This is a genomic window from Bacteroides fragilis NCTC 9343, assembly GCF_000025985.1.
Taxonomy (GTDB): domain Bacteria; phylum Bacteroidota; class Bacteroidia; order Bacteroidales; family Bacteroidaceae; genus Bacteroides; species Bacteroides fragilis.
This window is the reverse complement of sequence record NC_003228.3, coordinates 1095757-1211099: the sequence shown is the minus strand read 5'-3', so window position 1 is coordinate 1211099 and position 115343 is coordinate 1095757. Positions and strand designations below refer to the sequence as shown.

At 43.3% G+C, this 115343-nt stretch carries 92 protein-coding genes, 2 tRNA genes and 1 pseudogene (1 of these 95 running past the window's edge); 58 read left to right on the top strand and 37 right to left on the bottom strand.

Annotation, left to right across the window (positions count from 1 at the left end; all coding sequences use genetic code 11):
* The first annotated feature begins 108 nt into the window (after nucleotides 1–108).
* Nucleotides 109–537 (top strand): HU family DNA-binding protein, encoded by a 429-nt coding sequence (locus tag BF9343_RS04565; protein ID WP_005795912.1) that lies wholly within the window; start codon nucleotides 109–111, stop codon nucleotides 535–537.
* On the opposite strand, the gene BF9343_RS04560 is transcribed toward BF9343_RS04565, so the two are convergent.
* Nucleotides 503–2404, bottom strand: coding sequence for a sensor histidine kinase (locus BF9343_RS04560; RefSeq protein ID WP_010992255.1), 1902 nt, complete (start codon nucleotides 2402–2404; stop codon nucleotides 503–505). The two genes, BF9343_RS04565 and BF9343_RS04560, sit on opposite strands and share 35 nt — an antisense overlap.
* A gap of 118 nt (nucleotides 2405–2522) precedes the next feature.
* Nucleotides 2523–5153: a valine--tRNA ligase gene (locus BF9343_RS04555; RefSeq protein WP_005801208.1), complete on the bottom strand. Its 2631-nt coding sequence runs from the start codon at nucleotides 5151–5153 to the stop codon at nucleotides 2523–2525.
* A 116-nt stretch (nucleotides 5154–5269) separates the two neighbouring features.
* On the opposite strand from BF9343_RS04555, the gene BF9343_RS04550 reads away from it, so the two are divergent.
* A complete protein-coding gene (locus tag BF9343_RS04550; protein WP_005795918.1) occupies nucleotides 5270–6331 on the top strand; it encodes a DUF3810 domain-containing protein in 1062 nt (353 codons plus the stop codon).
* A gap of 5 nt (nucleotides 6332–6336) precedes the next feature.
* Complete coding sequence (gene mazG, locus BF9343_RS04545) at nucleotides 6337–7122, top strand: nucleoside triphosphate pyrophosphohydrolase (RefSeq protein WP_005785408.1); 786 nt, start codon at nucleotides 6337–6339, stop codon at nucleotides 7120–7122.
* 102 nt (nucleotides 7123–7224) lie between these two features.
* Here the strand turns inward: mazG and BF9343_RS04540 are convergent, their stop codons facing one another.
* From BF9343_RS04540 to BF9343_RS04510, 7 genes are all read right to left on the bottom strand, one after another.
* Nucleotides 7225–7698, bottom strand: a complete 474-nt coding sequence (locus BF9343_RS04540) for a hypothetical protein (protein WP_010992254.1) — start codon at nucleotides 7696–7698, stop codon at nucleotides 7225–7227.
* A gap of 28 nt (nucleotides 7699–7726) precedes the next feature.
* Complete coding sequence (locus BF9343_RS04535; protein ID WP_005785404.1) at nucleotides 7727–8140, bottom strand: hypothetical protein; 414 nt, start codon at nucleotides 8138–8140, stop codon at nucleotides 7727–7729.
* A 17-nt stretch (nucleotides 8141–8157) separates the two neighbouring features.
* On the bottom strand, nucleotides 8158–8709 hold the full coding sequence (locus BF9343_RS04530; RefSeq protein ID WP_005785402.1) for an RNA polymerase sigma factor: 552 nt from the start codon (nucleotides 8707–8709) through the stop codon (nucleotides 8158–8160).
* A 72-nt stretch (nucleotides 8710–8781) separates the two neighbouring features.
* On the bottom strand, nucleotides 8782–9696 hold the full coding sequence (locus tag BF9343_RS04525) for a ribonuclease Z (protein WP_005785400.1): 915 nt from the start codon (nucleotides 9694–9696) through the stop codon (nucleotides 8782–8784).
* Nucleotides 9697–9845: 149 nt separating this feature from the next.
* Nucleotides 9846–11639 carry a 30S ribosomal protein S1 gene (gene rpsA, locus BF9343_RS04520; RefSeq protein ID WP_005775782.1) on the bottom strand — a complete coding sequence of 598 codons (1794 nt, stop codon included), beginning with the start codon at nucleotides 11637–11639 and terminating at the stop codon, nucleotides 9846–9848.
* A gap of 141 nt (nucleotides 11640–11780) precedes the next feature.
* Nucleotides 11781–12893, bottom strand: coding sequence for a reverse transcriptase family protein (locus BF9343_RS04515; RefSeq protein WP_010992253.1), 1113 nt, complete (start codon nucleotides 12891–12893; stop codon nucleotides 11781–11783).
* 206 nt (nucleotides 12894–13099) lie between these two features.
* A complete protein-coding gene (locus tag BF9343_RS04510) occupies nucleotides 13100–15319 on the bottom strand; it encodes a DUF5686 family protein (protein WP_005785394.1) in 2220 nt (739 codons plus the stop codon).
* Nucleotides 15320–15558: 239 nt separating this feature from the next.
* On the opposite strand from BF9343_RS04510, the gene BF9343_RS04505 reads away from it, so the two are divergent.
* The 3 genes from BF9343_RS04505 (at nucleotide 15559) to BF9343_RS04495 (ending at nucleotide 21280) form a co-directional block, all read left to right on the top strand.
* Complete coding sequence (locus BF9343_RS04505) at nucleotides 15559–17748, top strand: glutamine synthetase III family protein (RefSeq protein WP_005795924.1); 2190 nt, start codon at nucleotides 15559–15561, stop codon at nucleotides 17746–17748.
* A 341-nt stretch (nucleotides 17749–18089) separates the two neighbouring features.
* On the top strand, nucleotides 18090–18791 hold the full coding sequence (locus BF9343_RS04500) for a Crp/Fnr family transcriptional regulator (RefSeq protein WP_005785389.1): 702 nt from the start codon (nucleotides 18090–18092) through the stop codon (nucleotides 18789–18791).
* 44 nt (nucleotides 18792–18835) lie between these two features.
* Entirely contained in the window at nucleotides 18836–21280 is a 2445-nt protein-coding gene (locus BF9343_RS04495) for a beta-N-acetylhexosaminidase (RefSeq protein ID WP_010992251.1), read from the top strand.
* Between the two features lie 153 nt (nucleotides 21281–21433).
* Here the strand turns inward: BF9343_RS04495 and trxB are convergent, their stop codons facing one another.
* The 3 genes from trxB to BF9343_RS04480 are packed head-to-tail and all read right to left on the bottom strand — an operon-like array spanning nucleotide 21434 to nucleotide 25592.
* Complete coding sequence (gene trxB / locus BF9343_RS04490) at nucleotides 21434–22381, bottom strand: thioredoxin-disulfide reductase (RefSeq protein ID WP_005785383.1); 948 nt, start codon at nucleotides 22379–22381, stop codon at nucleotides 21434–21436.
* 55 nt (nucleotides 22382–22436) lie between these two features.
* Nucleotides 22437–23078 carry a LolA-like putative outer membrane lipoprotein chaperone gene (locus tag BF9343_RS04485; protein WP_005795926.1) on the bottom strand — a complete coding sequence of 214 codons (642 nt, stop codon included), beginning with the start codon at nucleotides 23076–23078 and terminating at the stop codon, nucleotides 22437–22439.
* Between the two features lie 24 nt (nucleotides 23079–23102).
* Nucleotides 23103–25592 carry a DNA translocase FtsK gene (locus tag BF9343_RS04480; RefSeq protein ID WP_010992250.1) on the bottom strand — a complete coding sequence of 830 codons (2490 nt, stop codon included), beginning with the start codon at nucleotides 25590–25592 and terminating at the stop codon, nucleotides 23103–23105.
* A 112-nt stretch (nucleotides 25593–25704) separates the two neighbouring features.
* On the opposite strand from BF9343_RS04480, the gene BF9343_RS04475 reads away from it, so the two are divergent.
* The 3 genes from BF9343_RS04475 to BF9343_RS04465 are packed head-to-tail and all read left to right on the top strand — an operon-like array spanning nucleotide 25705 to nucleotide 28200.
* A complete protein-coding gene (locus BF9343_RS04475; RefSeq protein ID WP_005785376.1) occupies nucleotides 25705–26340 on the top strand; it encodes a DUF5063 domain-containing protein in 636 nt (211 codons plus the stop codon).
* Nucleotides 26341–26346: 6 nt separating this feature from the next.
* Nucleotides 26347–26997: a 3'-5' exonuclease gene (locus tag BF9343_RS04470; protein WP_005785374.1), complete on the top strand. Its 651-nt coding sequence runs from the start codon at nucleotides 26347–26349 to the stop codon at nucleotides 26995–26997.
* 24 nt (nucleotides 26998–27021) lie between these two features.
* On the top strand, nucleotides 27022–28200 hold the full coding sequence (locus BF9343_RS04465; protein WP_005785371.1) for a class I SAM-dependent rRNA methyltransferase: 1179 nt from the start codon (nucleotides 27022–27024) through the stop codon (nucleotides 28198–28200).
* Nucleotides 28201–28582: 382 nt separating this feature from the next.
* On the opposite strand, the gene BF9343_RS04460 is transcribed toward BF9343_RS04465, so the two are convergent.
* Nucleotides 28583–29740, bottom strand: a complete 1158-nt coding sequence (locus BF9343_RS04460) for a 6-bladed beta-propeller (protein WP_010992249.1) — start codon at nucleotides 29738–29740, stop codon at nucleotides 28583–28585.
* Nucleotides 29741–29972: 232 nt separating this feature from the next.
* On the opposite strand from BF9343_RS04460, the pseudogene BF9343_RS23880 reads away from it, so the two are divergent.
* The 20 genes and pseudogenes from BF9343_RS23880 to BF9343_RS04365 form a co-directional block, all read left to right on the top strand.
* Nucleotides 29973–30071, top strand: a pseudogene (locus BF9343_RS23880) (transposase); the annotation flags it as partial.
* A gap of 768 nt (nucleotides 30072–30839) precedes the next feature.
* Nucleotides 30840–32099, top strand: a complete 1260-nt coding sequence (locus tag BF9343_RS04455) for a nucleoside permease (RefSeq protein WP_010992248.1) — start codon at nucleotides 30840–30842, stop codon at nucleotides 32097–32099.
* A gap of 2 nt (nucleotides 32100–32101) precedes the next feature.
* Entirely contained in the window at nucleotides 32102–32671 is a 570-nt protein-coding gene (locus tag BF9343_RS04450; RefSeq protein ID WP_005785364.1) for a bifunctional nuclease family protein, read from the top strand.
* Nucleotides 32672–32676: 5 nt separating this feature from the next.
* Nucleotides 32677–33366 (top strand): 16S rRNA (uracil(1498)-N(3))-methyltransferase, encoded by a 690-nt coding sequence (locus tag BF9343_RS04445; protein ID WP_005801224.1) that lies wholly within the window; start codon nucleotides 32677–32679, stop codon nucleotides 33364–33366.
* A gap of 27 nt (nucleotides 33367–33393) precedes the next feature.
* Nucleotides 33394–34947 carry a DUF4836 family protein gene (locus BF9343_RS04440; protein WP_010992247.1) on the top strand — a complete coding sequence of 518 codons (1554 nt, stop codon included), beginning with the start codon at nucleotides 33394–33396 and terminating at the stop codon, nucleotides 34945–34947.
* A gap of 12 nt (nucleotides 34948–34959) precedes the next feature.
* Nucleotides 34960–35604, top strand: coding sequence for an ATP-binding cassette domain-containing protein (locus BF9343_RS04435; protein WP_005785358.1), 645 nt, complete (start codon nucleotides 34960–34962; stop codon nucleotides 35602–35604).
* Nucleotides 35601–36806, top strand: a complete 1206-nt coding sequence (locus BF9343_RS04430; RefSeq protein ID WP_005795935.1) for a hypothetical protein — start codon at nucleotides 35601–35603, stop codon at nucleotides 36804–36806. The genes BF9343_RS04435 and BF9343_RS04430 overlap by 4 nt, the downstream gene beginning before the upstream one ends.
* A 219-nt stretch (nucleotides 36807–37025) precedes the next feature.
* A complete protein-coding gene (gene miaA, locus BF9343_RS04425; protein ID WP_005795937.1) occupies nucleotides 37026–37946 on the top strand; it encodes a tRNA (adenosine(37)-N6)-dimethylallyltransferase MiaA in 921 nt (306 codons plus the stop codon).
* 291 nt (nucleotides 37947–38237) lie between these two features.
* Nucleotides 38238–39164, top strand: a complete 927-nt coding sequence (locus BF9343_RS04420; RefSeq protein ID WP_010992246.1) for a diacylglycerol/lipid kinase family protein — start codon at nucleotides 38238–38240, stop codon at nucleotides 39162–39164.
* A 15-nt stretch (nucleotides 39165–39179) separates the two neighbouring features.
* Complete coding sequence (kdsA, locus tag BF9343_RS04415; protein ID WP_005785350.1) at nucleotides 39180–39983, top strand: 3-deoxy-8-phosphooctulonate synthase; 804 nt, start codon at nucleotides 39180–39182, stop codon at nucleotides 39981–39983.
* Nucleotides 39984–40130: 147 nt separating this feature from the next.
* Entirely contained in the window at nucleotides 40131–42950 is a 2820-nt protein-coding gene (locus BF9343_RS04410; RefSeq protein WP_010992245.1) for a M16 family metallopeptidase, read from the top strand.
* A 96-nt stretch (nucleotides 42951–43046) separates the two neighbouring features.
* The gene (locus BF9343_RS04405; protein ID WP_010992244.1) at nucleotides 43047–44528 is read left to right on the top strand and encodes a DUF5687 family protein; all 1482 of its coding nucleotides are present in this window, start codon (nucleotides 43047–43049) and stop codon (nucleotides 44526–44528) included.
* Nucleotides 44529–44559: 31 nt separating this feature from the next.
* Nucleotides 44560–45267: an ABC transporter ATP-binding protein gene (locus tag BF9343_RS04400; RefSeq protein WP_005785344.1), complete on the top strand. Its 708-nt coding sequence runs from the start codon at nucleotides 44560–44562 to the stop codon at nucleotides 45265–45267.
* 4 nt (nucleotides 45268–45271) lie between these two features.
* On the top strand, nucleotides 45272–45787 hold the full coding sequence (locus tag BF9343_RS04395; protein ID WP_010992243.1) for a C40 family peptidase: 516 nt from the start codon (nucleotides 45272–45274) through the stop codon (nucleotides 45785–45787).
* A gap of 47 nt (nucleotides 45788–45834) precedes the next feature.
* Nucleotides 45835–46503 (top strand): HAD family hydrolase, encoded by a 669-nt coding sequence (locus BF9343_RS04390; protein WP_008767992.1) that lies wholly within the window; start codon nucleotides 45835–45837, stop codon nucleotides 46501–46503.
* Nucleotides 46504–47280: 777 nt separating this feature from the next.
* A complete protein-coding gene (rplU, locus tag BF9343_RS04385) occupies nucleotides 47281–47598 on the top strand; it encodes a 50S ribosomal protein L21 (RefSeq protein WP_005775748.1) in 318 nt (105 codons plus the stop codon).
* Between the two features lie 22 nt (nucleotides 47599–47620).
* Entirely contained in the window at nucleotides 47621–47890 is a 270-nt protein-coding gene (gene rpmA / locus BF9343_RS04380; protein ID WP_005785336.1) for a 50S ribosomal protein L27, read from the top strand.
* Nucleotides 47891–48046: 156 nt separating this feature from the next.
* Nucleotides 48047–49321, top strand: a complete 1275-nt coding sequence (gene serS, locus BF9343_RS04375) for a serine--tRNA ligase (protein WP_005785334.1) — start codon at nucleotides 48047–48049, stop codon at nucleotides 49319–49321.
* Between the two features lie 199 nt (nucleotides 49322–49520).
* On the top strand, nucleotides 49521–50732 hold the full coding sequence (gene gluP, locus BF9343_RS04370) for a glucose/galactose MFS transporter (protein ID WP_005785331.1): 1212 nt from the start codon (nucleotides 49521–49523) through the stop codon (nucleotides 50730–50732).
* Between the two features lie 142 nt (nucleotides 50733–50874).
* Complete coding sequence (locus BF9343_RS04365) at nucleotides 50875–53163, top strand: bifunctional dihydroorotate dehydrogenase B NAD binding subunit/NADPH-dependent glutamate synthase (RefSeq protein WP_009291680.1); 2289 nt, start codon at nucleotides 50875–50877, stop codon at nucleotides 53161–53163.
* Between the two features lie 182 nt (nucleotides 53164–53345).
* On the opposite strand, the gene panD is transcribed toward BF9343_RS04365, so the two are convergent.
* Nucleotides 53346–53699, bottom strand: coding sequence for an aspartate 1-decarboxylase (panD, locus tag BF9343_RS04360; protein WP_005785327.1), 354 nt, complete (start codon nucleotides 53697–53699; stop codon nucleotides 53346–53348).
* A gap of 22 nt (nucleotides 53700–53721) precedes the next feature.
* On the bottom strand, nucleotides 53722–54570 hold the full coding sequence (gene panC, locus BF9343_RS04355; protein WP_005785326.1) for a pantoate--beta-alanine ligase: 849 nt from the start codon (nucleotides 54568–54570) through the stop codon (nucleotides 53722–53724).
* A gap of 246 nt (nucleotides 54571–54816) precedes the next feature.
* Here panC and BF9343_RS04350 point away from each other — a divergent pair, with 246 nt between their 5' ends.
* Both BF9343_RS04350 and BF9343_RS04345 read left to right on the top strand, forming a co-directional pair.
* Nucleotides 54817–55641 carry a glycogen/starch synthase gene (locus tag BF9343_RS04350; protein ID WP_008767986.1) on the top strand — a complete coding sequence of 275 codons (825 nt, stop codon included), beginning with the start codon at nucleotides 54817–54819 and terminating at the stop codon, nucleotides 55639–55641.
* Between the two features lie 23 nt (nucleotides 55642–55664).
* Complete coding sequence (locus BF9343_RS04345) at nucleotides 55665–57155, top strand: DUF4270 domain-containing protein (protein ID WP_005785323.1); 1491 nt, start codon at nucleotides 55665–55667, stop codon at nucleotides 57153–57155.
* Nucleotides 57156–57540: 385 nt separating this feature from the next.
* Here the strand turns inward: BF9343_RS04345 and BF9343_RS04340 are convergent, their stop codons facing one another.
* The 3 genes from BF9343_RS04340 to BF9343_RS04330 are packed head-to-tail and all read right to left on the bottom strand — an operon-like array spanning nucleotide 57541 to nucleotide 62171.
* Entirely contained in the window at nucleotides 57541–58929 is a 1389-nt protein-coding gene (locus tag BF9343_RS04340) for a glycoside hydrolase family 57 protein (protein ID WP_005785317.1), read from the bottom strand.
* A gap of 12 nt (nucleotides 58930–58941) precedes the next feature.
* Nucleotides 58942–60216 (bottom strand): glycosyltransferase family 4 protein, encoded by a 1275-nt coding sequence (locus BF9343_RS04335; RefSeq protein WP_008767983.1) that lies wholly within the window; start codon nucleotides 60214–60216, stop codon nucleotides 58942–58944.
* 14 nt (nucleotides 60217–60230) lie between these two features.
* On the bottom strand, nucleotides 60231–62171 hold the full coding sequence (locus BF9343_RS04330; protein WP_005785313.1) for a glycogen debranching enzyme N-terminal domain-containing protein: 1941 nt from the start codon (nucleotides 62169–62171) through the stop codon (nucleotides 60231–60233).
* Nucleotides 62172–62341: 170 nt separating this feature from the next.
* Here BF9343_RS04330 and BF9343_RS04325 point away from each other — a divergent pair, with 170 nt between their 5' ends.
* Nucleotides 62342–63019 carry a rhomboid family intramembrane serine protease gene (locus BF9343_RS04325; RefSeq protein ID WP_009291678.1) on the top strand — a complete coding sequence of 226 codons (678 nt, stop codon included), beginning with the start codon at nucleotides 62342–62344 and terminating at the stop codon, nucleotides 63017–63019.
* A 37-nt stretch (nucleotides 63020–63056) separates the two neighbouring features.
* Here the strand turns inward: BF9343_RS04325 and BF9343_RS04320 are convergent, their stop codons facing one another.
* Nucleotides 63057–63653, bottom strand: coding sequence for a MarC family protein (locus tag BF9343_RS04320; protein ID WP_005775732.1), 597 nt, complete (start codon nucleotides 63651–63653; stop codon nucleotides 63057–63059).
* A gap of 115 nt (nucleotides 63654–63768) precedes the next feature.
* Between BF9343_RS04320 and BF9343_RS04315 the strand changes: the two genes are divergently transcribed.
* Nucleotides 63769–64512 (top strand): Crp/Fnr family transcriptional regulator, encoded by a 744-nt coding sequence (locus tag BF9343_RS04315; RefSeq protein WP_005813083.1) that lies wholly within the window; start codon nucleotides 63769–63771, stop codon nucleotides 64510–64512.
* Between the two features lie 12 nt (nucleotides 64513–64524).
* Here BF9343_RS04315 and BF9343_RS04310 read toward each other — a convergent pair whose 3' ends face one another.
* The 5 genes from BF9343_RS04310 to BF9343_RS04290 all read right to left on the bottom strand — a co-directional run bounded on the left by BF9343_RS04310 (nucleotide 64525) and on the right by BF9343_RS04290 (nucleotide 69425).
* Nucleotides 64525–64959, bottom strand: a complete 435-nt coding sequence (locus tag BF9343_RS04310) for an STN domain-containing protein (RefSeq protein WP_005785307.1) — start codon at nucleotides 64957–64959, stop codon at nucleotides 64525–64527.
* 191 nt (nucleotides 64960–65150) lie between these two features.
* The gene (locus BF9343_RS04305; protein ID WP_010992241.1) at nucleotides 65151–66257 is read right to left on the bottom strand and encodes a FecR family protein; all 1107 of its coding nucleotides are present in this window, start codon (nucleotides 66255–66257) and stop codon (nucleotides 65151–65153) included.
* Nucleotides 66258–66366: 109 nt separating this feature from the next.
* A complete protein-coding gene (locus BF9343_RS04300) occupies nucleotides 66367–66948 on the bottom strand; it encodes an RNA polymerase sigma factor (RefSeq protein WP_005795958.1) in 582 nt (193 codons plus the stop codon).
* 25 nt (nucleotides 66949–66973) lie between these two features.
* Complete coding sequence (locus BF9343_RS04295) at nucleotides 66974–68209, bottom strand: PLP-dependent transferase (protein ID WP_010992240.1); 1236 nt, start codon at nucleotides 68207–68209, stop codon at nucleotides 66974–66976.
* A gap of 31 nt (nucleotides 68210–68240) precedes the next feature.
* Nucleotides 68241–69425, bottom strand: coding sequence for a MalY/PatB family protein (locus tag BF9343_RS04290; protein WP_005795962.1), 1185 nt, complete (start codon nucleotides 69423–69425; stop codon nucleotides 68241–68243).
* Nucleotides 69426–69596: 171 nt separating this feature from the next.
* Here BF9343_RS04290 and BF9343_RS04285 point away from each other — a divergent pair, with 171 nt between their 5' ends.
* From BF9343_RS04285 to BF9343_RS04265, 5 genes are all read left to right on the top strand, one after another.
* Complete coding sequence (locus tag BF9343_RS04285) at nucleotides 69597–70382, top strand: Cof-type HAD-IIB family hydrolase (RefSeq protein WP_005813085.1); 786 nt, start codon at nucleotides 69597–69599, stop codon at nucleotides 70380–70382.
* A 1-nt stretch (nucleotide 70383) separates the two neighbouring features.
* On the top strand, nucleotides 70384–72384 hold the full coding sequence (locus BF9343_RS04280; RefSeq protein WP_005785291.1) for an AAA family ATPase: 2001 nt from the start codon (nucleotides 70384–70386) through the stop codon (nucleotides 72382–72384).
* Between the two features lie 237 nt (nucleotides 72385–72621).
* Nucleotides 72622–75135 (top strand): AsmA family protein, encoded by a 2514-nt coding sequence (locus BF9343_RS04275; protein ID WP_010992239.1) that lies wholly within the window; start codon nucleotides 72622–72624, stop codon nucleotides 75133–75135.
* Nucleotides 75136–75182: 47 nt separating this feature from the next.
* Nucleotides 75183–75797: an L-threonylcarbamoyladenylate synthase gene (locus BF9343_RS04270; protein ID WP_005795972.1), complete on the top strand. Its 615-nt coding sequence runs from the start codon at nucleotides 75183–75185 to the stop codon at nucleotides 75795–75797.
* Between the two features lie 63 nt (nucleotides 75798–75860).
* Nucleotides 75861–76286 carry a DUF6565 domain-containing protein gene (locus BF9343_RS04265; protein WP_010992238.1) on the top strand — a complete coding sequence of 142 codons (426 nt, stop codon included), beginning with the start codon at nucleotides 75861–75863 and terminating at the stop codon, nucleotides 76284–76286.
* Between the two features lie 93 nt (nucleotides 76287–76379).
* Here the strand turns inward: BF9343_RS04265 and nagB are convergent, their stop codons facing one another.
* The 6 genes from nagB to BF9343_RS23585 all read right to left on the bottom strand — a co-directional run bounded on the left by nagB (nucleotide 76380) and on the right by BF9343_RS23585 (nucleotide 81579).
* Complete coding sequence (nagB, locus tag BF9343_RS04260) at nucleotides 76380–77192, bottom strand: glucosamine-6-phosphate deaminase (RefSeq protein WP_005775719.1); 813 nt, start codon at nucleotides 77190–77192, stop codon at nucleotides 76380–76382.
* Nucleotides 77193–77231: 39 nt separating this feature from the next.
* On the bottom strand, nucleotides 77232–78431 hold the full coding sequence (locus BF9343_RS04255; protein WP_005795977.1) for an FprA family A-type flavoprotein: 1200 nt from the start codon (nucleotides 78429–78431) through the stop codon (nucleotides 77232–77234).
* Nucleotides 78432–78549: 118 nt separating this feature from the next.
* The gene (locus tag BF9343_RS04250; RefSeq protein WP_010992237.1) at nucleotides 78550–79485 is read right to left on the bottom strand and encodes a TIGR01212 family radical SAM protein; all 936 of its coding nucleotides are present in this window, start codon (nucleotides 79483–79485) and stop codon (nucleotides 78550–78552) included.
* Nucleotides 79486–79818: 333 nt separating this feature from the next.
* Nucleotides 79819–80661 (bottom strand): LytR/AlgR family response regulator transcription factor, encoded by an 843-nt coding sequence (locus BF9343_RS04245; RefSeq protein WP_005785274.1) that lies wholly within the window; start codon nucleotides 80659–80661, stop codon nucleotides 79819–79821.
* A 9-nt stretch (nucleotides 80662–80670) separates the two neighbouring features.
* A complete protein-coding gene (locus tag BF9343_RS04240; protein ID WP_005785272.1) occupies nucleotides 80671–81399 on the bottom strand; it encodes a LiaF transmembrane domain-containing protein in 729 nt (242 codons plus the stop codon).
* 27 nt (nucleotides 81400–81426) lie between these two features.
* On the bottom strand, nucleotides 81427–81579 hold the full coding sequence (locus BF9343_RS23585) for a hypothetical protein (RefSeq protein ID WP_014298319.1): 153 nt from the start codon (nucleotides 81577–81579) through the stop codon (nucleotides 81427–81429).
* Nucleotides 81580–81836: 257 nt separating this feature from the next.
* Between BF9343_RS23585 and BF9343_RS04235 the strand changes: the two genes are divergently transcribed.
* The 3 genes from BF9343_RS04235 (at nucleotide 81837) to BF9343_RS04225 (ending at nucleotide 86223) form a co-directional block, all read left to right on the top strand.
* Complete coding sequence (locus BF9343_RS04235; protein WP_005785270.1) at nucleotides 81837–84047, top strand: S9 family peptidase; 2211 nt, start codon at nucleotides 81837–81839, stop codon at nucleotides 84045–84047.
* A gap of 126 nt (nucleotides 84048–84173) precedes the next feature.
* Nucleotides 84174–85040: a lipoyl synthase gene (gene lipA, locus BF9343_RS04230; RefSeq protein ID WP_005795984.1), complete on the top strand. Its 867-nt coding sequence runs from the start codon at nucleotides 84174–84176 to the stop codon at nucleotides 85038–85040.
* A 64-nt stretch (nucleotides 85041–85104) separates the two neighbouring features.
* The gene (locus tag BF9343_RS04225; RefSeq protein ID WP_005785267.1) at nucleotides 85105–86223 is read left to right on the top strand and encodes a hypothetical protein; all 1119 of its coding nucleotides are present in this window, start codon (nucleotides 85105–85107) and stop codon (nucleotides 86221–86223) included.
* Here the strand turns inward: BF9343_RS04225 and BF9343_RS04220 are convergent.
* Genes BF9343_RS04220 through BF9343_RS04210 form a run of 3 tightly spaced genes read right to left on the bottom strand, consistent with a single transcriptional unit; the run spans nucleotide 86189 to nucleotide 88795 of the window.
* Nucleotides 86189–86893 (bottom strand): SAM-dependent methyltransferase, encoded by a 705-nt coding sequence (locus BF9343_RS04220; protein WP_005785265.1) that lies wholly within the window; start codon nucleotides 86891–86893, stop codon nucleotides 86189–86191. The genes BF9343_RS04225 and BF9343_RS04220 overlap by 35 nt on opposite strands.
* Nucleotides 86894–86919: 26 nt before the next feature.
* Entirely contained in the window at nucleotides 86920–87933 is a 1014-nt protein-coding gene (gene gldB, locus BF9343_RS04215; protein ID WP_005785263.1) for a gliding motility lipoprotein GldB, read from the bottom strand.
* Between the two features lie 4 nt (nucleotides 87934–87937).
* Nucleotides 87938–88795, bottom strand: coding sequence for an enoyl-ACP reductase FabI (locus BF9343_RS04210; RefSeq protein WP_005775707.1), 858 nt, complete (start codon nucleotides 88793–88795; stop codon nucleotides 87938–87940).
* 917 nt (nucleotides 88796–89712) lie between these two features.
* On the opposite strand from BF9343_RS04210, the gene BF9343_RS04205 reads away from it, so the two are divergent.
* The 5 genes from BF9343_RS04205 to BF9343_RS04190 all read left to right on the top strand — a co-directional run bounded on the left by BF9343_RS04205 (nucleotide 89713) and on the right by BF9343_RS04190 (nucleotide 101274).
* A complete protein-coding gene (locus BF9343_RS04205; RefSeq protein ID WP_005801253.1) occupies nucleotides 89713–92979 on the top strand; it encodes a SusC/RagA family TonB-linked outer membrane protein in 3267 nt (1088 codons plus the stop codon).
* Between the two features lie 13 nt (nucleotides 92980–92992).
* Nucleotides 92993–95035: a RagB/SusD family nutrient uptake outer membrane protein gene (locus BF9343_RS04200; RefSeq protein ID WP_010992236.1), complete on the top strand. Its 2043-nt coding sequence runs from the start codon at nucleotides 92993–92995 to the stop codon at nucleotides 95033–95035.
* Nucleotides 95036–95191: 156 nt separating this feature from the next.
* The gene (locus tag BF9343_RS23580) at nucleotides 95192–95347 is read left to right on the top strand and encodes a hypothetical protein (RefSeq protein ID WP_170219090.1); all 156 of its coding nucleotides are present in this window, start codon (nucleotides 95192–95194) and stop codon (nucleotides 95345–95347) included.
* 617 nt (nucleotides 95348–95964) lie between these two features.
* Entirely contained in the window at nucleotides 95965–99234 is a 3270-nt protein-coding gene (locus BF9343_RS04195; protein ID WP_005785256.1) for a SusC/RagA family TonB-linked outer membrane protein, read from the top strand.
* A gap of 15 nt (nucleotides 99235–99249) precedes the next feature.
* Nucleotides 99250–101274, top strand: a complete 2025-nt coding sequence (locus tag BF9343_RS04190; protein WP_005785254.1) for a RagB/SusD family nutrient uptake outer membrane protein — start codon at nucleotides 99250–99252, stop codon at nucleotides 101272–101274.
* A gap of 604 nt (nucleotides 101275–101878) precedes the next feature.
* Here the strand turns inward: BF9343_RS04190 and guaA are convergent.
* Nucleotides 101879–103402: a glutamine-hydrolyzing GMP synthase gene (gene guaA, locus BF9343_RS04185; RefSeq protein WP_005785252.1), complete on the bottom strand. Its 1524-nt coding sequence runs from the start codon at nucleotides 103400–103402 to the stop codon at nucleotides 101879–101881.
* 30 nt (nucleotides 103403–103432) lie between these two features.
* A complete protein-coding gene (gene mscL, locus BF9343_RS04180; RefSeq protein WP_005785250.1) occupies nucleotides 103433–103873 on the bottom strand; it encodes a large-conductance mechanosensitive channel protein MscL in 441 nt (146 codons plus the stop codon).
* Nucleotides 103874–104012: 139 nt separating this feature from the next.
* On the opposite strand from mscL, the gene gap reads away from it, so the two are divergent.
* From gap to BF9343_RS04145, 7 genes are all read left to right on the top strand, one after another.
* Nucleotides 104013–105014 carry a type I glyceraldehyde-3-phosphate dehydrogenase gene (gap, locus tag BF9343_RS04175; RefSeq protein ID WP_005785248.1) on the top strand — a complete coding sequence of 334 codons (1002 nt, stop codon included), beginning with the start codon at nucleotides 104013–104015 and terminating at the stop codon, nucleotides 105012–105014.
* Nucleotides 105015–105237: 223 nt separating this feature from the next.
* Nucleotides 105238–107295: a M3 family metallopeptidase gene (locus tag BF9343_RS04170; protein ID WP_005795986.1), complete on the top strand. Its 2058-nt coding sequence runs from the start codon at nucleotides 105238–105240 to the stop codon at nucleotides 107293–107295.
* A 6-nt stretch (nucleotides 107296–107301) separates the two neighbouring features.
* Complete coding sequence (locus tag BF9343_RS04165) at nucleotides 107302–107811, top strand: DUF4847 domain-containing protein (protein ID WP_005785244.1); 510 nt, start codon at nucleotides 107302–107304, stop codon at nucleotides 107809–107811.
* A gap of 11 nt (nucleotides 107812–107822) precedes the next feature.
* Nucleotides 107823–108260 carry a dCMP deaminase family protein gene (locus tag BF9343_RS04160; RefSeq protein WP_005785242.1) on the top strand — a complete coding sequence of 146 codons (438 nt, stop codon included), beginning with the start codon at nucleotides 107823–107825 and terminating at the stop codon, nucleotides 108258–108260.
* A 77-nt stretch (nucleotides 108261–108337) separates the two neighbouring features.
* Entirely contained in the window at nucleotides 108338–110065 is a 1728-nt protein-coding gene (locus BF9343_RS04155) for a S41 family peptidase (RefSeq protein WP_010992234.1), read from the top strand.
* On the top strand, nucleotides 109995–110525 hold the full coding sequence (locus tag BF9343_RS04150) for a 5-formyltetrahydrofolate cyclo-ligase (protein ID WP_008658777.1): 531 nt from the start codon (nucleotides 109995–109997) through the stop codon (nucleotides 110523–110525). The genes BF9343_RS04155 and BF9343_RS04150 overlap by 71 nt, the downstream gene beginning before the upstream one ends.
* On the top strand, nucleotides 110522–111310 hold the full coding sequence (locus tag BF9343_RS04145; RefSeq protein WP_005785236.1) for a histidinol-phosphatase: 789 nt from the start codon (nucleotides 110522–110524) through the stop codon (nucleotides 111308–111310). The genes BF9343_RS04150 and BF9343_RS04145 overlap by 4 nt, the downstream gene beginning before the upstream one ends.
* 122 nt (nucleotides 111311–111432) lie before the next feature.
* Here BF9343_RS04145 and BF9343_RS04140 read toward each other — a convergent pair whose 3' ends face one another.
* Both BF9343_RS04140 and recF read right to left on the bottom strand, forming a co-directional pair.
* Nucleotides 111433–111723 carry a DciA family protein gene (locus BF9343_RS04140; protein WP_005775689.1) on the bottom strand — a complete coding sequence of 97 codons (291 nt, stop codon included), beginning with the start codon at nucleotides 111721–111723 and terminating at the stop codon, nucleotides 111433–111435.
* A complete protein-coding gene (gene recF / locus BF9343_RS04135) occupies nucleotides 111720–112832 on the bottom strand; it encodes a DNA replication/repair protein RecF (RefSeq protein WP_010992232.1) in 1113 nt (370 codons plus the stop codon). The genes BF9343_RS04140 and recF overlap by 4 nt, the downstream gene beginning before the upstream one ends.
* Nucleotides 112833–112992: 160 nt before the next feature.
* Between recF and BF9343_RS04130 the strand changes: the two genes are divergently transcribed.
* From BF9343_RS04130 to BF9343_RS04110, 5 genes are all read left to right on the top strand, one after another.
* A complete protein-coding gene (locus BF9343_RS04130; protein WP_005785232.1) occupies nucleotides 112993–113676 on the top strand; it encodes a tetratricopeptide repeat protein in 684 nt (227 codons plus the stop codon).
* 85 nt (nucleotides 113677–113761) lie between these two features.
* Nucleotides 113762–114256, top strand: coding sequence for a 6,7-dimethyl-8-ribityllumazine synthase (gene ribH, locus BF9343_RS04125; protein WP_005785230.1), 495 nt, complete (start codon nucleotides 113762–113764; stop codon nucleotides 114254–114256).
* 72 nt (nucleotides 114257–114328) lie between these two features.
* Nucleotides 114329–114411, top strand: a tRNA-Tyr gene (locus tag BF9343_RS04120).
* Between the two features lie 8 nt (nucleotides 114412–114419).
* Nucleotides 114420–114492: transfer RNA gene (locus BF9343_RS04115), tRNA-Gly, on the top strand.
* Between the two features lie 64 nt (nucleotides 114493–114556).
* On the top strand, nucleotides 114557–115343 hold the 5' portion of the coding sequence (locus BF9343_RS04110; protein WP_005813119.1) for a Gfo/Idh/MocA family protein. The gene runs 491 nt beyond the window's last position; the window shows 787 of its 1278 coding nt (coding positions 1–787); the start codon lies at nucleotides 114557–114559; the stop codon falls past the right edge of the window.

Below are 115343 nucleotides of genomic sequence, written 5' to 3'. Positions count from 1 at the left end.
ATGGGGGTGTCACACACTGCGACACCCCCATGTCAGCACTCCTAAAGTCTATGCTTCCCGTACAGAGAGTACAGAGAAAACGATAACTAACCTTAAAGATAAAAGTATATGCCTATAAACTATGTAGTCAGGAAGAAAAAAGATCAGAGCGGTAATGAAGTTAAAGAGCTCTACTATGCCGTGCCCAGTGCCATTCAGAACAAAGGAGTCAGTGAAAAACAATTAGCGGAGGACCTGCACGACAACAGTTCACTCTCGGCAGGCGACGTACTGTCTGTACTCGAACAACTCCCGAAAGCCATCGCACGACATATGAAAGAAGGAAGGACCGTCACTATCCGCGGATTGGGAACTTTCTACCCGGCCTTAAGCAGCGAGGGCTGCGAAACTCCCGAAGAATGTACACCCAACAAAGTCAGATTGACACGCATTTGCTTCCGGGCCGATACTGCGTTCACCTACGACGTGAAACATTGCGAATTCGAAAGCATGCAACTGCGATTTACAAAGAGGCCGAAGCCCGGTAAGGAAGAGTGAACCAAAAGACAGAACCTTTGCCGGACTCGGACTGAACCCCGATCTCGCCCCCCAACTTCTCAATAATCATTTTGCAGATAGACAGTCCCAATCCGGTGCCTTGTATAAAAGTGTTGTATTTGACAAAGCGCTCAAAAACATGTTCGCATTGCTCGGCGGACATACCACAACCGGTATCGGATACATAGAAGTATAACGTATGGGCATCTTGCAGCCGATACCCGATCTGAATCTCTCCCTGCGAAGTGAACTTTATGGCATTGACAACCAAATTGGTAAGAACCTGTATCAAGCGGTTCTTATCAGTATGGAAAACACATTGGGGTAAACGTTCGGCAAACGAGAGGGAGACTTCGTCTGTCCTGATACGCAAACGGGCTACCTGTTCGACTTCCGACATCAACTGATTGGCATCCACCTGAGTCACATGAAAGTCATACATTCCGGATTCTATCTTCGACATATCCAAAATATCGTTAATCAGTTGAAGCAAAAGTTCGGTATTGGTTTCGATAATACCGGCATACTCCAGCATTTCTTCTTTATCTTCTACCATAGAAAGCAGATTCGAGAAACCGACAATGGCATTGAGAGGAGTACGTATCTCATGACTCATATTAGCCAGAAAGGCCGACTTAAGCTGATTGGCTTCCTCGGCTTTCAGCTGCGCTTCTTTCATTCGCTGATGGGCTCTTTTAAGAATATGAATATAATAGCCTACGGCACTGACCACCACCAACAGCAAGACAACAGTCATCAGAATCTCCTTCTTATACTGCTCGAAGAAGCTGACAGGCAGATTGATGTACACAGCCTCTTTCGGATAAAGGGAAACCGGTATGTCATACGACTGCAAAGCCGGATAACAGAGGTAAGCAGCAGGTTTTCCTCCGAGAGCGGGAGGAATGTCTCGCGGAAACTCACCTTCCAGGACACGATGAATCAGCTGTAACAATGAATCGCCGAAGGACTCCACTGAAACATAATATCCTCCGGCGAAAGTATTGTTGGACAGATCCTCGGGAGCCAACAAAAACAGAGGGGAATGTACGAAGCGAGTAATAATCTCCTGAATATGATCGAACAGATAATTGTTATCATCCTGGTTATGAGTCTCGAACCAGGAATAATAAATGAGTCCCGTGGTTTTATCATAACTCTTCAAGGTATCGAGTAACATCTCGGTAGAAATATTCCTGGTGGACAGCTGTTCAAAGGCCAACTCCGGAAAAGATCCGGTCATTGCCTGCTCTACATCTCCGCGAACTGCCTCACTGATGTATCTGTCGTCTGAGATGAAAGCCAAACGCTTCATATCCGGCATCAGCTGCCGCATCAGCCCGATGGTTTCTTTCACATAATATACTTGCCCCAGAGTAGTCACGTTATATCCTTTCCGCCATTCATAAGCGGGGACAGTATTCGATTCGGTCAGCTCTTCGTGTGAAAGCAAGATGTCGAGTGTAGCCGGCAGACGGTCGCGGGTGTTGGTAATGATGACCGGTACATCTTTCCAGACATCATCAAAAAGTTCACGGCAAACAATCCATCCCGGATCGCCGATAAAGACGATCAGTCGGGGAGGCACATCGTATTTCCGCCGTAACTGCTCTACTACGGCTGCTGCTTCTTTACGGTTACACAAAGCGGGCACCGAAAGGGACTCGGCCTTTACGGAGATATTCTTCTTTTGCAGGGCTTGGTGCGTATACCAGAACACATCCTTTGCCCATGGAAGGTTGAAATTGATAGAATTTAGAAACAATACGTCTTCCCTTGTTTTATCTGTATGGGCAGATAGCCGGGAATGAACAGCTCCCAACAATATAAGAAGGAGGCAAAGGCATCTGAATGGTGTCTGTTTCATTTGTATGTTCGTTTCTTTTGAGCGGAAACAAAGGTATGACTATTTCTCCGTATACGAAAAAAGGTACTCTGTTATTTTTAGAGTACCTTTCTGTTTTTATCTTCGTAAGAAGTGGATCTTATACATTTTTCAGGGAAGCAATACTTTCCTTGAGCGACTGGATGATGCTTTCGGCATCCGCCTGTTTCTTGCGCTCCATCTCGATAACGGCTGCCGGAGCGTTATTTACAAACTTTTCATTGCTCAATTTCTTTAAAACTCCCTGCAAGAAACCTTCTTTGTGTTTCAGCTCGGCTTCCATGCGTGCTATCTCGGCATCGACATCGATCATATTGCCCAAGGGCACCGCAAATTCAGTGGTTCCTATCATGAACGAAGAAGCTCCGTCGGCCTTTGCGTCCACTACCTCGATGGCAGACAGATTACACATTTTACGAATGACAGGATTCATCTTTTCTACCGGATTGGCTCCGACTACCTGCAATTCAAGCGGTTCTTTCAATGCGATATTCTTCTGCAAACGAATGGTACGTACACTGCTGATGATTTCTTTAGCTGTTTCGAACTGCTGGAGAAATTCTTCGTTTACCTCTCCCGGTTCTCCCAAAGGCTGTACCATCAGGCTTGCACCCGGTTCACGCTCGCGCAACTGCTGCCACAACTCTTCCGTAATAAACGGCATGAAAGGATGGAGCATAGCCAGCAGACGTTCGAAAGCACTTAACGTCATCGAGTAAATGAATCCGTTAACGGGCTGTCCGTAAGCCGGCTTCACAATCTCGAGCAACCATGAAGAGAATTCGTCCCAGAACAGTTTATAAATCAGCATCAATGCTTCGCTCAGACGATATTTGCTAAACAAATCGGCAACTTCGACAGCAGCGGCATCCAGTCTCTGGTCAAACCACTGTACAGCCAGGTGAGCATCTGCCGGAATATCGATTGTTCCCATTCCGTTCTCCCAACCTTTCACCAATCGGAAAGCATTCCATATCTTATTGCAGAAATTTCGTCCCTGCTCGCAAAGCGCGTCATCAAAGAGAATGTCATTCCCGGCAGGAGCCGAGAGCATCATACCCATACGTACACCATCTGCTCCGTACTTTTCAATCAATTCCAACGGATCGGGCGAGTTACCGAGTGACTTAGACATTTTACGTCCCAGTTTATCGCGAACGATACCCGTGAAATATACATTCTTGAACGGCATTTTTCCTTCATATTCGTAACCGGCCATAATCATACGGGCTACCCAGAAGAAGATGATATCCGGTCCGGTCACCAGATCGCTTGTCGGATAGTAATAATTGATTTCTTCATTACCCGGATTATTGATGCCGTCGAACAGAGAGATAGGCCATAACCAGGAAGAGAACCAAGTGTCCAGGCAGTCTTCATCCTGACGAAGATCGGTCATCTTCAAGTTAGGATTGCCAGTCTTTTCCCGAGCCAGCTTCAAGGCTTCCTCATCGGTCACAGCTACCACATATCCGCCTTCGGGCAGGAAATATGCCGGGATGCGGTGTCCCCACCACAATTGACGGCTGATACACCAATCCTTGATATTCTCCATCCAATGACGGTAGGTATTCTTATACTTGGCAGGATAGAATTTAATATCATCCTTCATCACCGGTTCAAGAGCGATCTGGGCCAGATGTTCCATCTTGAGGAACCATTGCATAGACAACTTCGGTTCGATGACCACGTTGGTACGCTCTGAATATCCCACTTTGTTGGTGTAAGCCTCTGTCTTCTCCAGCAGTCCGGCTGCTTCAAGATCCTTCTCAATCTGCTTACGGACGTCAAAGCGATCCATACCGATATACATTCCGGCAGCTTCGCTGATCGTACCGTTATCATTGAATATATCGATACTCGGCAAATTATATTTTTCGCCCAGCATATAGTCGTTTACGTCATGTGCCGGAGTCACTTTCAGGCAACCGGTACCAAATTCGATATCCACATAGTCATCTTCGATAACAGGAATCACACGGCCTACCAAGGGAACTATTACTTTCTTTCCTTTGAGATGCTGATTCTTCGGATCGTTCGGGTTGATACACATGGCCGTGTCACCCATAATCGTTTCCGGACGGGTAGTGGCAACCACTGCATATCCGTCTTCTCCTTCAATCTTGTATCTCAGGTAAAACAGCTTTCCATGTTCTTCTTTATAAATCACCTCCTCGTCCGACAGGGCTGTCAGTGCTTTCGGGTCCCAGTTAACCATACGTACTCCCCGGTAGATAAGTCCCTTATTATAGAGATCGACAAATACCTTCAGCACACTTTCACTGCGCTTTTCATCCATAGTAAAAGCCGTACGGTCCCAGTCACACGATGCACCTAACTTACGAAGCTGCTTCAGGATGATACCACCGTGTTCGTCTGTCCATGCCCAGGCATGCTTCAGAAACTCGTCACGGCTCAGATCGGTTTTCTTAATACCCTGTGCGGCCAACTTATTCACTACCTTGGCTTCGGTAGCAATAGAGGCATGGTCGGTTCCCGGCACCCAGCAAGCATTCTTACCTTCCATACGTGCACGACGAACAAGAATATCCTGAATGGTATTATTAAGCATATGTCCCATGTGCAACACACCGGTGACGTTAGGGGGCGGAATGACGATGGTGTAAGGTTCACGTCCATCGGGTTTCGAACTGAATAATTTATGGTCCAGCCAATACTGATACCACTTCCCCTCCACGTCAGCAGGGTTGTACTTACTTGCTAATTCCATGTTATATCTATCTATTTTATTAGTTTATTGCGAAAGATTGGCGCAAAATTAATAAAAATAAGTAGAATATAGGGGCAGGAATATGTACTTTTGTTCCCCGAAAGGAAGAAGAAGCAATGAAAAACAGGAAACGAATCATACGGTACTCTGTTTTAGGGACTTTAATAGCCCTTGTCTGGCTCACTCAGATGCTCCCGGCATTGGGCGAAGGGTATGCCCGTACGGCCTATCCGGTCATTTCATATATCTTGTCCGGTTTTTCGAACATTATCCCCTTTGCATTGGGTGACTTATTTATAGCACTGAGCATTGGAGGAATGATCGCCTATCCGTTTTATGCACGAATCCGACTGAAATTAAGCTGGAAAAAAATACTGAGAAGGGATGTGGAATATTTGCTATGGATCTATGTTTGGTTCTATCTGGCATGGGGACTCAACTATTCACAAAAGAATTTTTATGAACGAACCGGAATTCCATATACTGCCTACACTCCTGAGATTTTCAATGAATTTGTAGACAACTATATCTCAAAACTGAACGAATCGTATGTGCCGGTCAATCGGATCGATAAAGAAGTAATCCGCAAAGAGGCAGTCCGACAATATAACCTGATCAGTGATACACTAGGTATACACCGTCCCCCACACTCCCGTCCTCGGGTAAAAACCATGATGTTCACTCCATTGATTTCGATGGTGGGCGTGACGGGTAGCATGGGACCTTTCTTCTGTGAGTTCACACTGAACGGAGACCTGCTTCCCCCACAATATCCGGCAACCTATACTCATGAGCTGGCACATTTGCTAGGTATCACCAGCGAAGCGGAAGCAAACTTTTATGCATATCAGGTCTGCACCCGCTCCGTAAATAAAGAAATCCGTTTCAGCGGTTATTTTTCTATTTTAGGCCATGTACTTGCCAATGCCCGCCAATTGATGACAGAAGAGGAATATAAAAAGTTATTCGGCAGTATACGTCCGGAAATCATTGAGCTGGCCAGAAAAGACCAGGAATACTGGATGGCAAAGTATAGTCCGCTTATAGGTGATATTCAGGATTGGATATATGATTTGTATCTGAAAGGGAACAAAATAGAAAGTGGACGTAAGAACTATTCGGAAGTGATCGGTCTGCTGATTTCATATAATGAATGGAAAAAAGAATCAAATAAATAATAAACATGCATACAAGAGAAGAACAAATGGAAGCGTTCGGACGCTTTCTGGACATCCTCGACGAACTTCGGGTAAAATGTCCATGGGACCGCAAGCAGACTAACGAAAGCCTGCGCCCCAACACTATTGAAGAAACTTACGAACTTTGCGATGCATTAATGCGGAACGACAAAAAAGATATCTGCAAAGAACTGGGAGACGTCCTGCTGCACGTAGCTTTTTATGCTAAAATCGGTTCCGAAACCGGTGATTTCGACATGAAAGATGTATGCGACAAACTTTGTGAGAAATTGATATTCCGTCATCCCCATGTATTCGGGGAAGTAAAAGCAGAAACAGCCGGACAAGTATCCGAAAACTGGGAACAATTGAAACTGAAGGAGAAAGACGGCAATAAAAGTGTGTTAAGCGGTGTACCTGCTGCTTTACCCTCACTTATAAAAGCTTACAGAATACAGGACAAAGCACGCAACGTAGGATTCGATTGGGAAGAAAGAGAGCAGGTTTGGGATAAAGTAAAAGAAGAAATAGCCGAATTTCAGGTGGAAGTAGCCAATATGGATAAGGATAAGGCAGAAGCAGAATTCGGAGATGTCATGTTCAGCCTCATCAATGCTGCCCGACTTTATAAAATCAACCCGGACAATGCATTGGAACGTACCAACCAAAAATTCATCCGACGATTTAACTATCTGGAAGATCATACCATTAAAGAAGGTAAAAATCTAAAAGATATGAGCCTGGATGAAATGGATGCCATCTGGAACGAAGCTAAAAAGAAAGGATTATAGTCCGACACCCCCCCGGATTCAAAAAAAGATGAGGGTATGTCACCACTCACCACAGAGTCTTGATACACCCTCATCTATATAATGATTTGCTAAAAGGATAAGCTATTTCCTCTTTCCCTGTGGACGTTCGTTTCCACCTTTATTATCACGTACCCCTTTCAGCAGTTCGCGGTGGAAACGCATCTCGGCTCTTTGCACCAGATAAATTTTCTTGCACGAAAGGATTTTCTTAAACTTCTCAAAATAAGTCTTATCCAGCCGGTCCGAAGCGATGCGGGCATCATAAACTCCTTCCAGGATTTCTCCGTATTGAGTGTCGGTAGTCTTTTCATCTTTACCGCTACGAAGCAATTTCCATGCTTCGTCATTCAATTGCTTTTTCCGATCCTGCAGTTCAAAATAAACCGGAAAAAACTTCGCAGCCTCTTCTTGAGTCAGGCCAGCTTTTTCTGTTATAAATGCTTGTTGTTTGGCCCTGAATTCTTTGGGTGACAAATGTTGATTAGGACTTCCCACGGCACGCAGCGCAGGGGTAAAGCTACAAACTATAATCAATAGAATAATCAGTTTCTTCATTTCGCTTTATTAAATCAGTTTAGTTTACTTATTCGGCTGTCGCATCACTAAGGTAGACGTACAATGAGTAATCGTCCAACATCGAGCGATCTAATGCTACATCAATATATTCATCCGAAACCACTTCTGTCGCTGCTTCATTTGCAGTGAGATGATCACCGGCAGTTGTCGGTTGGTGGTTCGAAGAAGCTACACGGATGATCAATGCAGCCCCTATAAACATAGCCGCCATATAGAGCAAGGGCTTCATCCTGATCCACATCGTGGGTTGCTTCACTTCTTCAAAGGCAGGACCTTCTTTTTCCGGCAGTTTCCCCATGACCTCTGAAGTCAAGTTTTCAAAGTACCCTTCAGGCACTTTAAAGGAATTCTTCTTCCCCACTTTCTTCAATATGTTATCTTCTTCTTTCATACGTTCTTCTCCTCTCTTCTTCTTAGACATTGTACATATTAAAAGGTTTAATTGGCCTCTTCCAAAAACTTCTCGATTTTTTTCACGGCATGATGGTAAGAAGCTTTCAAAGCTCCTACTGAAGTGCCGAATATCTCCGACATCTCTTCATACTTCATCTCCTGATAGTATTTCAGGTTAAACACCATCCGCTGCTTCTCAGGAAGGGTCAGCAGTGCTTTCTGAAGCAAAAGTTCTGCACGATCTCCCGAAAAGTAAGGATCACTCTCCAGTTTCTGGGTGACATCAGCCTCCGGATCGTCAATGGCGACCGTATTCATAGCCCGCTGTTTATTCAGGAAAGTGATACATTCGTTCAGGGCAATACGGTAAAGCCAGGTAGATAGCTTTGCCTCAGCCCGGAAATAATCAATGTTTATCCACGCCTTAATGAAAGTGTTTTGAAGAAGATCATTGGCATCATCGTGTGAAAGCACCATCCGCCGGATTTGCCAGTATAACTGTTCGCTATATTGTGAGACAATCCTTTCAAATCCCTGCTTCTGTGTTCTCTCATCCTGAAGGAGCGCCAAAACCTCTCGTTCATTATAAGGGTTCATAGGTTCGTTTGTAATTCGTATATGTTATTTTAGACAATTCTATTCAGCAATAGTTTAATCACTTCCCCGGAATTAAAGACTTATACACAAATTTTCTTTTGCCAGAATCGTATTCGGGAATACCGCCGAAGCTTCTTTCAGCAAAATACTCTCGTCTTCGTAACGGGCAGAAAAGTGACCGATTACCAACTGGCGTACCCCGGCCTCCAAAGCTATCCGTGCCGCCTGAGCAGCTGTAGTATGATAGGTCTCTTTGGCACGTGCCAACTCTGATTCGGCAAAGGTCGCTTCATGAAAAAGTAAGTCGACACCGGAAAGTTGTTTCACTATTTCCGGCCTAAAAATCGTATCGGAACAATAGGCATACTTTCTGGGAGGATCCGAAGGCCGGGTCAAACGTGTATTGGCAATCACTTCTCCCTCGGGAGTCACGTAATCAGATCCATTCTTTATCCGGTTTAGTTCGTAAACAGGCACCTTATAAAAATCCACCATATCACGTATAATATGATTAGGGCGTGCTTTTTCGGCAAACAGAAAGCCACAACAAGGAATACGGTGCTGAAGCGGAATAGTAGTGACCGTCATCGAACGATCTTCGTAAACCACTGAAGTCTGTCTGGTATCGAATTCATGAAAAATGACTTTATAGGCCAATGTATGGCAAAAGAAATTGAGCATGGGAGTCAACAACTCCTCCAATCCTTTTGGAGAATGAATGTGTAATTCAGCCGTACGTCCCAGTAACCCGAAAGTGGAAATAAGTCCCATCAATCCGAAGCAATGGTCACCATGCAGATGCGAGATAAAGATATGATTCAACCGTGAGAATTTCAACCGTGATTTACGCAATTGCATTTGTGCTCCTTCTCCACAATCGATCATAAAAAGTTTATCACGCAAATTAACTACCTGTGAGGTAGCAAAATGCCGGGTAGTAGGCAATGCGGACCCGCAACCCAATATATGTAATTCAAATTTTTCCATCTTTCAAACTGTATCTGCAAAGATAGACAATTAAAATTCAGTGCAAAGTCTCACCGAATAAAAAAATAATGAAGGGTTCTGCCAAGATACAAAAAAGAAAGGGTACTCCTTTGCAGGAATACCCTTCAGTTTATCTGAGAAAATATGAATTACTTCTTACCTTCCAACTGTTCTTTCAGAGCAGCCAAAGCATCGATATCACCCAGAGTTGTAGAAGCAGCCTGGTTCTGGATAGCAGGAGTTTCTTCTCTCTTAGAAGATTTCTTTGCGTTAGAAGCAGCCTTCTTTTCAGCTCTTTCTTCTGCCTTAGCAACATCTTCGAAAATGCGGCTGTGAGACAAGATGATTCTCTTAGCATCTTTATTGAACTCAATCACTTTGAATTCCAGTTTCTCGTCCATCTGAGCCTGTGAACCGTCTTCTTTAACGAGATGTTTCGGAGTAGCGAAACCTTCAACACCGTAAGGAAGAGCAACTACAGCGCCTTTATCCAGCATTTCGATAATTGTACCTTCGTGTACAGAACCTACAGTAAATACTGTTTCGAATACATCCCAAGGATTCTCTTCAAGTTGTTTGTGACCAAGGCTCAAACGACGGTTTTCTTTGTCGATTTCCAATACCTGAACTTCGATATCAGCACCAATCTGAGTAAATTCTGACGGGTGTTTAACCTTCTTAGTCCAAGAAAGGTCAGAGATGTGGATCAGTCCGTCAACACCTTCTTCGATTTCTACGAATACACCGAAGTTAGTGAAATTACGAACCTTAGCAGTATGCTTAGAACCTACAGGATACTTCTCTTCGATAGTTTCCCATGGATCTTGTTTCAGTTGTTTGATACCCAAAGACATCTTACGTTCTTCGCGATCCAAAGTCAGAACTACAGCTTCTACTTCGTCACCGACTTTCATGAAGTCTTGTGCAGAACGCAAATGCTGTGACCATGACATTTCTGAAACGTGGATCAGACCTTCAACACCCGGAGCGATTTCGATGAATGCACCGTAGTCAGCCATAACCACTACTTTACCTTTCACTTTGTCACCTACCTGAAGGTTCGGATCCAAAGCATCCCATGGGTGCGGAGTCAGTTGTTTCAGACCCAAAGCGATACGTTTCTTCTCGTCATCGAAGTCGAGGATAACAACGTTCAACTTCTGATCCAGTTCAACCACTTCTTTCGGATCGCTTACGCGGCCCCAAGACAGGTCAGTGATGTGGATCAATCCGTCTACGCCACCCAGGTCGATGAATACACCATAAGATGTGATATTCTTAACGGTTCCTTCAAGAACTTGTCCTTTTTCGAGCTTACCGATAATTTCTTTCTTCTGTTGTTCCAGTTCAGCTTCGATAAGAGCTTTGTGAGAAACAACCACGTTTTTGAATTCCTGGTTGATTTTAACCACTTTGAATTCCATTGTTTTGCCAACAAATACATCATAGTCACGGATCGGTTTCACGTCGATCTGAGAACCCGGCAAGAATGCTTCGATACCGAATACGTCAACGATCATACCACCCTTAGTGCGACACTTGATGTAACCCTTGATAATTTCTTCGTTTTCCAGAGCAGCATTAACGCGATCCCAAGAGCGAGTAGCGCGAGCTTTTCTGTGTGACAGAACCAACTGTCCTTTTTTGTCTTCCTGATTTTCGATGTATACTTCAACAGTATCACCTACTTTCAAATCAGGATTGTAGCGGAATTCATTCAAAGGAATGATACCGTCTGATTTGTAACCGATGTTCACAACAACTTCACGTTTGTTCATTGCGATTACAGTTCCGTCAACAACCTCACGGTCATTTACTTTGTTAAGCGTACCGTCGTAAGCTTTTTCGAGTTCTTCGTGGCTGGCACCAGCGAAGCTCTCGCCGTTTTCATACGCATCCCAGTTGAAGTCTTCAATAGGAGCAACGTTCTTTAAGTTTTCCATTAATAATTAATTGTTTAGTAATTCTTTAATTAAATAAGACATTATATTGATTATATAAATCGGGCGCAAAGATAGAACTATTTTCTTGAATTAGAAAAGAATAGCAAAAAAAATATCAAAAGGAACTACAATCGACATACCTCACATTAATCTCTTCAAAGCTGTGATGGAATCGGATACATATCGGTTGTCCGGTTCTATGGAACGCCAGTAACACAAACTGCCCAGTAAACGCTTCAAGTAAACGGGATCGGTAGAACCAATATGTTCCTGATGTCCGACCAACCCTTTTGTCAGGACGTAGTGCACATTCTTACGAATCTCCCGCTTCTTCACTTTAGGCAGAGTCATCTTCTTGCCTGAGCTAACCGATACTCCCGTAATAATCTTACGTTTATGTTCAGACAAGAAGCGGGTCTTTTTGACATTCATCGTGAAACCTTCTTCCCGAATAATCCTGTGGATTCGTACCAAAACTTCATCTTTCGGCAAATAATCACCCGAAAAGGTAAGATCATCGGCATATCTCGTATAAACCAACCCGTATTCACCGGCCAACGCCATCATTTTTTTATCCATCGGATAGGCTATAATATTACTGAGAGCCGGACTGGTAGGCGCTCCCTGCGGAAGACAACATCTGAGACAACAAAGTTCCGCCAAAACTTTCGCGATGGGACGTGAGTACCCCATCTCCCTAAAAGCTGCTCTCACCCTGGGTGAACGTATGGAAGGAAAAAAGTCGTGAAGATCTACTTTTAATACATTCTTTCGCCCCAAATGCACCCGTGCATTATCGGATACGGACTTTCCCGGACAAAATCCGGTAACAGCGGGATGTATGTTAGCTAACAATAAAATACGGTGATAGATAGTTTGTTGCATGGAACGAAAATCACCTGCGGGAGCCGAAATATAACGAAATCCGCCACTTCTTTTCCGAACATGAAAACAGGTATATTGGCGCGGTATATAATCCAACACTTCCCTCAATCTGGATTCTTCGGTTGCCAGCAGATTGGCACACCACCTGATAGCTCCGTCATCGAACCGCCTCACACCGGTAGTTCTGACTCTCTTACTAAAAAGACCTTGGGAAAGCGGACCACTTGCTTTTTCTTTGGCATAAGGATTTTCACTGGCATAGTTACCGGCCCTCCACCTTTTATATCCTTCCTGATTTTTGCTTGAACGAATAATACGAACAACCATCCAACAGGTAACGACAATCACAATACCCAAAAGTAGTTCCATCCTTATACATTATAATATATAGAAGCAATAAAAGAAGAGGATGAGAGTATTTACTTTTCTTTATTATGAGTATCTTAATAAAGAAACCAGAAAGAACCTGAGTTCATGAGGCGACTGCACCTCTTTTTTGCTAAATCTTTATCTCATCCTCTTGACCGCAAAGGTAGAAATATTCTTCTCTGCTAACAAAAATAGTAAGAATAAAGTTAGCGGTTAAACAGCTCGAACGTAAACTTGCAGCCGACCTCGGTATACTTCCAGTTCTCACTACCTACAAAAACGCCAAAATCAAAGATGTGAGTACCGATTCCATATCCCAATTCCACATACGGCTGAAGATGGGGTACTGACAATATACTCGCATACAACCGCTCGTTCTGTACATAACGTGTGTATTTAATCAGATGTTTTAATAATAGGAAAGGAGCTTCATAAGTAAAATGTCCCCGTATATATTTCCGTGAAGCATTATACCAACGACGGTCGAGAAGCTGAAATACTCCTCCGATTTCGTCATTCCAACCTTCAGGAAGATTACTTCGGGTAAAGTTATTAAAGTCGACAAAATACATTTCTTTCTGATTGGTAAACATACCAAATCCAAAACGATAATAGATATTACGCATCAGTCCCAAGGGTATATGATGCTGCAAATCAAACTCCAAACGTTCATATTGTCCGGTACTGCCAAATACCCCCTTGATTCCCCTCTCCCAGTCTATCGAAAAAGTGGGATACTTAGAACGGAGATTAATCTTACGGTGTCCGTTCATGTAATAGTATAAACAAGGGGTCCACTCCAACCGAACCCGAGGGGCAAAACTCAAATAGGTATTCCTGATTTTGTTCTGGATATCTTCATTGAGTGTCTCCCGACTCTTTGTCAGTGGAACCAACTTAGAGGACTTTACCGCCTTTCGCCTATGGGTAGATAAGCCTACACTTAACTCTAATCCATTAATAATCTCGATACTGTGTCGGAAATTAAAATATAAATCGTAAAAGTAGTCCAAATGAATCTGATTAAAATCAAATACACTGTCGGGTATGGCTTTCAAATCATCAAGCACATCGCTACTGTAAATCCGGTTGCCGTTACCAAAGTCAATGTGAACAGCTCCCATCTTCTCGGGCAGGTAATTAAATTCGGTATTGACAGACCAATAGAATTCTTTTCGTGTAAAGTTGTAGCCCAACTTAGGTACCACACGCAATAGCCTATCATGCTTAAAAAGTCGGTTATATTTAAACGATTGCCTGTAGGAAAGCCCATTGCTCCCGCTATAACTCAACAAGAAAGGGTTGATAAGTGGTGAGCACTTCACGCTTCCCAGATTGGAGAGGTTCAATTTATAGTCACTGATCAGTACGTCTCCCACCTGTCCCCAAAACACCTGACTCTTACTCTTTGGTTTGATGTTGCGTTGAATGGTATCTTTACGCAACGCATCTTCTTTGTATAGTCTGCGCTCAGCCTCCGACAAAGGAATAGGCCTCAATGTTTCAAAATAAGCACTATCCGTATGGAAAGAGGTAGTCTCGCATTGCAAGTTATAAGAGTCTGAAAGATCATATTTACTTTTTCCTTTTATTCTCGCCCTCACCTTCTCTTTCCATTTATTCTGATTTTCTTCAAGCACAATATCGTGATAGTTGAGCGATGCCACATAAACTCCATTAATACGGTTACCCAAAAAATTAAACTGTCCTTCGACATTATAGCTGACCGGAAGAAACTCATCATCCTTTCCTACACTACCCATTTTTATCAGGCAACTGAACAATAGCAGTTCCGACCTGCCGGAAAAACGTATTTCGCGGACACTCCACACGTCACTACTCACAATCATATATCCACCCACCAACTGATCACTCTTACTTCTGGGGATAAACCGTATCTTATATTGTCGGTTGTCCGTCCCACCCATTATGGAATCGATCAGATACTTATAATATTTCCGCCCGTTTTTGGCCAAAGGCGAAAGCAATCGGTCGTAAAGCAGCGTTGAAGAATAAAGATTGATATTGAAATACTCGAGCATCCCCGGTACTCCCCGGCTATTATGCACAGTGCCCATAGAAGCTTTCACCTTCTGGTCATAGATATTAGGAGCTGTAAAATGCAGATCACTATACGTCTCCACCATATACTGCCGTACACCTTTTTGAAGACGGAACATGGAAGGTACATACCGGAGAATAAAATTCTTTCGTTTGATGTCCATCGTACCTTTTATATATAGATCGGCCCGATAGTCGGTCACTAACTTTTCGTAAAAAGGAGCGAAAGTCATCACATTATTCAAAATAGAATCGGCAGAGATGGGACGATTGGTCTGAGGATCAAGAACAACGTTAGCCACTCCCTTTTGAACAAAACAGAGCGAGAATAACCAAAAACACCATATTAATATATTGCACCTCAAATACTAATCTCCTTATTGAAGGCAAATATAAAAAAAATCCGATTATGCGACTAATAAATTCATATTTTATAGTAATCTCCGGATAGGTAAAGTATACAAAAAAGTTCTTTCGCCCACAAACAAATAGGGGTGTACAAAGAAAAAACATATTTATTTTGCAAAATACCCCTATAAAAATAGGGGTATATTAGAAAAAACATATAATTTTGTGCCCAACAACCAATAAAAGAGACACCATCATGTCAAAAATGAGATTTTTCGCACTACAAGAGCTATCTAACAGAAAGCCCTTAGAAATTACTACTCCCTCTAATAAACTATCCGATTATTATGCCAGCCATGTATTCGATCGTAAGAAGATGCAAGAGTACCTTCCCAAAGAAGCATACAAAGCAGTAGTAGACGCTACCGAAAAAGGCACCCCTATCAGCCGAGAAATGGCCGACCTGATAGCCAACGGCATGAAAAGCTGGGCAAAATCGCTCAATGTGACACACTACACCCACTGGTTTCAGCCACTGACAGACGGAACGGCCGAGAAACATGACGGCTTTATCGAGTTCGGTGAAGACGGTGAAGTAATCGAACGTTTTTCCGGCAAATTACTGATCCAGCAGGAACCGGACGCTTCTTCTTTCCCTAATGGTGGAATCCGTAATACATTCGAAGCCCGCGGTTACACTGCATGGGACGTTTCGTCACCGGCTTTCGTAGTAGACACCACTCTTTGTATCCCGACGATTTTTATCTCATATACAGGTGAAGCACTCGACTACAAAACTCCATTATTAAAAGCATTGGCAGCCGTTGACAAAGCTGCTACCGAAGTATGCCAGCTTTTCGACAAAAACATCACCCGGGTATTCACCAATTTGGGTTGGGAACAGGAATATTTTTTGGTTGACACCTCTTTATATAATGCCCGCCCCGACCTTCGACTAACAGGACGCACCTTGATGGGACATTCTTCGGCCAAGGACCAACAGTTGGAAGATCATTACTTCGGTTCTATTCCACCACGCGTCACAGCTTTCATGAAAGAACTTGAAATAGAGTGTCACAAGCTGGGCATACCGGTAAAGACCCGCCACAATGAAGTCGCTCCCAACCAGTTTGAATTGGCTCCCATTTTTGAAAACTGTAATCTGGCGAATGACCACAATCAGTTGGTAATGGACCTGATGAAACGTATCGCACGCAAACATCATTTTGCTGTTCTTTTCCATGAAAAGCCCTACAATGGCGTTAATGGTTCGGGCAAACATAACAACTGGTCGCTCTGCACCGATACAGGCATCAACCTCTTTGCACCGGGTAAAAATCCAAAAGGAAACATGCTATTCCTTACTTTCCTGGTAAACGTATTAATGATGGTCCACAAGAATCAGGATCTGTTGCGTGCTTCTATTATGAGTGCCGGAAACAGTCACCGTTTGGGAGCCAACGAAGCACCTCCCGCTATCTTGTCCATTTTCCTGGGTTCACAACTGTCAGCTACACTCGATGAAATTGTCCGTCAGGTGACCAACTCAAAAATGACTCCAGAGGAGAAGACAACTTTGAAATTAGGTATCGGGCGTATACCCGAAATCCTGCTCGATACCACCGACCGTAATCGCACTTCTCCTTTTGCATTCACAGGAAATCGTTTTGAGTTCCGTGCCGCCGGCTCCTCAGCCAACTGTGCTGCTGCCATGATTGCCATAAATGCTGCCATGGCCAACCAGTTGAATGAATTTAAAGCATCGGTAGACAAACTGATGGAAGAGGGTATCGGTAAGGACGAAGCAATCTTCCGCATCCTGAAAGAAAATATCATAGCCTCCGAACCTATCCGTTTTGAGGGTGACGGCTACTCAGAAGAGTGGAAACAGGAAGCAGCCCGCCGCGGACTAACCAACATCTGCCATGTTCCGGAGGCCCTGATGCATTATATGGATAACCAATCGAGAGCCGTACTGATAGGCGAACGTATCTTCAACGAGACCGAACTCGCCTGTCGTCTGGAAGTGGAATTGGAAAAATATACCATGAAGGTACAGATTGAAAGCCGCGTATTGGGTGATCTGGCCATCAACCACATCGTCCCTATCGCTGTCAGCTACCAGAACCGTCTTTTGGAAAACCTTTGCAGAATGAAGGAAATCTTCTCTGAAGAAGAATACGAAGTAATGAGTGCCGATCGGAAAGAACTTATTAAAGAAATCTCTCACCGTGTATCTGCTATTAAAGTACTGGTACGCGACATGACAGAAGCCCGCAAAGTAGCCAATCACAAAGAGAACTTCAAAGAGAAAGCTTTTGCTTACGAAGAGACCGTACGTCCTTACCTGGAAAGCATACGCGACCATATAGACCATCTCGAGATGGAAATTGACGATGAAATCTGGCCGTTGCCCAAATACAGAGAACTGTTATTCACGAAGTAAGCCATACTTGATGTCTCCCCGTAAGAAGGTCCTTTTCAAAGATCTCTTATGGGGAGCTTTTCATTTCCCGGGTTTCCTCTACCCAACCCTACTTTCCTGCCGGCAAACATCCCAGCGTCTGTCAACAAAAGATTGAAAGAGATCAATGTTCAATTTGAAAGATAGATAAACCGGAGTTCCATATCGTGCTTCTTGCTCTCAGAAAGAGTATGCTCACTCTCCTAAATAGTCCGCCCGACTTCCAAAATGTAAAGCATACATAGCAAACTTTTCGATAAACTATTCTGTTTTTCATTTTTTCTTTCTACATTTGTGCTTTATAACACAGTTTTGCAACAGATATGGTAAAGATGAATTTGTCAGAAATAAACGTTCCCGAACGTATTGCAGAGATGTGGGCTCCTCTAAACGCAGAGCAAAGGGAGTTCCTGGCCAATAATTTCACCCTTCAAAATTACAAAAAGAATGAAACAATTTATTGTGAAGGTGAATCACCTACCTATCTGATGTGTCTGCTTAGCGGCAAAGTAAAAATCTATAAAGACGGTGTAGGAGGCAGAAGTCAGATTATACGCATGATAAAGCCTACAGAATATTTCGGTTACCGAGCTTACTTTGCCAAAGAAGACTATGTGACTGCCGCTTCTGCGTTCGAACCTTCAACCATCTGCCTGATTCCCATGAGTGCTATCATGACACTGGTAAGCCAGAACAATGACCTGGGTATGTTTTTCATTCGTCAATTGTCTATCGACCTCGGTATTGCCGATGAAAGAACCGTCAATCTGACCCAAAAACACATTCGCGGACGCTTGGCCGAATCACTGCTTTTCCTCAAAGAAAGCTATGGACTGGAAGAAGATGGCTCTACGTTAAGTATCTATCTTTCACGCGAGGATTTGGCTAACCTATCGAATATGACTACTTCTAATGCCATCCGTACATTATCCAACTTCGCAACCGAACGACTGATCACCATCGACGGACGAAAAATCAAGATCATCGACGAGGAAAAACTTAAGAAGATCAGCAAAATAGGATAAAAGCGCTTTGTCGCCATTCAATAACTTAACACACATTTATTACCATGAAAAAAGGAATTACTCTTTTTCTTTTGTCTCTGCTTTTCATCACCCCCGGATGCAAACAGTCAAAAGAAACCATCGTGAACGAATACAATATCGTTCCGTTGCCAAACCAAATGATTCCCCAACAGGGACGGTTCGAAATAAGTAAAAAAGTAAGAGTCATAACAACCGCTTGTACACCGGACGTACAAATCATTGCCGACAGCCTCATCAACCGATTGAAGCTGACATCAGGAATTACCATAAAGCAAACTTTCGAGAACGTAACGGACGAGCCTGTTATTCGTTTCGTGCCGCAAGACGGAATGCCCGAAGAGGGATATAAACTCTCTGTCACTCCTCAAAATATCACCCTTACAGCTTCTACCCCCAAGGGATTTTTCTATGCAGTGCAAACACTTTATCAGTTATTGCCACCCGTTGTATATGGTAATCAAAAGGTGAAGAACGCCGAATGGTCGGTACCGGCCGTCGAAATAGAAGATGCTCCGCGCTTTGCATACCGTGGTCTGATGCTGGACGTATGTCGCCACTTCTCCCCGGTGGAATATGTATATAAATTCATCGATATGCTGGCCATGCACAAGATGAACACTTTCCACTGGCATCTGACCGACGACCAGGGATGGAGAATCGAAATCAAAAAATATCCTAAACTGACTGAGATAGGTTCCAAACGTAAAGAGACATTAGTAGATTATTACTATGTAAACTACCCGCAAGTCTTTGACGGCAAAGAGCATGGCGGATACTATACACAAGAGCAGATCAAAGCCATTGTAGATTATGCAGCCAGCAAATTTATCACGGTGATCCCCGAAATCGAGATGCCGGGGCATGCAATAGCAGCCATTGCTTCTTATCCGGAACTTTCATGTACACCGGACAGCACATGCGATGTGACAGGAACCTGGGGTGTATTTGAGCAGGTATTCTGCCCTTCAGACACCACTTTCCAATTCCTTGAAGGAGTGATGGATGAAGTTATGGATCTCTTCCCCAGCAAATACATCCATATCGGTGGTGATGAATGCCCGAAAACAGCCTGGATCAACAGTGAATACTGCCAGTCGTTGATCAAACAACTGGGACTGAAAGACGATGTTACCCCCAACGTTATCGATGGGAAGAAACATACCAAAGAAGAGAAGTTACAAAGCTACTTTATCACCCGCATGGAGAAATACTTGAATAATAAAGGGCGTAACATCATCGGATGGGACGAAATTCTGGAAGGCGGACTGGCCCCGAATGCTACCGTTATGTCCTGGAGAGGAGTAGAGGGTGGATTAAATGCAGCCAAAGCCGGACACAACGCCATTATGACACCAAATCCATACGCATATCTGGATCAGTATCAGGAAGAACCGGAGATAGCTCCCGTCACCATCGGTGGATATAATACGCTTAAAAAGACTTACAGCTACAACCCTGTACCGGACGATGCAAACGAACTGGTGAAAAAGCATATCATCGGTGTACAGGGTAACATCTGGACGGAATACATGCCCGGCAATGACAACCGCGACTATCAGGCTTTCCCACGTGCAGTAGCCATCGCCGAAACGGGCTGGACATTGAATGCAAACAAAAACTGGAATAACTTTTGCCAACGCATGGTAGAAGACTTCCGTCGTATGGATGTGAAAAATGTCAAAGCTTGCCGCAATTTCTTCGATGTGAATATCAATACACATGTAGACGAAACTAATACGTTGAAAGTAGTACTGGAAAGTTTCTACCCCAATGCCGAAATTCACTATACAACAAATGGAAGCGTTCCAACAGTAGAATCTGCCATTTACAATCAGCCTTTCGCCTTATCCGGCGAGATGGACGTGAAAGCCGCTGCTTTCAAAGACGGAAAGATGTTGGGCAAGGTCAGTGGAAAGAAGTTGTATGGCAATCTGATCAGTGGTAAAAGTTTCACAGTGACTCCGCCCATCGGAGCGGCCAAAGGCGACATTTTGGGTGAAAATGATGTTCTCGGTACTGATATAAGCACTTTCGGACTGACCAACGGTAAACGTGGCAACATCGCTTCGATGACTCCGTGGAGCGGATTCCGGATGAACGACGCCTGCAATAAACTGGTATTTATCGTTGAATTCGAACAGCCTACTACTGTCAGCAAAGTGGTCTTCGGTTCGTTATACAACCCCGCATCAGTCATTCTCCCTCCCAGTGTAGCTACTGTTGAGACCTCTTCCGACGGACGGAAGTATGATAAAATGGCAGAAGCTTCCTTCAAACGGAACTATCCTGAAAGAGGCAGAAAGGCATTCACTGACACATTAGGCTTTGCCCCCAAAGAAGTCAAGTATATCAAAATCACTCTTCAAAATGGTGGTACTTTACGAAACGGCATTGATTTCGTGAAAGACCCGAATGAAAAAGATGTGGTTCAGGCTAACATCTATTTGGACGAAATAGAAGTATATTAACGACCACATCATACTCCACAAAAACGCGGAGGACACAGAGTATTATTCCATTTCTGAAAATATAAACTCTGCGTCCTCCGCTTTATTTCCGGACACAATTACTGTCCAAAGAGACAACTGCGTCCGGAATATCTTTGTAGTTTTTTACAAATCTTAGATCAATCCCTTTTCAGACAGATAGCGTTCAGCTTCAATAGCAGCTTTACATCCGCTTCCGGCTGCTGTAATAGCCTGACGATAATGCGGATCAGCTACGTCACCTGCAGCAAATACTCCGGGTACCTTGGTACGAGGACTGTCACCGTCGGTGGTAATATATCCCACTTCATCAGTATCCAGATAGGGTTTAAAGATGTCCGAATTCGGTTTATGCCCGATAGCAAGGAAGAAACCGTCGATAGGTAATGAATAGCGTTCTTCATCGGGCTCCTCCCAACGTTTCACAAGATTCATACCTTCTACACCGTTCTCACCGAAAAGACCAACTACATTATGCTCAAAAAGTACTTCAATCTTATCATGTTTCCTCACACGCTCCTGCATAATTTTCGAAGCACGAAGATAAGGCTTGCGCACAACCAGATAAACCTTGGAAGCGAGTCCGGCCAAATAGATCGCTTCTTCACAAGCAGTGTCACCACCACCTACCACAGCAACCACTTTCTTACGATAGAAAAAACCGTCGCAAGTAGCACAAGCGCTTACCCCCATACCGGCATACTTCTTTTCATCGTCCAGTCCTAAATATTTGGCTGTAGCTCCGGTGGCGATAATCAATGAATCGGCTTCGATTACTTTTTCACCATCGATTGTAATTTTGTAAGGAGCCTGACCAAGATCAGAAGCGGTAGCAATCCCAAAGCGGATGTCAGCACCAAAACGTTCGGCCTGTGTACGAAGATCTTCCATCAATTGCGGTCCGCTGATTCCTTGCGGATAGCCCGGGAAGTTTTCTACATCGGTAGTGGTAGTCAACTGTCCACCCGGCTGTATTCCTTCGTAAAGCACCGGTGACAAATTTGCACGTCCAGCATAGATAGCGGCTGTATAGCCGGCTGGTCCTGAACCTATAATAAGGCATTTAATTCTTTCTGTTTCCATACTCCTATTTATATTTTACGATTTACTATTTAACGCTTGAAATCATTTCCCTCTCCTACCGAAGATCAATCACTTCGGCATGAGGATATTGTTTCTTATCAAACACAAACATACCATCGGCATATTTCAAACCTGTCTGATAACCAGTCACAGTGATCTCGCTACGACTCTTATCACGTTGTTCCATCATAATGAACAAGGGTTGATAAGTCTCTTTACTCACATAAAGCACAATTCGCGATAAATCTCTCTTCTTATCAGTAGCAGTCAATACTACCTCATAGACCGGTTTGCCACCAAAGTTCTTCAATGATCCGATCTTATAGTCGAAGCCATGACGGTATATCTGTAAAAGCGCATACGGATTAAGGCCCTGCAATTCGGTCCCGGTAGGGTTACTGATATTAACTTCATCACTGCTTCTCAGATAGCTCCACTGGGTCTTACCATCAAACCAAGTAATACCATCGTCTGTTTTCAGTACAAACTTTTCCCCTTTGAGTTCGATGACTCCGGCAGACTGTCCGGCCATCCTGCTTTTGTTAAACACTGTCACGTTGAATTCCGCACGGATACCGCCTGCCTTTTCAAATGTGGCCGCCGTCTTATCAAGCACAACTTTTGCCTGCATTTGTTGTTGAGCAAACACAGGCAAAGTCAGTAAAGCTATCCAAATGCTAATTATAATCTGCTTCATTGTATACACTCATTTAACGTTTGATTATTGAATATTGTTCAAACGCATTTCAAGGTCATTTTCGTCCACACACAGCACATCGCGTGCCTTGCTTCCCTGTGAGGGACCTACAATACCGGCCTTTTCCAGCTGATCCATCAAACGCCCGGCACGATTGTAGCCGATGGAGAATTTGCGCTGTATCAGCGAAGTAGATCCCTGCTGGTGAATCACAATCAACCGGGCAGCTTCCTCAAACAACGGATCGAGCCGTCCCATATCGACTTCACCCAAATCACTACCGCTATCTTCACTCACATATTCGGGCAGGAAGAAGGCGGTAGGATATCCCTGCTGACGTGAAATATACTTGGTGATTTCTTCCACTTCGGGCGTATCGATAAATGCACACTGTACACGTACCGGATCGGCTCCCTGAAGGAAGAGCATATCACCGCGACCGATCAACTGATTGGCTCCCGGACGGTCGAGGATGGTACGTGAGTCCATCATCGCTGACACGCGAAATGCGATACGTGCCGGGAAGTTGGCCTTAATAGTACCTGTAATGATATTGGTAGTCGGACGCTGGGTTGCGATAATCATATGAATACCTACGGCACGTGCCAACTGCGCAATACGGGCGATCGGTAGTTCTATCTCCTTACCGGCTGTCATAATCAAATCACCAAACTCATCAATAACCACTACGATATAAGGCATAAATTTATGCCCCTTTTCCGGATTCAGGCGGCGATTGATGAACTTCTCGTTGTACTCTTTAATGTTGCGCACATGAGCCATTTTCAGCAGATCATAGCGGCTGTCCATCTCTACACAAACAGAATTGAGAGTCTGCACCACTTTAGTTACGTCAGTGATGATAGCATCTTCACCATCGGGAAGTTTTGCAAGAAAATGATGCTCAATGACAGAATAAATGCTGAATTCCACTTTCTTAGGATCTACCAGAACAAACTTCAATTCGGCAGGATGCTTCTTATAAAGCAGTGAAGTGATGATAGCGTTCAAGCCGACAGATTTACCCTGCCCGGTAGCACCTGCCACCAATACGTGCGGCATTTTGCAAAGATCAACCATGAATACCTCATTCGTAATGGTTTTACCAAGTGCAATAGGCAAATCATAGGTTGACTCCTGAAACTTCTTACTACCTATAATAGACTGTCCTGAAACGATCTTCGGATTTGAGTTAGGTACCTCGATACCGATCGTACCTTTCCCAGGTATGGGAGCAATGATACGAATGCCCAACGCAGAAAGGCTCAAAGCGATATCGTCTTCCAAGCCACGAATCTTTGAAATACGTACTCCTTGTTCCGGAGTGATCTCATAAAGAGTTACCGTAGGTCCTACCGTAGCTTTAATCGTACTTATTTCAATTCCAAAACTACGCAATGTATTGATAATACGGTCTTTATTTGCATTCTGTTCCTCCATATTGATGGTAGGCTCACTATTTTCATAGTGTTTCATCAAATCGATAGTAGGAAAATGATAGTTCTCTAAATCCAGTTTAGGGTTGTAAGGTTCAGTCTCCGCACCCTGATAATTTTCATCATCGGCAGCAGGCTCTATCTCGAACTCAGGCTCTTTATCTGCCGACGCTGCCCGAAAAGGAGATACGGGATCAGGAGCTGTCTGTTCAAAAGTCATAGTCACATCACCATCGGATGTCACATCCCTATCTTCCGGAGTCACAGGCATTTCGGTTGAAGATTCGACAGGTGTTTCAGGCACAACAGTAGTTTCCACCTTTTTCACCGGTACTTCCTGACGGAAAGTACGATTTACATCAAATTCCACTTCCTGAGGTTTCGGGTTATCATATTCATGTGGTTGAGGGGCCTGAGTAACTTCAGCAAATTCTTCTTTTTGTTTACGCTTCAAGAAACTAAGACTAAAAAGCTTACGCAGCCAAATGATAGTGCGGGCACTCATATATATAAGGAAACAAATACCTGTTGCCAGAAGAATCAGCCATACACCCGGAATGCCGACTTGAGAAATCAGCCAATTACTGATGTTATAACCATGCAATCCACCCAGATAGATGAAGGAGTCCTGATAATGGTCCATAAAAACGAAACCAAGGAAAACAGAAAACCAAATGAGCAGCAATGAACATCCGATAAACCATTTCCAAAGGCGTACCACACGCACACGCATTAATTTGAGTCCGGCAACAGCCAGATAGATTAAAATAAAGAAAGAGGAAACACCAAAACAATCATTGATCAGGTAGCTTGCCAACTGAGCTCCCCGGGAACCTGCATAGTTCTTTACGTGATTGTTCACAGCAGCAAGGTCCTGGGCATTTCCGCTATCAATAATACTTTGGTCAGCTGCTCCAGTGAAAAAGAAAGAGGTAAAGGCCAGTAACAAATAGACTGAGAAAATGACCAGTACCAACCCGATTACAAAGTGAATTGTTTCGTTCCTGAAGAAAGCCACATATTTTTTTGTGGAAGCCGGCTTCTGTTCTGCTTCCTTATCTGATTTCTTTTTTGCCATGTGGATGATGAATCTTAAGCTATATGATTAATGATGCAAAAGTAGTAAAAAAAAGAATTTCATTGGACTACCCACAACTTTTTCTTACCTTTGCGTTTCAATTCAAGCAGATATGAAAAAAGAGAGTCAAGTAATATTTGATAAGAATGTGATAGAATTCGTTACAGTAGCCGCCGAGTTCTGCGCTTTTTTGGAACGTGCCGAAAGTATGAAACGCAGTACGTTTGTTGATACCACCCTTAAAATACTTCCTTTGCTTTATCTAAAAGCATCCATGCTTCCGAAATGCGAAATGATAGGTGATGAATCACCTGAAACGTATGTAACGGAAGAAATTTACGAAGTGTTACGCATCAACCTGGCATCCATATTGGCAGAAAAAGACGATTATCTGGAAGTATTTCTACCCGACATGGCTTACAGTGACGAACCGATCAAAAAGAATATTTCGGAAGATTTGGCCGATATCTATCAGGATATCAAAGACTTTATCTTCGTATTCCAGCTGGGATTGAACGAGACGATGAACGATTCCCTCGCCATCTGCCAAGAAAACTTCGGACTCTTGTGGGGACAAAAACTGGTAAACACCATGCGTGCCCTGCATGACGTAAAATATAGTCCGAAAGCCCGGGGAGAAGACGAAGAGGAAGAAGAGTACGAACCCGAAAACAATGAAGACTGTCACTGTGAAGATGACGACTGCCATTGTCACGATCATGGCTGCCATTGCCATGATGATGAATAAAAGAATATGATTTTAAAAAGAACCATAAGCAAAGAAGAGGTGAAGGAGATGCCCAAAGCAGCATTTCCCGGACGGATTCATGTAATACAGACTGAAAGTGAGGCGCAAAAAGCGGTGGCTTATCTGCAATCCCAAGCCATCTTGGGAATCGACAGCGAGACACGTCCCTCATTCACCAAGGGACATTCTCATAAAGTAGCATTACTTCAGATTTCATCTGACGAGTGTTGCTTTCTGTTTCGCCTGAACATGACCGGCCTAACCCAACCTATCATAGAACTACTTGAAGATCCGAAAGTAATCAAAGTGGGCCTTTCGCTAAAAGACGACTTCATGATGTTACACAAACGAGCCCCTTTCAATCAACAGGCATGCATTGAGTTACAAGAGTACGTCCGTCCTTTCGGCATTCAGGATAAGAGCCTGCAAAAGATATACGGTATCTTGTTTAGTGAGAAAATCTCAAAATCACAGCGTCTTTCTAATTGGGAAGCAGATGTACTGACGGATGCTCAAAAGCAATACGCAGCTACAGATGCTTGGGCCTGCCTCAACATATATCACTTATTGGAGGAACTGAAACGAACAGGAAACTACGAATTGGCTCCGGAAGAGGAAGCCACAGAGAAAGTAAAAGTAGGTTCAGATCAACAATAAAAGTAAAAACAACATAATAAATTTATGCATAAAGTATATCTTAAACCCGGCAAAGAAGACTCATTGAAACGGTTCCACCCCTGGATTTTTTCTGGTGCCATCGCCCACTTCGACGGCGAACCCGAGGAAGGTGAAGTAGTGGAAGTGTACACCTCAAAAAAAGAATTTATTGCCAAAGGGCATTTCCAGATCGGAAGTATTGCTGTACGTGTACTTTCGTTCAAACAAGAAGAGATTAACCACGATTTCTGGAAACACAAATTGGAAGTGGCCTACGACATGCGACGCAGTATTGGCATCGCTACCAATCCGACTAACAATACCTATCGCCTGGTACATGGAGAAGGCGATAATCTGCCCGGACTCGTTATCGATGTTTATGCCCGGACTGCTGTGATGCAGGCACATTCTGCAGGAATGCATGTAGACCGTATGGCCATTGCCGAAGCTTTGTCCGAAGTTATGGGTGATCAGATTGAAAATATCTATTATAAATCAGAAACGACCCTCCCATTTAAAGCGGACCTTTTCCCGGAGAACGGTTTCCTTAAAGGAGGAAGCAGCGACAACATCGCTCAGGAATATGGGCTGAAATTCCATGTAGACTGGCTGAAGGGACAAAAAACAGGATTTTTTGTAGACCAGCGTGAGAATCGTGCTCTACTGGAGCGTTATGCCAAGGGGCGGTCGGTATTAAATATGTTCTGTTATACCGGAGGCTTTTCCTTTTACGCCATGCGTGGAGGTGCCAAACAGGTGCACTCGGTAGACAGTTCTGCAAAAGCCATCGATCTGACTAATAAAAATGTAGAATTAAACTTCCCGGGAGATACCCGTCATGCAGCCTTTGCTGAAGATGCTTTCAAATATCTCGACCGTATGGGTGACCAGTACGACTTGATCATTCTTGATCCTCCGGCATTTGCCAAACATAAGGATGCGCTGCGCAATGCCCTTCAGGGCTACCGCAAGCTCAATGCCAAAGCATTTGAGAAAATCAAACCGGGTGGTATCTTATTCACCTTCTCATGTTCGCAAGTAGTGACCAAAGATAATTTCCGTACTGCTGTATTTACTGCTGCCGCCATGTCGGGCAGAAGTGTACGTATACTACATCAGTTGACCCAGCCCGCAGACCATCCGGTGAACATCTATCACCCGGAAGGGGAATATCTCAAAGGATTGGTGCTCTATGTAGAATAATCATTCCATAAGCATAAAAGCAGCAGCCTCAAAGTTAATTAGAGTTAACGAATAGAAGATTTTCATCAAATCATTATGTTATATAACATAAATCCCTTTATCTTTGCACTGTGTTTTTCATGGTATTAGATTTAAGGTTAATAAAGATTGGCTGTCCGGGAGGATAGCCTTTTTTTTATTTGTATATATGAAGAGAGAATAGATTACTGCGGGATCAATGAATAAACTTAGAAATAAAGATAGATATTCAGCCCTTTACCTCCTCCAATTTATTCATTGACTCTATTTGGTTAACAATCCATCTAATAATGCAAAAGAACCGTCCTGCAGCAGGTGGTGGATGACCTGTTTCTTTAATTAAATAAGCAGTAACCTCTACCTTTTATTTTTTTTGTTTTACTAACATAATCACCGGATTATCTTCTTCATTCAACCTAGAGGCTATTTCTTTCAATTTACCATCTTTCAGTTGGTCTTTCTTATAAATTTCAACAAGTCGGGCTGCATTTAGACTTGTGACGTCTTCAATTTCACGATTAATTGGTTTCGCTGTCATAGCCACTGTTCTTTTGTCCACATAGTCATCATTGTATATGGTAACTTGAAATACCGCCTTTTCTTCTTTGTCATACACCAGTTCATCAGCATAGAATCCGTTGCCCTTTTCAAAGTTAAATACATTTTTAACGGCTTCCATAAAGTAATAACGGTCGGTATGGATACCCATATAAAGAAAAACTTCCGGTTCCATGGTATGTGCAGAAGGAGTTCTTACAACAAAAGGACTTAATGTACCATCCGACGCATAGTTATACAATGTATCAGCCGATGTGTCCATAAGTGTACATTTCCCGTTACTCAGGCGTATCTGATAAGAATAATTTGCTATAAACCTATCTCCATCATTCACAATTGGTGTATCAATCGTTTTGAAAGGAATAAAAATATCACGGGTGATACTTCCATCCTGTTTTGATAGGATAATATGGTATGATTTGGTTCTATCCTCTCCTTTACTGTGATAATCTGACATATCATAGCAAATCAAATTATCTTTGTCATAATCGAAAATAGATGAAACTTCCCGATCAAGACTCAAACACCGTTTGAACTTTCCATAAAGATCATACACTAAGATTTTATTTCCCGGTGACTTTACGAATATTTCACCATTGTTTTCATCAAGAATAATCTCATTAATCCTCGCATATTCTTCTGCTCCTTGCCCCCGACGATTTATCTTCCTCACTCCCTTACCGGTTTTTCTGTCAAAAATAAAAATATCCCCATCATTATTCCTATTTGTTGCCAATATGTATTCTTTTCCCACATCCTGCACCAGACCTTGTGTAAGAAACTCGTCAGTGGTCTCCAACGCAACATATTCTACATCCATAAAGTCCTGAAGAATCAATTCTTTTTTAGGATAACTTTTCGAAACGTCAACAATGATTAAATCATTGTTTGACTGTATATTTTCTCCACACCCCACTAATACCACCAACAGAATGACTGCTAAAATCGTTTTTGTTTGTTTCATTTCAGTTATTGTTTATTTGATAAAGAAGAACCTGTTTAGAGCCTGTAAAAAAAATGGCTGAAATCTTTTTAATCTAAACTTTCCGTATCAGCCGAATAGTTTCTTTCTTTGAAGTAACCAAACTTTAAAAAAGATATATCAGACTGATTTTAAGGAAAGAGAGTGGCAATATATAACAAAAGTATTGAACCTGCAAGAAAGAAAGCGAAAATAAGATTTACAAATGGTTTAGAATGCCATTTTTTATTTAGTGAAGACCGGCTGCCAATGGCATATGCTTCCTCTTGACCTCCCTAAGTGGCAGTTGGTTTACTACTACTATCGCAAATGGGCGACCTTGTTGGATTTTGACTTGCTATTAGAGAAATTCCCTAAAGACCTTTTTTCCCTGCGCAAATAAAGAAGAAAACAAATGGATTTCCCCTCTTATCATAAGCCATTATAAACAAAACTATTACGATCATTCATGCGATCTTTACTCCGGCCCGCATACCCGGATAAGATTCAGACCATCTTCGCTAAAGATACGAAGGAAAACAAAATGCTTTTATAGGCATAAACAAATAAGATAACAGATACATCACACCATATGTCAAACCGTTACGTTTACGTTCTCTACTAAAACGAAGAGTGGAAGATGGAAGATCGAAATTCATTTTTCGTATGAGAAGCGTACAAAAGGTTTTAGAGTCCGCTGAAATCGTCCCCTCAAATACCGGACAAAGTTCGGTTGCCACACCTTCGTTATCGAAATAACAGGCTTTAAGATTATTATGGAGGAAAACTTAAACCGGCTCTTAGATTAAATAAGGTAGCAACGGATTATATATACCCACATTAAAAAAACAAATTATTAATCATACTTTTGCAGGTTTATTTCTGACATTTAGTCATTTATACAATAGAAGTAAGTCATTTGGAATAGACCGCTTTCTTTTTTATAGACCTTTCATTCTCTGTTTTTTCCGATTTTCTTTTCCCATTTTCCTTTTCTCATTTCCTTTTATTCCATGCTTTTTCCACTCTGTCAACTAAAAATATTATATTTGCACCTGATCTGCCATAGACAGGCACGACGGGAAACACATCAATAAAAGTTATGAATATAAAAAATCGTTTGATTATTATGAACTTCCTGCAATTCTTTGTATGGGGGTCGTGGTTAATTTCACTAGGTGGCTATATGGAAAGAGGCCTCCATTTTGAAGGTGGGCAAATCGGAGCCATTTTCGCAACAATGGGAATCGCATCCATTATCATGCCGGGAATAACAGGCATTATAGCCGACAAATGGTTCAATGCCGAACGCCTTTATGGTATTTGCCACTTGCTGGGAGCCGGCTGCTTGTTCTACGCTTCTACCGCCACCGACTATAATCAAATGTATTGGGCCATGTTACTCAATCTAATGGTTTACATGCCTACTCTTTCGCTCGCCAATACTGTTTCGTACAATGCACTCGAACAATATAAATGCGATTTAGTAAAAGACTTCCCGCCTATCCGTGTATGGGGAACCATCGGTTTCATTTGTGCTATGTGGGCAGTGGACCTTACCGGATTCAAAAACTCGAGTGCTCAACTTTATGTCGGAGCAAGCTCAGCATTACTTCTCGGACTGTATTCTTTCACTCTGCCCCCATGCCCCCCTGCAAAAAATCAGAGCAAAACCCTATTGTCTTCTTTCGGTCTAGATGCCCTCAGCCTATTCAAAAGAAAAAAGATGGCTATCTTTTTCTTTTTCTCGATGTTGCTGGGTGCAGCCTTGCAAATCACAAATACATATGGTGATGCATTTTTGGGGAGTTTCGCCAAAATACCCGAATTTGCAGACTCTTTCGGTGTCAAGCACTCGGTAATCCTGCTGTCCATCTCACAAATGTCCGAGACACTGTTTATCCTGGCCATTCCTTTCTTCCTGAAGCACTTCGGAATCAAACGTGTCATGCTCATCAGTATGTTTGCCTGGGTATTCCGATTCGGACTGTTTGGCTTTGGTGATCCGGGATCAGGCATCTGGATGCTGATTTTATCAATGATAGTATACGGTATGGCATTTGATTTCTTCAACATTTCCGGTTCTTTATTTGTTGAATTGGAAACCAAACCTGAGACAAGGGCCAGTGCACAAGGTTTGTTCTTCATTATGACAAACGGATTGGGCGCTGTCATCGGAGGATATGCCAGTGGAGCCGTAGTGGATGCATTCTCTGTATATGAAAACGGAATGTTGGCAAGTCGCAACTGGCCGGCTATCTGGTTCATATTTGCAGCATATGCACTGGCTATCGGTATTTTGTTTGCAATTGTTTTCAGATACAAACATCAACCGGGAGAACTTAAGAAAGTGAACAATTAACAATGGATAAGAAAGTAGAATTACAGGTATTGAACATTTCTAACAGCCAGGCGCAGGTAGGTGCCTATGCAATGGTATTGGGAGAAGTAGATGGCGAACGGCAGCTACCTATTATAATAGGACCTGCCGAGGCACAAGCTACAGCCATTTGCCTGAAAGGAATAAAGGCCCCACGCCCGCTGACACACGATTTATTCTATTCGTGTCTGAATGTTTTGGGAGCAACTCTGCTCCGGGTACTAATATACAAAGCCAAAGAAGGCGTTTTCTATTCGTATATCTACTTTAAAAAAGACGAAGAAATTATTCGGATAGATGCCCGTACCTCGGATGCAGTGGCACTGGCCGTCAGGGCAGATTGTCCTATCTTTATATACGAATCTATTCTTGAACGCGAGTGTATACGGTTGACAGACGGGGACGAACGTCCCGATACTCCGGAAGAGGATGAAAACTCACGCACGGAGCCGGTCAGCATTATTTCTCTTGAAGAAGCATTGAATAAAGCCATTCAAGAAGAGAATTACGAACTGGCAGCCCGACTTCGTGACGAAATAAACCGACATAAATAAAAGATATGCACGTATTTTATACCCCTGATATACAAACCAGCACAGAACTTCCTGAAGAGGAAGCACAGCACTGTGTACGTGTGCTCCGCCTGACAGCCGGAGATGAAATTAGTCTCACCGACGGAAAGGGAAACTTCTATCGGGCAGAGATCAGCGTGGCAACCCATAAACGTTGCCTGGTGAATATTAAAGAAACAATTTACCAAGAGCCTTTGTGGGACGGACATCTGCACATTGCTATGGCACCCACAAAAAATATGGATCGTAATGAATGGTTTGCTGAAAAAGCAACTGAAATAGGGTTCGACGAATTAACATTCTTGAACTGCCGCTTCTCCGAACGGAAAGTAATTAAAACCGAACGCATTGAAAAGATATTGGTGTCTGCCATCAAGCAATCGTTAAAAGCACGTTTACCGCGTCTGAACGAGATGACTGATTTTTGCACATTTATCGAAAAAGACTTTAAAGGGCAAAAGTTCATTGCCCACTGTTACGAAGGAGAGAAACCTTTACTGAAAGATGTCTTGACAAAAGGAGAAGATGCCCTGGTGTTGATCGGACCGGAAGGTGACTTCAGCGAAGAGGAAGTCAAGAAAGCAATCGAGAAAGGATTTGTCCCTATTAGTTTAGGCAAATCGCGACTGCGCACAGAAACAGCAGCATTGGTGGCTTGCCACACAATGAATATGTAATTTACAGAAATAAAAAAGATAGTAATTATGGTAAAACGAATGATTTCCCAACTTTCGGTACTGGCAGTACTGATCGTTTTCATGGCAGCCTGCTCCAAGAAAGCGGAATATATCCATGTGATTCCGGCCGATGCTTCGGCTGTTGCTTCCATTAATCTGAATTCTCTTGCTGACAAAGCCGGCTTGAATGATAAACAGAATGAAGGGATGAAACAAAAAATGATGGAAGCCCTGAAAAGCGGAATGAATGCAGCTGCTTTCCAGCAACTGGAAAAAATAATGAAAAATCCTTCTCAATCGGGGATTGATGTCAAAGCTCCTGTATTCGTATTTACTTCCAAGACTTTCATTAGTCCCACTATAGTTGCCAAAGTCAGTAATATCGAGGACTTGCGTGCTTCGCTCGACTTAATGGCCAAAGAAGGAATCTGCCAGCCTATAGCAGAAGAAGAGGGGTACAGTTTCACATCCTTGCAGAAGAACAATCTATTGGTCTTTAATGAAAATGCAGCAGTTTTGACAGAAGCCTACGGAACTTCTCAAATGGATGTTGCCAAACAAACCATCTCCACACTGCTCAAACAGACCGAAGAGAACAGTATCGCCTCAAACGGCAGTTTCCGGAAGATGCAGGATCAGAAAGGAGACATCAACTTTTTTGCTTCAATGGATGCGGTTCCCAAAATGTATACTCAACAAATCAGTCTGGGACTCTCTTCACAAATCGACTTGAGTGAAGTAAAAGCTGTGGGTAACCTCAACTTTGAGAAAGGAAAAATCGCTCTGCAGATCGAAACCTACTCGGATAATGCAGAGACGGATGCGTTACTGAAGAAACAGGCTCAAGCTGTTAAAAAGTTAAATACAACTTTCCTCCAGAACTTCCCCGAATCGACTCTCGCATTCTTAAATATAGGAGTCAATGGAGCAGCATTCTACGATTTGCTGTTCAATAATGAAGAATTCCGTAGAAATGTGTCTCTTGCGAAAGCCGATGAAGTAAAAAGTTTATTCGCCTCTTTCGATGGAGATATTTCCATCGGACTAATTAATGTAACCTTGAACAGTGTTCCTACTTTTGCTGCTTATGCAGATGCAAAGAACGGAAATGCCCTGAAAGCATTGTACGACAATAAGAAACAATTAAAATTAGGTAAAAACGAAGATATTATCCAATTGGGCGAAAACGAATATGTTTATAAGTCAAGAGCAACCAACGTATTCTTTGGCATCCGCAACAAGCAGATGTATGCCACTAATGATGAACTTCTGTACAAGAGTATCAGCAAACCTGTAGAGAAATCAATCAAAGATGCCGGATATGTATCGGATATGAAAGGCAAAAATGTATTCTTTGTTATCAATATGGATGCTATTCTCGATCTCCCTGTTGTGAAAATGATGGCCGGATTCGGCGGCGAAGAATATCAAACTTATTATAAACTCGCTTCAAAAATTTCGTATATCGAGGCATTCAGTGACAGCGAAGGTAAGACCGAAACAGCCATTCTTCTGAAAAACAAAGACGACAATGCTTTAAAACAGATAGTAGACTTTGCCAAGCAGTTCGCCGGCATGTAATCTTCAACGTGTATGGACAGCATTCACCTACAGCAAACACTTCCCCAAGTGTTTGCTGACCGTAATTCGATAACTTCGGATGTATGGCATCGGAATCTTGTTTTCCATAAAGGAAAATCTTACCTGATCGAGGCTGCCTCCGGTACCGGTAAATCATCGTTGTGCAGCTACATCTACGGCTACCGAAACGACTATCAGGGAATCATCAACTTCGACGAAACCAATATCAAAGCATATCCGGTGAAGCAATGGGTGGAAATCCGGAAGCATTCACTGAGTATGCTTTTTCAGGATTTACGCATTTTTACGGAGTTGACCGCCATCGAAAACATCCGACTAAAGAATAACCTGACCGGATATAAAACCCGAAAAGAAGTATTATCACTGTTCGAAGCATTGGGACTCTCGGACAAACTGAACGTGAAGGCAGGCAAACTTTCTTTCGGACAACAACAGCGAGTGGCGTTCATCCGATCGCTTTGTCAACCTTTCGACTTCATTTTCCTGGACGAGCCTATCAGTCATTTGGACGACAACAATGCACGTATTATGGGAGAACTGGTAATGGAAGAAGCCAGCAAACAAGGGGCGGGAATCATCGTAACGTCCATCGGCAAGCATATCGAGTTAACGTATGACAGAATATTGAAATTATGAACAACTTAGTCTGGAAGCTGCTCCGTCAGCATATCAGCATCGGTCAGTTGACCGGTTTCTTCTTTGCCAACCTTTTCGGAATGGTTATTGTGCTACTCAGCGCACAATTCTACAAAGATGTAGTTCCCATCTTTACCGAAGGGGATAGCTTTATGAAGAAAGATTATATGACAGCTACTAAGAAAATCAGTACGCTGGGATCTTTTGCGGGCAAGAGTAACACTTTTTCGTCTGAGGAAATAGAGGAACTGAAGAAACAACCGTTCACCCGGAGCGTAGGTGCTTTCACTCCTTCGCAATTTAAAGTCTCCGCAGGATTGGGAATGCAGGAAGCAGGAATTCACCTTTCTACCGAAATGTTCTTTGAGGCCGTTCCTGATAAGTTTGTAGACGTCAGCCTCGATAAATGGCATTTTGATGAAAACACGCACACCATCCCTATCATCATTCCGCGCAATTATCTGAATTTATATAACTTCGGATTTGCCCAGAGCCGAAGCCTGCCTAAACTATCGGAAGGGTTGATGAGCCTGATCCAAATGGATATTCTGATGCGGGGCAACGGACGGGTTGAGCAATATAAAGGAAACATCGTCGGCTTTTCCAACCGGTTGAATACTATTTTGGTTCCACAATCTTTTATGAACTGGGCTAACCAAAACTTTGCACCGGATAGCCAGCCGGACCCTTCACGGCTGATTATTGAAGTAGACAATCCCGCTGATGCCTCCATTGCAAAGTATTTCCAACAAAAGGGTTATGAGACAGAAGACGGAAAACTGGACGCCGGGAAAACCACTTATTTTCTGCGTCTGATTGTGGGTATTGTCCTTGCAGTGGGACTATTTATCAGCATACTCTCTTTCTACATTCTGATGCTCAGCATTTTTCTGCTTTTACAAAAGAACACCGTGAAACTGGAAAGTTTGCTTCTGATAGGTTACAGCCCTTCAAGAGTAGCACTCCCCTATCAGATTCTTACACTAGGACTCAATGTTGTTGTACTGTTACTATCCGTCGGCATTGTTTCGTGGGCACGCACCTCTTATCTTACGACACTGAACCTGTTGTTTCCACAAATGTCTGTCGGATCTCTCTGGCCAACTTTCGCCATAGGTATATTTTTATTCTTATTGGTGTCTTCCATCAACGTTATTATACTGAAAAAGAAGATGTTGTCAATATGGATACACAAAGCATAGGAGAGATTAGGGCATAAAAAAAGGAGCAACGCCTTGCTCCAACCTTTGTTAACCTTAAATCTAATACTATGAAAAACACATTGCAAAGATACGTACTCTTTGGTTATCTGCAAATAATACAAGAAAAAAAGTATGTTTTATAACACCATTTAAGAGTTTAACACCTGCTTTTCACTTCCTTTTTCATATCTTTGTAACGTTATTAATAAAGATATGACCATGCCGGACTATGATCTGATTGCCATTCTTGGCCCTACCGCTTCGGGTAAAACCCCTTTTGCTGCCGCATTGGCCGCAGAGTTAAATACTGAAATCATCAGTGCCGATTCACGCCAAATCTATCGGGGAATGGATCTTGGTACAGGCAAAGACCTGGAAGACTACACTATTAACGGCCGACAAATCCCTTACCACCTGATAGATATTGCTGATCCGGGCTATAAATACAATGTATTTGAGTATCAACGTGATTTCCTGACAGCTTACGAGACTATTAAACAAAAAGGATGTCTCCCCGTTCTATGTGGAGGGACAGGCTTGTATCTGGAGTCGGTACTAAAAGGCTATCGCCTGATTCCAGTTCCCGAAAACCAAGAGTTGCGTGTACGCCTGGCCGAAAAATCATTGGAAGAACTGACTGCCATTTTAAGCAGTTATAAGACACTTCACAATTCGACAGACGTGGATACCGTCAAACGGGCAATCCGTGCTATCGAAATAGAAGAGTATTATGCAAAGACACCAATAGAAGAACGGGAGTTCCCACAACTGAACAGCCTGATTATCGGAGTGGACATCGACCGTGAATTGCGACGGGAGAAAATCACCCGCCGCCTTAAACAAAGACTGGACGACGGGATGGTTGAAGAGGTACGTCGTCTCCTGGCAGAGGGAATTCAGCCGGATGATCTGATTTATTATGGATTGGAATACAAATACCTGACTTTGTACGCCATTGGCAAAATGACATACGATGAAATGTTTACCGGTCTGGAAACTGCCATCCACCAGTTTGCCAAACGGCAAATGACCTGGTTTCGGGGAATGGAACGAAGAGGTTTCACCATTCATTGGGTAGATGCTTCACTCCCAATGGAGGAAAAGATTAACTTTGTAAAGCAGAAACTCAAAGAGTTTTAGTAACTTTGGCGAAGCTCTTAACCGTTTTTGTTTCATTTATCAGTTCGTCCCGCAAGTGTGGGTCCATGCGCCCGGCTACCCAAGCCCATCAGTCCGGGAACGGAGGCAGATGAGCCCTCAAGCGCAGGGCGAGTTAATGGATAAAGAGAAAGGTAATAAATAGCCTATGATAACCGGTTAAGTCAGTGCAAGTCTGTTGTTAATATATGAATGATCGGTCGTTTAACAAAAAGATCGGTCACCATACAGAGAAGTTAGAAATAAAAGTACGAAATAATAAATATAATATCCATGAGCGTAGAACCTGGAAAATGGGGTGTAATCTACAATCCCAAAGCAGGCACACGAAAGGTGCAGAAACGGTGGAAAGAAATAAAAGAGTACATGGACTCTAAGGGAGTGTCATACGACTATGTGCAGTCCGAGGGTTTCGGATCGGTAGAACGACTCGCCGGCATTCTGGCCAACAACGGTTATCGCACCATCGTAGTAGTGGGCGGAGACGGTGCATTGAATGATGCCATTAACGGCATTATGAGTTCGAACGCAGAAAAAAAAGAAGAGATAGCCATCGGTATCATTCCCAACGGAATAGGAAACGACTTTGCCAGATACTGGGAATTGAATCTGGAATACAAACAAGCAGTAGACTGGATTATCAATAACCGCCAAAAGAAAATAGACGTGGGTTACTGCAACTTTTACGATGGCGAAAAACACCAACGACGTTACTTCCTCAATGCAGTCAATATAGGATTAGGTGCGCGTATCGTAAAAATCACGGACCAGACCAAACGTTTCTGGGGAGTAAAGTTCCTCTCCTATCTGGCAGCTCTCTTCCTGCTGATATTCGAACGCAAGCTTTATCGTTCACATCTCAAAATTAACGACGAACACATCCGCGGACGGATTATGACAGTCTGTGTGGGAAGTGCCACCGGATACGGACAAACCCCAAGTGCCGTACCCTATAATGGCTGGCTGGATGTATCGGTCATCTACCGCCCCGAGTTCCTGCAAATCTTGTCCGGACTGTGGATGCTTATTCAAGGACGCATATTGAACCACAAAGTGGTGAAATCCTACCGTACCCGAAAAGTAAAAGTATTGCGTGCCCAGAATGCCGCCGTCGACCTTGACGGACGCTTGTTGCCACGCCATTTCCCGATTGAAATAGGAATTATCCCGGAAGCAACCACATTGATTATACCCAATTGATAAAACATAAATGTTATGATAGAACAACTGAAGAACAATAAAACAGGAAATTTTTTCCTGTTAGCCGGTCCTTGCGTCATCGAAGGCGAAGAGATGGCTATGCGAATTGCAGAAAAAATAGTAAATATCACCGATAAACTGGGTATTCCCTATGTATTTAAAGGTTCATACCGTAAAGCCAACCGTTCTCGCTTGGATTCATTCATGGGAATTGGTGATGAAAAAGCGTTGAAAGTTCTCGAGAAAGTACACAATACCTTCGGAGTGCCTACCGTAACCGATATTCACGCAGCCGATGAAGCAGCCATGGCAGCCGATTATGTAGACATCCTGCAGATACCCGCTTTCCTCTGCCGGCAAACGGACTTACTGGTCGCTGCTGCTCAAACCGGAAAAACGATTAATATCAAAAAAGGACAGTTCCTCTCTCCGCTTGCCATGCAGTTTGCAGCAGACAAGGTGATAGAGGCCGGCAACAAGAACGTTATGCTGACTGAACGTGGAACAACTTTCGGTTATCAGGACCTGGTCATCGACTACCGGGGCATACCGGAAATGCAATCTTTCGGTTATCCGGTCATCCTGGATGTAACTCATTCATTACAGCAACCCAACCAGACGAACGGTGTAACAGGCGGTATGCCGCAATTGATCGAAACGGTAGCCAAAGCCGGCATTGCCGTAGGAGCCGACGGTCTCTTTATTGAGACACACGAAAATCCGGCAGTAGCCAAAAGCGACGGTGCCAATATGTTGAAACTTGACCGGTTGGAAGGCTTATTGACTAAACTGGTGAAAATTAGAGAAGCAATTATGTGATTTACTTCCCGGTAATGCGACTGATAGAAAAAACAGTAAGAAGGTAATTCATCTCAGGAGATGCTGGAAGTCCGGATTCTCAATACATAAATAGGATCTATGCGCTCTGAAACTCCTGCGGTGAGTGGAACTTAAAACAGTATAGCAATGAAACATTTATTCCGTGGTTTACTTTTGGTTGCAGTCATCTTATGCTGCAACTTCCAACAGGCCTTTGCACAGCAAATGCCGCCCATCCCTATCGACAAGAACGTACGTATTGGAAAGTTGGACAATGGTCTGACCTACTACATCCGTAAGAACAATCTGCCTGCCAACCGGGCTGACTTCTACATTGCCCAGAAAGTGGGTTCTATTCAAGAAGAAGAAAATCAACGCGGATTGGCACACTTCCTGGAACACATGTGTTTTAATGGGACAACTCACTTCCCCGGTGATGCCTTGAAGCAATATCTGGAGCGTATCGGCGTTAAATTCGGTGAAAACCTGAACGCATATACGGCTATCGATGAAACGGTTTACAATATCTCCAATGTACCCGTCAAAACTCCCGGTGCAGTAGACTCCTGCCTGCTGATTCTACACGACTGGAGCAATGACCTGACACTCGATCCGAAAGAGATTGATAAAGAACGCGGCGTCATCAATGAAGAATGGCGTACACGCATGAGTGCCATGATGCGTATGCAAGAGAAGCTTCTGCCAATGATGTATCCGGGTGACAAATACGCCCATAGCTTCCCCATCGGCACCATGGACGTAGTGATGAATTTTAAGCCGCAAACCTTGAGAGACTATTACGAAAAATGGTATCGTCCCGACTTACAGGGAATCGTCATCGTCGGTGATATCGATGTAGATGCCGTAGAAGCTAAAATCAAAACAATGTTTGCCGACATCCCTGCACAGCCTAATGCGGCAGAACGTATCTACTATCCTGTCGCAGACAATAAAGAACCGATTATCTGTATCTTGAAAGACAAGGAACAGCCTCATGTCCAAGTTCTACTCTTCAATAAACACGAAGCAGTTCCCGATAACCAGAAAGGAAATGTGGACTATCTGATACAGCAATACGCCAAGAATCTGATCAGCATTATGCTGAATGCACGTTTGAACGAACTGGTTCAGACAGCCAATCCACCCTATATTTATGCAGGAGCAGACGATAGCAACTTCTTTGTTGCCAAAACCAAAGATGCATTTCTGGGGATCGTGGTTTGCAAAGAGGACAGCATCGAAAATGGTATCGCCGCCATGCTCCGCGAATTAGAACGTGCCCGCCAATTCGGCTTCACCGAAACAGAATACAATCGTGCCCGTGCCGAATACTTGCGTCAGTTGGAATCTTCTTACAATGAACGTGACAAACAGAAGAACGAAAAGTATGTAAATGAATATGTCCGCCACTTTCTTGATAACGAACCTATACCGGGCATAGAGAACGAATATACAATCATCAACCAGATCGCCCCCAATATTCCGGTGGCAGCAATCAACCAATTGATGAAAGGACTGATTACAGACGACAATCAGGCGCTGGCCCTTTTCGCACCCGAAAAAGAGGATCTGAAACTACCATCCGAAGCCGCTATCGCAAAACTGCTGAAGGATGCAAAAACCGAAAAGCTGACTGCCTACGTAGATAAAGTATCAGACGAACCCTTGATGGCTGAAGCGCCGAAAGGTGGTAAGATTGTTTCGGAATCAAAAGACAACATCTTTGGAGCAACTACTTTGACCCTTTCTAACGGAGTAAAAGTGATTATAAAGAAAACTGATTTCAAAGCAGATGAAATCCGGATGAAAGGTGTCAGCCTGGGAGGTAGTTCCGTATTCCCGGATTCGGAAATCATCAATATAAATGGTCTGGATGCAGTCGGAGTCGGTGGTTTGGGTAACTTCAGTGCTGTAAACCTTGAAAAAGTGCTCGCCGGAAAGAAAGCATCGGTTAGTTACGATATCGCAAACAAGACCGAAAGCGTTTCAGGAAGTTGTTCACCCAAAGATTTCGAAACGATGATGCAACTCACTTACCTTACATTTACAGCACCGCGTAGAGACGATGATGCATTTGCCTCATATAAAAATCGTAATAAAGCCGCATTAAAGAATCAGGAATTGAATCCGAATGTGGCCTTCAGCGACTCTATCCAAGCCGGCATCTATATGAAACACCCGAGAATCATACGCATAAAAGCCGACATGGTGGATCAAATGGATTACGACAAGATTCTGTCTATGTATCAGGATCGCTTCAAAGATGCAAGTGACTTCACATTTATCTTTGTCGGTAACGTAGATGTAGAGAAGATGAAACCGGTAATTGCCGAATATCTGGGTGCGCTCCCCGCCGTTAACCGCAAAGAAACTTTCAAAGATAACAAAATTGAAATGCGTCAAGGCATTTACAAGAACGAGTTTACCAAGCAGCAAGAGACACCGAAAGCTTCCGTTTTCGCTTTCTACAACGGAGATTGCAAATATGACCTGAGAAACAACCTCTTGCTTAGCATGACAAGCCAGATTCTGGATTTGATCTACACAGAAAAAGTACGTGAAGACGAAGGAGGTACATATGGTGTATATGTAGGCGGAACGCTACAAAAATATCCAAAAGAAAAAGCAATCCTGCAAATCATCTTCGATACGGCTCCCGAAAAGAAAGAGAAGCTGATGAAGATCATTTTCGGAGAAATCGATAACATAACGAAAACAGGCCCGTCGGAAGCCAACTTGAACAAAGTGAAAGAATATATGCTGAAAAAGCATACCGAAGACCTGAAAGAAAACAGCTACTGGCTGGGAAGTATCGACGAATACTTATATACCGGCATGAACCGCATGAATGATTATGAAAAGATAGTCAATAGCATTACGGTGAATGACATCCGGAAATTCGCTGACGACCTCTTCAAACAGAAAAATGAAGTGGAAGTGACAATGGTCAGCCCGGAAAAGAAATAATAAGACCTTGCAGCACGCAGATGATGCAACCCAAACAGATAAGAAGTTGTATTATCTGCGTGCTCTTTTTTGTCGAAACTTAAATAAAACGGTACTATGCTATTCAATGAACTACGCCTGCACGGCAAACTTGCAGCCAAACGACATCCGATGTACGAAAAGAATAAAATAGGCAAATACATCATGTATGCGTCCTTTATTTTCTGGGGTGCTTACTTTATATTTATTGGCATCGGTCTGGCAAAAGCCATCAGCACAGAAGTTCCCAATATGGAAGCCTATCATATTTTGAATAGTGGACTGATATTTGCGCTTGCCCTGGACTTTGTAATACGTTTCCCATTCCAAAAAACTCCTACACAAGAAGTAAAACCTTATCTGCTACTTCCGGTAAAACGAATCCGTATACTCGACTTTCTGCTTCTCCGCCACGGGCTCAGTTCTTTCAATCTTATCTGGCTGTTCCTGTTCGTGCCGTTCGCAGCACTCACAGTCTTTCCTTTTTATGGAATATCAGGAGTTCTCACTTACAGCATCGGCATTTGGTTACTGATGGTTTTCAACGGATATTGGTATCTGCTTTGCCGTACGCTGATTAACGAACATATTTGGTGGGTGGTACTTCCCATCGTTGTCTACAGTGGAATCGCCATCGCTATTTTTATTCCCAAAACGGGATTTATAAGTAACTTTTTCATGAACCTGGGAGAAGGTTATATCGAAGGAAATCTACTTGCTTACCTGGGTACATTGGCAGCCACTGTTCTGGTATGGTGTATCAACCGTAAAGTGATGACCGGTTTAATATACAACGAAATCAATAAAGTAGAAGACACAAAAGTAAAAACCGTATCCGAATACCGTTTCCTGGAACGCTTCGGAGAGGTAGGCGAATATATGCGTCTGGAATTGAAGATGCTTCTACGCAACAAACGCTGTAAGGCCTCACTCCGGTCGGTAGCAATGCTCGTAATCATCTTCTCTATCATACTGAGTTTCAGCAGTACGTATGACCACATGAAGAGTTTTGTCCAGGTATACTCCTTCCTTGGATTCGGTATGGTGATTCTGATACAACTTATGGGATTTGAAGGAAACTATATCGACGGACTGATGACTCGCAAAGAATCCATCAAAAGCCTGTTGACAGCCAAATATTATATCTATAGCTTGGCGGAAATCATTCCGCTGATCCTGCTGATACCGGCTTTTGTGATGGGAAAAGCCAGCCTGCTGGGTGCTGTCGCACTAATCTTTCTGACAACAGGTCCTGTCTATTGCATCTTGTTCCAACTGGCGGTATACAACCATAAAACCGTACCACTCAATGAAAGCATCACAGGCAAACAAAGTATGAATACCGGAATGCAGATGTTAATCAGTTTCGGACTTTTCATCGTACCAACCACACTCTATGGCACGCTCCCCATGCTGCTGGGACAAACATGGGCCTACATTGTCATATTAATCATCGGATTAGGCTTCACCTTGACCTCCCCTATGTGGATAAACAATGTATATGTCCGTTTCATGCAACGCCGTTACGAAAACATGGAAGGATTCAGAGACAGTAAATAACGATTCAACATTTATTTTATAGAAAAAGAATATGATTACCATACATAACCTCCGGAAAAACTTCGGAACCCAAACAGCCGTCGATATCGAGAATTATACAATCAATCAGGGAGAGATGGTCGGCCTGGTGGGTAACAATGGAGCCGGAAAAACAACTTTGTTCCGTTTAATGCTGGACCTGCTGAAAGCTGATACCGGTGAAATCATTATCAACGACATTCATGTGAACCAAAGCGAAGACTGGAAAAGTTTTACCGGTGCATTTATCGATGACGGATTCCTGATCAGTTACCTGACTCCGGAAGAATATTTCTATTTTATCGGTAAAATGTACGGACTCAAAAAAGAAGAAGTGGATGAACGCCTGATCCCCTTCGAACGTTTTATGAACGGGGAAGTATTGGGACAAAAGAAGTTTATCCGTAACTTCTCGGCGGGCAATAAGCAGAAGATCGGTATCGTGTCGGCCATGCTACATTATCCGAAACTGATCATTCTGGACGAACCGTTTAATTTTCTGGACCCAAGTTCACAATCCGTCATTAAACATCTGCTGAAAAAGTATAATGAGGAACATAATGCCACGGTCATTATTTCGAGCCATAACCTGAACCATACGGTGGATGTCTGTCCTCGTATTGCCGTGCTTGAGCATGGAGTCATTATCCGTGACCTTGTAAACGAAAACAATTCGGCAGAAAAAGAACTGGAAGATTATTTTAATGTAGAAGAAGAATGAATGTATGAAGAAATACCTTTTTAATCTGTTACTTTTCACCGTCCTAGTTATCGGCCTGAGTGGCTGCCGCACCTCTGCTCCCAAACTAGACTATAAGAAATTGGCCCGTGCTTCTGTACGCTTGGGCGTAGACATCGGAATGGAGGATAACCATAAACTCTACCTGGAAGCAGCCGAATGGATAGGTACCCCCTACCGGGGAGGCGGAGAGACCAAACGTGGCACAGACTGCTCGGGAATGACCTGCCAGATTTATAAAAAGGTATATCATATCAAACTGCAACGAAGCACAGACGGTCAGAAGAAAGAGAGCAGTAAAGTTGCCCGGCGAAATCTTCGGGAAGGTGATCTGGTATTTTTCAGTAGCCGGAAATCGCGCAGAAAAGTGGCACACGTGGGCATCTATCTCAAAGACGGAAAGTTTGTTCATGCCAGCACCAGCCAGGGAGTCATTGTCAGCAGTCTCAATGAACCCTATTACCGGACTCACTGGATATCGGGAGGCAGAGTACGCAAATAACCTTTATTGAAATAAAAAATTCACTATCTTTGCCGAAAATTCCGCAAATGAAATACACTGTTTATTTATTCGACTTTGACTATACACTGGCAGACTCTTCGCGTGGCATCGTAACCTGCTTCAGAAGCGTACTCGAGAGACATGGCTACACCGGTATCACTGATGATATGATCAAACGCACCATTGGGAAAACGCTTGAAGAATCGTTCAGCATCCTTACGGGAATTACTGACGCCGACCAACTGGAATCATTCAGACAAGAGTATTCCAAAGAGGCAGATATATACATGAATGCAAATACCATTCTTTTCCCGGATACTCTCCCCACGCTTACACACCTGAAAAAACAGGGAATCCGTATCGGAATCATTTCAACCAAATACCGATTCCGGATACTGAGTTTCCTGAGAAATCACATGCCGGATGATTGGTTTGACATCATTATCGGAGGTGAAGATGTGACACATCATAAACCCGATCCTGAAGGTTTGCTACTTGCCATCGACCGATTGAAGGCATGCCCCGAAGAAGTATTATACATCGGTGACAGTACAGTGGATGCAGGAACAGCCGCCGCTGCCGGAGTTTCTTTTACCGGTGTTACCAGCGGTATGACTACTGCCCAAGAGTTTCAGGCCTATCCCTACGACAGAATCATCAGTACTCTTGGCCAGCTAATCTCCGTTCCGGAAGACAAATCCGGCTGTCCGCTCTGAATAATCCAACCGGATGACATCCGTTCATCGAATAACAGTACAAAAAGAAAGTAAATATCTGTTTTTCATAACAGAGTCCTTGTCCGTTTCCGACACCCGGAGAGAAGAAAAAAGCCAAATGGAGACTTTAGAGGCCGAAAAGACGGGCTTCCGGGCTCGGAAAGCCTGACTTTTCGCAAAAAGAAGCAAGCATTTGGCCGAAAAGACGTAAGCATTCACCGAAAATGTCCTTATGTTTTGGAAATATCTCCTATTGTTTTCCCAAATATCTCCTATTGTTATTCCAAATCCGGTCTGAAAGGGACACTCCGTCTTCCGGTTGAACCGCAGGCAGAGCTTTCTGAAGTGACAAAAAAATCGGAATGCAATCCCATCCGAAGCACTTTCACCACCGACACGACTTTTTCCTTTCCTTGTGCGTACCATCAATCAAAAGCCCCAAGATATATGTCATCGGGAAAAACCTTCAGAACGCGTTTTTTTCACCCAGGCAAGCATCCCGTCCGAAATAAACGATTCTGAGGAGTTCCGATTATCAAAGTGACAAAATGAATAAAGTCACATCCCATTTAATAATCAACCTTCTAACTGCCCCTACCCGCAAGAAGAAAAAGAGCAAAATAACATACTGCAAACAAAAAAGAAAAAGAAAAACTTGTCCGAAACAAATAAAAGCAGTAATTTTGTGCCCTGATTATTCCGCACCGGGTTTGAGCAAGTGTTTTTTAAGTGATTAAAGACCACCCGACGGAGCTAACTTACATTTATTTATATAAGATGTACGCAATTGTAGAAATCAACGGTCAGCAATTTAAAGCTGAAGCTGGCCAAAAATTGTTCGTTCACCACATTCAGAATGCAGAGAACGGTGCAACAGTAGAATTTGACAAAGTTCTTTTGGTAGACAAAGACGGAAACGTTACTGTAGGTGCTCCTACTGTAGACGGTGCAAAAGTAGTTTGCCAGATTGTTTCAAGCCTGGTTAAAGGTGACAAAGTTCTTGTTTTCCACAAGAAAAGAAGAAAAGGTCACAGAAAGTTGAACGGTCACCGTCAGCAGTTCACAGAGTTAACAATCACAGAAGTAGTAGCTTAATCAATTTTAAAAGTAAGAAGAAATGGCACATAAGAAAGGTGTCGGTAGTTCTAAGAACGGCCGCGAATCACAGAGCAAAAGATTAGGCGTTAAGATATTTGGTGGCGAAGCTTGCAAAGCAGGTAACATCATCGTTCGTCAAAGAGGTACTGAATTCCACCCGGGTGAAAACATCGGTATGGGTAAGGACCACACTCTTTTCGCTTTAGTAGATGGAACTGTAAACTTCAAAGTAGGTAGAGAAGACAGAAGATATGTTTCTATCATCCCTGCTGAAGCAACAGAAGCATAAATTTCCGGAGTTTAAAGGAAATTGTAAGAAATTGAAGAAAGAGATGCAATCGGTTGATTGCGTCTCTTTTCTTTTTTATACAAGACGCACCCTCTTATCTTATTTTTATATATCTTTGTAAACTCAAAGAAGAAAGTTCATAAATAAAGTATAGATATGCTTACCATTAAACAAATTACAGAAAACACCGACGCGGTAATCCGCGGTCTGGAGAAAAAACACTTCAAAGGAGCCAAAGAAACAATTGCCCAAGTAATCGAAGTGAATGACAAAAGACGTAATACACAAAATCAATTAGATAAAAACCTGGCAGAGGTAAATTCACTTTCGAAAACGATCGGTCAGTTGATGAAAGAAGGCAAAAAGGAAGAAGCTGAAGTTGCAAAAGCCCGTGTAGCCGAGATAAAGGAGAGCAATAAAACACTGCAGGCCGACATGGACCAGGCTGCCAACGACATGCTGAATCTGCTGTATACCATTCCCAATATTCCCTATGACAGTGTGCCCGAAGGTGTTGGTGCCGAGGACAATGTAGTTGAGAAAATGGGAGGTATGGAAACTCAACTTCCCACAGATGCACTCCCCCATTGGGAACTGGCTAAGAAATACGACTTGATTGACTTTGATTTGGGTGTAAAAATAACCGGTGCAGGTTTTCCTGTTTACAAAGGCAAAGGAGCTCAACTGCAACGCGCACTGATTAACTTTTTCCTGGATGAAGCACGTAAATCCGGATATACCGAAATCATGCCTCCAACAGTTGTAAACGCTGCTTCCGGCTATGGAACCGGACAACTTCCGGATAAAGAAGGACAAATGTACCATTGCGAAGTAGACGATCTCTATCTGATTCCGACGGCTGAAGTTCCGGTAACTAATATCTACCGTGACGTCATTTTGGATGAAAAGCAACTTCCTATTAAAAACTGCGCTTATACACAATGCTTCCGTCGGGAAGCCGGCTCTTACGGTAAAGATGTACGCGGACTCAATCGCCTTCACGAATTCTCTAAAGTAGAATTGGTGCGTATCGACAAACCGGAGCACTCCCGTCAGTCACATCAGGAAATGCTGGATCATGTAGAAGGCCTGCTCCAGAAGCTGGAACTCCCTTACCGTATTCTCCGTCTCTGTGGTGGTGATATGAGTTTTACCGCTGCGCTTTGCTTTGATTTCGAAGTATATTCCGAAGCACAGAAGCGCTGGTTGGAAGTCAGCTCTGTATCTAACTTCGATACTTACCAAGCCAATCGATTAAAATGCCGCTATCGTAGCGGAGAAAAGAAAACCGAACTTTGCCACACACTGAACGGATCGGCACTGGCATTGCCCCGCATCGTAGCAGCCTTGCTGGAAAACCATCAGACTCCGGAGGGTATCCGGATTCCGAAAGCATTGGTTCCCTACTGCGGATTTGACATGATCGACTGACATAGAAGAAAAGATAAAAGAGGGTGTGCTAAACTCGTATTCACCACAGAATTGCACGGATTTACATAGATAGACAACATTGGTTATCAGCATATTAAAAAACGTTCTGTGTAAATCTGTGTTATCTGTAGCGAGTTATGACACCCCCTTCTTTTTTGTAATAAAACACACTTTTTACTAACCTCAAAACTCCTATTTTATGAGCTCTACTCAAAAAAACTTTGCTCTGCCGTTAGCATTTATCGGCATCATGTTCTTCGCCATCGGATTCGCATTAGGAATCAATTCTGTACTTATTCCGGTATTACAAGGTTCTTTAGGCATCACTTCAGCCGAATCTTACCTGATAATCGCTGCCACTTTCGTACCTTTCCTCATCTTCGGCTATCCGGCTTCGATGACTATCAAAGCTATCGGATACAAACACACCATGGCACTTTCGTTTGCCATGTTCGCTGTAGCTTTCGGTTTGTACATTCCATCGGCCAGCCAGGAGAGTTTTCCTCTTTTTCTGGTAGCCTCTTTTGTCAGCGGCACGGCAAACGCATTCTTACAAGCATCTGTTAACCCCTATATTACTATTCTCGGCCCATTGGACAGTGCAGCCAAACGTATCAGCATCATGGGCATCTGTAATAAGTTAGCATGGCCAATTCCTCCTTTGTTCCTCGCTTTCCTGATAGGCAAGGAAGTGAGCGACATTACCGTATCGGACTTATTCACTCCCTTTTATGTTATTATTGCAGCATTTATTATATTAGGCATCATCTCACTGATGGCTCCGCTGCCTGAAGTAAAAGCAGCCGGCGAGGACGACAGTGAAGGAGGTGCCGAGGCATGTCCGTATGCAGCCAGCAAAACCTCAGTATGGCAATTTCCGCACCTTTTGCTGGGATGTCTTGCCCTCTTCCTCTACGTAGGCGTAGAAACGGTTTCACTGGGAACCCTCGTTGACTATGCCAACAGCCTGCATTTGGAGAATGCCGCAGCTTATGCCTGGATTGCTCCGATCGGTATTGTGATCGGATATATCTGCGGTATCATCTTTATACCCAAATACATCAATCAGGCTACAGCATTAAAAATATGCTCAATCCTCGCCATTGCCGGTTCAATTCTGGTAGTACTCACCCCGGCTGACATCTCAATCTATTTCATTGCATTCATAGCACTGGGTTGCTCACTGATGTGGCCCGCACTGTGGCCACTTGCCATGGCAGATTTAGGTAAGTTCACCAAAGCCGGCTCTTCTCTGTTGATTATGGCTATGGCCGGAGGTGCTGTCATCCCTACTCTGTTCGGATACATAAAAGACATAGCGGGAGCACAAAATGCTTATTGGATTTGTCTCCCATGTTTCCTCTTCATTCTTTATTATGGAATGGCCGGATATAAAATCAGAACAAAATAAAACAAACTGATTTACACTGATAATAAAGCCATCCCCTCAAAAGGATGGCTTTTCTTTTGTTTTTTACAAATTAGCAGTATCTTTGCACACTAAGAACATTCTGATAGCAATTACGTAATAAATCCAACAAATTAATTAGATAATGAACAAAATCATTAGCAAAGAACACTTTTCGGAGAAAGTATTCAAACTTGTCATTGAAGCTCCGTTGATAGCAAAATCACGCAAAGCAGGTCATTTCGTGATTGTGCGTGTCGGTGAAAAGGGAGAACGGATGCCACTGACCATTGCAGCCGCCGACCCGAAGGCAGGAACGATCACCCTGGTTGTTCAGGAAGTAGGGCTCTCTTCTACCCGCCTTTGCGAACTAAACGAAGGAGACTATATCACCGACGTAGTAGGTCCATTGGGACAAGCTACCCACATTGAAAACTTCGGAACAGTAGTATGTGCCGGAGGTGGCGTAGGTGTAGCTCCGATGCTACCCATCGTACAGGCCCTGAAGGCAGCCGGAAACCGTGTGATCACCGTACTGGCAGGACGTAGCAAAGAACTGATCATTCTTGAAAAAGAAATGCGTGAAAGTTCGGACGAAGTGATCATAATGACCGATGACGGATCATACGGTCGCAAAGGCTTGGTTACCGAAGGAGTAGAAGAAGTAATCAAACGGGAGAAAGTGAACAAATGTTTTGCTATCGGCCCGGCTATCATGATGAAATTTGTTTGTTTGCTGACGAAGAAATATGAAATTCCGACAGAAGTATCATTAAATACAATTATGGTGGATGGCACCGGAATGTGCGGCGCCTGCCGTATTACTATCGGAGGAAAGACCAAATTCGTATGTGTCGACGGTCCGGAATTTGACGGTCACCAAGTGGACTTCGATGAAATGTTGAAGCGCATGGGAGCTTTCAAAACCATCGAACGTGAAGAGTTGCATAAACTCGATGAATGTGAAGCAACCAAAGTCATAGACGAAAACGGACGTACAGCCCCTTGGCGCGAAGCACTCCGTAAAGCTATCAAAGCTAAAGACCGTGCGAACATTGAACGCTGCCAAATGAACGAACTCGATCCGGAATACCGGTCACACAGCCGTAAAGAAGAAGTCAATCAAGGGCTGACTAAAGAGCAGGCAGTTGCGGAGGCACAGCGCTGTCTGGATTGTGCCAACCCAGGCTGTATGACAGGTTGCCCGGTAGGCATCGACATTCCCCGTTTCATCAAGAACATAGAACGTGGAGAATTCCTTGAAGCAGCCAAAACACTGAAAGAGACCAGTGCCCTGCCTGCCGTATGTGGTCGTGTATGTCCGCAGGAAAAACAATGCGAATCAAAATGTATCCATCTGAAAATGGGCAAAGAAGCCGTAGCCATTGGTCACCTGGAAAGATTTGCTGCCGACTACGAACGAGAAAGCGGACAAATCTCCGTACCTGAAGTAGGCGAGAAAAACGGTATCAAAGTGGCTGTTATCGGTTCCGGTCCTGCCGGACTATCCTTTGCAGGGGATATGGCCAAATATGGATATGATGTAACGGTATTCGAGGCGCTACATGAAATTGGCGGTGTACTGAAATATGGTATTCCCGAATTCCGTCTACCCAACAAAATAGTAGACGTCGAGATTGAGAACCTTGCCAAAATGGGAGTTACATTCATCAAAGACTGCATTGTAGGGAAAACGATCAGCGTAGAACAGTTGGAAGAAGAAGGTTTTAAGGGAATTTTTGTAGCCTCAGGAGCCGGACTTCCCAACTTTATGAACATCCCGGGTGAGAACTCGATCAACATCATGTCTTCCAACGAATATCTGACTCGTGTAAATCTGATGGATGCAGCCAGTCCCGATTCCGATACTCCGGTAGCCTTCGGAAAGAACGTAGCTGTAATTGGTGGCGGCAACACTGCCATGGACTCTGTCCGTACAGCCAAACGTCTTGGAGCCGAACGGGCTATGATCATCTATCGCCGTTCAGAAGAAGAAATGCCAGCACGTCTGGAAGAAGTGAAACATGCCAAAGAAGAAGGTATAGAGTTCCTGACCTTACACAACCCAATCGAATATCTGGCAGACGAGCAAGGACGTGTCAAACAAGTAATCTTGCAAAAGATGGAATTGGGTGAACCGGATGCCTCCGGACGACGTAGCCCCGTCCCCATCCCAGGAGCAACAGAAACCGTTGATATCGATCTCGCCATTGTCAGTGTCGGGGTATCTCCCAATCCTATCGTCCCCAGTTCTATCAAAGGTCTGGAATTGGGCCGTAAAGGAACAATCACTGTTAACGATCAGATGCAATCGTCTATTCCCACTATTTATGCGGGAGGAGATATTGTACGCGGAGGAGCTACTGTCATCCTTGCCATGGGAGACGGACGCCGTGCCGCAGCAGCAATGAACGAACAATTGAGTTCCAAGTAGAAGTATAAAGTCGGGGGGATGTTCAAAACTCGTATTCACCACAGAGTATGTGGTGAGTTATGGACACCCTCCTAACAATTTATTCTCCGGACCGGATATTCACAATAATCGATCCTAATAAAAAATCCCTGCTAAATTGGATAATTAGCAGGGATTTTCATATTCCACAATTGAACGATTTCTTACTTCACTACACTATTTGTAGCCGGATCCGGAAAAATAACAGTCGGCTTAAACGACTTAGCTTCCTCAAAATCCATCAACGCATACGACATAATGATCACAATATCATCCGGTTGTACTTTACGGGCCGCAGCGCCATTCAAGCAGATTTTACCTGATCCGCGTTCACCTTTGATAATGTAGGTCTCAAAACGCTCGCCGTTATTATTGTCGGCAATGTACACCTTCTCACCGGCAATCATATTAGCTGCATCCAATAGATTCTCATCAATCGTAATACTACCCATATAATTCAGATTGGCTTCCGTGACACGGGCACAATGAATTTTTGACTTCAACACTTCAATCATCATAAGGGGTTCGTCTTTTTTAAGTTTAAGATTCTTTGTATTTAATATTATCAATCAGTCTGACATCACCGCAGAACACTGTTATACAGCCCACTACATACGATGTTTGGTTCCAATTATCAACCTTCTGCAAAGTGTTTCCGTCTACTATCTCAAAATATTCCAGACGCAATCCCGGAACAGCAGCAATAGCATCTTCCACAAACTTCAGCGTTTCACTCACTGTGTGAGTGGCTGCAAAGGTACGACTTTTAAATAAGGTCTGAGATATTTTTAATGCATTTTCACGTTCTTCTGCCGACAGACGCGCATTCCGGCTGCTCAGAGCCAAACCATCTTCTTCACGAACAATAGGACAACCTACTATTTCAAGATCAAACTGCATCTGACGAACCATCTCACGGATGATAGCCAATTGCTGAAAATCTTTCTCACCAAAGTATGCACGATGTGGTTTCACCGCTTCGAACAGTTTACTTACTATCTGGCATACTCCATTAAAGTGTCCCGGACGGAAAGCCCCCTCCATTACAGTATCCAAAGGAGCATAACTGAATTGGCGGGTATCCGGTTCCGGATACATCTCTTCCACCGAAGGAGCAAAAGCATAAGTCGCTCCACAAGCCTCGAGCAATTTACAATCGGCATCCAGTGTGCGAGGATACTTAACAAGATCATTTTTATCATTAAACTGGGTAGGGTTCACAAAAACACTTACCACCGTTACTTCATTCTCGTTTACACTACGCTTTACAAGAGATGCGTGCCCTGCATGCAAAGCACCCATAGTAGGCACCAACCCCACCTTTTTACCCTGGGCTTTCAAAACCGAAAGTTCAGCCTGCAAGTCCTTGATCGTATGTATTACTTTCATTTTAATTGGTTTATGATTCTTAGTTGTTTGAAAAACGGTGCAAAATAAACCATAATTTACCATATAAAGAAGAAATATCGTAAATTAATGCAAAAGAAGACGAAGGATAGTCCTAAGCAACAGGACGGTTTATCACTGAAAAACAAGCACTTAACAATTCATAAGGAATTATACCGCCAGAGAACTTGCTTTAATGCCCGTTTTTTTTTATATCTTTGCAGAATATTTACGAGAACGATTGTTATTATGACAAAGGCTAACAAGGTTTTATTTATTACACAAGAGATTACTCCTTACGTTTCAGAATCCGAGATGGCCAATATAGGCAGACATCTACCACAAGCTATCCAGGAAAAAGGCAGAGAAATCAGAACATTTATGCCCAAATGGGGGAATATCAACGAACGCAGAAATCAATTGCATGAAGTGATACGTCTTTCCGGCATGAACCTGATCATCGACGACACCGACCATCCACTTATTATCAAAGTAGCTTCTATCCAGTCAGCACGTATGCAGGTTTATTTCATCGATAACGATGATTATTTTCAGAACCGGCTGCAGACAGCTGATGAAAATGGGGTTGAATACGATGATAATGATAGCCGGGCTATCTTCTATGCCAGAGGAGTGCTGGAAACGGTAAAGAAATTGCGTTGGTGTCCGGACGTTATTCACTGTCATGGCTGGATGACGGCATTAGCCCCTTTGTATATAAAGAAAGCGTATAAAGACGAACCTTCGTTCCGCGATGCAAAAGTAGTATTCTCCGTATACGAAGATGATTTCAAAGGTACATTCAACAATGACTTTGCAAGCAAACTGATGCTAAAGGGTATTAATAAAAAAGATGTAGCTACCCTGAAAGATCCGGTAGATTATGCTACACTTTGCAAATTAGCTGTCGATTACTCGGACGGAATAGTACAGAATAGTGAACATGTAAATGAAGATGTCATGAACTACGCGCGTCAATCGGGCAAATTGGTTCTTGACTATCAAGCTCCCGATGCTCTTGCAGATGCTTGCAACAGTTTCTACGATCAAGTGTGGGAAGCTGAACAAAAATAAATAAGAACCTAGATACGACGATCATGAAAGCAAAATATGTATGGGTAGCACTGCTTGCCTTGACTTTCTTCGGATGCGATGATAATACAGGTACTATCGGATGGGATATGCTTCCGGATAGCGACCAAAATATCAATGGAAGATATACGACTTACGAGTTAACTACGAATTCCGACCTATCAGGTCCTGTTTTTGCCAAAACCAGCGTAGGTTATGTGGGAAAATTCACTGATAAAGAATTCGGAGAATACGAAGCCAGTTTCCTCGCACAGTTGAATAGTCCGGATGGAATTTCTTTTCCTTCGGTCTACGATCCGGAAACTAATCCCAAAGGGGTAATGGCAGGAGACTCTATTCACACCGCTGAATTGATCTTATACTATAAAAGTTATTTTGGAGACTCTATCAATCCATGCCGAATGACTGTTTATGAACTGGACGAAAACTTGACCCAGAACTATTATACAGACATCGATCCATTGAAGTATTACAATCCAAACAACTTACTCGCACGAAAAGCCTACACAGCTGTTGACCAATCACTCAGCGATTCCATCAGAAACTCAGATGACTTTTATCCTAATGTCCGTCTAACTTCTGAAGAGATCACCAAACTAGGTAAACGTATCTATCGTTTGAACAGAGATCACCCTGAATATTTTAAAACTTCGGAAGCATTTATTAATAACGTATTCAAAGGTATTTATGCCAAGAATGACTATGGTAACGGAACGATTCTTTATGTTGACCAGATCAACCTGAATGTTGTAATCCGATGCCACGAAAAAGACAGCTTGGGAAATAATCTGAAGAAAAAAAATGGTGCTGACTCTTTGTACTACACAACCCGTACTTTCGCTACAACCAAGGAAGTAATTCAAGCCAATAAGTTTGTTAATTCTGAAAAACTAAACGAAATCGCTAAAAAGACAGACTGTACTTATTTGAAGTCTCCGGCCGGTATCTTCACACAAGCTACATTGCCGATCAATAAGATTTATGAAGAATTAAGCCATGACACCATTAATGCAGTGAAACTGACTTTCAATAGCTACAACCAACCGGACAATGGAAAATTTAGTATGAAAGCACCTACATATGTGTTACTTTTACGTGAGAAAGAACGGCAAAGTTTCTTCGAAGAGAACAAACTTACAGATAACATCACTTCTTATCTGGCCGTGCACAATGCTATTATTTCCAATAAACCTACAACCAATCAGTATGTGTTTACCAACTTGACTCGCTTGATTAATGCATGCGTCAACGAAAAGCAGGAAGCCAAGAAAAAAGCAGGAGACAGTTGGAACGAAGCAGCTTGGGAAGCAGCAAATCCGGATTGGAATAAAGTGGTACTTATCCCGGTACTGGTACAGTATGATAGCTCTTCCAATAAGAATATGATCAGCATCCAGCACGATCTACAACCGGGATACGTAAAACTGGAAGGTGGTCCGGACGGTACGAAACTGAAGTTAGAAGTAACTTATACCAACTTCAACGGTAAGCAGTAACAAAATATTCTCAGTATATAATACAATTAAGGCGATGTAAATAAAGAATCATTTACATCGCCTTAATTTTTATGGTCTCATTCTCCTTATGTTTTATGTAAAAAATAACAAGATGTGGCAAACTAAAGCAGAGACGCCTCTTTCTCCATAAAATAGAAAGAGGTTGTCTCCAAAGTCTGCTCCTTACCTTTTCAACTCACTGCTTGTAAATCTACAAAGAAATATCATTTAAAAAATTTGGACTATTACCCTTCTTATCAAGAGATAAGGGTCATTTTATGCCTTTTACTTTTAAACTGTAAATAACAGTAAGGGGCTATCCAACTTTTTTGGACAGCCCCTTTCCACCGCTTTAGTTTACGCTAAAGCATGTTCTTGAATCATATTAATCTTCTTTTTTTGCCGTTGCTTTCTTTGCAGCAGGTTTCTTCGCAGCGGCCTTTTTAGGTGCAGCTTTGGGTTCGGCCTTTACTGTTTTTGCAGCCTTTTCCGCTTTTGCCTGCAACCTATCAACCTCCTTATGTAATTCGGCGATCTCTTCTCCCTGGTTCTTGATAGTTGTCAACAATGAATTCAACTCTTCATTATCGATATCCTCAGGATAGAGAGAATTTACACGTTTAATGAAATCCCCCAAGATATTCATATAGTTAGTAAAGGCATCATAAGGAGAATCATAAATACCACGATTCAGCCACACACCGGTATTCTTGGTCGTCATAAAACGGAAGTTATTGCTGGCTTGCAGATAATCCCAATCCTGCTTGATACGACGATCATCGCAAAGGTGTACACGTTCAGCCACACTGTATAATTTGCTGAAAGCTTCACGCTGCAAAACATTACCCAGCCAGCTGCTCGTATCTCTTTCTTCGTCTACCCACGACATTGGATATGGTACATCCAATTGGGAAACAGATTTCAATTTCGAAATAATCTCCGATGGGGTAGAGAAAGTAATGCCCTTTTCTTTTGCACAATAAGGAAGTGCCTTCAAGAACTCCAAAATATTGGACGATAATGGCTGCGCCATACCCAATGCTTTCAGTTCCATAAAGATATTGATCACTTGTTCTTCTTGTGGTAAAGCATCAATCCAACCGATAAACTTATCGGCAAATAAAGGATACTCACTCCAATCAGAGTTAGAGAAGCGCAAACTGATATCATCCGATAACTTGAAGTCTCTTAATAACAATTTCAGACTGGGAGCCTGATTGCAATGATACACGTAATGCGGACTCTTCCAACCCAAAACGTGTTTAGCACCTTCGGTCAGCATGCCTTTAAAACCCATGCTAGCCACCGTAGCACCTATTTCATCCGAATAAATCAAGCTGGAGTTACGAAACACTTTCGGAGCTTTACCAAACATCTGTTTCATCTTTTCGCTCTGACGCATTACCTCTTCACGGAAACAGTCTTCATTGGCCAATGATGATAAGCCATGAGAGTATGGCTCTGCCAGAAATTCACAGCAACCCGTATCGTTTAATATATGTAACAGGTCAATTACGGCAGGTGCATGAATTTCGAGCTGTTCCAATGCTACTCCCGAAATAGAAAGGGCTACTTTAAATGCTCCTCCGGAATTCTTCACCATTTCAATCAATGTATTGAGAGCCGGAATATAAGAACGTTCGGCAACCTCATTAATACCTGTCTCATTGGCATAATCATCATAGTAATAATGGTCGGCACCAATGTCGAAGAAGCGGTAACGTTTCAGATGAATAATTTGATGTATCTCAAAATAAAGACAGATTGTTCTCATATCTATATTGTTTTATTGTTTTCCATAATTTTTTATAACCTCGTCGTAGATGCCGCGAACCTTGTAGCCTACGTTCTCCCACTTTATTTCGTCCACCTCTTTCTTACCTTCATCACGGAGATACTCGTACATAGCCGGATAGGTACAGATAGAATAAATAGCATCTGCCATAGCGTGGATATCCCAGTAATCGGTCTTGATACATTTTTCCAAGATCTCGGCACAACCAGATTGTTTGGAAATAATGCTTGGTACGCTACACTGCATAGCCTCCAACGGAGAAATACCAAAAGGTTCGGATACCGAAGGCATAATGTATACATCACTGGCCTTCAAGACTTCATATACTTGTTTCCCTTTCATGAATCCCGGAAAATGGAAACGATCGGCAATGCCTCTTTCAGCTGCCAAACGGATCATCTGATCCATCATATCACCACTACCGGCCATCACAAAACGTACATTCCGCGTACGCTGCAATACCATCGCAGCTGCCTCTACAAAATACTCAGGACCTTTTTGCATTGTAATACGTCCCAAGAAGGTAACCACCTTTTCTTTCGGGTTCTTATTAGGTACAATATCCTGTATCTCTTGCGAAAGAGGAGAAACTGCATTGTGCACAGTTGATACTTTCTTCGGATCCTGGAAATATTTATGGATTACTGTTTGACGAGTTAATTCACTCACACACATAATATGATCGGCATGATCCATACCATTTTTCTCAATGGCATAAACTGTGGGGTTCACATTACCACGACTACGGTCAAAGTCAGTAGCATGTACGTGAATCACCAATGGTTTGCCCGATACCTGTTTTGCATGAATACCGGCCGGATAAGTCAACCAGTCATGTGAGTGTATAATTTCAAACTCCTGTTGCCGTGCTATAACTCCTGCAACAATTGAGTAGTTATTGATTTCCTCATGTAAGTTATCCGGATAACGCCCTGAAAATTCAATGCATCCCAGATCATTTGCATTCAGATAATTGAAATCAGCATAAATATGATCGCGCAAGTCAAAATATAATTGAGGATCCATGTAAGAGCCTACACGCCCTTTGACATATTCCCAATCTACATCCCTCCACACAATCGGTGTACTGTTCATACCGATTATTCTCAGAAAACTCTGGTCTTCGTCACCCCAAGGCTTGGGAATACAAAATGTAATCTCCATATCCTCTTGTTGAGACATACCTTTTGTCAAACCATAGCTGGCAGTTCCTAAACCTCCTAAGATATGCGGGGGGAACTCCCATCCAAACATTAAAACTTTCATCTTCGTCCCTCCTCCTATAAATTATATTTAGACAACAGCTTCAAGATACGTAAAATCTCCGCCACATTCATTGCAAACGATACTGCTCCACGCCCTTTAAAAGGTGGATTTCCGTCGAACAATTCCGGCAACGAACCAACACAGTGGCTGGTCATCTCGTCTTCAAGTCCAATCAACTGACGCTCTACAAACGAAATTCCACTCATCTTATAGATTCGCAGATACGCCTCCATGTAGAATCCCATCAGCCATGGCCAAGCCGTACCCTGATGATAAGCATAGTCTCTCTGGATTTGAGGACCTACATAATTCGGATTATATCCGCCGCTCTTCGGACTCAATGTTCGGAGTCCCTTCGGAGTAAGTAATTCCTTCGTCACAATATCGAGTACTTGTTTCTTTTGCACCCGGTCAAGAGGAGAATAATCGAAGGCAACCGTAAATATCATGTTGGGGCGTACGCTCCAATCCATCATATTTCCGTCTACATAATCCAACAGATAACCATATTCATTACGAAAGACTTCCACAAAAGACTTTCCAGTTACCTCAGCCTGTGCATCCAGTGAATCTGCCAGCAATCCATTACCGCCTTCACGAACTAAGTCGGCAATAAAACGCAAGGCATTATACCACAAAGCATTTATCTCTACGATATAACCTGTACGCGGAATAACCGGACGTCCGTTAACCGTGGAATTCATCCATGTGATCGCCCTATCTGCACCATTGGCATACAACAACCCGTTTTCGTGCAAGAACAGATTATCATGTTTGCGCTGACGAATAAAATCGATGATTTCTTCTAACAAAGAACCATATTTGGCACGACATTGTTCACGACTTGTTTCCTTTGCATATTGTTGCAGAGCCCATACGGCCCATAATAATACGTCAGGATCATCCATCTCGTAGATTTTACAGCCTATCGGTTCACCTTTAATGTAGTTATTGATCGCTTTGCGGGCAGTTTCCATCACGTCTTCAAATTCACCTATCTCATCTACAGCAAGCGTCAATCCGGGCAGCGATACAAACATATCCCGGGCACGACATTTAAACCAAGGATATCCGGCCAAAATATAATGGTCCTCTTCCTGCTTGTTATGGAATTGATGGGCGGAATTCTTTAAACAATGATAGAAACTATCACGTGGCGTACGGTCGGCAACTTCCGCCTCAAAAGTTTGTTTCAATCTGCGGGGAGAAATTTCAGAAATACCGGCAGAGAAAATTATACTTTCTCCTTTCTTTATATCGACTTCAAAATATCCGGGAACATAAAGGTCTTCATTGAAATCATATCCTCTCTCCTGTTCTTTCGGATATTCAATTCCTCTATACCAATTCGGTTCATAATGGAATTCGTTTTTCTTATTCAACTGCATGAACAATTCCGGATAGCCCGGATACATGCAAGTCTTAATGCCGTTTTCTACTAACTGGTAGTCACGACTCGCCTGCGAATTCTCGTGGGTATATTCGCGTACACTACGGAAAGCAAGGAACGGACGAAAACGAAGAGTGGTAGCTGAGTGTGCATCGACCAAGGTATAACGGATCAGAATCCGGTTCTCATGATGTACAAAGATTTTCTCTTTGCGAAGTATGACTCCTCCCACACGGTAAGTTGTTGCCGGAATATGTTCACAGTCAAACTCACGGATATACTTATGTCCATTGGGGCTAAAGTGATTTCCTTGATATTTATGCAATCCCAGGTTAAACTCAGCACCGTGTTGAATTACCGTTTCATCCAAAGAAGATAGCAGCACATGATTTTCATCGTCCAGATTGGGTACGGGAATCACCAGCAATCCATGATATTTGCGTGTGTTACAATCTACAATCGTTGTACAATGATAAGCTCCTGATTTGTTCGTCCGGAGAATCTCCCTTGGTAAAGATTCCTCAAGATTTATCATCAGGGTCTTGTCAAAATGTAAATAACTCATAGTTGTGCATTATTTAAAGGTTAATTATTTCGGTTATCATAGTATATAATATAAGTATGATGCCCAAAAATACGAATTAAAGGTAAATAACAAAATAAAAAGGGACTTTATTTTTTATTTTCAGGGCAAATATTCGTAGCATTGTATAAAATTTAAAGAAATATGCTAATATGAGGCCAGAAATTCGACAAATCCTGCTGACAATGGTACTTCCGCTGTTTCTAATTTTTATCCTCTACATGATAAAGGTTTTAGAGATAGGTATGGACTGGGACTTTACCAGTTTAGGAGTATACCCTTTGTCAAAAAAAGGTATGTTTGGTATTTTCACTCATCCTCTTATACATAGCAGCTTCAAACATTTATTGACCAACACTTTACCACTATTCTTCCTTTCATGGTGTCTTTTTTACTTTTACAGAAGCATAGCTCCCTCTATTTTTCTTATAATCTGGATAGGATGTGGAGCCATTACATTCCTTATCGGCAAGCCTGCCTGGCATATCGGCGCCAGCGGTATTATCTATGGGCTGGCTTTCTTTCTTTTCTTCAGCGGACTGTTACGAAAATATATCCCCTTGATTGCCATATCTCTATTAGTTACCTTTCTCTATGGAGGTCTTATATGGAATATGCTCCCCTATTTTACACCATCCGGCATTTCGTGGGAAGGGCATTTAAGCGGAGCTATCATAGGTACCATCTGTGCTTTTTCTTTTATGGGTTACGGCCCGCAAAAGCCGGACCCTTTCGCAAATGAACAAGAAGAGGAATCCGTCTCAGCAACAGATGAAACAGATAATATCGAAATGGATAAAGAAGAAGAACACGAAATCGATGCAGAATAGACTCATCTTACATTATCACAATGTAACAAATGGCAGGTTACTTCTGCAATGCGGCAATCAATAATGTGATATTTGCAGTAAACAGCCTGACAGAAATAGCCAACAAAATGATACCGAAAAACTTACGGATAATATAGATGCCACCTTTCCCCAGAAAACGCTCCACACGCCCTGTCATACTAACGACAAAATAAACCCATAGCATATTCAGGATCAAAGCAATTACAATATTGATACTGGCATACTCGGCCCGTAATGAAAGTAGTGTAGTAAATGCACCGGCACCGGCCAACAACGGGAATACTAAAGGCACCAGCGTTGCCTCTTTTATCGGCCCCTGATTCTTAAAAATTTCCACATCTAAGATCATTTCCAGTGACATCAGGAAAATGACAAATGCGCCTGCAACAGCAAAAGATTCAATATCTACATGAAACAGTTTCAACATAAAGTCACCCGCATAGAAAAAGCCAATCATCAGTGCAAACGAAATAACGGTTGCTTTCGTAGCATTTACGTCCTTCCCTTTCTCTTTCAGATTGATGATAATAGGAATAGAACCAATGATATCAATCACAGCAAAAAGTACGATAAACGCACTGACCATCTGTTGAAAATTAAAGTTTGCAAACATGACTTTCTCCTTTTTTGTGCAAATATACTTCATTTTTATGCATTCCGCAAGAGATTGTTTTATGTAATCACTACCATCTTTAAGAAATAATAAAAAAAACAAAAAGATAGGGAGGATGGTTTCAGCCAACCCCTATAATCGTTACATTTGCTTTCAAATTAGAAGATTACGATATATGGAAACCATGTTCGACACCTTGTTGCAACTCCCCCTTTTTCAGGGACTTTGTCATGAGGATTTCACTAATATATTAGAAAAAGTAAAACTTCACTTCACTCGTCACAAACCCGGAGAACCATTGATAAAAAGTGGTGAGGTCTGTGATCAGTTACTTTTCTTGCTAAAAGGCAGGCTCTCTTCCGTCACCGTATCGGAAGACGACACGCTGACTGTTATTGAATATTTCGAAGCTCCTGCCGTATTAGAGCCTTACTCCATGTTTGGAATGAATACCCGGTATATATCTTCCTATATTCCGCATAATGAAGAAGCGCAAATGGTAAGTATCAGTAAATCGTTTGTCATGGGCGAGTTGTTCAAATATGATATTTTTCGTCTTAACTATATGAACATCGTCAGCAATCGTGCGCAAAATCTCTATACACGCTTATGGGATAAAGCTCCCAAAGACATTGAAGACAAAATAATCCGTTTCATTTTGGGACACATTGAGAGAATGACAGGTGAGAAGTTGTTCAAGGTAAAAATGGATGATTTGGCCCGCATGTTGGACGACACCCGCCTGAATGTATCAAAAGCTCTCAACGGACTGCAAGAATTAAATTTGTTGGAACTTCACCGGAAAGAAATCCGCATACCCGATTTATCACTCCTGACAGAATGGAACGAGAAACGATAAATTTTCGGTAGTCTATCGGTCATTCTGTTCCATATTAGTCATCACTCTCACAGAATCTACTCTACAGGCATTGTGTCCCAGCAAACGATAAACAACAATTTGCCTGTCGAGTCTCTGATAAACAAGTCCCGATCCTTTTAAAACCTTTTCCATTACCTTTTGAATGGGTTCTTCCGTAACACAAATACTGATTTCCTCATGAATCTCGTTGTCGATATCGCAGGACCATGCAAAGACAAAATCACTTTTTTGCTCGATTTCATCAAAAATCCGGATCATCGGTATACGTTTCAGACTAAAAGAAAATTTCCAGTCCGGCATCTTGCCGTCCTCCGACGGTAAAGCTGCCCCGTTACAGCACATAATGAAAATAAAACCAAACAATACTCTATATTTTATTCTCTGTCTATCAATGTTTTCAGTTCTTACTATACGTTCTCTTTTCATGCTTTGTTCCAGTTGTTATAATACTTAGTTTCAGGCCATTGCATCCCTTCCCGGAGGGCATAATCATGCTTCCCGGCTCTGATACGTAGTCGTGTGTGTAAGTTAGAGGAAGGATATCACTCTATCCTTTTCGTGGGGGTTGTGTGTGCGTATGTCATAGTGTTCAGTGTCATTCCATAGGCTCTACCATTTTATGGGTTCTCAGATATAAAAATAGTCCGTTCTTCTTTCCTGTAATCAGTAGAATACAGCAATGATATAGTTGTCAATACATTATCTATATTATCGGATAAATAAATTTTTCCTGAACACTTCCTACCGGTCAGCCGCTTCTTATCGCCGAAGCTAAACGATAGATTATAATATCTCCCTATCCGGTTCAGTACATCCATGATATTGGCATCATCCAATTCCAGATAGCCTTCTTTCCAACAAGTATATCTGGACGCACTCACTTTTCTTTTTTCAAATCGCTTGCCATCATAAAGCACTTTTTCGTTTGTCTTCATGCGTATTTCAGGACCGGATTCCGGACGGAATCCGACTATTCCATCTACAAGTACACACGAAGGAGTCGGTTCATCTTCATAAGCCGATATATTGAAACGCGTTCCATATACCTGTATATCAAAATGGGCCGTATGCACGATAAACGGTTTTTTACTATCTGCCGTAACTTCGGCATACATTTCACCCTTCAAGCTTACTTCCCGTTTCTCTCCCGAGAAATGAGTAGGAAACTTAAATACCGAACCGGAATTCAGCCAGATTTCCGTTCCATCTTCCAGTTTAACCTTCGATCGTTTACCATAAGGAACCACCAGTTCATTAACCTCGTCCTGTTCCATTCTGATTCGCTTCTGCCCGCTATTAGGATGATATACCATAGCTGATCCATCCTTGCTCAAGAGCAATTGCACGTTTTGCCGGAACGAAGTTATGCTATCACCGCTAACCAGACGAATATCTTCCGACTTCAAAGGTTGCCAGACAATCTCCGCTTTTTTTTCGACAACAGACGGCACAGGTTCCACTCTCTCATAATGATTCAGATAAGCAACAATTCCTAATGCAATAATGACGCATACGGATACACCATAATAAGCTACCCTCCTGACCGTTCTTTTCCGACGTAACATACGCAGCGAAACATGGATTCGCTGACGCAGGCGTTCATAGTCATCTTTCGAGAGGTGTTCTTGATTCATCCGAACGCTCTTGAATTTTAACCACTGGAAGAACTTTTCTTCGTCTTTCAAAGGATCAATATGTCTGCTATCCCGCTTCGTTTTTTCCATTCAGAACAGGTGCTTTAAGAGTTTAATAACACTATTGTCTGCATAGAACACGAACGGGCGCAGGTTTCATGCCCACTTTTCCCGAATAAAATTTAAAATGGTGCCTTATTTAACCAACATTAATAGAAAGTAAGAGATAGAAGAGCACTAATGTGTTATTGTGCTTCAGTTTAAGTAAGGTCCGATAGAGCAATTTACGACAGGCAGGAACACTAATTTGCATAATCTCTGCAATTTCCTCATAAGAACATTCCTGCATATAACGTAAATAAATAATCTCGCGCTGGCGTTCGGTAAGTATACTCAGAATCTCGTCAACTTTCTGTGATACTTCCGCCTGCTCTTCCGCTGCGATTATTTCATCCTCTACGGTAATTTTGATTTTATATGGAAGTTCATCGGTAATCTCACCGGTAAGAACCTCCGAGTAGTTTCGTTTGAGTTTATAGGTGTCAATCAACTGGTTTCGCAGGGCACGCAACAAGTAAAATTTAGGATTCTGTATCTCCTGCACTTCTCTTTCGCGGATACATACCCTGCAAAACACATCATGAATGGCATCCATCGCTGTCTGTTTGTCAAACCCGAATCCCAAAGCATACGAAAACAAGTCGTCAACATAGTCCTTATAAAGACTATCAACCGTATGTTTCGCTCTCTCTTCTTCCAGGTTTTTTTTCTTTGGCAGCATTGTATAAAGTTTGTAAATGATAAATTTAGCTTTTCAGGGCCTGTATGATATCGTCCAACAAGTCATCAGCCCGCTCCAGCCCCACCGAAAGGCGAATGGTTTTCTGGCTGACATCCATACCTCGACGCTGATCCTCGGTAAACGAACCGTAGATTGTACTTGCCGGATGGATAGCTAACGTTTTATTATCAAATAAGTTCGTTGCCCTACGTATGATTCTCAACCGATTTATGAAACGAAAACATATCTTACGCGACGGAAGATCAAACGTCAACATCGCTCCCGGAAGAGAACCAAACTGGCGGGTACTCAATTCATAAAACGGATTAGATTCCAATCCGGTATAGTTCACCGACTCAATCTCTGGCAGTTCTTGCAAACATTGTGCCAGTTTCAGGCAGGTTTCTGCCTGACGAGCAAACCGTACTTCCATCGTTTCAAGTCCGAGTGTCTGCATATAAGCCACCTGCGGGGTCATATATGCTCCAAGATTACGGTGAACCTCTTTTCTGAGTTTGACAGTAAAAGCCTCCTTCCCGGTATCTGCACTCAGAGCAGCCAACTTAGCGGAATGCTCCCAGTCAAAAGTGCCGTAATCTATAATCAGTCCTCCTATACAGGTAGCTCCTCCCGAAATATATTTCGTACTGGACACAATCTCGATATCAACTCCGAAGTCTGTCGCATGGAATACATGGAAAGGAATCGCTGTCGTATCTGCCAGCAACGGTACTCCGGCCTTATGTGCTATGTCGGCAAGAGCCTTCAGATCGGCCACTTCCAACTGCGGATTGGTAATAACTTCCAAAAAAAGCGCACAAGTATCTCCATCAATCTGTTGCTTCACTTCTTCGGGACATGTCAGGTCACAGAAGCGTACTTCTACCCCAAAAGCTTCCAATGTACTTTTCAGGAATGAATAGGTATTGCCAAATAAATGTGTCGAAGTCACCACATTAGCTCCCGCGCTTGCCAGTGTGATCAAAGCATTGCTTATCGCAGCCATCCCGGAGTTCAAAGCTGTCACACTCAGCGCTCCGGTCACTCTTTGCACACGCTGCTCAAAGTACTGTACCGTAGGATTTGTTATGCGTGAATAAGCATGCCCGGCTTTCTGCCCACAGAAAGCAGCTTCCATCTCTTCTGCAGTCTCAAATTCGTAGGCAGCGGTGTGGTACACCGGCATTGAAAGAGAATGATATGCATCCTCTTTTTCAAAAGGAGTATGCAATATTTGTGTCTCAAAACTATTTTTTTTCATCCTGAAAGTCTTTTTATATAAATTCCACAAATTATGCTATTGTGTCATGCTTCAACTCGTATGCCTCCTTTATCTGATCCAGTGCCTGTCTTAGCACACTCCGCGGACAAGCCACATTAAGCCGCATAAATCCCTCGCCTTCCTTACCGAACATAGCGCCATCGTTTAATGCCAGATGTGCACCGTCAACAAAAAAGTCAACTAATTCTTTCTGCGAAACACCCATACCGCGACAGTCCAGAAAAATCAGATAAGAAGCTTGAGGACGAATCATCCGGATTGCGGGAATATGTGTTTTTAAATATTCATCTGTAAAATCAATATTCTCCTGAATATATTCCAATGCCTGATCCAGCCACTCCGTTCCATTGCTATACGCGGCAGCCACTCCAAGATATGCAAATAAATGGCCTTCACTAAATTCACTGGCTTCCATATAAGTCTGAAAACGATGACGAATGGCCTCATCTTCTATAATGCAGTACGAACTGGCAAGTCCCGGCATGTTGAAAGCTTTACTGGGAGACATAAACACAAGTGAATTCCGTCGAGCCTTTTCCGATACCAATGCAAACGTAGGATGCGTGTATCCCGGCAATGTCAGATCGGCATGAATTTCATCCGAGATGACCAATACTTGATTATCAAAACAAATCTCTGCTATCTCGGCCAACTCCTCCCGAGTCCAGACACGCCCTCCCGGATTATGAGGGTTACTCAAAATCAACATTTTACAGCCCTTTACATCAGCACGGAAGCGTTCAAAGTCAATCTGATATTGCCCGTCTTTCAGCAATAACGGACTGTAGACTACCTCCCTGTGGTTGTGTTCTGTCACCAGAAAGAAAGGATGATAAACAGGAGGCATCACCATCACTTTGTCCCCCGGAGCCGTAAAACATTGCAGGGCAAAAGCCAATCCACGCACAATACCCGGCGTAAACGTCAGCATCTCCCGGGTAACATTCCACCCGTGACGTTCTTTCTGCCAATTGATAATGGATGTATACCAAGCTTCGCAAGCGAAAGTATACCCCAATACTTCATGATCCAATCTCCGACGGATAGCCTCTATCACAAAAGGAGGAGTACGGAAATCCATATCGGCCACCCACATCGGAAGCAGGTCGCTCCGTCCCCAACGTTCCGATACTGCGTCATACTTCACCGAGTCTGTTCCCCGGCGCTCTATCACTTCATCAAAGTTATATTTCATATAGGGTTCTATTTTTAGGTTCAGCCTGCAAATGTACAATTCATCTGTTTCATAATGAAACCAAATGAGCTATTTTAGCAGACAGCAGTTAAAATTTACCATCATTGTGGTATTCAGTTACTCTATATCAGGCTTTTTCAGTACATTTGTGCTCCATTAAAGAAAAGACGTATGATAAAAGCCCTGTTTTTCGATATAGACGGGACGTTGGTTAGTTTCAACACTCACGAAATTCCTTCGTCTACCCTCGCAGCCATAGCCGAAGCAAAAGCTAAAGGTATCAAGATATTCATCGCTACCGGACGCCCGAAAGCGATTATCAACAACCTCACCGCCCTCCAGGAACGGGAACTGATAGACGGCTACATCACCATGAACGGAGGGTATTGTTTCGTTGAAGATGAGGTGATTTACAAACATTCCATCCCGGTACAAGATGTTAAGGCACTGGCTGCACTTTCGGACGAGAGAAACTTTCCCTGTATCTTTGTAGCCGAACATACCGTAGCTGTTTGCAATACCAACAAGCTGGTTAACGAAATCTTTCATGATTTCCTGCATGTAGATATCCTGCCCATCCAAACTACAGCCGAGGCTACGCAAGCCGAAATCTTTCAGATGACCCCATTCATCACTACCGAAGAGGAGAAAACGGTATTGCCTTTACTCCCGAACTGCGAATCCGGACGCTGGTTTCCTGCATTTACAGATATCGTAGCTAAAGGTATCCGCAAACAAAAAGGAATAGATGAAATCATTCGCCATTTCGGTATCGGACAGGAAGAAACAATGGCATTTGGTGATGGAGGCAACGATATCAGTATGTTGCGCCATGCAGCCATCGGAGTAGCCATGGGCAATGCGAATGACGATGTCAAAGAAACCGCCGACTACATAACCACTTCTGTAGACGAAGACGGAATACAAAAAGCATTAAAACATTTCGGGATCATCTGACGTGGAATTTACAATAGACACCGGTAATAAGGAGTTTCAGGATGCACTGAATCTGATTCAGTATACTCGTCAATCAGTTTTCCTCACGGGGAAAGCGGGAACGGGTAAATCTACTTTCCTGAAATACATCTGTAAGAATACCAAGAAGAAGCACATCGTGCTGGCACCCACCGGAATCGCTGCCATTAATGCCGGTGGCAGCACTCTGCACAGCTTCTTCAAACTTCCTTTTCATCCGTTACTTCCTGATGATCCGAATCTGAGTTTGCAACGGGGACGCATCCATGAATTCTTTAAATACACCAAGCCACACCGTAAATTGCTGGAACAGGTAGAACTGGTCATTATCGACGAAATATCAATGGTACGCGCCGATATGATTGATGCCGTAGACCGCATTTTGCGTGTATACAGTCGTAATCTGCGCGACCCCTTCGGAGGAAAACAAGTTTTACTGGTAGGCGATGTATTCCAGCTTGAACCGGTAATCAAAGGGGATGAACGGGAAATTATCAACCGCTTCTATCCCACTCCTTATTTTTTCTCGGCACGGGTCTTCAACGAGATCGAATTGGTATCTATCGAGTTACAGAAAGTATATCGTCAGTCAGATGCAGTCTTTGTCAGTGTACTCGACCACATCCGGAGCGGAGCAGCAGGGGCAGCCGACCTTCAGCTGCTCAACACCCGCTATGGCGCTCAAATTGATGCTTCGGAAGAAGATTTATACATCACTCTGGCTACGCGCCGCGATACGGTAGAAACCATCAATGAACGGAAACTTACCGAACTCCCCGGCGATCCTGTAGTGTTTGAGGGCGAAATCAACGGCGACTTTCCCGAAAGTAGCTTGCCCACCTCAAAAGAACTGACCCTGAAACCGGGAGCACAAATCATCTTTATCAAAAATGACTTTGAACGCCGTTGGGTAAACGGTACCATCGGTGTAGTAAGCGGCATCGACAACGACGGTATCATCTACGTCATCACCGATGATGGCAAAGAGTGTGATGTCCACCGGGAATCATGGCGCAACATCCGTTACAAGTACAACGAAGAGAAAAAGGAGATTGAGGAAGAAGAACTGGGTACTTTCACACAATATCCCATCCGCCTGGCATGGGCCATCACCGTGCACAAAAGCCAGGGTTTGACCTTTAGCCGTGTAGTCATAGACTTTACCGGAGGAGTGTTTGCCGGCGGACAAGCTTATGTAGCTCTCAGCCGTTGCACATCGCTTGAAGGAATTCAACTGAAAAAGCCTATCAGCCGCGCGGATATTTTTGTCCGTCCCGAGATTGTCAGTTTTTCCGGAAGATTCAACAACCGGCAAGCCATCGACAAAGCATTAAAACAAGCACAGGCCGATGTGCAGTATGCCGCAGCTGCCCGTGCTTTCGACAAAGGAGATTTCGAGACATGCCTCGAGCAGTTTTTCCTGGCCATTCATTCCCGTTATGATATAGAAAAGCCTGCCGCCCGAAGATTAATTCGCAGGAAATTGGGAGTCGTCAACCTATTGCGGGAACAAAAAAGGAAACTACAAGCACAAATGGAGGCACAGAAAAAAAGCCTGCAAAAGTATGCCCGAGAGTATTTGCTAATGGGAAACGAATGTATCACTCAGGCGCATGACGTTCGGGCCGCCCTTGCCAATTATGACAAAGCGATTGAGCTCTATCCCGAATACATCGACGCCTGGATACGAAAAGGAATCACGCTGTTCAACGAAAAAGAGTTCTTCGATGCCGAGAATTGCCTGAACCGGGCAGTCAGCCTGCGTCCTTCAGAGTTCAAAGCACTCTATAACCGAGGCAAACTTCGCCTGCAGACAGAAAACATAGAAGGGGCTTTATCAGACCTCGACAAAGCAACTAGCCTGAAACCTGAACATCCCGGAGCACACGAACTTTTCGGAGATGCATTATTAAAAGTCGGTAAAGAGACAGAAGCAGCCATCCAATGGCGTATAGCAGAGGAACTACGAAAAAAGAAGAAATAAGGTAAGTTTATTTCTGTAATCTATTTCACCACAGGATTACACAGATCTTCACAGATTAATAATTTATTTCATTGTCAATATATAAAGTATCTGTGTTAATCTGCATAATTTGTGATGAGATGGATTCGCCCTATTAAAAGAGGACTATACAGTAAAACATAATCCCCGATAACCTTGGACTTCTTGTCTTTTATTACTAACTTTGTTATCACTATAAACCTAACAACCAGTGCAATTATGAAGAAAGGATTCAAAATTACAGCAATCGTCATCGGCGTCATTCTGATACTGATGTTTCTCCTTCCCTTTGCCTTCCGTGGCAAGATTGAAGGTATCGTAAAATCGGAAGGCAACAAAATGCTTAACGGTCATTTTGATTTTAGTAGCCTTGATATCAGCTTATTCCGCAATTTCCCCAAAGCTTCCGTCACCCTGAATGATTTTTGGCTGAAGGGAACCGGAGAATTTGAAAACGACACATTGGTGAAGGCCGGCGAGGTAACAGCGGCTATTAACCTGTTTTCGCTTTTTGGAGATGACGGATACGATGTATCCAAAGTAGCTGTTGAAAACACCCGGTTACACGCCATCGTACTTCCTGACGGAAAAACTAACTGGGATATCATGAAACCCGATTCATCCACTGCCGGCGAAACCCAAGAAAGTGGTGAATCTTCTACTTTCCGAATTAAACTCCAGCGTTTTGTCATCAAAAACATGAATGTGGTATATGACGACCGGCAGTCCGCGATGTACGCCGACATACACAATTTCAATGCGCTTTGTTCGGGTGATCTGGGTAGCGACCAGACTTTACTCAGCCTGGAAGCCGAAACTGAAGCCCTGACTTATAAAATGAACGGTATCCCTTTCCTCTCACAAGCTAACGTCTACGCCAAGATGGATGTAGATGCCGATCTGGCACACAACAAATTTACACTGAAAAAGAACGAATTCCGTCTGAACGCCATTAAAGCCGGCATTGACGGATGGATAGAGTTGAAAGACCCTGCTATCGACATGGATTTGAAACTCAACACCAGCGAAATAGGATTCAAAGAAATCTTGTCACTGATACCGGCCATTTATTCCAAAGAGTTCAAGAATCTGAAAACAGATGGTACAGCAACTCTTGAAGCTACAGCGAAAGGAATACTGCAAGGTGACACGGTTCCACAGTTCGATGTCCGACTGGCTGTAAAAAACGCCATGTTCCGATATCCATCCCTGCCGGCGGGAGTCGATCAGATTAACATCGACGCACAAGTTCGGAATCCGGGAGGTAACATTGACCTGACCGAGATAAGCATACATCCTTTCAGTTTCCGACTGGCGGAAAATCCGTTTAGTCTGACAGCCGACATAAAGACACCTGTCAGCGACCCGGACTTTACAGCCGAAGCCAAAGGGGTACTTAATCTGGGCATGATCAAGCAAGTCTATCCGCTGGATGATATGGAGCTGAATGGTACTGTTCGTGCGGATATGACAATGGCCGGACACCTGTCATACATCGAAAAGGAACAATACGATCGTTTCTCCGCTTCGGGAACCATTGCCCTCAGTGATATGAAGTTGAAAATGAAAGAGATGCCGGATGTAGAAATAAAAAAATCCCTGTTCACATTCACTCCGAAATATCTGCAACTCAGTGAAACGACAGTAGCCATCGGAAAGAATGATCTTACTGCCGACTGCCGGTTCGAGAACTATATGGGCTATGCTCTTAAAGGGAGCACACTGAAAGGTGTCCTGAATGTCCGGTCGAACCATCTGAATCTAAACGATTTTATGACGGCAACAACTGACAGTACCGCCCAAACATCACAAGCATCTTCGACCGAAGAAACCGCCAGTATGATCGAAGTTCCGCAGAATATCGACTTCCAGATGGATGCCGGCCTGAAAGAAGTGTTATTTGACAAGATGACTTTTACAAACATGAATGGCAAACTTATTGTGAAAGACGGAAAAGTCGATATGACAAATCTGTCAATGAACACCATGGGAGGAAGTGTCGTTATGAACGGATACTATTCGACCGCCGATCCGAAGAAGCCGGAAATGAACACAGGATTCCGTATGGAAAATATCGGTTTTGCACAGGCTTACAAAGAACTGGATATGGTGCAGCAAATGGCTCCTATCTTTGAAAACCTGAAAGGCAACTTTTCGGGTAATATGCATATCCGGACTTTACTCGACAACCAGATGAGCCCTGTCATGGATACGATGCAGGGAAACGGAAGCCTTTCGACCCAAGATCTTAGCCTCAGCGGCGTAAAAGTAATCGACCAGATAGCCGAAGCCGTAAAGAAGCCTGAACTCAAAGAGATGAAGGTGAAAGATATGGCACTGGATTTCACCATCAAAGACGGAAGAGTATCTACCAAGCCGTTCGATATCAAACTGGGTGACTATGTCATGAATCTTTCCGGAAGCACAGGACTCGACCAAACCATCGACTATTCGGGAAAGATCAAATTACCGGCATCGGCAGGTGATATCGCCAAACTGACTACCCTCGACCTGAAAATAGGAGGTACTTTCTCCTCACCCAAAGTATCACTGGATACGAAAAGCATGACCAATCAGGCAGTGGAAGCGGTGACAGACAAGGCAATCAGCGAAATCGGGAAAAAACTCGGGCTGGATTCGGCTACAACGGCCAACAAAGACTCCGTGAAGGAGAAGGTAAAAGAGAAAGCCGTAGAAAAGGCACTCGATTTTCTTAAAAAGAAAATAAAATAACGTGAATCAGGAGTGAGAGAAGTGATTCGCATAAATAACAGACAATTATGATACTCAAACTTTACGAAAAAAATAATAATCCTCAGGACCTGCAACGGATTGTAGACCTACTGAACGACGGGGGATTGATTATCTATCCCACAGACACCATGTATGCCATCGGTTGCCATGGCCTGAAGGAGCGTGCCATCGAACGCATCTGCCGGATCAAAGAGATTGACCCGAAGAAAAACAATCTCTCTATTATTTGCTATGACCTGAGCAGCATCAGTGAATATGCCAAAGTGGACAACAACATTTTCAAGTTGATGAAACGCAACCTGCCCGGACCTTTCACTTTTATCCTGAACGGAACTAACCGGTTGCCCAAAATCTTTCGAAACCGGAAAGAAGTAGGTATCCGTATGCCGGATAACAGTATCATCCGTGAAATTGCCCGTCTGCTGGATGCTCCGATCATGACCACCACGTTGCCTCATGACGAGCACGAAGACATAGAGTACGTCACTGACCCGGAACTGATCGACGAAAAACTCGGTGACGTAGTGGACCTCGTGATCGACGGAGGTATCGGAGGGATTGAACCTTCGACAGTTGTGAACTGCACTGAAGGAGAAGCCGCCATCGTCCGGCAGGGAAAAGGGGAACTGGAAGAGGCCTGACCCATCAAACATTTTTCAGATGCAGGGTGTTAGTATATAAAACCCAAACAATAGCATTTGATTATGAAAAAAGTATTATTCTTTGCATTGGTGCTGACCATTGCCACAGCATGCAGCCAAACAAAAGATTCGTATCTGGAGGGCTTTAAGCTTTTTATCGAAAGCGTACAGAAAAACGCTCAAGACTATACAAAAGCCGACTGGGAAAAGGCTGACGAACAATTTACGAAACTGAAAGACAGTTATAATAACTTCAGTAAACAAATGACTTCGGACGAAAAAGGAGAAGTGATAAAACTGGAATCCACTTATGCTGCCCTAAAGTTAAAGAAAATAGGAGATGACATGAAAGAAAGCACCAAAGATGCATTTGAGAAAGTCAAAGATACAGCCAAAGATGCAGCCAAAGACGTAAAAGAAGGTGCGCAAAAGGCTGCTAAAAAAGGTGAGAAAGCAATGGAAGGGATCAAAGACGGTCTGAAAGATTAGTTCCTCAACAGACTTTCGTGTCAGACTGATAAAGAGAAGAGGATAAGCCAAAAGTTCTTCCGGCCTATCCTCTTCTTTATTTTTATGCCTGTATTACTTCAGCAATGACTGCGGATCGAGGTGATCTGCTTCGATATCCTTGAAATAACGATAAGTACCAACTTTCAGTTCGGCAGTAGCAGCATCATCGCAAACGATGATACCTTTTTCGTGCATCTGCAATGCACTGATCGTCCACATCTGTGTAATGGCACCCTCTACGGCATGATACAATGCACGTGCTTTGTTGTGTCCGTTTACGATAATCATCACCTCACGGGCAGAAAGCACAGTACCCACTCCCACAGTCAACGAAGTCTTGGGAACCTTGTTAATATCATTGTCGAAGAAGCGAGAGTTCGCAATGATCGTATCTGTTGTCAGTGTTTTCTGACGGGTACGAGAACTCAGCGAAGAGCCCGGTTCGTTGAAAGCAATGTGACCGTCAGGACCAATACCTCCCATAAACAGGTCGATACCGCCATACGATTTGATCTTTTCTTCATAACGTGCACATTCAGCATCCAGATCGGCAGCATTTCCATTTAAAATGTTCGTGTTCTCCGGTTTGATGTCGATATGGCTGAAGAAGTTGTTCCACATAAAAGAATAGTAGCTTTCCGGATGTTCTTTCGGCAGTCCTACGTATTCGTCCATGTTGAAAGTAACAACATTCTGGAACGATACGATTCCTTTTTTATTCAGGTCGATCAGTGCCTTATACATACCCAGTGGAGATGATCCTGTGGGGCATCCCAGAACGAAAGGTTTTTCCGGAGTGGGATTGGCAGCTTTGATCTTAGCAGCAACATAATGTGCCGCCCATTGAGAAACGGACTGATAGTCCGGCTGAATGATTAGTCTCATGTTCGATTGTTTTTATCAGGTTAATAAATTAGGGGTAACTTATACTCTGTCTTTTTTTAAACGGCCGGCCATAGCACGTGCCAGGTTCTCACACTGTTGATATGTGATCTCCTTCATGGCCTGTTTCATTTCTACAGGATCACCGACCAATTCAAATTTACTTTTCTCTGCAAACTCGGCCATACGTTTCACGGCGGCACCTGCCCACGTGAACGAACCGAAATACCCCAGATAACGTCCTTTCAATTCACGAACCAATATCTTGGACAGAAGCGACTCCACTTCCGGGAAAATCTGGTTACTGTAAGTAGGGCTACCGATAATCAATCCTTTATAACGGAATATATCGGCAAGGATATAAGAGGGATTACTTTTGCTGACATTGTGCATCACAATGTTTTTGATGCCCTGTGCCGAAAGCTCAGCTGCAATGGCTTCTGCCATTTGTTCGGTATTACCGTACATACTGCCGTATGCAATTACCACACCTTCATCTGCGTCATAACGGCTCAGTTTATCATAAATGCCTACCACTTTCGTGATATTCTCAGTCCATACCGGACCGTGCGTAGAACAAATAGCCGAGATAGGAAGTCCACCCAACTTTTGCAAAGCTTTCTGTACCGGTGAACCGTATTTGCCGACGATGTTCGAATAATAACGAACCATTTCGCCCCAATAATGGTCGATATTCATACGTGTATCCACGAAGCCGCCATCCAGCGTACCAAAACACCCGAAACCATCACCGGAGAAGAGTATGCCATCTGTTTCGTCAAATGTCATCATCGTTTCCGGCCAGTGTACCATCGGAGTCAGGTAAAAGCGCAGTTTATGACGTCCAAGAGCGAGAAAATCACCATCCTTAATCAGATATTGCTCGCCGGTCACACCATAAAAACCTTCAATCATACCGAAAGTCTGTTTATTGCCAACGATCACAATGTCGGGATAGTGTTGCTTAATCAATCGGATAGAACCTGAATGGTCCGGTTCCATGTGATTTATAATCAAATAGTTGATAGGACGGTCGCCTATGATATTTCTGATTTTTCGAAGATATACTTCGAAATAGCAAATATCCACTGTATCGATCAGTGCCACCATTTCATCATCAATCAGATAAGAGTTATACGAAACTCCATAGGGCAAAGGCCACATTCCCTCAAAGAGGTGCTTGTTACGGTCGTTAACTCCCACATAATGAACGTTTCCTTTAATTCTTGTTTTCTGTTCCATTCTTTTTTTTAGTTTAATTTAGCTACAGGGTACGAGTAACAACAATACCCAACGGTACCTCTCAGCTTGCAACTCGTAACTCGCAACTCATTCGCTTCGCAAAAATAGTTCTTTTTTTCTAAACCAGGTATGCCTTTCCCTGATAAGCACCCCTTTCTTTCATTCTTTTTTGCACGCGGGCAGTAAATTCATAATTCTTCAGCCCCCAATCGGGTGCAATCAGAAGTTCTTTCGGTGATTGTGAAACAAATCGCTCAAGTATCAGATCGGGGCGCAGGTGTTCCACATAGTCGATTACCAGATCGATATACTCGTCCACACTAAAGAGATGAAAATCCTCGGGGCGGCACTCAAACTCACGTGCCATTTTCGTACCACGTATCAACTGCAACTGATGCATTTTAAGAGTGGTCAATGGCAAACGGGACAATTCGGCCGCCTGAGCGATAATTTCGTCATGGGTCTCTCCCGGAAGACCGAGGATGACGTGTCCTCCGGTCAGAATCCCGCAAGCAGCCGTCCGGTTGACAGTTTCTACCGTATCGGCATAGGTATGCCCACGGTTGATACGTTTCAAAGTAACATCCCGGGTAGTTTCAATCCCATATTCTACCAAAAGGAAAGTGTGCTTATTCAGTTCTTCCAGATATCGCAACAGGGGATCAGGCATGCAGTCCGGACGTGTGCCGATGACCAGTCCCACCACCCCGTCCACACTCAAAGCCTCTTCATATTTCCCTTTCAGTCCTTCAAGCTCGGCATAGGTATTGGTATAAGCCTGAAAATAAGCCAGATATTTCATATCCGGATATTTATGGGCAAAGAATTGCTTTCCTTCCTCAAGTTGCCGGGTGACGGATTTCTCCGTTTTACAATACTCGGGATTGAATGTTTGGTTATTACAGTACGTACAGCCTCCCAATCCCTTCGTTCCGTCCCGGTTAGGACATGTAAAACCCGCATTAAGAGATATCTTCTGTACCTTATAGGAAAAGTATTTTTTCAGAAAGAAAGTAAATTCGTTATATAAAGGCGTCGGAGCCGGTTTAGTCATAGAATATCATGCTTTTGTAAACAGTACAAATATACATAAAAAGTTATAGAAAAGAGCCGTTAGCTATTTTTTTCTGTATCTTCACCCTTATACTGCTCTTTAAATTTATACGAAAGCACGTAACATCTGTAGATTGACGTTAACTTAGAAGATCTGAGAAAGTGTCTGAAAAGATTATATAAATAAAGAAAATGTGAGCAATGTCCACATGAAGCATCTTCTCCAACCGAGGGTGTAGCCATCCGGAGGAAAGGGTGTAGCCCTAGGCATAAAAGGGTGTAGTCATCCGCATCGTATGGCTACACCCTTTCACCTGTTCATAGATAGCGGTTATTAAAGTTCCAACCGCTCCTTCAGTAATTTATATCCGGAATTACTCACTTTCAGCCTTACGCCGTTTTTTAACGAGAGCTGATAATTTTCTTTTCCAAAGAGTTCAACCCGTGATATTTGCGTCACGTTCACTATTGTAGAACGATGCACACGCACAAATCCTGCTGATGGCAGATGGGCATCAAAATACTTCATGGTCTGCTCCTTGACATATTGTCCCGAAGGGGTCACCAATGTGACATAATCGCCACATGCCTGTATGTAAAGCAACTCGTCGGTACGGATCAGATGAATGTGTGTACCATCTTTCACCGTGATGCGGTCAATACATTCTGCCTCTTCCGGCAACGCTTTATCTTCGCGGCATTCAATCTGCCTCAATTCTTCACGAAGGGCTTCCTCTCTCGAAACAGCCTCTTCTAATATCTCTTCCTGAACGGTATTCAGCGACTGCAAGCGATACCACAACATCATCACTCCCCAGGCCAATGCTCCAAACAATATACGGAAAGGAAGCGTCTCACCAAAAGGAGCATATACTTGTCCCATATTCTGTTCCAGCACATATTGCACGGCAAAGCCTCCCGCCAGCCAGAAAAGCAGAGCCAAAGCGGCTATCAGCAAGTCGGTCTGCAATATAGAGACAAGGCCAATGACATACCATGCCAGATAGGCCAGGAGGCAAAGCAATCCGACAGATAAAATCCCGTCTATTGCAGCCGGAAGCGTGTCGGCTCCGGCATAGCCCCAAAGTAGAGTTGTTTGTATCCCTGCTGCTACAACGGCCAATATCAATGCCGTCATCCACCGCCGGGAAGATTCTTGTATAGGATGTATATCCATGTTTTATTTTCAACTTTTTATATCAATACCTCCGAATGTCAAATCACCCCGGATCACCAATATCCGGTTCTGATCGATCATACCCCCGCCAAAACGTTTGTCCTGACAACCGCCCAGACAGGTAGTACACCGAAACACTACTTTCCAATCGGAAGGCACATAAATTTCTATTCCACCAAATGTACAATCAATATCGAGAAACGTTTCTCCTTCGGGAAGAGTCGTACGCCGCAAGTCGATAACCGTCCCGCCAAAAGAGTTTTGTATAGTTCCGCCTTTAAACACTTCATCGAGCACCACCTGCCTGATGCCGCTAAATGTGTTTTCGGAGTGCAGCACTCCATCTGTTGAGTTATATTGGCTACTGGCAAAGTTCCCTCGGTGCGAACGCTCGTGCCGGGCTCGTTTCGGCCTGAACAGAAAAGCAAGTCCGATAACAATCAGGACAATCGGGAAAAGAGTGACATGAATTCCTGCAGGCATCCATCCCAAATACGGACTGATCAGATAGGCACCGATAGCAAGCAGTATCCCGCCCCGCAAAATCTGACGCCGCAACATTAAGTAAATTCCTAAAAGAATCAGTAACATTTGCCAGGAAACCAAAATACCAAACAAGGTATAAGAAATCCATCCCAGATTGCGAGCCAGCAAAAGCACTCCTGCCGTTATAAAAATAAAGGCGATAAAAAACTTACCGTATCTCCGAGCAGGAGATGAAAACTCTTTCTTTTCCATATATTATTTCATTGTTAATTATTTCTTTTAATCTTTGTGGGCAAAGATACGCCATTTACCACCTCCCGGAAATACTTTTTCGTCAATAACAGTACGCCAACCGATGAAAGGGGGATAATTCCCGATAAAACCGGACCTGTTTTTCACCGATTGCGTACAAGTTTGAACCGATATAGTCATATCTCTTTATCGGGAGACACTCCGGATTCTCTCCCCTTTGTCTCTATACACAAACAAAGCCGGGTAGAGCCTCCGTTTCATAGGGACAAAGCCTCCGTTTGTGTCCCGTACAGCCTCTGTCCGTATCAAACAGAGACTCTGTTTTTTCGTTAACCAACGCTATTTCACAGATATTTTACCCCTCCTGTTTTGAAGGCTCACCGTTTATCGTTACCTTTGCGGACACATAGAAACAACCTATAAAATCATCTAAGCCAATGAAAAGAAAATTCATTTTTCTGTTTTTCTGTCTGTGCTGCCTTGCCGGCTTTGCACAAGGAGGCAAAGCGCTCGACCTGAAAGAAATTAACTCGGGCAAGTTCAGCCCCGAAAACATTTATGGTGTGGTTCCCATGCCTGACGGCGAACACTACACACAAAGAAATGCCGAAGGTACACAGATCGTGAAATATTCCTTCCGCACGGGTGAACCGGTGGAAGTGGTATTCGATGTGACAAAAGCCCGCGAATGCCCCTTTAAGAAATTCGACAGTTACCAATTTTCACCGGACGGATCAAAAATACTGATTGCAACCGAAACCAAGCCCATCTATCGTCATTCTTATACGGCAGTCCACTACCTGTATCCGGTGAAACGGAACGACAAAGGAGTGACTACCAACAATATTGTTGAAAAGCTATCGGACGGTGGTCCGCAGCAAGCCCCGGTATTCTCTCCGGACGGAAACCTGGTGGCGTTTGTCCGTGATAATAACATCTTCCTGGTAAAGCTTTTGTATGGCAACAGCGAATCGCAAGTGACTGAAGACGGCAAGTTGAACAGTGTACTGAACGGTATTCCCGACTGGGTATACGAAGAAGAGTTCGGTTTCAACCGTGCCCTGGAATTCAATGCCGATAATACCATGCTGGCCTATGTTCGTTTCGACGAATCGGAGGTTCCATCATACACTTTCCCCCTGTTTGCAGGTGAAGCACCGCGTTATGATGCACTGCAGGATTATCCGGGAGAATACACTTACAAATATCCCAAAGCAGGTTACCCCAACTCCAAGGTGTCAGTACATACGTTCGACATCAAATCGAAAGTGACCCGTCAGGTGAAGCTGCCGATAGACGCCGACGGATATATCCCGCGCATCCGTTTCACTCAGGATCCCAACAAACTGGCCATCATGACACTGAACCGTCACCAGAACCGCTTCGACATGTATTTTGCCGATCCTCGCAGCACAGTGTGCAAACTGGCCCTACGCGACGAATCTCCTTATTACATCAACGAAAATGTATTCGATAACATTCAGTTCTATCCCGAATATTTCAGCTTTGTTAGCGATAAGAGCGGATATCCTCACTTGTACTGGTATAGCATGAACGGTAACTTGATCAAACAAGTGACCAGCGGCAACTATGAAGTAAAAAACTTTATCGGATGGAATCCGGATACCAACGAGTTTTATTACACCAGCAATGAAGAAAGCCCGATGCGTCAGGCGGTATACAAGATAGACCGTAAGGGCAAGAAGATGAAACTGAGCAATCAGCCGGGAACCAACAGTCCCATCTTCAGCAGCTCGATGAAATATTTCATGAACAAGTTTACCAGCCTCGATACTCCGATGCTGATTACCTTGAATGACAACACAGGTAAGGTCTTGAAGACTCTCGTAACAAATGATAAACTGAAACAGAAACTGGCCGAATATGCCATACCGCAAAAAGAATTCTTCACGTTCAAAACAACAGAAGGAGTCGATCTGAACGGCTGGATGATGAAACCGGTCAATTTCGATCCTGCCAAACGTTATCCGGTACTGATGTTCCAGTATAGCGGTCCGGGTTCACAACAGGTTCTGGACAAATGGGGAATCAGTTGGGAAACCTACATGGCAAGCCTCGGCTACGTGGTAGCTTGTGTAGATGGTCGCGGCACAGGTGGCCGTGGCAGTGAATTCCAGAAATGCACCTACCTGAACCTGGGTGTAAAAGAAGCTAAAGACCAGGTGGAAGCTGCCAAATATCTGGGTGGACTGCCTTATGTGGACAAAGGACGTATTGGTATCTGGGGATGGAGTTTCGGCGGATATATGACCATCATGAGTATGAGCGAAGGTACACCCGTGTTTAAAGCCGGAGTTGCTGTGGCCGCACCTACAGACTGGAAATATTACGATACAGTATATACCGAACGCTTTATGCGCACACCGAAAGAAAATGCCGAAGGCTATAAAGCTGCTTCAGCATTCAGCCGTGCAGACAACCTGCATGGTAACCTGCTCCTTGTACACGGTATGGCAGATGATAATGTTCACTTCCAGAACTGTACAGAATATGCAGAGCACCTGGTACAACTCGGAAAACAGTTCGATATGCAGGTATACACCAACCGGAATCATAGTATCTATGGCGGAAATACCCGTAACCACTTGTATACGAAGCTGACGAACTTCTTCCGGAATAATTTATAAGAAACAGTTCTCGCCACAGAGAGGACACGGAGTACACTGAGGATTATTTTAATGATTGAATTTTAAAATAAAACTCTGTGTACTCCGTGTCTTCTGTGGAGAATCATAGAATAAAAACAATACTATATGGGAAACGATAAACGGGTGCGCAAACCCGAATGGCTTAAAATCAGCATTGGAGCCAATGAACGCTATACCGAGACCAAACGCATTGTCGAATCGCACTGCCTGCACACCATCTGTAGCAGTGGGCGTTGCCCCAACATGGGCGAATGCTGGGGAAAAGGGACAGCTACGTTCATGATTGCCGGTGACATCTGTACCCGCAGTTGTAAATTCTGTAATACCCAGACCGGACGACCTCTGCCTTTGGATCCCGACGAACCGACCCACGTTGCAGAATCGATTGCCCTGATGAAACTCTCACACGCAGTTATCACATCTGTAGACCGCGACGATCTGCCTGATTTGGGTGCAGCCCATTGGGCACAAACAATTCGTGAAATCAAACGACTAAATCCGGAAACAACTACCGAAGTACTGATTCCCGATTTCCAGGGACGCAAAGAGCTTGTTGACCAAGTGATAAAAGCCTGTCCCGAAATCATCTCCCATAACATGGAGACTGTGAAACGCATCAGTCCACAGGTGCGTAGTGCCGCCAACTATCACACCAGCCTGGAAGTGATCCGCCAAATAGCCGAAAGCGGTATTACGGCAAAATCGGGCATTATGGTTGGTCTGGGTGAAACTCCTGCTGAAGTAGAAGAGTTAATGGACGACCTGATTTCCGTCGGTTGCAAAATCCTCACCATCGGGCAATATCTGCAGCCAACCCACAAACACTTCCCGGTTGCAGCATACATTACTCCGGAACAGTTTGCTGTTTATAAAGAAACAGGACTGAAGAAAGGGTTCGAACAAGTGGAAAGCGCACCGTTAGTACGCTCCTCGTATCATGCAGAAAAACATATCCGATTTAATAATAAGTAGTAAGAACATAACAGGCTCCTTGTTTGTTTTACAAGTAAACGGCAAAATAATACAATAAAAACATATGGGTAACAAAGGAGTACTTTCTTCTGCATTTAATATGTCATTGGGCTTTATCCCTGTTATTGTTTCCATCCTCTTATGCGAATTTATAACACAGGACATATCAATCTATATCGGTACAGGTATCGGGCTTATCTATTCGTATAGGTCTCTGTCTCGTAAAGGGGCCCGCATACCCAATTTTATCCTCTATATCTCTACGGGAATCTTGACATTACTGACTCTGGCAAGCTTTATTCCCGGAGATTTCGTTCCGGAAGGAGCATTGCCGCTTACACTTGAAGTCAGCATACTGATTCCGATGGTTATTCTATTCCTGCACAGGAGGAAGTTCATCAGCCACTACCTGCGTCAAAATGCCCAATGCAACCGGCGGTTGTTTGCTCAAGGAGCAGAATCTGCCATTGTATCCGCACGGGTCGTACTGATTTTAGGTATTCTCCATTTTGCTGTCATCAGCCTGACGGTTTTGGTAGCACATCCCCTCACCCGGACTTCCATACTTGTACTTTATCACGTATTGCCGCCTACTATATTTATTCTCAGCATCCTGCTCAATCAAATAGGTATCCGTTACTTTAATCATGTAATGGCGCATACGGAATATGTCCCCATCGTCAATACCCGTGGTGATGTAATCGGAAAAAGTCTGGCTGTGGAAGCTATCAACTATAAGAATGCCTACATTAATCCGGTGATACGCATTGCTGTTTCCACCCACGGCATGTTGTTCCTCTGTAATCGTCCGCAAAGCTGCATCCTCGATAAAGGCAAAGTGGATATACCGATGGAGTGTTATCTCCGATACGGGGAGACACTGACGGCGGGAGCCAACCGCTTATTGAGCAATGCTTTTCCGAAGGCCTCTGATCTGAAACCGACATTTACCATCTCCTATCATTTTGAAAACGAACAGACCAATCGTTTGGTCTATCTGTTCATTGTCGATATGGAAGACGACTCCATTCTCTGCGATCCACGATTCAAAGGAGGAAAGTTATGGACTTTCCAACAAATAGAGCACAACTTAGGTACTCACTTCTTCAGCGAGTGTTTCGAGTTGGAATACGAGCACCTGAAACAGGTTATTGGTATAAGAGAAAAATACAAGGTATCTTAGTCAGGTCGGGTACTTTTCCTTGCCACTCTTTTATGGTTTTAGTACGGATATATTCTCCCTCACAAGTGATATTCGCTGCAATACACAAGCGGGTCTGCGGACGACAATTGTGCAGAATATCCTCCACCATCTTATTGTTACGATAAGGTGTTTCTATAAATAGCTGTGTCTGATGCTCGGCATATACCCGTTGCTCAAGAGCTTTTATTTTTTTTGCACGCTCACCCGGCTCTATAGGCAGATAGCCGTGAAAGGCAAAACTCTGCCCGTTAAATCCCGAACCCATCACAGAAAGAATGATAGACGAAGGTCCTACCAACGGAACTACTTTCAGGTTTTTACGTTGTGCAATAGCCACCACGTCAGCTCCCGGATCGGCTACAGCAGGACAACCGGCTTCGGAAATCACTCCCATGGACAAACCGCCTGCCAGCGGTTTCAGATAACCGGAAATATCTTCAGGAGAAGTATGTTTATTCAGCGGGTAAAAAGTGAGTGAGTCAATATCAATCTCACGGTCTACCTTTTTCAGGAAGCGGCGGGCCGAGCGAACATCTTCGACAATGAAGTGCTTGATGCCCTGAATAATTTCTTTATTATAAGAAGGTAATACAGACTCGATCGGAGTGTCGCCCAAAGTGACGGGCAAAAGATAAAGAGCGGTATCCATGAATAGGGTATTTAATAGTTGAAATTTTACGGATTAAAACGCGATTCCGTGAACATACGTTCATAGTCGCTCATTTCAAGCAATTGCCGTAAAGTTGTTTTCTTATGATGTTTCATATATGAGGTGATGATTTTCGTACCGATCCAGGTACCTACCATCGAAGGCGCATTCTCGCCTAAAGTGTTAGTGAAAGGAGCCGGACGGGTATATTGACGTACCACCATCGGATCCGTAGCATGCAAATGATCTTGCTCAAGAATATATCTCCACATCTGCTGTTGGTTCTCTTTACACCATTCCCTTTCTAAATCCGAATATCCCAACGCTTCTTCCGATGAGGAATAGTCCAACAGATGTTGTACCACATAATTGATTTTACCATAATGCATCATTACATCGAGTAATGTACGGGAGTAATCCATCGGAAAAGGATACTGGCTCATCAGATAGAACACCAAACAATCGGGGACGATCCGGTCAGGACGCATAGTACGCCGCTGATAGTTGTAATAGAAACGCTTGTAAAGCGGATAGTCTTCACCCATATACTTGTCAAGGCTAATACCCAACACGCTGTCAGACAGAACAATGGATTCATTGAATGCCGAGATCTGCGTATATATCATAGGAATCATGATATCCGGAATCTCCTTTTGTAATTTCCCAAACCCTTTGGTCAGATTTTTTTCAACCGATTCCAATTCCGGGTATTTGGCCTCCACATCTTCTATAAGACGGACCAAGGTTGTATCCGAATAGAAAGTTTTCAATCGCTGGAAAATATGGTCATCGCTCACCTGGCCAATAGCCAATACATCTTCAATCAACAATTTGGTGGGCAAGGCATACTCCAGGTTCATTTTTTGTAAAGCAGAAAAGCTGTTGAAACGAACGTATTCGTCCAACAGCTTATCATATCTGACTACGGAAATTCCCTCTTCTTCCATAGGGTCCGCCACAGGTTCCGCTTTCCCCACCCGGCAGGATGCGAAAAGCAGACTCAGCAAAATAAGAAGAATATCGTCTTTCCGTATTTTCATTACCTTAACCGTAAATGATATTACCGTTTTCGTCTTTATATTCGTCCAGCCCCTTTTCGTAAGTAGCCATTGCACGCAGACTCATACCAACACTTGAAAAACCTCCATCGTGGAACAGGTTCTGCATAGTTACCTTACGGGTAAGATCGGAGAACATTACGATACAGTAATCAGCACATTCGTCGGCTGAAGCATTACCGAGCGGAGACATACGATTAGCAAAGTCATACAGTTTATCCATACCCTTCACACCAGAACCGGCAGTTGTAAAGGTAGGCGACTGGGAAATAGTATTCACACGCACGTTGTGCTCACGACCATAGATATAACCAAAACTGCGGGCAATAGATTCAAGTAATGCTTTTGCATCCGCCATATCGTTATATCCGTAGAAAGTACGCTGTGCAGCTACATAACTCAATGCCACGATAGAACCGTATTCTGCAATTGCATTTTGCTTCTTGGCAGCCTGAATCATTTTATGGAACGAAACAGCTGAAACATCCAGCGTAGTATTCAACATATTATAATCGAGATCATCATAAGTACGTTTCTTACGAACATTCGGTGACATACCGATAGAGTGCAATACAAAATCAATTTGTCCGCCCAAAACTTCCATCGAGCGTTTGAATACGTTCTCCAAATCTTCTACGTTGGTGGCATCAGCAGCAATCACTTCGCAATTGAGCTTTTCTGATAAAGCAGAAACCTGTCCCATGCGAACAGCAACAGGAGTATTTGATAATGTAATAACAGCACCTTCTTCAACGGCTCTTTCGGCTACTTTCCAGGCAATAGACTGCTCGTTTAATGCACCGAAAATAATACCTCTTTTTCCTTTCAACAAATTGTAACTCATACCTTTTAATGTTAAATTAGGTTGCAAAGATATAGATTTTCTGCATAAAAGCACGAAAAGTGTGCAAAGAAAAGAGGGAAACCACAAAAAATACAGTGAATTTGATTATTTATTAATAGATAATAGAGTCTCCTACAACAAAATGACAATTCTTACTCCCGAAATATAAAGCAATTGTCTATCATCTCAATGACAACAGTATTCCTTATTTATATCAAGCGTACTTTGAATCACTATATAAATAGCCAGAGAGAGTCGACAGGTTGCCGCAATCGTTTGTCGGAATACATATAAAAAAGATCAGTCTAAACAAAAAGAAAAAAGTAGTAATTCAAAAATAGAAAAGGCAAAGTTCTGTTGGTACTTTACTTCAATAAATTTGCATCAAAATACATTTTCTAATATTAAGTTAATAATCACATCATATTTATAATGCAAAAGAAGATAACGGGACAAAGATAATAATATCTTTTAATAAATCATAAATTCAAGGTTTATTTTTTCATGTATATTATGAAATACATTTTAGCTTAAAAACAGGAATATACTTCTTTGGCAAATATAGTAGACTATAAGTAATACTCAATAATATTGGAACCCAATCCCCCTACCGGTCAGTCAATATCTACTATAACCAACTAATAAACAACAGATAACATTATTGAGGTCCATAGTATATCTGTACGCCTATTACAACATATCAGACTGTCATAATCAATTAAGTACCAACAGAACTAAGCCTGAAGCAACAATGTAAAGATAGATCATAAAACACAATAAATAGAATAACCCTAATTTAAAAAGCTTATGAGATAAAAAACAGAGAAATGACCTCACACAAACTCCGGAAAACCATTTTTCCGGGAAACCTAAGAAACAAACTATTCAAAATGAAGTTTAACCGAACAATTTAGTGTATGACAAAAAAAATCAACCTGTTTCCAAGCCTTATACGGTTTCGGGAAACCAATCGCCTAAAAATGGCAATTGCTGCATCTATCATGCTATGGTGTATGGCACCCCAACAAGCAGTTGCAGATACGTATGAAAAACACGAAGTTGCCAGTATTCAGCAGCAAAAGGTAAAAGCGAACGGTACTGTAGTAGATCAGACCGGCGAACCTCTAATCGGCGTTTCTGTAAAAGTAAAAGACGCGCCTAATGGAACAATCACCAATTTAGATGGTAAATTCTCCATCGATGTAGCCAAAGGTGCTACACTTGAAATATCCTATGTGGGATATAAAACGGTCATTGTAAAAGCCGAATCAACCCCAATGCACATTGTCTTAAAAGAAGATAGTGAAATGATAGATGAGGTAGTGGTAGTTGGTTATGGCTCACAGAAAAAGGTTAATGTCACCGGTGCCGTAGGCATGGTCAATTCCGAAGTACTTGAAGCTCGTCCGGTACAAAATGTATCGCAAGCTTTACAAGGCGTGGTACCGGGTTTGAACCTCTCCGTCAACAACGGTGGTGGTTCACTGGATAGTGAGATGAGTATTAATATTCGTGGTACAGGTACCATCGGCGACGGCTCCGGATCGTCTCCATTGGTATTGATCGATGGCATCGAGGGCAGCCTGAATACAGTAAACCCCAATGATATTGAATCGGTATCAGTACTGAAAGATGCTGCATCAGCTTCTATTTATGGTGCACGTGCCGCATTCGGTGTGGTTTTGGTAAAAACCAAAAGCGGACAATCGGGAAAACCCAGAGTGACCTATTCGGGTAATGTGCGCTTCTCTGATGCGACTAATATTCCTGAAATGCTGGATTCTTATACTTTCGCACAATACTTTAACCGTGCAGCGGCAAATGATAATGGTGGTACTGTTTTCAGTAAAGAGCAACTGGAACGCATCAAAGCATACCAGGATGGTACCTTAAAATCATCAGCTACCTTTAACGAACAATCACGCCGATGGAACTACTATACGGGATCGAATGCAAATACCGACTGGTTTAAGGAAGTGTATGAAGATTGGGTTCCTTCCATGGATCACAATCTTAGCATCAGTGGTGGCACAGATAAAACTCAATATATTGTCAGTGGAAGCTTTCTCGATCAGAAAGGTTTGATCCGCCATGGCAAAGACACCTTCCAGCGCTACACTTTAAATGGTCGAATCACAAGTAACATCACAGACTGGTTTACATTGGGATATTCAACCAAATGGACACGTGAAGATTATGATCGTCCAAGTTACCTGACGGGATTGTTCTTCCACAATGTGGCACGCCGCTGGCCGACTGTACCTGTCTATGACGATAACGGATACCTGACCGAACCATCCGAACTGATCCAGCTGGAAGACGGAGGCAGACAAATCAACCAGAAGGACCTCTTCACACAACAACTGCAACTGACCTTCGAACCAATCAAGAACTGGAAAATTTATGTAGAAGGAAGTTTGCGTGTGACCGCCAATAACCAACATTGGGAAGTACTGCCTGTTTATCAGCACGATGTAGACGGTAACCCGGTAGGTATGACATGGGATGCAGGTGTAGGCAGCTATCCGGTAGGCGGTTCAAAAGTGTCTGAATATGCTTATAAAGAGAATTACTATTCTACCAATATCTATTCAGATTACTTCAAGCAACTGGATAACGGGCACTATTTCAAGGCAATGGTAGGTTTCAACGCCGAGCTGTACAAGGACCGCAGTGTAAGTGCGGACAAATCAACCTTGATTACTCCATCCGTACCGACAATTAATACCGCAGTAGGTGAACCCAGTGTAGCAGGTGGATACAGACATACCTCAGTGGCCGGTTTCTTTGCCCGTTTAAACTGGAACTACAAAGACCGCTACATGCTGGAAGCCAACGGACGCTACGATGGTTCTTCACGCTTTATCGGCGACAAACGTTGGGGATTCTTCCCGTCATTCTCAGGTGGTTGGAACATCGCCCGTGAAGCTTTTTTCGAAGAAACCGCCAACAAGTTGAAAATTGGTACACTGAAACTGAGAGCATCGTGGGGACAGTTGGGTAACACCAACACCAATGAAGCCTGGTATCCTTTCTACCAGACTTTACCGCAAGGACAGAACTACGGATGGTTAGTAAACGGTGTACGCCAGAATTATGCCAGCAATCCGGGTATCGTCAGTAGCGAAAAGACCTGGGAAACCATCGAAACATGGGATGCCGGTCTGGACTGGGGATTATTCAACAACCGTCTGACCGGTTCATTCGACTATTTCGTACGTTACACATACGACATGATTGCCACCGCTCCGGAACTCCCATCTATTCTGGGTACAGGTGTTCCTAAAATCAATAATGCCGACATGAAATCGTATGGTTTCGAGTTGGAAATCGGCTGGAGAGACAGAATCAAAAACTTCTCTTATGGAGTGAAATTTGTCCTCTCGGATGCACAACAAAAGATTCTGAAATACAACAATCCCGACAAGAGTCTTAGTAATCCTTATTATGAAGGACAGAAGCTAGGAGAGATATGGGGATACAAAACAATTGGAATCGCACAAAGCGATGAAGAAATGAACCAACATCTTGCCAATGCCAAGCAGCCGATGGGGCAGAAATGGGCAGCAGGTGACATCATGTATGCCGATCTCGACAATAGCGGCTCAGTGGACCAAGGTAACTACAAAGTAGGTGATTCGGGCGACTGGCAGATTATCGGAAACAACACCCCTCGCTTCAACTATGGTATCACGATAGATGCTGCTTGGAAAGGTTTAGACTTCCGTGCCTTTGTACAAGGTATCGGCAAACGTGATTATTGGCTGAACGGCCCGTACTTCTGGGGATTCTCCGGAGGTGGCGAATGGGCTTCCGCCGGATTTAAAGAACATTGGGATTTCTGGCGTCCGGAAGGTGATCCCTTGGGAGCTAACACCAATTCGTACTTCGCACGTGTCATCCGCGGTACATCGAAAAACCAGCAACGTCAGACACGTTACTTGCAAGATGCTTCGTATTGGCGCTTGAAAAACATCCAGATCGGATATACATTACCCAAAGTATGGACAAAGAAAGCAGGAATGGAATCAGTACGTGTTTATGTATCGGGCGACAACCTGCTGACTGTATCAGACATCACCGGAGTATTCGACCCCGAAAACCTGGGAACCCAATGGACCGATCCGGGTAAAGTATATCCGTTACAGAAAGTAATTGCAATTGGTTTAACCGTAAATTTCTAAAAAACGAATCATTATGAAACTAAAAAATAGAATCATACAATTATGTGTACTGACAGGGGGAGTATTACTTTTCCCATCATGTAACGACTTCCTAGACAGGGAGCCGCTGGATCAGGTAACACCGGAATCGTATTTCCAGAATGCAGATCACTTGGCAGCTTATAGTATTTCAAAATATCAGAATCTGTTCTCTACTCATAGCGGATTTAGTGCGGGTACTGTAAACAATGACGGTGCTACCGACAATATGGTTTCAGGCGGCAGCAGCGGTAGCGGACTCCAGAATTACTACACCAAGGATGTTTGGAAGACAGAAGCAGCCAATGACAACTGGGACTTCTCCTTTTTTCGTTATTGCAATTACTTCTTTGAAAAAGTACTCCCCAAATATGAGGCAGGAGAGATATCAGGTAACGCTGACGATGTGAAGCATTATATCGGTGAAATGTACTTTATCCGTGCCTGGAAATATTTCCAGAAGCTGAGGATGTATGGAGACTATCCGATTATCACAGAAGTATTACCGGATAATGCGGAAATATTGATAGAAAAAGGTGTACGACAACCACGTAACAAGGTGGCGCGTTTCATTCTTGAAGATCTTGACAAGGCCGCCGAGTACATGCACGACCATGGTTTTGCCGGCAACAACCGCTTGAACAAGCAATGTGCTTTGTTAATCAAATCACGTGTAGCACTCTACGAAGCTACTTTCGAGAAATATCATCAGGGTACGGGACGTGTACCGGGTGATGCCAACTGGCCGGGTAAGCGAGTGCATCCTGATTATAAGTATGATGCCAATACCGAAATAAACTTCTTTCTGGACCAGGCGATGTCCGCAGCAGAACAAGTAGCCGATGTCATTAAGCTGACACCTAACAGCGGTGTGTTCAATCCGGCAAATGACAACGACATTTCGGGATGGAATGATTATTTCGATATGTTTTCAGCCGAAGACATGAGTGGATTTGAAGAAGTGCTCTTCTGGCGTGATTATTACTCCGGCGACTTTACCATCGCACACGGCGCTACAGCTTATGTAGCTTCGGGAGGCAACAACGGTATGTTGCACAACTATGTACAATCTTTCCTGATGAAAGACGGTATGCCTTGGTATGCAGCCACAGCCGCATATCCTTTTAAAGGTGACGAACGGGTAATGGATGAAAAAGCCAACCGCGACGAACGTCTGCAACTCTTCTTATTTGGTGAGGAAGATATGATACCGGCCGTATCCAACGCTACAACCAATGCCATGAAAACATATCAGGACGCAAATTACCCCAATATAATCGTAGCCGAATCGGAAATCAAAGACTTAACAGGATATCGTATTCGTAAATGTCTCTCTTACGACCAGAAACAATATGTTTCGGGACAGGCTCAGTCTACAACCGGTTGTGTGATTTTCCGTGCAGTAGAAGCTTATCTAAACTATATGGAAGCTGCCTGCATGAAGAATAACGGGAATGTTACGGGAAAAGCTGCCGAATATTGGAGAGCTGTACGCATACGTGCAGGAGTTGATCCAGACTTCACTAAAACCATTGCCGCAACAGACTTGAGCAAAGAAAATGATTTGGCTAAATACAAAGGCGAGAATGAAATGATCGATGTGACACTTTTCAATATCCGCCGCGAACGTCGTTGCGAATTCATTGGCGAAGGCATGCGTATGGATGACCTGATTCGTTGGAGATCATTAGACAGACTGTTGGTCGAACGATTTATTCCCGAAGGATTTAACTTCTGGGGAAGTGACGCTTACAAACGTTATGAAGGAGAAGATGCCAAGTTCGAATATATCGAAGGCCCGGACAACGCTATGGCAAATGTTTCATCCAGAAAATTATCCAACTATTTACGTCCTTATTCTGTTGTACAAAAGAATAATGAAATCTATGACGGTTATACTTGGGCTAAAGCGCATTATCTCTATCCCATACCTATCCGACAGATCGAATTATTATCACCGTCAGGCGAAATAGCTTCATCGGTTATCTATCAGAACCCATACTGGCCTGAAGAAAGAAACACAGCAGCTATAGAATAATTATATCAAATATATAAATATTGATTTTTAGTATAATAATAAGGAGGTTGTGGTAAGAGATTTATAGCAACTACATAAGGTTTAAAAAAGGAAAATTGAAAAAGGGTGTCCGTGAGGATACCTTTTTTTTGCGTTCATTATCGCTATTGAAATGATATGGAAAGTCTTGCCCTTTCATTCTTTTCCGGTATACATGCCTTTGCAGTAGACACTTATCGATATCTTAAAGTCAATCAAGACGAAAACATCACCAATTATCAAGCCAATCGGCAACGTAGGTATAATAAGAAAATGGGAGAAATGATGTTATAGGGAAATATATAAAAAGGCAAAGTTCTCCAGGTACTTATTCTGAAATAATCAAAGCAACTTTTTATTTACTAATATTAAGTTAACTTAAGCAGTATAGTCATAATTCATCAGCTATACTTACGGCAAAGGTAAACATTCATTTTAATAAACCATAAAATTAAGTGATTTTTTTTGCATAAATACTAAAATATGTTCCATCATCCATAGCTATTCTTGTCTTTTCGTTAAATCCAAGTAGACTTCAAGTAGAACACAAAAGGCCATTTCCAGTCATAAACATACAATATAAGGGGGAGATCTGATACACATATTTCCTACATAAAGGGTAGGTAGTAAAAGCATTACTACCTTTATCTCTCTTTTCCCCTTATATAGCTATTCTCATATATCTACTCAAAAATAAGTACCTGGAGTACTTTATAATAGTCATAACTCCGTACCATCAGCACATCTCAGACAAGACAAAAACGATATTATAAGATAACCCTAATCAGACAAGCTTATGGAGTAGAAACAAAAAAGACACTTAAACATCACTTCCGGCAAGATAAATCTTTACCGGAAAAATCTCAAAAAACAAACTATTCAAATTTATGTTTAACCGAACAATTTAGTGTATGAAAGAAAAAACCAACCTGTTTCCAAGCCTGATACGACTTCGGGAAACAAGTCGCCTAAAAATGGCAATTGCCGCTTCTATCATGCTTTGGTGTGCAACACCTCAGCAAGCCACGGCTGATACTAACGAAGAACACGCGATTGAAGCTGTACAACAAGCTAAAGTAAAAGTAAAAGGTACTGTAGTAGATGAAACCGGAGAACCGATGATCGGTGTAGCCGTAAAAGTTCTCGCAAACAACACAGGTACCATTACCGACCTGGAAGGAAAATTCTCGGTCGAAGCCCCTCTAGGAGGCGCCATCCAAATTTCATTTATCGGATACAAAACCGTTACGGTGAAAGCAAGTAGCGAGCCTATCAGTGTGACGTTGAAAGAGGATTCTCAACAGTTGGACGAAGTCGTAGTAGTAGGTTACGGCTCACAGAAAAAGGTGAATGTAACCGGTTCTGTCAGCATGGTGGACTCAAAAGTAATCGAATCTCGTCCGGTACAAAACGTATCACAAGCCCTTCAAGGTGTGGTTCCGGGATTGAATATGTCAGTAGGTAATAGCGGTGGCGCACTGGACAGTAGTCTCAGTATCAATATCCGCGGTGCCGGTACCATCGGCGAAGGTTCGAGCGGAAGCCCGTTGGTATTAATCGACGGCATCGAAGGTGACATGAACACAGTGAACCCGAATGACATCGAAAACATTTCAGTATTAAAAGATGCCGCCTCTTCTTCTATCTACGGTGCACGTGCTTCTTTCGGTGTAATCATGATTACAACCAAGAGCGGTAAGTCCGGTAAGACTCGTGTGAATTACTCGGGTAACGTACGTTTCTCCGATGCAATTCAGATTCCGGAAATGGTGGATTCTTATACCTTCGCACAATACTTCAACCGTGCCAACACAAACGATGGAGGAGGTTTGGTGTTTGACGAAGCGGCCTTGGAACGTATTAAAAACTATCAGACAGGGAAATACACCGACCCGAACACTCCTGAATACTATGGAGCGAAGGCCGGTAATGACGGAAAATGGCAAAACTATACAGGTTCCTTCGCCAACACAGACTGGTTTAAAGAGTTCTATAAAAATTGGGTACCCTCAACAGAGCACAATCTGAATATCAGCGGCGGTACAGACAAACTCACTTATATGATCAGTGGCAGTTTTCTTGACCAGAAAGGTCTGCTAAGACACGGTGAAGATCAGTTCAACCGTTACACCATGAACGCCAAAATTTCTGCAAAGTTAACCGACTGGGTTACTTTGAACTACACCAGCAAGTGGACACGCGAAGATTACGACCGTCCGACTTACATGACCGGTCTGTTCTTCCATAATATCGCCCGCCGTTGGCCGACTTGTCCGGTAAGAGATCCGAACGGACATTATCAGCAGAAAATGGAAATAATCGAAATGGAAGACGGTGGTAAACAAACCAGCCAGAAAAACTGGTATACCCAACAATTGCAGGCCATCTTCGAGCCCATAAAAGACTGGCGTATCGTAGCAGAAGGTAGTATGCGTACCTATACACGCAAACAATCATGGGCTGTACTTCCTATTTACGCTTATGATGCCGACAATCAACCCTATTTATTAGGATGGGGCGATAATGCAGCCGGTTATTCCGAAGTACAAGACTCACGTGAAAGTGAAGACTACTTTTCTACCAATATTTATACGGACTTCGCCAAGACCTTCGGTGATCACAACTTTAAGATAATGGTCGGTTTCAATGGTGAGCTTTACCGCCCAAGCGGGCTGACTGGGTTCGGTACAGATCTGATCAGTCCTGAAGTACCGTCTTTGGGATTGACACAAGACAATAAAAAAGCCAGTTCATGGGCCAGTGAAAAAGCAATCGCCGGTTTCTTCGGACGTTTAAATTATAACTATAAAGAACGCTACATGCTTGAGGCCAACCTTCGCTACGACGGTTCTTCCCGATTTATCGGTGACAAACGCTGGGGGCTTTTCCCATCATTCTCCGCAGGATGGAACATCTCACGCGAAGCATTCTTTGAACCACTGACTCAAGTGGTAGGAACTTTAAAACTGAGAGGTTCGTGGGGACAGCTCGGTAATAACAATACCAGTGAAACGAACGCTTGGTATCCATTCTACCAAAACATGCCTACAGGCAGTGCTTCCTCGGGATGGTTGATCAACGGCAAAAAACAGAATGTAGCCGGTCTGCCCGGTATCGTCAGCAGTTTGATGACCTGGGAAACCATCGAATCATGGAACGTGGGTATCGACTGGGGATTGTTTGACAACCGTCTGACAGGTTCATTCGATTACTACAACCGCTATACATACGACATGATCGGTCCGGCTCCTACACTGCCCTCCGTATTGGGTGCCAGCGCTCCACAAATCAACAACTGCGATATGAAATCGTATGGTTGGGAATTAGAGCTTTCATGGAGAGACCGCATTCAGCAGTTCAATTACGGTGTCCGCCTCGTCATGTCTGACAATATGCAGAAAATATTGGAATACCCGAATAAAACCTTGTCTTTGGGCGAAAAGTACTATACAGGAAAAACCATAGGTGAGATTTGGGGATATAAAACCATCGGAATTGCACAAACCCAAGAAGAGATGGACAAGCACTTAGCCAACGGAGGAAAACCGAACTGGGGATCAGCCTGGGGTGCCGGTGATATCATGTATGCCAATATTGACGGAAAAGACGGTGTGAACAGCGGTGCCAATACAGTAAACGACCATGGCGATTTAAAGATTATCGGTAACAGCACTCCGCGTTACAACTTCGGTCTGACATTGGACGGTTCCTGGAAAGGACTCGACTTCTCACTCTTCATTCAGGGAGTGATGAAAAGGGATTACATGTTGGACGGTCCGTATTTCTGGGGAGCCAACGGAGGTATGTGGCAATCATGCGTATTCAAGGAACACCTCGACTATTGGCGTCCTGAAGGCGACCCATTGGGAGCAAACACCAATGCCTACTATCCGAAACCATACTTCAGCAGCAATAAAAACCAAAAAACGCAAAGCGGTTACTTGCAAAATGCAGCCTACTGCCGCCTGAAGAATGCACAAATAGGTTACACTCTTCCCAAAGCATGGACCAAGAAAGCCGCCATGGAATCGGTACGTGTTTATGTATCAGGAGACAACTTGCTGACAATCTCAGGCATCAGTGATATATTCGACCCGGAAACACTGGGTGGAGACTGGGGACCGGGTAAATTATATCCGTTGCAGAGAACTATTTCAATCGGCTTAAACGTTAACTTCTAATTCATTGAATGAACTATGAGACTAAAATTAAAACATATATACTTCTGCTCATTGATAGCAATGGGCGGATTGGCGATAACTTCGTGCGAGGATTTTCTCGACCGGTCACCTATCAGCCAGGTAACTCCTGAGAAGTACTTCAGTACAGTAGACCAGGTAGCAAACTACCTCAATAACTACTACAACGACTATCTGGACGACTCCAGAAATTATAAGCTATATCACCAACAGGCTTGGAACTCAGGCATGCAACGCAACGATGCCAACACAGACAACCTGTTGGCAGACGACAGTAGCCTGGATTATTTTGCCGGTAACTGGCAGGTAGGAAGCGGGAAATCGATTCAAGCTCCATTAAACCGAATCCGTACATGGAATTACCTGCTTGAACAAGTACTTCCCAAAGAAAAAGAAGGATCGATTCAAGGATCGGTTGAGGACCTGAAACACTACATCGGCGAAGCTTACTTCTTCCGTGCCATGGCCTACTACAAAGCATTGGTGAAATATGGCGACTATCCTATCGTAGATAAAGTTCTCCCCGATCAGGAAGAGATTTTACTGGAGTACAGTACACGTGCTCCGCGCAATGAAGTAGCCCGCCAGATTCTGAAAGATTTGGATGAAGCTATCAACCGTATGCACGACCAGGGTTTCCAAAACAACCAGCGTATCAACAAGCAGGTGGCTCAACTCTATAAATCAAGAGTAGCCCTGTTCGAAGCTACTTTCGAGAAATATCATCGGGGAACCGGACGTGTGCCGGGAGATGAAAGTTGGCCGGGTGCTAAAATGTCTTACAACAGCGGCAAAACGTTCAACATTGACGGTGAGATAGACTTCTTCCTGACCGAAGCCATGAATGCAGCAGCAGCCGTAGCCGACCACTGCACGCTGACCGAAAACTCACACGTGCTAAATCCGGAGTATGGACAAATCTATAATTGGAACCCGTATTACGAAATGTTCAGCACACCGGATGCTTCCGGTTATAGCGAGGTGTTGTTGTGGAAACAGTATGACAAATCATTAAATGTTTCACATTGTGCGCCTGCACGTCTGCAGAACGGTGACCGTACCGGATTGACTCGCGGATTCATTACTACTTTCTTGATGAAAAGCGGTTTGCCTATTTATGCTGCAGGCAACGAATATCACGGTGATGTATCTATCTCGGATGAAAAAGAAAATCGCGACGAACGTCTGCAACTGTTTGTATGGGGTGAAAAAGATGTATTGCACAGTGATACCAAAAACCCGGCTGTAGCAGCAGCCGGCACAACACTGCTTTTCGGAGTTCCGAATATCATCTCCGAACAGAAACAGACTCAAGACCTTACAGGATACCGCCCACGTAAAGCTCACACTTACGATTACGCACAGACTAAGGGTGACGAACTGCTGGGGACCAATGCTTGTGTTGTCTTCCGTTCTGCAGAAGCTAACCTCAATTACATGGAAGCCTGCTACGAGAAAACCGGTTCACTGGATGCCAAGGCACAAAAGTATTGGAAAGCACTCCGCACACGCGCCGGTGTTGACGACGATTATGCCAAGACTATTGCAGCAACCGACTTGAGCAAAGAAAATGACTTAGCCGTTTACTCGGGCAGCAAAATGGTGGATGTTACCCTCTATAATATCCGTCGCGAACGCCGTTGTGAATTCATCGGTGAAGGTATGCGCTGGGACGACCTGAAGAGATGGCGTTCCTGGGATCAATTGCTGACCAAACCCTATATCATTGAAGGTATCAACTTCTGGGATGCCGCTTATAAAGATCACAAGGACATTAAGGACGATGGTACCCTTGATGCAAACGTTTCGCCCAAAAGCGACAGCAAATACTTACGCCCACTTCGCAGAACCTCAATCAATAATGAATTGTATGACGGTCTGACTTGGCGTAAAGCATTTTATCTGGATCCGATCGGCATAGAAGATATGTCTTTGACCGCTACCAATCCGGAAGATATCAACACAACTCAGTTGTATCAGAATCCTTACTGGCCGATGACTGCCGGTAAAGCATTGGAATAGTGTTTTCGATAGGAACTAAATACAAAAACAATATAATTTTTTACTAAGTATTGATTTTTAGTATAATAGGGTGTTGTGGTAAGAGATTTATAGCAACTACATAAGGTTTAAAAAAGGAAAAGGGAAGGGAAGTCCGTGAGGATCTCCCTTTTCTATTTTACTCAAAAACGGAAGACTATCCTTTGCACATGGCCCTCAACCAGACACTTCTCCTTATTAACATTGTTAACACTATCTGTGAGACCTTCCTTTATCTCCTGATAAAGAACAAGTTTTTTACATCGAAAGGGCTTGTTATTTAAATACAGAACACTTGCTTTAACATAGAATTAAAACAAGCATTGACCGAAGGAAGAAGGAAAGGCCACAATATCTTGGTTTCTAACGAGATATCAAAGGAAAGTTCCAGTTTCTCCCCCAATAATACATATACGGTAATGAAAGAGATATTTGCTATTTCAACAACTAAATTTTCTATCGTAAATCGGAATAAATGACTTCAACCGATATCATAAAAAGAAATCAGCAGATTAAGCAATCATTTACTTAAAATGCTGATTTCAAATATCAATATAAAATATCGCTAAAAGTCAATCACAGGATTTTATTCCCATTCGATAGTTGCAGGTGGCTTCGAACTGATATCATAGGTCACACGGTTCACACCTTTTACCTTATTTATAATATCATTCGACACTTTACCAAGGAATTCATAAGGCAAATGCGCCCAGTCGGCTGTCATAGCATCCGTTGAAGTCACGGCACGCAAAGCAACGGCACGTTCGTAAGTACGTTCGTCTCCCATTACGCCTACCGATTGAACAGGAAGCAAGATAACACCTGCCTGCCACACCTGATCGTACAATCCCCAATCGCGCAAACCCTGAATAAAGATATCATCGGCATCTTGCAAGATACGAACCTTCTCAGGAGTAATATCACCTAAGATACGAACAGCAAGTCCCGGCCCGGGGAAAGGATGACGGGTAATCAAGTGCTCGGGCATACCTAACTCTCTACCTACACGACGAACCTCGTCCTTAAACAACAGGCGAAGCGGTTCACAAAGTTTTAGATTCATCTTTTCAGGAAGTCCTCCCACATTGTGGTGACTCTTGATAACAGTACCGGTGATAGAAAGCGACTCGATACAGTCCGGATAAATCGTACCCTGAGCCAGCCATTTCACATCTTTCAGTTTATGTGCTTCTTCATCGAATACGTCAATAAATCCTTTACCTATAATTTTACGTTTACGTTCAGGTTCGGTGACGCCTTCCAGTTCAGAGAAGAACTTCTCACTGGCATCCACACCAATCACGTTCAAGCCAAGGCATTCGTAATCGTGCATCACGTTCTTAAACTCGTTCTTGCGAAGCATACCGTGGTCAACGAAAATACAAGTCAGATTCTTGCCAATAGCCCTGTTCAGCAAAACGGCGGCTACAGAAGAGTCAACTCCTCCGCTTAATCCCAGTACAACCTTGTCATCACCCAGCTGAGCTTTCAATTCGGCAACCGTGCTCTCGATGAATGACGCCGGACTCCAGTCCTGTTTACAGCCACATACATCGACAACGAAATTGCGAAGCATCTGCGTACCGTCTTCACTGTGGAAAACTTCCGGATGGAACTGTACTCCCCATACCTGTTCGCCCTCTACCTGATAGGCGGCAATAGCCACTTTGTCTGTCGATGCAATGGTTTTAAAATTCTCAGGGATAGCAGTAATGGTATCACCGTGGCTCATCCATACCTGCGTACCCTCTCTCACACCTTTGAACAAAACATTGTCCTTGCAGAAAGAAGTCAGGTGAGCACGTCCATACTCACGGGTACCTGCCGGTTCTACTTTGCCACCATTGGTATACGCCATAAACTGTGCACCATAGCAGATGCCCAAGATGGGGTATTTACCTCTGATTTCGCTCAAATCGACCTTGAACGCACTTTCGTCATATACGGAGAAGGGGCTTCCCGACAGAATCACTCCCTTGACGGTTTCATCGCCTTTGGGGAACTTGTTATAGGGGACAATCTCGCAATACGTATCCAACTCGCGCACCCGGCGACCGATAAGCTGCGTGGTCTGTGAACCGAAATCAAGTATTATAATTTTCTCTTGCATATATAGATATGTTATGAATTTGGCGCAAAATTACTGCTTTTCTTTCAATAAATCACGTATTTCAGTCAACAATATCTCTTCTTTTGTAGGTGCAGGAGGTGCGGGCGGCGCAGCAGGTGCCTCAGCTTTCTTCTGAGTCAACTTTGTAATCAGTTTAATAAATAAGAATATAGAAAAAGCAATGATAAGAAAATCGAAAGTCGCCTGCAGAAAGTTGCCGTAATTCAATGTCACAGCAGCGGCCGTCTCTTTTCCGTCAGCCCCATATTCCGCAGCTTTCATTACCCATTTCAAGTCCGTAAAGTTCACTCCCCCAATGAGTAACCCCAAAGGTGGCATAATGATATCGGCTACAACCGACGAAACGATTTTGCCAAAGGCACCACCAATAATCACACCGACAGCCATATCTACCACGTTTCCTTTCATGGCGAAAGCTTTAAAGTCTTGTAAAAAAGTACTTTTTCCCATCTTTTTTTATATTTAATATGAATTTAATATGCGAATATAAAAACATTTTCTTACTTTTGCACCGCATTCTAATGAAACAAATGCGAATTTAGAAAAGTATTTGAACAAATATTATAAAACCCTTAAAAGTTTAAACAAAATGATTAAAGTAGGTATTAACGGTTTTGGCCGTATCGGACGTATGGTATTCCGTGCAGCAGTTAAGAACTTTGGTAACGACATTCAGATCGTAGGTATTAACGACTTGTTGGATGCTGAATACTTGGCATACATGCTGAAATATGATTCAGTACACGGTCGTTTCGAAGGCGAAGTTGCTGTAGAAGACGGTGCTCTGATTGTAAACGGAAATAAAATCCGTCTGACTGCAGAGATGGATCCTGCTAACTTGAAATGGAACGAAGTTGATGCTGACGTTGTAGTTGAATCAACAGGTTTCTTCTTGACTGACGAAACAGCTCGCAAACATATCCAGGCTGGTGCTAAGAAAGTTATCATGTCTGCTCCTTCTAAAGACTCTACTCCTATGTTCGTATATGGTGTTAACCACACTTCATACGCAGGACAGGACATCATTTCTAACGCTTCTTGTACTACTAACTGCTTGGCTCCTATCGCTAAAGTATTGAACGACAAGTTCGGTATCGTTAAAGGTTTGATGACTACAGTTCACGCTGCTACTGCTACTCAGAAAACAGTAGACGGTCCTTCTAAGAAAGACTGGAGAGGTGGTCGTGGTATCCTGGAAAACATCATCCCGTCTTCTACAGGTGCTGCTAAAGCTGTAGGTAAAGTATTGCCGGTATTGAACGGTAAACTGACTGGTATGGCATTCCGCGTTCCGACTTCTGACGTTTCTGTAGTTGACCTGACAGTTGTTCTGGAAAAAGCTGCTACAATGGCTGAAATCAACGCTGCTATGAAGGAAGCTTCAGAAGGCGAATTGAAAGGTATCCTGGGCTACACTGAAGATGCAGTTGTTTCAACTGACTTCCGTGGTTGCGCTAACACTTCAATCTACGATTCTAAAGCAGGTATTTCTTTGGATTCTAACTTCGCTAAAGTTGTTTCTTGGTATGACAACGAATGGGGTTACTCAAACAAAGTTTGTGAAATGGCTCGCGTTATCGCTGCTAAATAATCAAGCTAAGATACAATATACGAAAAGCTGTTCCGGTTTCCCCGGAACAGCTTTTTTTATTTTCCTCTCCCAAGCCCTATAGTCCCGAATCACAACAGAATCAAATAAATGGTAGTAAAAACAGTAGTGAGACACGTTAAATAAGAAGAAAACTGTACGGAAGTCTGTGATACTCTGTGGTGAAATTTGTAATTTTGTAAATGTAACATTGATATTACTGAATATGACAAATATAGCAAATGCACAAAATCCATTTTTTGAGAAATATACAACTCCGTATGGCACTGTTCCTTTTGACAAAATAAAAAATGAACATTACGAACCCGCCATTCGTGAAGGTATCAGTCGCCAGGCAGCAGAAATAGATGCCATCGTCAACAACCCGGAGGCTCCCACATTCGCTAACACAATTCTTGCTTATGAAAAATCAGGAGAGTTACTCGATCGGGTTACCACCGTATTCGGCAATTTGCGCAGTGCTGAAACCAATGATGACCTGCAGAAGATTGCCCAGGAGATGATTCCTTTGTTAAGCGAACACAGCAATAACATCAGCTTGAATCAGGAACTCTTCGAACGTATCAAAGTTGTATACGGTCAAAAGGATTCCATAGAGCTGACTCCGGAACAAACCAAGCTTCTGGAAAACGCTTATAACGGATTTATTCGTCGCGGAGCCAACCTGCAGGGAGAAGCCAAGGAGAAATATCGCGAGCTGACAAAGAATCTTAGTAAACTGACATTGGATTTCAGTGAAAATAACCTGAAAGAAACCAATAACTATCAGTTGACTCTGACCGATGAAGCCCAGTTGGCCGGTCTGCCGGAAAGCGCCATCGAAGCCGCTGCAGAAACAGCCCGGGAAAAAGGAGTGAATGGCTGGGTGTTCACATTGCATGCCCCCAGTTATATTCCTTTTATGACGTATGCTGATAACCGGGATTTACGTCGTGAACTTTACATGGCTTACAATACAAAATGTACCCACGATAACGAATATAACAACCTGGAAATTGTGAAAAAGATAGCCAATATCCACATGGAAATCGCACAATTACTGGGTTATGACAATTATGCGGAATATACACTGAAAGAACGCATGGCCGAAACCGGTGATGCCGTATATAAACTGCTCAACCAATTGCTGGATGCATATACCCCCACCGCCCATAAAGAGTACGAAGCTGTACAAGAATTAGCCCGTACAGAACAAGGAGATGCTTTTGAAGTGATGCCTTGGGATTGGAGCTACTACTCCAACAAACTGAAAGACCGGCAGTTCAATATTAACGAAGAGATGCTCCGCCCCTACTTCGAACTGAGCAAAGTGAAAGCGGGAGTCTTCGGACTGGCTACCAAATTGTATGGCATCACGTTTCATAAGAACCCGGATATCCCGGTATATCACAAAGATGTGGATGCTTACGAAGTGCTGGATAAAGACGGAAGTTTCCTCGCCGTACTGTATACGGATTTCCATCCGCGCGAAGGTAAACGTTCCGGTGCCTGGATGACAGAATTCAAAGGACAATGGATAGAAGATACCGGTGAAAACAGCCGTCCACATGTATCGGTAGTCATGAATTTCACCAAACCGACAGAAAGCAAGCCGGCACTGCTGACTTATGACGAGGTGGAAACCTTCCTCCACGAATTCGGGCATGCCTTGCATGGGATGTTTGCCAACTCAACTTATCAGAGCTTGAGCGGAACGAATGTATACTGGGACTTTGTAGAGCTCCCGTCCCAAATCATGGAGAACTTCGGGATTGAAAAAGAATTCCTGCATACCTTTGCCAATCATTATCAGACCGGAGAACCGTTGCCTGACGAATTGATCAGCCGGCTGGTAGATGCATCAAACTTCAATGTTGCGTACGCCTGTCTTCGCCAAGTCAGTTTCGGGCTGTTGGATATGGCCTGGTATACCCGCAATACCCCCTTCGAAGGTGACGTAAAGGCATACGAACGTCAGGCATGGGCTCAAGCACAGATATTGCCCACAGTTTCGGAAACCTGTATGAGTACCCAGTTCTCACACATCTTTGCCGGAGGATATTCGGCAGGTTATTATAGCTACAAGTGGGCGGAAGTTCTGGATGCGGATGCATTCTCACTGTTCAAGCAAAAAGGAATCTTCAATGAAGAGGTAGCCAATTCCTTCCGTAACAACATCTTGTCGAAAGGCGGAACAGAGCACCCGATGATACTTTACAAACGTTTCAGAGGACAAGAACCTACGATTGACGCATTACTAATCAGAAACGGAATAAAAAAATAGAAAAAAATGAAATATAAATACTTATTATTATTACTTTTGATGCTCCCTTTTGTAAGCGGATGCAACGATTCGGATGATGTGAACGGTATCTTTACCGGAAAAGTATGGAAACTGACGTATATTACCAAAAAGAACGAACATAAACCCTATGATTTCTGGGGTGATAAAGACAAATATGAACAATCTATCAAGAATTACATCAATAAAGAAGGTGCATACACAATCAAATTCGAAGGGGAGACTACAGACAATGTCATCAGCGGAAAGTTTAGCGGAACGCTTTTGTCACATTCTTACACCGGAACCTGGAGTGCCAATGGCGAAAGCAATGCTTTCTCAGCTTCCGTAAAAGGGTCTGAAAATGATCCGTTAGGATTTAGTAACAAATTTGTCGAAGGACTCAACAGGGCTACTTCGTACAAAGGGAATTACGACAACCTCTTTATCTATTACAAGGATGAGGGAGGAAGAGAGTTATGCCTGGTATTTCATGTTGATAAGGACAACAATAAATAATATAGCAGCGTATGGACACAGCAAACAGCAAACAATCAGATTTGGACAAGCGTTATATCCGCATGGCTTCCATCTGGTCGGAAAACTCTTATTGCCAACGCCGTAAAGTAGGAGCACTGATTGTCAAAGACAAAATGATTATCTCAGACGGATATAACGGAACACCATCCGGCTTTGAGAACGTTTGTGAAGATGATAACAACGTCACCAAGCCCTATGTTCTGCATGCTGAAGCCAATGCCATCACCAAGATAGCACGTTCCAACAACAGTAGTGACGGTGCTACGATGTATGTCACTGCTTCACCTTGCATCGAATGTGCCAAACTGATCATACAGGCAGGCATCAAGCGAGTGGTGTACTCTGAACACTATCGCCTGGAAGACGGAATAGAGTTACTGAAACGTGCAGGTATTGAAGTCGTTTTTGTCGATACGAGTGAAAAATGAAACAACATACATAAACAACTGACTACAACGCAACTCTCCGGTAGTTTGTCGTCCGTAGCCAATAACTATAAAAAGATATGAGTACAAAGAACTCTTCACGGTTTACCCCTGTCATCATCGCTATCAGTGTGGTAATCGGAATTCTGATAGGTACATTTTATGCCAAACACTTTGCCGGCAACCGACTCGGCATTATCAACGGCTCTTCGAACAAGTTGAATGCTTTGCTGCGCATTGTCGATGACCAGTATGTGGACACCGTCAACATGGCCGACCTTGTGGAAAAGGCAATGCCACAGATTCTGGCAGAGCTGGATCCCCACTCTACTTACATTCCGGCACAAAACCTGGAAGAAGTGACATCGGAACTGGAAGGCAGCTTCAGCGGTATCGGTATCCAGTTCACCATCCAGGACGACACTATCCATGTGAACAGTGTCATTCAGGGAGGGCCTTCCGAAAAGGTAGGATTAATGGCCGGTGACCGTATCGTGATGGTAGACGACAGTTTGTTTGTAGGGAAAAAAGTGACCAACGAACGTGCCATGCGCACTCTGAAAGGGCCGAAGGGTACTCAAGTGAAACTGGGCGTGAAGCGCGCTACGGAGAAAGATCTTTTGAACTTCACTATCACACGCGGTGACATTCCGCAAAACACCATCGACGCAGCTTATATGTTGACAGATGACTTTGGCTATATACAGGTTAGTAAATTCGGACGTACTACACATGTGGAGTTGCTGAATGCCATTGCTTTACTGAATCATAAGAACTGCAAAGGGCTGATCATCGACTTACGTGGCAACACAGGAGGATATATGGAAGCTGCAGTGCGCATGGTCAACGAATTCTTGCCCGAAGGTAAACTGATAGTCTATACGGAAGGACGCAAATATCCCCGTGCCGACGAATTTGCCAATGGAACAGGCAGTTGCCAGAAAATGCCCGTTATCGTGCTGATTGACGAAGGTTCGGCTTCGGCCAGTGAAATTTTCACCGGTGCTATTCAGGATAACGACCGAGGTATGGTAGTGGGTCGCCGTTCGTTCGGTAAAGGCCTGGTACAACAGCCTATCGACTTCAGTGACGGATCAGCCATCCGGCTGACCATTGCCCGCTATTATACTCCATCCGGACGCTGCATTCAACGCCCTTATCAGAATGGTAAAGACCGCAACTACGAAATGGATTGGCTGACACGATATGAACATGGAGAGTACTTCTCAAAAGATAGTATCAAGCTCGATGAAAACCTGCGTTATTCTACCGCCCTCGGACGTCCGGTGTACGGAGGAGGAGGTATCATGCCGGATGTATTCGTCCCACAAGACACCACGGGAGTGACTTCATATCTGACCGAGGTGCTGAGCAAAGGACTTACCATCCAATTCACCTTCCATTACACGGATAATAACCGCGATAAGTTGAAGAAGTACGAAGACGAAGAATCACTCTTAAACTATCTGCGTCGTCAGGGACTGGTCGAACAGTTCATACGCTACGCTGACAGCAAAGGGGTGAAACGAAGAAACATCCTGATTCAGAAATCATATAAATTACTGGAAAAGAGCATTTACGGAAATATCATCTATAATATGCTGGGAAAAGAAGCCTATATTCAATATCTCAACCAAAGCGATCAGACTGTGAAGAAGGCCGTCGAGTTGCTTGAAAGTGGAGAAGCATTCCCAAAGGCTCCCATCAGCGTAGAACCTCAAAAGGAGGAAAAGAAAGATGGAAAGAAAAAAACAACTGCGCAAGTGGATAGCACAGGAGAAGAAGAAATACTCCGACTCTACGCTTAAATCGTTGTCGGAAAAGGTATTGATAACTCTTGAGGCATGCCCCGAATTTCAAAAAGGGCATACTATATTGCTCTATCACTCAATGAAGGATGAAGTGCAGACGCACGCCTTCATTGAGAAGTGGAGCCGGTCGAAAAGAATCATATTGCCTGTAGTAACAGGCGACGAGTTAGAACTTCGCGTTTACACAGGCCCCCAAGATCTCGCCATAGGTTCGTATGGCATTGCCGAACCAACCGGAGCGCCATTCACCGATTACGAAACAATAGATCTGGCTGTGATTCCGGGTGTTGCTTTCGATCGGTACGGACATCGTTTAGGCCGCGGCAAAGGATATTACGACCGTTTATTACCTCAAATTCCGGCTCCCAAAGTCGGCATTTGTTTCCCGTTTCAATTGATAGAAGAAGTACCCGCAGAAGCATTCGACTTCCGTATGGATACTATTATAGCACAATGAAAACAAATTATCACACACATACCACTCGCTGCATGCACGCCGTGGGAGACGATGAAGACTATGTACGCAGTGCCATCAAAGGTGGCTTTCAGGAATTGGGCTTTTCTGATCATGGCCCATGGAAGTATCACACAGATTTTGTATCGGACATACGTATGCTCCCGGAGGACTTACCGGAATATATAGAAAGCATCCGTGCCTTGAAAGAAAAATACCGGAATCAAATCAGCATCAAAATCGGATTGGAATATGAATACTTTCCCGAATACATCCACTGGCTGAAAGAAATCATCAAAGAGTACCGGTTGGATTATATCCTCTTTGGAAACCATCATTACCATACTGACGAAAAGTTTCCCTACTTCGGGCATCATACCACTAATCGGGATATGCTCGACCTTTATGAAGAAAGCACTATCGAAGGAATGGAAAGCGGACTGTTCGCCTACCTGGCACATCCGGATCTTTTTATGCGTTCCTACCCTGAATTTGACAAACATTGTATCAGTGTCAGCCGCCATATCTGTCGGGCAGCAGCCCGATTGCACATCCCTTTGGAATATAATATCGGCTATGTAGCCATCAATGAAGCACGGGGAATAACGACTTATCCTTGCCCGCAATTCTGGCATATCGCAGCCAATGAAGGATGCACGGCTATTATCGGACTGGACGCACACAATAACCTTGATTTAGAAAATCCGACTTACTACGATCGTGCCTGTCAGGAACTGAATGCGCTGAAGATGCCCGTCATAGATACAATCCCATTCTTGAAATACTGAGAGCACCACATTTTAGTTGTAGATAGAATCTCCGTTCTCTTCGAACAGAGACTCTGTTCATAAAGAATGAAGGCTCCGTTTGATACAAACAAAGCCTTCATTTATTATAAAAGAATAGTCGTTTAGCGGAAAATAATATTGGTAATCACCGTAGCCCCAACCTTCTGATTCAAATTACGGACCAAAAGTTCCCGCCCCATCATCAACTCCTGACGGAGGGCAGCAGAGGTCAAGTGTACATACAACACCTGATTACGAATATACAAATCCCTTGTGTACGACATAATAGTAGGTCCCAGCACCGTCTCCCACGAATCAAGTAAGCGTTGCTCATTCAGTGGAGACTCCAAGCTCTCCTGACGCAGATATTTCTGAATCAGTTTTCCAATCGGTTCCGCATCGTTTCGTTTCATCTCTCTTTTTCCTCCATTTCATTGATAGCTCCGCTCTCCACACGAAACATTTTATAGTCACTCCCCACCTTATATAATATACGGTCCAAATGTTCACGATTCGTATCCGTTATGAAAATCTGCCCGAAATTGTCACCCGCCACCAACTTTACAATCTGTTCTACGCGCGAAGCATCCAATTTGTCAAAGATATCATCCAACAGCAACAGAGGTACCGTACTTCCCGTACGCTTCAAAAAATCAAACTGCGCAAGCTTCAGTGCAACCAGGTACGTCTTGTTCTGTCCTTGTGAACCTTCTCTCTTAATAGGAAAGTCACCCAACAACATGTTGAGTTCATCTTTATGTATCCCCCGGAGCGAATAACCCATAATCTTATCCCGTACCCGGCTTTCTTTCAGAACTTCAAGCAGAGATGCTTTTCTTGCGTGTGACTCATAAGTCAGTCCCACTTGCTCCTTATCCTGCGAAATGTACGAGTAGAACGATTGAAATATAGGAATAAACTCACTGATAAATGCTTCCCGTTTCCGGAAAACCACCTCACCGGCCTGTGCCATCATCTCTTCCCAAACGAGAAAAAGCTCTTCTTCTATCGGTTGTTCACTCTTCAACAATGTATTTCGTTGTACCAATGCCTTATTGTAGCGAATCAAAGCATCCAAATACTCCTTATCATACTGCGAAATGACTACATCCATAAAGCGGCGACGTTCGTCACTGCCCCCCGCTATCAATTCCGAGTCGGCAGGCGACACCATCACCAAAGGAATAAATCCGATGTGATCCGACAGGCGCGAATATTCTTTCTTATTACGTTTGAATTGTTTTTTCGACCTACGCTTCATTCCGCAATAAATCTCTTCGGGTGTTCCGTCCATCGCCTCATAGAACCCTTGAATAACAAAAAAGTCCTGTTCATGACGAATATTCTGCGAATCGATCGGATTTCCTGCACTTTTACAAAAAGACAGAAAGTAGACCGCATCGAGCAGATTGGTTTTTCCCATCCCGTTCTGCCCGAAAAAGCAATTCAGTTTAGCCGAAAAATTCAGTTCTACCTGCTCCAGGTTCTTATAGTTCAGTATAGATATACGCTTCAGTATCATGTGTGCACATTGAGTTTGGTTACAAAAGTAGAAAGATTTTCGGGGTTTTAGGTCGCAAAACAAAAAAAGATGCCTCTAAATTTCGTTTATATATATAAAAAAACTACTTTTGCTGACCAAAATATCCAGTTGAAAAAATAACAAAAAGAATCATATAAAAATGGCAGAACAAAAGAACCACAACAACGAACTGAATGTGGAAGATGCACTGACACAGTCGGAAGCATTTCTTGTTAAAAACAAAAAAGCAATCATTGGCGCCGTTGTAGCCGTAATCGTAATCGTAGCAGGTGCAATCCTCTACAAGAATTTCTACGCAGAACCTCGTGAAGAAAAAGCACAGGCTGCTCTTTTCAAAAGCGAACAGTACTTTGAGCAAAGTGCATACGAACAAGCACTGAACGGTGATAGCATCGGTTCTATCGGTTTCCTGAAAGTAGCCGATCAGTTTAGCGGTACTAAAGCAGCCAATCTGGCAAAGGCATACGCCGGTATCTGCTACCAGAATTTAGGTAAATATGAAGAAGCCATCAAAGCACTTGACGGTTTCAGTGGAGACGACCAGATGGTAGCTCCTGCCATTCAAGGTGCCATTGGTAACTGCTACGCTCAGTTAGGCCAACTCGATAAAGCAACTTCTGCTCTTCTGAAAGCGGCAGATCATGCAGACAACAGCACCCTGAGCCCTATCTTCCTGCTCCAAGCCGGAGAAATCCTGATGAAGCAAGGCAAGAACGAAGAAGCAGTAAAAGCCTTCACCAAGATTAAGGATAAATACTTCCAGTCTTATCAGGCAATGGATATCGATAAATACATCGAGCAAGCTAAACTGCTGAAAAAATAATAACGGGGTATATACCTTATTATATAGAAAGCTACCCAAACCAATCTGGGTAGCTTTTTTTCAACCAACCAAAAACATATAGATTATGGCAACAGCATATCATAACTTATCAGATTACGATTTTAATTCAGTTCCGAATGCAGAAGAAATGAAATTCGGTATCGTTGTTTCCGAATGGAACGCTAACATCACCGGTGCCCTGCTGGACGGAGCTGTGAAAACTTTGAAGAAACATGGAGCCAAAGAAGAAAATATCCTGGTAAAGACAGTACCCGGAAGTTTCGAACTTACCTTCGGCGCTAATCAGATGATGGAAAATAGCGATATAGATGCAATTATTATCATTGGTTGCGTAATTAAAGGAGATACTCCACATTTTGACTATGTTTGCATGGGAGTGACACAAGGCGTAGCACAACTGAACGCAACTGGCGATATACCAGTTATTTACGGATTAATTACCACCAACACTATGGAGCAGGCAGAAGACAGAGCCGGCGGCAAACTGGGTAATAAAGGAGACGAATGTGCAATTACTGCAATAAAAATGATCGATTTTGTTTGGAGTTTAAATAAATAGTTGTATCTTTGCATCGCAATTGAGAAACAAACCTACTTAAGAGAAAGCAAAGGGACTCAAAAGCAAACAAAAGGGCAAATACCAGAGTGGCCAAATGGGGCAGACTGTAAATCTGCTGTCTTTCGACTTCGGTGGTTCGAATCCATCTTTGCCCACAAAAATTGCGGAAGTAGCTCAGTTGATAGAGCATTAGCCTTCCAAGCTGAGGGTCGCGGGTTTGAGCCCCGTCTTCCGCTCTAAAGAGAATCTGAGAAATTAGATTCTCTTTTTTTATATACAACCCTAACATCCTAACTACACATGAAAACTCCTTCGCAAACACATGTGCTCGGACTGGCACATCCCCCACTCCCGATGGTACGCCTTGCTTTCATAGGGCTTGGCAATAGAGGTGTATTGACTCTGCAACGTTATCTGCAAATCGAAGGTGTCGAAATCAAAGCACTTTGTGAAATCAGGGAAGGCAATCTGGTTAAAGCCCAAAAGATACTTCGGGAAGCCGGTTATCCGCAACCGGACGGCTATACCGGACCGGATGGATGGAAACGAATGTGCGAACGGGATGACATTGATCTCGTATTCATCTGTACCGACTGGCTGACCCACACTCCCATGGCAGTATACTCCATGGAGCATGGCAAGCATGTAGCCATTGAAGTTCCTGCAGCCATGACTGTAGAAGAGTGTTGGAAGTTGGTAGATACGGCCGAAAAGACAAGACAGCACTGCATGATGCTCGAAAATTGTTGCTATGACCCGTTTGCACTGACTACGCTTAACATGGCACAACAGGGTGTATTCGGCGAAATAACCCATGTAGAGGGAGCATACATACATGACCTGCGTTCTATCTACTTCGCCGACGAAAGTAAAGGAGGATTTCACAATCACTGGGGAAAGAAATATAGTATAGAACATACCGGTAATCCTTATCCGACCCACGGTCTTGGTCCGGTTTGCCAGATACTGAATATCCATCGGGGAGACCGCATGAACTACTTGGTTTCTCTGTCCAGTCTTCAGGCAGGTATGACCGAATATGCCCGTAAAAACTTCGGAGCAGACTCTCCGGAAGCCCGCCAGAAAT

Excerpts from the sequence above, each read along its gene's own strand:
- BF9343_RS04565 (WP_005795912.1), top strand. The coding sequence starts at position 109 with ATGCCTATAAACTATGTAGTCAGGAAGAAAAAAGATCAGAGCGGTAAT.
- BF9343_RS04560 (WP_010992255.1), bottom strand. The coding sequence starts at position 2,404 with ATGAAACAGACACCATTCAGATGCCTTTGCCTCCTTCTTATATTGTTG.
- BF9343_RS04555 (WP_005801208.1), bottom strand. The coding sequence starts at position 5,153 with ATGGAATTAGCAAGTAAGTACAACCCTGCTGACGTGGAGGGGAAGTGG.
- BF9343_RS04550 (WP_005795918.1), top strand. The coding sequence starts at position 5,270 with ATGAAAAACAGGAAACGAATCATACGGTACTCTGTTTTAGGGACTTTA.
- mazG (WP_005785408.1), top strand. The coding sequence starts at position 6,337 with ATGCATACAAGAGAAGAACAAATGGAAGCGTTCGGACGCTTTCTGGAC.
- BF9343_RS04540 (WP_010992254.1), bottom strand. The coding sequence starts at position 7,698 with ATGAAGAAACTGATTATTCTATTGATTATAGTTTGTAGCTTTACCCCT.
- BF9343_RS04535 (WP_005785404.1), bottom strand. The coding sequence starts at position 8,140 with ATGTCTAAGAAGAAGAGAGGAGAAGAACGTATGAAAGAAGAAGATAAC.
- BF9343_RS04530 (WP_005785402.1), bottom strand. The coding sequence starts at position 8,709 with ATGAACCCTTATAATGAACGAGAGGTTTTGGCGCTCCTTCAGGATGAG.
- BF9343_RS04525 (WP_005785400.1), bottom strand. The coding sequence starts at position 9,696 with ATGGAAAAATTTGAATTACATATATTGGGTTGCGGGTCCGCATTGCCT.
- rpsA (WP_005775782.1), bottom strand. The coding sequence starts at position 11,639 with ATGGAAAACTTAAAGAACGTTGCTCCTATTGAAGACTTCAACTGGGAT.
- BF9343_RS04515 (WP_010992253.1), bottom strand. The coding sequence starts at position 12,893 with ATGGAACTACTTTTGGGTATTGTGATTGTCGTTACCTGTTGGATGGTT.
- BF9343_RS04505 (WP_005795924.1), top strand. The coding sequence starts at position 15,559 with ATGTCAAAAATGAGATTTTTCGCACTACAAGAGCTATCTAACAGAAAG.
- BF9343_RS04500 (WP_005785389.1), top strand. The coding sequence starts at position 18,090 with ATGGTAAAGATGAATTTGTCAGAAATAAACGTTCCCGAACGTATTGCA.
- BF9343_RS04495 (WP_010992251.1), top strand. The coding sequence starts at position 18,836 with ATGAAAAAAGGAATTACTCTTTTTCTTTTGTCTCTGCTTTTCATCACC.
- trxB (WP_005785383.1), bottom strand. The coding sequence starts at position 22,381 with ATGGAAACAGAAAGAATTAAATGCCTTATTATAGGTTCAGGACCAGCC.
- BF9343_RS04485 (WP_005795926.1), bottom strand. The coding sequence starts at position 23,078 with ATGAAGCAGATTATAATTAGCATTTGGATAGCTTTACTGACTTTGCCT.
- BF9343_RS04480 (WP_010992250.1), bottom strand. The coding sequence starts at position 25,592 with ATGGCAAAAAAGAAATCAGATAAGGAAGCAGAACAGAAGCCGGCTTCC.
- BF9343_RS04475 (WP_005785376.1), top strand. The coding sequence starts at position 25,705 with ATGAAAAAAGAGAGTCAAGTAATATTTGATAAGAATGTGATAGAATTC.
- BF9343_RS04470 (WP_005785374.1), top strand. The coding sequence starts at position 26,347 with ATGATTTTAAAAAGAACCATAAGCAAAGAAGAGGTGAAGGAGATGCCC.
- BF9343_RS04465 (WP_005785371.1), top strand. The coding sequence starts at position 27,022 with ATGCATAAAGTATATCTTAAACCCGGCAAAGAAGACTCATTGAAACGG.
- BF9343_RS04460 (WP_010992249.1), bottom strand. The coding sequence starts at position 29,740 with ATGAAACAAACAAAAACGATTTTAGCAGTCATTCTGTTGGTGGTATTA.
- BF9343_RS04455 (WP_010992248.1), top strand. The coding sequence starts at position 30,840 with ATGAATATAAAAAATCGTTTGATTATTATGAACTTCCTGCAATTCTTT.
- BF9343_RS04450 (WP_005785364.1), top strand. The coding sequence starts at position 32,102 with ATGGATAAGAAAGTAGAATTACAGGTATTGAACATTTCTAACAGCCAG.
- BF9343_RS04445 (WP_005801224.1), top strand. The coding sequence starts at position 32,677 with ATGCACGTATTTTATACCCCTGATATACAAACCAGCACAGAACTTCCT.
- BF9343_RS04440 (WP_010992247.1), top strand. The coding sequence starts at position 33,394 with ATGGTAAAACGAATGATTTCCCAACTTTCGGTACTGGCAGTACTGATC.
- BF9343_RS04435 (WP_005785358.1), top strand. The coding sequence starts at position 34,960 with ATGGACAGCATTCACCTACAGCAAACACTTCCCCAAGTGTTTGCTGAC.
- BF9343_RS04430 (WP_005795935.1), top strand. The coding sequence starts at position 35,601 with ATGAACAACTTAGTCTGGAAGCTGCTCCGTCAGCATATCAGCATCGGT.
- miaA (WP_005795937.1), top strand. The coding sequence starts at position 37,026 with ATGCCGGACTATGATCTGATTGCCATTCTTGGCCCTACCGCTTCGGGT.
- BF9343_RS04420 (WP_010992246.1), top strand. The coding sequence starts at position 38,238 with ATGAGCGTAGAACCTGGAAAATGGGGTGTAATCTACAATCCCAAAGCA.
- kdsA (WP_005785350.1), top strand. The coding sequence starts at position 39,180 with ATGATAGAACAACTGAAGAACAATAAAACAGGAAATTTTTTCCTGTTA.
- BF9343_RS04410 (WP_010992245.1), top strand. The coding sequence starts at position 40,131 with ATGAAACATTTATTCCGTGGTTTACTTTTGGTTGCAGTCATCTTATGC.
- BF9343_RS04405 (WP_010992244.1), top strand. The coding sequence starts at position 43,047 with ATGCTATTCAATGAACTACGCCTGCACGGCAAACTTGCAGCCAAACGA.
- BF9343_RS04400 (WP_005785344.1), top strand. The coding sequence starts at position 44,560 with ATGATTACCATACATAACCTCCGGAAAAACTTCGGAACCCAAACAGCC.
- BF9343_RS04395 (WP_010992243.1), top strand. The coding sequence starts at position 45,272 with ATGAAGAAATACCTTTTTAATCTGTTACTTTTCACCGTCCTAGTTATC.
- BF9343_RS04390 (WP_008767992.1), top strand. The coding sequence starts at position 45,835 with ATGAAATACACTGTTTATTTATTCGACTTTGACTATACACTGGCAGAC.
- rplU (WP_005775748.1), top strand. The coding sequence starts at position 47,281 with ATGTACGCAATTGTAGAAATCAACGGTCAGCAATTTAAAGCTGAAGCT.
- rpmA (WP_005785336.1), top strand. The coding sequence starts at position 47,621 with ATGGCACATAAGAAAGGTGTCGGTAGTTCTAAGAACGGCCGCGAATCA.
- serS (WP_005785334.1), top strand. The coding sequence starts at position 48,047 with ATGCTTACCATTAAACAAATTACAGAAAACACCGACGCGGTAATCCGC.
- gluP (WP_005785331.1), top strand. The coding sequence starts at position 49,521 with ATGAGCTCTACTCAAAAAAACTTTGCTCTGCCGTTAGCATTTATCGGC.
- BF9343_RS04365 (WP_009291680.1), top strand. The coding sequence starts at position 50,875 with ATGAACAAAATCATTAGCAAAGAACACTTTTCGGAGAAAGTATTCAAA.
- panD (WP_005785327.1), bottom strand. The coding sequence starts at position 53,699 with ATGATGATTGAAGTGTTGAAGTCAAAAATTCATTGTGCCCGTGTCACG.
- panC (WP_005785326.1), bottom strand. The coding sequence starts at position 54,570 with ATGAAAGTAATACATACGATCAAGGACTTGCAGGCTGAACTTTCGGTT.
- BF9343_RS04350 (WP_008767986.1), top strand. The coding sequence starts at position 54,817 with ATGACAAAGGCTAACAAGGTTTTATTTATTACACAAGAGATTACTCCT.
- BF9343_RS04345 (WP_005785323.1), top strand. The coding sequence starts at position 55,665 with ATGAAAGCAAAATATGTATGGGTAGCACTGCTTGCCTTGACTTTCTTC.
- BF9343_RS04340 (WP_005785317.1), bottom strand. The coding sequence starts at position 58,929 with ATGAGAACAATCTGTCTTTATTTTGAGATACATCAAATTATTCATCTG.
- BF9343_RS04335 (WP_008767983.1), bottom strand. The coding sequence starts at position 60,216 with ATGAAAGTTTTAATGTTTGGATGGGAGTTCCCCCCGCATATCTTAGGA.
- BF9343_RS04330 (WP_005785313.1), bottom strand. The coding sequence starts at position 62,171 with ATGAGTTATTTACATTTTGACAAGACCCTGATGATAAATCTTGAGGAA.
- BF9343_RS04325 (WP_009291678.1), top strand. The coding sequence starts at position 62,342 with ATGAGGCCAGAAATTCGACAAATCCTGCTGACAATGGTACTTCCGCTG.
- BF9343_RS04320 (WP_005775732.1), bottom strand. The coding sequence starts at position 63,653 with ATGTTTGCAAACTTTAATTTTCAACAGATGGTCAGTGCGTTTATCGTA.
- BF9343_RS04315 (WP_005813083.1), top strand. The coding sequence starts at position 63,769 with ATGGTTTCAGCCAACCCCTATAATCGTTACATTTGCTTTCAAATTAGA.
- BF9343_RS04310 (WP_005785307.1), bottom strand. The coding sequence starts at position 64,959 with ATGAAAAGAGAACGTATAGTAAGAACTGAAAACATTGATAGACAGAGA.
- BF9343_RS04305 (WP_010992241.1), bottom strand. The coding sequence starts at position 66,257 with ATGGAAAAAACGAAGCGGGATAGCAGACATATTGATCCTTTGAAAGAC.
- BF9343_RS04300 (WP_005795958.1), bottom strand. The coding sequence starts at position 66,948 with ATGCTGCCAAAGAAAAAAAACCTGGAAGAAGAGAGAGCGAAACATACG.
- BF9343_RS04295 (WP_010992240.1), bottom strand. The coding sequence starts at position 68,209 with ATGAAAAAAAATAGTTTTGAGACACAAATATTGCATACTCCTTTTGAA.
- BF9343_RS04290 (WP_005795962.1), bottom strand. The coding sequence starts at position 69,425 with ATGAAATATAACTTTGATGAAGTGATAGAGCGCCGGGGAACAGACTCG.
- BF9343_RS04285 (WP_005813085.1), top strand. The coding sequence starts at position 69,597 with ATGATAAAAGCCCTGTTTTTCGATATAGACGGGACGTTGGTTAGTTTC.
- BF9343_RS04275 (WP_010992239.1), top strand. The coding sequence starts at position 72,622 with ATGAAGAAAGGATTCAAAATTACAGCAATCGTCATCGGCGTCATTCTG.
- BF9343_RS04270 (WP_005795972.1), top strand. The coding sequence starts at position 75,183 with ATGATACTCAAACTTTACGAAAAAAATAATAATCCTCAGGACCTGCAA.
- BF9343_RS04265 (WP_010992238.1), top strand. The coding sequence starts at position 75,861 with ATGAAAAAAGTATTATTCTTTGCATTGGTGCTGACCATTGCCACAGCA.
- nagB (WP_005775719.1), bottom strand. The coding sequence starts at position 77,192 with ATGAGACTAATCATTCAGCCGGACTATCAGTCCGTTTCTCAATGGGCG.
- BF9343_RS04255 (WP_005795977.1), bottom strand. The coding sequence starts at position 78,431 with ATGGAACAGAAAACAAGAATTAAAGGAAACGTTCATTATGTGGGAGTT.
- BF9343_RS04250 (WP_010992237.1), bottom strand. The coding sequence starts at position 79,485 with ATGACTAAACCGGCTCCGACGCCTTTATATAACGAATTTACTTTCTTT.
- BF9343_RS04245 (WP_005785274.1), bottom strand. The coding sequence starts at position 80,661 with ATGGATATACATCCTATACAAGAATCTTCCCGGCGGTGGATGACGGCA.
- BF9343_RS04240 (WP_005785272.1), bottom strand. The coding sequence starts at position 81,399 with ATGGAAAAGAAAGAGTTTTCATCTCCTGCTCGGAGATACGGTAAGTTT.
- BF9343_RS23585 (WP_014298319.1), bottom strand. The coding sequence starts at position 81,579 with ATGACTATATCGGTTCAAACTTGTACGCAATCGGTGAAAAACAGGTCC.
- BF9343_RS04235 (WP_005785270.1), top strand. The coding sequence starts at position 81,837 with ATGAAAAGAAAATTCATTTTTCTGTTTTTCTGTCTGTGCTGCCTTGCC.
- lipA (WP_005795984.1), top strand. The coding sequence starts at position 84,174 with ATGGGAAACGATAAACGGGTGCGCAAACCCGAATGGCTTAAAATCAGC.
- BF9343_RS04225 (WP_005785267.1), top strand. The coding sequence starts at position 85,105 with ATGGGTAACAAAGGAGTACTTTCTTCTGCATTTAATATGTCATTGGGC.
- BF9343_RS04220 (WP_005785265.1), bottom strand. The coding sequence starts at position 86,893 with ATGGATACCGCTCTTTATCTTTTGCCCGTCACTTTGGGCGACACTCCG.
- gldB (WP_005785263.1), bottom strand. The coding sequence starts at position 87,933 with ATGAAAATACGGAAAGACGATATTCTTCTTATTTTGCTGAGTCTGCTT.
- BF9343_RS04210 (WP_005775707.1), bottom strand. The coding sequence starts at position 88,795 with ATGAGTTACAATTTGTTGAAAGGAAAAAGAGGTATTATTTTCGGTGCA.
- BF9343_RS04205 (WP_005801253.1), top strand. The coding sequence starts at position 89,713 with ATGACAAAAAAAATCAACCTGTTTCCAAGCCTTATACGGTTTCGGGAA.
- BF9343_RS04200 (WP_010992236.1), top strand. The coding sequence starts at position 92,993 with ATGAAACTAAAAAATAGAATCATACAATTATGTGTACTGACAGGGGGA.
- BF9343_RS23580 (WP_170219090.1), top strand. The coding sequence starts at position 95,192 with ATGGAAAGTCTTGCCCTTTCATTCTTTTCCGGTATACATGCCTTTGCA.
- BF9343_RS04195 (WP_005785256.1), top strand. The coding sequence starts at position 95,965 with ATGAAAGAAAAAACCAACCTGTTTCCAAGCCTGATACGACTTCGGGAA.
- BF9343_RS04190 (WP_005785254.1), top strand. The coding sequence starts at position 99,250 with ATGAGACTAAAATTAAAACATATATACTTCTGCTCATTGATAGCAATG.
- guaA (WP_005785252.1), bottom strand. The coding sequence starts at position 103,402 with ATGCAAGAGAAAATTATAATACTTGATTTCGGTTCACAGACCACGCAG.
- mscL (WP_005785250.1), bottom strand. The coding sequence starts at position 103,873 with ATGGGAAAAAGTACTTTTTTACAAGACTTTAAAGCTTTCGCCATGAAA.
- gap (WP_005785248.1), top strand. The coding sequence starts at position 104,013 with ATGATTAAAGTAGGTATTAACGGTTTTGGCCGTATCGGACGTATGGTA.
- BF9343_RS04170 (WP_005795986.1), top strand. The coding sequence starts at position 105,238 with ATGACAAATATAGCAAATGCACAAAATCCATTTTTTGAGAAATATACA.
- BF9343_RS04165 (WP_005785244.1), top strand. The coding sequence starts at position 107,302 with ATGAAATATAAATACTTATTATTATTACTTTTGATGCTCCCTTTTGTA.
- BF9343_RS04160 (WP_005785242.1), top strand. The coding sequence starts at position 107,823 with ATGGACACAGCAAACAGCAAACAATCAGATTTGGACAAGCGTTATATC.
- BF9343_RS04155 (WP_010992234.1), top strand. The coding sequence starts at position 108,338 with ATGAGTACAAAGAACTCTTCACGGTTTACCCCTGTCATCATCGCTATC.
- BF9343_RS04150 (WP_008658777.1), top strand. The coding sequence starts at position 109,995 with ATGGAAAGAAAAAAACAACTGCGCAAGTGGATAGCACAGGAGAAGAAG.
- BF9343_RS04145 (WP_005785236.1), top strand. The coding sequence starts at position 110,522 with ATGAAAACAAATTATCACACACATACCACTCGCTGCATGCACGCCGTG.
- BF9343_RS04140 (WP_005775689.1), bottom strand. The coding sequence starts at position 111,723 with ATGAAACGAAACGATGCGGAACCGATTGGAAAACTGATTCAGAAATAT.
- recF (WP_010992232.1), bottom strand. The coding sequence starts at position 112,832 with ATGATACTGAAGCGTATATCTATACTGAACTATAAGAACCTGGAGCAG.
- BF9343_RS04130 (WP_005785232.1), top strand. The coding sequence starts at position 112,993 with ATGGCAGAACAAAAGAACCACAACAACGAACTGAATGTGGAAGATGCA.
- ribH (WP_005785230.1), top strand. The coding sequence starts at position 113,762 with ATGGCAACAGCATATCATAACTTATCAGATTACGATTTTAATTCAGTT.